This is a genomic window from Marinobacter sp., from assembly GCF_041984545.1.
Lineage (GTDB): Bacteria > Pseudomonadota > Gammaproteobacteria > Pseudomonadales > Oleiphilaceae > Marinobacter.
The window spans coordinates 55,675-171,017 of record NZ_JBHIXV010000001.1; the positions used below are offsets into that span (position 1 = coordinate 55,675).

At 60.1% G+C, this 115,343-nt stretch carries 100 protein-coding genes, 5 tRNA genes, 1 pseudogene and 1 riboswitch (2 of these 107 only partly in view); of the genes and pseudogenes, 41 read left to right on the forward strand and 65 right to left on the reverse strand.

The features are described from left to right. Window positions 1–294: the start of a J domain-containing protein gene (locus ACFC20_RS00295; protein ID WP_375191264.1), read on the reverse strand. It extends 303 nt beyond the left edge of the window; only the first 294 of its 597 coding nucleotides appear in the window; the start codon lies at window positions 292–294; its stop codon lies beyond the left edge, outside the window. A 206-nt stretch (window positions 295–500) separates the two neighbouring features. On the opposite strand from ACFC20_RS00295, the gene ACFC20_RS00300 reads away from it, so the two are divergent. From ACFC20_RS00300 to ACFC20_RS00310, 3 genes are read left to right on the forward strand one after another with little or no spacing between them, the layout of a single operon-like run. Next, a complete protein-coding gene (locus ACFC20_RS00300) occupies window positions 501–2,600 on the forward strand; it encodes a TonB-dependent receptor plug domain-containing protein (RefSeq protein WP_375191265.1) in 2,100 nt (699 codons plus the stop codon). A gap of 50 nt (window positions 2,601–2,650) precedes the next feature. Continuing rightward, window positions 2,651–3,616: an ABC transporter substrate-binding protein gene (locus ACFC20_RS00305; protein WP_375191266.1), complete on the forward strand. Its 966-nt coding sequence runs from the start codon at window positions 2,651–2,653 to the stop codon at window positions 3,614–3,616. Further along, window positions 3,609–5,552, forward strand: coding sequence for an ATP-binding protein (locus ACFC20_RS00310; RefSeq protein WP_375191267.1), 1,944 nt, complete (start codon window positions 3,609–3,611; stop codon window positions 5,550–5,552). The genes ACFC20_RS00305 and ACFC20_RS00310 overlap by 8 nt, the downstream gene beginning before the upstream one ends. A 42-nt stretch (window positions 5,553–5,594) precedes the next feature. Here the strand turns inward: ACFC20_RS00310 and gorA are convergent, their stop codons facing one another. From gorA to gspE, 11 genes are all read right to left on the reverse strand, one after another. Next, on the reverse strand, window positions 5,595–6,971 hold the full coding sequence (gorA, locus tag ACFC20_RS00315) for a glutathione-disulfide reductase (RefSeq protein ID WP_375191268.1): 1,377 nt from the start codon (window positions 6,969–6,971) through the stop codon (window positions 5,595–5,597). Window positions 6,972–6,985: 14 nt separating this feature from the next. Next, window positions 6,986–7,657, reverse strand: coding sequence for a GNAT family N-acetyltransferase (locus ACFC20_RS00320; protein WP_375191269.1), 672 nt, complete (start codon window positions 7,655–7,657; stop codon window positions 6,986–6,988). A 68-nt stretch (window positions 7,658–7,725) separates the two neighbouring features. Then, window positions 7,726–8,256 (reverse strand): type II secretion system protein GspM, encoded by a 531-nt coding sequence (gspM, locus tag ACFC20_RS00325; RefSeq protein ID WP_375191270.1) that lies wholly within the window; start codon window positions 8,254–8,256, stop codon window positions 7,726–7,728. A 4-nt stretch (window positions 8,257–8,260) separates the two neighbouring features. Then, window positions 8,261–9,565 (reverse strand): type II secretion system protein GspL, encoded by a 1,305-nt coding sequence (gspL, locus tag ACFC20_RS00330; protein ID WP_375191271.1) that lies wholly within the window; start codon window positions 9,563–9,565, stop codon window positions 8,261–8,263. Window positions 9,566–9,567: 2 nt separating this feature from the next. Continuing rightward, entirely contained in the window at window positions 9,568–10,560 is a 993-nt protein-coding gene (gene gspK, locus ACFC20_RS00335; RefSeq protein WP_375191272.1) for a type II secretion system minor pseudopilin GspK, read from the reverse strand. 3 nt (window positions 10,561–10,563) lie between these two features. Further along, complete coding sequence (gene gspJ, locus ACFC20_RS00340; protein ID WP_375191273.1) at window positions 10,564–11,340, reverse strand: type II secretion system minor pseudopilin GspJ; 777 nt, start codon at window positions 11,338–11,340, stop codon at window positions 10,564–10,566. Then, window positions 11,337–11,711, reverse strand: a complete 375-nt coding sequence (gene gspI, locus ACFC20_RS00345; RefSeq protein ID WP_375191274.1) for a type II secretion system minor pseudopilin GspI — start codon at window positions 11,709–11,711, stop codon at window positions 11,337–11,339. Before gspI ends, gspJ begins: the two co-directional genes overlap by 4 nt. Beyond that, window positions 11,708–12,238 carry a type II secretion system minor pseudopilin GspH gene (gene gspH / locus ACFC20_RS00350; RefSeq protein WP_375191275.1) on the reverse strand — a complete coding sequence of 177 codons (531 nt, stop codon included), beginning with the start codon at window positions 12,236–12,238 and terminating at the stop codon, window positions 11,708–11,710. The genes gspI and gspH overlap by 4 nt, the downstream gene beginning before the upstream one ends. Window positions 12,239–12,244: 6 nt before the next feature. Next, complete coding sequence (gspG, locus tag ACFC20_RS00355) at window positions 12,245–12,712, reverse strand: type II secretion system major pseudopilin GspG (protein ID WP_375191276.1); 468 nt, start codon at window positions 12,710–12,712, stop codon at window positions 12,245–12,247. A gap of 63 nt (window positions 12,713–12,775) precedes the next feature. Then, on the reverse strand, window positions 12,776–13,987 hold the full coding sequence (gspF, locus tag ACFC20_RS00360) for a type II secretion system inner membrane protein GspF (RefSeq protein WP_375191277.1): 1,212 nt from the start codon (window positions 13,985–13,987) through the stop codon (window positions 12,776–12,778). Window positions 13,988–13,990: 3 nt separating this feature from the next. Continuing rightward, window positions 13,991–15,499 carry a type II secretion system ATPase GspE gene (gene gspE / locus ACFC20_RS00365; protein WP_375191278.1) on the reverse strand — a complete coding sequence of 503 codons (1,509 nt, stop codon included), beginning with the start codon at window positions 15,497–15,499 and terminating at the stop codon, window positions 13,991–13,993. Window positions 15,500–15,665: 166 nt separating this feature from the next. On the opposite strand from gspE, the gene ACFC20_RS00370 reads away from it, so the two are divergent. From ACFC20_RS00370 to ACFC20_RS00390, 5 genes are all read left to right on the forward strand, one after another. After that, entirely contained in the window at window positions 15,666–16,316 is a 651-nt protein-coding gene (locus ACFC20_RS00370) for a type II secretion system protein N (protein WP_375191279.1), read from the forward strand. Between the two features lie 8 nt (window positions 16,317–16,324). Next, window positions 16,325–16,987, forward strand: a complete 663-nt coding sequence (locus tag ACFC20_RS00375) for a transglutaminase-like cysteine peptidase (RefSeq protein WP_375191280.1) — start codon at window positions 16,325–16,327, stop codon at window positions 16,985–16,987. Window positions 16,988–17,139: 152 nt separating this feature from the next. After that, on the forward strand, window positions 17,140–18,774 hold the full coding sequence (locus ACFC20_RS00380) for an FAD-binding oxidoreductase (protein ID WP_375191281.1): 1,635 nt from the start codon (window positions 17,140–17,142) through the stop codon (window positions 18,772–18,774). Continuing rightward, the gene (locus ACFC20_RS00385) at window positions 18,771–20,381 is read left to right on the forward strand and encodes an FAD-dependent oxidoreductase (protein ID WP_375191282.1); all 1,611 of its coding nucleotides are present in this window, start codon (window positions 18,771–18,773) and stop codon (window positions 20,379–20,381) included. The genes ACFC20_RS00380 and ACFC20_RS00385 overlap by 4 nt, the downstream gene beginning before the upstream one ends. Then, entirely contained in the window at window positions 20,371–21,930 is a 1,560-nt protein-coding gene (locus ACFC20_RS00390; protein WP_375191283.1) for an FGGY-family carbohydrate kinase, read from the forward strand. The genes ACFC20_RS00385 and ACFC20_RS00390 overlap by 11 nt, the downstream gene beginning before the upstream one ends. A 48-nt stretch (window positions 21,931–21,978) precedes the next feature. Here ACFC20_RS00390 and ACFC20_RS00395 read toward each other — a convergent pair whose 3' ends face one another. Then, on the reverse strand, window positions 21,979–23,196 hold the full coding sequence (locus tag ACFC20_RS00395; RefSeq protein WP_375191284.1) for a D-amino acid dehydrogenase: 1,218 nt from the start codon (window positions 23,194–23,196) through the stop codon (window positions 21,979–21,981). Window positions 23,197–23,365: 169 nt separating this feature from the next. Continuing rightward, window positions 23,366–23,484, reverse strand: a riboswitch (glycine riboswitch). A 104-nt stretch (window positions 23,485–23,588) separates the two neighbouring features. Here ACFC20_RS00395 and ACFC20_RS00400 point away from each other — a divergent pair. From ACFC20_RS00400 to ACFC20_RS00410, 3 genes are all read left to right on the forward strand, one after another. Further along, on the forward strand, window positions 23,589–25,070 hold the full coding sequence (locus ACFC20_RS00400) for a patatin-like phospholipase family protein (protein WP_375191285.1): 1,482 nt from the start codon (window positions 23,589–23,591) through the stop codon (window positions 25,068–25,070). 106 nt (window positions 25,071–25,176) lie between these two features. Further along, window positions 25,177–25,584 (forward strand): antitoxin Xre-like helix-turn-helix domain-containing protein, encoded by a 408-nt coding sequence (locus ACFC20_RS00405; protein ID WP_375191286.1) that lies wholly within the window; start codon window positions 25,177–25,179, stop codon window positions 25,582–25,584. Beyond that, a complete protein-coding gene (locus tag ACFC20_RS00410; RefSeq protein ID WP_375191287.1) occupies window positions 25,581–26,279 on the forward strand; it encodes an RES family NAD+ phosphorylase in 699 nt (232 codons plus the stop codon). Before ACFC20_RS00405 ends, ACFC20_RS00410 begins: the two co-directional genes overlap by 4 nt. A gap of 14 nt (window positions 26,280–26,293) precedes the next feature. On the opposite strand, the gene ACFC20_RS00415 is transcribed toward ACFC20_RS00410, so the two are convergent. The 6 genes and pseudogenes from ACFC20_RS00415 to ACFC20_RS00440 all read right to left on the reverse strand — a co-directional run bounded on the left by ACFC20_RS00415 (window position 26,294) and on the right by ACFC20_RS00440 (window position 37,166). Beyond that, window positions 26,294–30,142, reverse strand: a complete 3,849-nt coding sequence (locus tag ACFC20_RS00415) for a DUF3427 domain-containing protein (RefSeq protein ID WP_375191288.1) — start codon at window positions 30,140–30,142, stop codon at window positions 26,294–26,296. A 300-nt stretch (window positions 30,143–30,442) separates the two neighbouring features. Continuing rightward, a pseudogene (locus tag ACFC20_RS00420) lies at window positions 30,443–31,015 on the reverse strand (transposase); the annotation flags it as partial. Between the two features lie 216 nt (window positions 31,016–31,231). Continuing rightward, window positions 31,232–31,942 (reverse strand): hypothetical protein, encoded by a 711-nt coding sequence (locus ACFC20_RS00425; protein WP_375191289.1) that lies wholly within the window; start codon window positions 31,940–31,942, stop codon window positions 31,232–31,234. Then, complete coding sequence (locus tag ACFC20_RS00430) at window positions 31,939–32,499, reverse strand: hypothetical protein (protein ID WP_375191290.1); 561 nt, start codon at window positions 32,497–32,499, stop codon at window positions 31,939–31,941. Before ACFC20_RS00430 ends, ACFC20_RS00425 begins: the two co-directional genes overlap by 4 nt. 83 nt (window positions 32,500–32,582) lie before the next feature. Continuing rightward, complete coding sequence (gene fdhF, locus ACFC20_RS00435) at window positions 32,583–35,441, reverse strand: formate dehydrogenase subunit alpha (RefSeq protein WP_375191291.1); 2,859 nt, start codon at window positions 35,439–35,441, stop codon at window positions 32,583–32,585. A gap of 9 nt (window positions 35,442–35,450) precedes the next feature. Beyond that, on the reverse strand, window positions 35,451–37,166 hold the full coding sequence (locus tag ACFC20_RS00440; RefSeq protein WP_375191292.1) for an NADH-ubiquinone oxidoreductase-F iron-sulfur binding region domain-containing protein: 1,716 nt from the start codon (window positions 37,164–37,166) through the stop codon (window positions 35,451–35,453). A 162-nt stretch (window positions 37,167–37,328) separates the two neighbouring features. On the opposite strand from ACFC20_RS00440, the gene ACFC20_RS00445 reads away from it, so the two are divergent. Both ACFC20_RS00445 and ACFC20_RS00450 read left to right on the forward strand, forming a co-directional pair. Beyond that, on the forward strand, window positions 37,329–37,565 hold the full coding sequence (locus ACFC20_RS00445) for a type II toxin-antitoxin system Phd/YefM family antitoxin (protein ID WP_375191293.1): 237 nt from the start codon (window positions 37,329–37,331) through the stop codon (window positions 37,563–37,565). Then, window positions 37,565–37,990: a type II toxin-antitoxin system VapC family toxin gene (locus tag ACFC20_RS00450; RefSeq protein WP_375191294.1), complete on the forward strand. Its 426-nt coding sequence runs from the start codon at window positions 37,565–37,567 to the stop codon at window positions 37,988–37,990. Before ACFC20_RS00445 ends, ACFC20_RS00450 begins: the two co-directional genes overlap by 1 nt. Window positions 37,991–38,015: 25 nt before the next feature. Here ACFC20_RS00450 and ACFC20_RS00455 read toward each other — a convergent pair. Both ACFC20_RS00455 and ACFC20_RS00460 read right to left on the reverse strand, forming a co-directional pair. Beyond that, a tRNA-Cys gene (locus ACFC20_RS00455) sits at window positions 38,016–38,089 on the reverse strand. A gap of 60 nt (window positions 38,090–38,149) precedes the next feature. Then, window positions 38,150–38,225, reverse strand: a tRNA-Gly gene (locus ACFC20_RS00460). 167 nt (window positions 38,226–38,392) lie between these two features. On the opposite strand from ACFC20_RS00460, the gene ACFC20_RS00465 reads away from it, so the two are divergent. The 4 genes from ACFC20_RS00465 to ACFC20_RS00480 are packed head-to-tail and all read left to right on the forward strand — an operon-like array spanning window position 38,393 to window position 41,992. Next, the gene (locus tag ACFC20_RS00465; protein ID WP_375191295.1) at window positions 38,393–39,568 is read left to right on the forward strand and encodes an MlaE family ABC transporter permease; all 1,176 of its coding nucleotides are present in this window, start codon (window positions 38,393–38,395) and stop codon (window positions 39,566–39,568) included. Between the two features lie 23 nt (window positions 39,569–39,591). Continuing rightward, on the forward strand, window positions 39,592–40,413 hold the full coding sequence (locus ACFC20_RS00470) for an ABC transporter ATP-binding protein (protein WP_375191296.1): 822 nt from the start codon (window positions 39,592–39,594) through the stop codon (window positions 40,411–40,413). 2 nt (window positions 40,414–40,415) lie between these two features. Further along, the gene (locus ACFC20_RS00475) at window positions 40,416–41,354 is read left to right on the forward strand and encodes an MlaD family protein (protein ID WP_375191297.1); all 939 of its coding nucleotides are present in this window, start codon (window positions 40,416–40,418) and stop codon (window positions 41,352–41,354) included. Continuing rightward, window positions 41,351–41,992, forward strand: a complete 642-nt coding sequence (locus ACFC20_RS00480; protein WP_375191298.1) for an ABC-type transport auxiliary lipoprotein family protein — start codon at window positions 41,351–41,353, stop codon at window positions 41,990–41,992. The genes ACFC20_RS00475 and ACFC20_RS00480 overlap by 4 nt, the downstream gene beginning before the upstream one ends. Here ACFC20_RS00480 and pgsA read toward each other — a convergent pair. From pgsA to ACFC20_RS00505, 5 genes are all read right to left on the reverse strand, one after another. Then, window positions 41,937–42,503 carry a CDP-diacylglycerol--glycerol-3-phosphate 3-phosphatidyltransferase gene (gene pgsA, locus ACFC20_RS00485; protein ID WP_375191299.1) on the reverse strand — a complete coding sequence of 189 codons (567 nt, stop codon included), beginning with the start codon at window positions 42,501–42,503 and terminating at the stop codon, window positions 41,937–41,939. The genes ACFC20_RS00480 and pgsA overlap by 56 nt on opposite strands. Before the next feature lie 7 nt (window positions 42,504–42,510). Continuing rightward, window positions 42,511–44,373 (reverse strand): excinuclease ABC subunit UvrC, encoded by a 1,863-nt coding sequence (uvrC, locus tag ACFC20_RS00490; protein ID WP_375191300.1) that lies wholly within the window; start codon window positions 44,371–44,373, stop codon window positions 42,511–42,513. After that, entirely contained in the window at window positions 44,357–45,016 is a 660-nt protein-coding gene (uvrY, locus tag ACFC20_RS00495; RefSeq protein WP_375191301.1) for a UvrY/SirA/GacA family response regulator transcription factor, read from the reverse strand. Before uvrY ends, uvrC begins: the two co-directional genes overlap by 17 nt. A gap of 99 nt (window positions 45,017–45,115) precedes the next feature. Next, window positions 45,116–45,367, reverse strand: a complete 252-nt coding sequence (locus ACFC20_RS00500; protein ID WP_375191302.1) for a hypothetical protein — start codon at window positions 45,365–45,367, stop codon at window positions 45,116–45,118. A 62-nt stretch (window positions 45,368–45,429) separates the two neighbouring features. Next, on the reverse strand, window positions 45,430–47,049 hold the full coding sequence (locus tag ACFC20_RS00505; RefSeq protein ID WP_375191303.1) for a methyl-accepting chemotaxis protein: 1,620 nt from the start codon (window positions 47,047–47,049) through the stop codon (window positions 45,430–45,432). 148 nt (window positions 47,050–47,197) lie between these two features. Here ACFC20_RS00505 and ACFC20_RS00510 point away from each other — a divergent pair, with 148 nt between their 5' ends. Beyond that, window positions 47,198–47,902: an AzlC family ABC transporter permease gene (locus ACFC20_RS00510; RefSeq protein ID WP_375191304.1), complete on the forward strand. Its 705-nt coding sequence runs from the start codon at window positions 47,198–47,200 to the stop codon at window positions 47,900–47,902. After that, the gene (locus ACFC20_RS00515; protein WP_375191305.1) at window positions 47,895–48,224 is read left to right on the forward strand and encodes a branched-chain amino acid transporter permease; all 330 of its coding nucleotides are present in this window, start codon (window positions 47,895–47,897) and stop codon (window positions 48,222–48,224) included. Before ACFC20_RS00510 ends, ACFC20_RS00515 begins: the two co-directional genes overlap by 8 nt. Window position 48,225: 1 nt before the next feature. On the opposite strand, the gene ACFC20_RS00520 is transcribed toward ACFC20_RS00515, so the two are convergent. Next, entirely contained in the window at window positions 48,226–48,633 is a 408-nt protein-coding gene (locus ACFC20_RS00520) for a DUF1330 domain-containing protein (protein WP_375191306.1), read from the reverse strand. 160 nt (window positions 48,634–48,793) lie between these two features. Here ACFC20_RS00520 and ACFC20_RS00525 point away from each other — a divergent pair, with 160 nt between their 5' ends. The 3 genes from ACFC20_RS00525 to ACFC20_RS00535 all read left to right on the forward strand — a co-directional run bounded on the left by ACFC20_RS00525 (window position 48,794) and on the right by ACFC20_RS00535 (window position 52,692). Then, window positions 48,794–49,255: a (2Fe-2S)-binding protein gene (locus ACFC20_RS00525; protein WP_375191307.1), complete on the forward strand. Its 462-nt coding sequence runs from the start codon at window positions 48,794–48,796 to the stop codon at window positions 49,253–49,255. After that, on the forward strand, window positions 49,252–51,588 hold the full coding sequence (locus ACFC20_RS00530; RefSeq protein WP_375191308.1) for a molybdopterin cofactor-binding domain-containing protein: 2,337 nt from the start codon (window positions 49,252–49,254) through the stop codon (window positions 51,586–51,588). The genes ACFC20_RS00525 and ACFC20_RS00530 overlap by 4 nt, the downstream gene beginning before the upstream one ends. Window positions 51,589–51,744: 156 nt before the next feature. After that, window positions 51,745–52,692, forward strand: a complete 948-nt coding sequence (locus tag ACFC20_RS00535) for an AEC family transporter (RefSeq protein WP_375191309.1) — start codon at window positions 51,745–51,747, stop codon at window positions 52,690–52,692. Here the strand turns inward: ACFC20_RS00535 and ACFC20_RS00540 are convergent. Then, complete coding sequence (locus tag ACFC20_RS00540; protein ID WP_375191310.1) at window positions 52,689–53,459, reverse strand: fructosamine kinase family protein; 771 nt, start codon at window positions 53,457–53,459, stop codon at window positions 52,689–52,691. The two genes, ACFC20_RS00535 and ACFC20_RS00540, sit on opposite strands and share 4 nt — an antisense overlap. Before the next feature lie 127 nt (window positions 53,460–53,586). On the opposite strand from ACFC20_RS00540, the gene ACFC20_RS00545 reads away from it, so the two are divergent. Then, window positions 53,587–53,862, forward strand: coding sequence for an acylphosphatase (locus tag ACFC20_RS00545; protein WP_375191311.1), 276 nt, complete (start codon window positions 53,587–53,589; stop codon window positions 53,860–53,862). Here ACFC20_RS00545 and ACFC20_RS00550 read toward each other — a convergent pair. Further along, entirely contained in the window at window positions 53,859–54,452 is a 594-nt protein-coding gene (locus ACFC20_RS00550; protein ID WP_375191312.1) for a GNAT family N-acetyltransferase, read from the reverse strand. The genes ACFC20_RS00545 and ACFC20_RS00550 overlap by 4 nt on opposite strands. On the opposite strand from ACFC20_RS00550, the gene ACFC20_RS00555 reads away from it, so the two are divergent. Continuing rightward, on the forward strand, window positions 54,439–55,083 hold the full coding sequence (locus tag ACFC20_RS00555) for a DUF938 domain-containing protein (protein WP_375191313.1): 645 nt from the start codon (window positions 54,439–54,441) through the stop codon (window positions 55,081–55,083). The two genes, ACFC20_RS00550 and ACFC20_RS00555, sit on opposite strands and share 14 nt — an antisense overlap. 193 nt (window positions 55,084–55,276) lie before the next feature. Here ACFC20_RS00555 and ACFC20_RS00560 read toward each other — a convergent pair. Beyond that, window positions 55,277–55,367 (reverse strand) — tRNA-Ser (locus ACFC20_RS00560). A 178-nt stretch (window positions 55,368–55,545) separates the two neighbouring features. On the opposite strand from ACFC20_RS00560, the gene ACFC20_RS00565 reads away from it, so the two are divergent. Both ACFC20_RS00565 and ACFC20_RS00570 read left to right on the forward strand, forming a co-directional pair. Next, window positions 55,546–56,076 (forward strand): isochorismatase family protein, encoded by a 531-nt coding sequence (locus ACFC20_RS00565; protein WP_375191314.1) that lies wholly within the window; start codon window positions 55,546–55,548, stop codon window positions 56,074–56,076. An 80-nt stretch (window positions 56,077–56,156) separates the two neighbouring features. Further along, a complete protein-coding gene (locus tag ACFC20_RS00570) occupies window positions 56,157–56,819 on the forward strand; it encodes a cupin domain-containing protein (RefSeq protein WP_375191315.1) in 663 nt (220 codons plus the stop codon). A 79-nt stretch (window positions 56,820–56,898) separates the two neighbouring features. Here the strand turns inward: ACFC20_RS00570 and ACFC20_RS00575 are convergent, their stop codons facing one another. The 6 genes from ACFC20_RS00575 to ACFC20_RS00600 form a co-directional block, all read right to left on the reverse strand. Continuing rightward, entirely contained in the window at window positions 56,899–57,264 is a 366-nt protein-coding gene (locus ACFC20_RS00575; RefSeq protein ID WP_375191316.1) for a hypothetical protein, read from the reverse strand. Window positions 57,265–57,387: 123 nt separating this feature from the next. Next, window positions 57,388–58,290, reverse strand: coding sequence for a LysR family transcriptional regulator (locus tag ACFC20_RS00580; protein WP_375191317.1), 903 nt, complete (start codon window positions 58,288–58,290; stop codon window positions 57,388–57,390). Window positions 58,291–58,310: 20 nt separating this feature from the next. Then, a complete protein-coding gene (locus tag ACFC20_RS00585) occupies window positions 58,311–58,928 on the reverse strand; it encodes a flavin reductase family protein (RefSeq protein WP_375191318.1) in 618 nt (205 codons plus the stop codon). Between the two features lie 11 nt (window positions 58,929–58,939). Continuing rightward, window positions 58,940–60,127 (reverse strand): MFS transporter, encoded by a 1,188-nt coding sequence (locus ACFC20_RS00590; protein ID WP_375191319.1) that lies wholly within the window; start codon window positions 60,125–60,127, stop codon window positions 58,940–58,942. 3 nt (window positions 60,128–60,130) lie between these two features. Then, the gene (locus tag ACFC20_RS00595; protein WP_375191320.1) at window positions 60,131–60,958 is read right to left on the reverse strand and encodes a CheR family methyltransferase; all 828 of its coding nucleotides are present in this window, start codon (window positions 60,956–60,958) and stop codon (window positions 60,131–60,133) included. Window positions 60,959–60,994: 36 nt separating this feature from the next. After that, window positions 60,995–61,924 (reverse strand): chemotaxis protein CheV, encoded by a 930-nt coding sequence (locus tag ACFC20_RS00600; RefSeq protein WP_375191321.1) that lies wholly within the window; start codon window positions 61,922–61,924, stop codon window positions 60,995–60,997. A gap of 184 nt (window positions 61,925–62,108) precedes the next feature. Here ACFC20_RS00600 and flgA point away from each other — a divergent pair, with 184 nt between their 5' ends. From flgA to ACFC20_RS00615, 3 genes are all read left to right on the forward strand, one after another. Next, window positions 62,109–62,810: a flagellar basal body P-ring formation chaperone FlgA gene (gene flgA / locus ACFC20_RS00605; protein ID WP_375191322.1), complete on the forward strand. Its 702-nt coding sequence runs from the start codon at window positions 62,109–62,111 to the stop codon at window positions 62,808–62,810. Between the two features lie 155 nt (window positions 62,811–62,965). Beyond that, window positions 62,966–63,292, forward strand: coding sequence for a flagellar biosynthesis anti-sigma factor FlgM (flgM, locus tag ACFC20_RS00610; protein ID WP_375191323.1), 327 nt, complete (start codon window positions 62,966–62,968; stop codon window positions 63,290–63,292). Window positions 63,293–63,299: 7 nt separating this feature from the next. Beyond that, window positions 63,300–63,770: a flagella synthesis protein FlgN gene (locus ACFC20_RS00615; RefSeq protein ID WP_375191324.1), complete on the forward strand. Its 471-nt coding sequence runs from the start codon at window positions 63,300–63,302 to the stop codon at window positions 63,768–63,770. An 18-nt stretch (window positions 63,771–63,788) separates the two neighbouring features. On the opposite strand, the gene ACFC20_RS00620 is transcribed toward ACFC20_RS00615, so the two are convergent. Next, window positions 63,789–64,520, reverse strand: a complete 732-nt coding sequence (locus tag ACFC20_RS00620) for a pilus assembly protein PilB (RefSeq protein WP_375191325.1) — start codon at window positions 64,518–64,520, stop codon at window positions 63,789–63,791. A 210-nt stretch (window positions 64,521–64,730) separates the two neighbouring features. Between ACFC20_RS00620 and ACFC20_RS00625 the strand changes: the two genes are divergently transcribed. The 3 genes from ACFC20_RS00625 to ACFC20_RS00635 all read left to right on the forward strand — a co-directional run bounded on the left by ACFC20_RS00625 (window position 64,731) and on the right by ACFC20_RS00635 (window position 67,937). After that, window positions 64,731–65,342 (forward strand): peptidylprolyl isomerase, encoded by a 612-nt coding sequence (locus tag ACFC20_RS00625; protein ID WP_375191326.1) that lies wholly within the window; start codon window positions 64,731–64,733, stop codon window positions 65,340–65,342. A gap of 4 nt (window positions 65,343–65,346) precedes the next feature. Beyond that, a complete protein-coding gene (gene mnmC, locus ACFC20_RS00630; protein WP_375191327.1) occupies window positions 65,347–67,233 on the forward strand; it encodes a bifunctional tRNA (5-methylaminomethyl-2-thiouridine)(34)-methyltransferase MnmD/FAD-dependent 5-carboxymethylaminomethyl-2-thiouridine(34) oxidoreductase MnmC in 1,887 nt (628 codons plus the stop codon). Between the two features lie 71 nt (window positions 67,234–67,304). Continuing rightward, window positions 67,305–67,937 (forward strand): CBS domain-containing protein, encoded by a 633-nt coding sequence (locus ACFC20_RS00635; RefSeq protein ID WP_375191328.1) that lies wholly within the window; start codon window positions 67,305–67,307, stop codon window positions 67,935–67,937. Here ACFC20_RS00635 and ACFC20_RS00640 read toward each other — a convergent pair. The 5 genes from ACFC20_RS00640 to ACFC20_RS00660 all read right to left on the reverse strand — a co-directional run bounded on the left by ACFC20_RS00640 (window position 67,934) and on the right by ACFC20_RS00660 (window position 78,268). Continuing rightward, the gene (locus tag ACFC20_RS00640; protein ID WP_375191329.1) at window positions 67,934–70,675 is read right to left on the reverse strand and encodes a hypothetical protein; all 2,742 of its coding nucleotides are present in this window, start codon (window positions 70,673–70,675) and stop codon (window positions 67,934–67,936) included. The two genes, ACFC20_RS00635 and ACFC20_RS00640, sit on opposite strands and share 4 nt — an antisense overlap. Before the next feature lie 133 nt (window positions 70,676–70,808). Beyond that, entirely contained in the window at window positions 70,809–72,845 is a 2,037-nt protein-coding gene (gene ligA / locus ACFC20_RS00645) for an NAD-dependent DNA ligase LigA (RefSeq protein WP_375191330.1), read from the reverse strand. Window positions 72,846–72,931: 86 nt separating this feature from the next. After that, on the reverse strand, window positions 72,932–73,966 hold the full coding sequence (gene zipA, locus ACFC20_RS00650) for a cell division protein ZipA (RefSeq protein ID WP_375191331.1): 1,035 nt from the start codon (window positions 73,964–73,966) through the stop codon (window positions 72,932–72,934). Window positions 73,967–74,088: 122 nt separating this feature from the next. Beyond that, the gene (smc, locus tag ACFC20_RS00655; RefSeq protein ID WP_375191332.1) at window positions 74,089–77,583 is read right to left on the reverse strand and encodes a chromosome segregation protein SMC; all 3,495 of its coding nucleotides are present in this window, start codon (window positions 77,581–77,583) and stop codon (window positions 74,089–74,091) included. Window position 77,584: 1 nt separating this feature from the next. Further along, window positions 77,585–78,268: a GntR family transcriptional regulator gene (locus tag ACFC20_RS00660; RefSeq protein ID WP_375191333.1), complete on the reverse strand. Its 684-nt coding sequence runs from the start codon at window positions 78,266–78,268 to the stop codon at window positions 77,585–77,587. A gap of 286 nt (window positions 78,269–78,554) precedes the next feature. Here ACFC20_RS00660 and ACFC20_RS00665 point away from each other — a divergent pair, with 286 nt between their 5' ends. Continuing rightward, a complete protein-coding gene (locus tag ACFC20_RS00665; protein ID WP_375191334.1) occupies window positions 78,555–79,481 on the forward strand; it encodes a GGDEF domain-containing protein in 927 nt (308 codons plus the stop codon). A 3-nt stretch (window positions 79,482–79,484) separates the two neighbouring features. Here the strand turns inward: ACFC20_RS00665 and rluB are convergent, their stop codons facing one another. The 13 genes from rluB to sdhC all read right to left on the reverse strand — a co-directional run bounded on the left by rluB (window position 79,485) and on the right by sdhC (window position 94,600). Continuing rightward, window positions 79,485–80,462 (reverse strand): 23S rRNA pseudouridine(2605) synthase RluB, encoded by a 978-nt coding sequence (gene rluB, locus ACFC20_RS00670; RefSeq protein WP_375191335.1) that lies wholly within the window; start codon window positions 80,460–80,462, stop codon window positions 79,485–79,487. A gap of 38 nt (window positions 80,463–80,500) precedes the next feature. Beyond that, complete coding sequence (gene scpB, locus ACFC20_RS00675; protein ID WP_375191336.1) at window positions 80,501–81,157, reverse strand: SMC-Scp complex subunit ScpB; 657 nt, start codon at window positions 81,155–81,157, stop codon at window positions 80,501–80,503. 43 nt (window positions 81,158–81,200) lie between these two features. Continuing rightward, window positions 81,201–82,034: a segregation and condensation protein A gene (locus ACFC20_RS00680; protein WP_375191337.1), complete on the reverse strand. Its 834-nt coding sequence runs from the start codon at window positions 82,032–82,034 to the stop codon at window positions 81,201–81,203. Window positions 82,035–82,102: 68 nt separating this feature from the next. Continuing rightward, complete coding sequence (locus ACFC20_RS00685; protein ID WP_375191338.1) at window positions 82,103–83,317, reverse strand: tryptophan--tRNA ligase; 1,215 nt, start codon at window positions 83,315–83,317, stop codon at window positions 82,103–82,105. Between the two features lie 120 nt (window positions 83,318–83,437). After that, window positions 83,438–84,310 (reverse strand): succinate--CoA ligase subunit alpha, encoded by an 873-nt coding sequence (sucD, locus tag ACFC20_RS00690; protein WP_091984979.1) that lies wholly within the window; start codon window positions 84,308–84,310, stop codon window positions 83,438–83,440. Next, window positions 84,310–85,476 carry an ADP-forming succinate--CoA ligase subunit beta gene (gene sucC, locus ACFC20_RS00695; protein ID WP_091984976.1) on the reverse strand — a complete coding sequence of 389 codons (1,167 nt, stop codon included), beginning with the start codon at window positions 85,474–85,476 and terminating at the stop codon, window positions 84,310–84,312. The genes sucD and sucC overlap by 1 nt, the downstream gene beginning before the upstream one ends. Before the next feature lie 36 nt (window positions 85,477–85,512). Then, entirely contained in the window at window positions 85,513–86,955 is a 1,443-nt protein-coding gene (lpdA, locus tag ACFC20_RS00700) for a dihydrolipoyl dehydrogenase (RefSeq protein WP_091984974.1), read from the reverse strand. Window positions 86,956–86,990: 35 nt separating this feature from the next. Further along, window positions 86,991–88,220: a 2-oxoglutarate dehydrogenase complex dihydrolipoyllysine-residue succinyltransferase gene (gene odhB, locus ACFC20_RS00705; RefSeq protein WP_375191339.1), complete on the reverse strand. Its 1,230-nt coding sequence runs from the start codon at window positions 88,218–88,220 to the stop codon at window positions 86,991–86,993. 25 nt (window positions 88,221–88,245) lie between these two features. After that, window positions 88,246–91,080: a 2-oxoglutarate dehydrogenase E1 component gene (locus tag ACFC20_RS00710; protein WP_375191340.1), complete on the reverse strand. Its 2,835-nt coding sequence runs from the start codon at window positions 91,078–91,080 to the stop codon at window positions 88,246–88,248. Between the two features lie 312 nt (window positions 91,081–91,392). Beyond that, window positions 91,393–92,097, reverse strand: coding sequence for a succinate dehydrogenase iron-sulfur subunit (locus tag ACFC20_RS00715; RefSeq protein WP_091984965.1), 705 nt, complete (start codon window positions 92,095–92,097; stop codon window positions 91,393–91,395). Window positions 92,098–92,111: 14 nt separating this feature from the next. Further along, on the reverse strand, window positions 92,112–93,884 hold the full coding sequence (gene sdhA, locus ACFC20_RS00720; protein ID WP_375191341.1) for a succinate dehydrogenase flavoprotein subunit: 1,773 nt from the start codon (window positions 93,882–93,884) through the stop codon (window positions 92,112–92,114). A 3-nt stretch (window positions 93,885–93,887) separates the two neighbouring features. Next, window positions 93,888–94,232 (reverse strand): succinate dehydrogenase, hydrophobic membrane anchor protein, encoded by a 345-nt coding sequence (gene sdhD / locus ACFC20_RS00725; RefSeq protein WP_375191342.1) that lies wholly within the window; start codon window positions 94,230–94,232, stop codon window positions 93,888–93,890. Continuing rightward, window positions 94,226–94,600: a succinate dehydrogenase, cytochrome b556 subunit gene (sdhC, locus tag ACFC20_RS00730; RefSeq protein ID WP_375191343.1), complete on the reverse strand. Its 375-nt coding sequence runs from the start codon at window positions 94,598–94,600 to the stop codon at window positions 94,226–94,228. The genes sdhD and sdhC overlap by 7 nt, the downstream gene beginning before the upstream one ends. A 512-nt stretch (window positions 94,601–95,112) precedes the next feature. Between sdhC and gltA the strand changes: the two genes are divergently transcribed. Both gltA and ACFC20_RS00740 read left to right on the forward strand, forming a co-directional pair. After that, window positions 95,113–96,387, forward strand: coding sequence for a citrate synthase (gene gltA / locus ACFC20_RS00735; protein WP_375191344.1), 1,275 nt, complete (start codon window positions 95,113–95,115; stop codon window positions 96,385–96,387). 190 nt (window positions 96,388–96,577) lie between these two features. Further along, entirely contained in the window at window positions 96,578–97,453 is an 876-nt protein-coding gene (locus tag ACFC20_RS00740; RefSeq protein ID WP_375191345.1) for an NAD(P)-dependent oxidoreductase, read from the forward strand. A gap of 148 nt (window positions 97,454–97,601) precedes the next feature. Here ACFC20_RS00740 and topA read toward each other — a convergent pair whose 3' ends face one another. The 3 genes from topA to fadB all read right to left on the reverse strand — a co-directional run bounded on the left by topA (window position 97,602) and on the right by fadB (window position 103,855). Next, window positions 97,602–100,238, reverse strand: a complete 2,637-nt coding sequence (gene topA / locus ACFC20_RS00745; protein WP_375191346.1) for a type I DNA topoisomerase — start codon at window positions 100,236–100,238, stop codon at window positions 97,602–97,604. Between the two features lie 261 nt (window positions 100,239–100,499). Continuing rightward, complete coding sequence (gene fadA / locus ACFC20_RS00750) at window positions 100,500–101,675, reverse strand: acetyl-CoA C-acyltransferase FadA (protein WP_091984945.1); 1,176 nt, start codon at window positions 101,673–101,675, stop codon at window positions 100,500–100,502. A 32-nt stretch (window positions 101,676–101,707) separates the two neighbouring features. Continuing rightward, complete coding sequence (gene fadB, locus ACFC20_RS00755; protein ID WP_091984942.1) at window positions 101,708–103,855, reverse strand: fatty acid oxidation complex subunit alpha FadB; 2,148 nt, start codon at window positions 103,853–103,855, stop codon at window positions 101,708–101,710. A 428-nt stretch (window positions 103,856–104,283) separates the two neighbouring features. On the opposite strand from fadB, the gene ACFC20_RS00760 reads away from it, so the two are divergent. Continuing rightward, window positions 104,284–105,102 carry a hypothetical protein gene (locus tag ACFC20_RS00760; RefSeq protein WP_375191347.1) on the forward strand — a complete coding sequence of 273 codons (819 nt, stop codon included), beginning with the start codon at window positions 104,284–104,286 and terminating at the stop codon, window positions 105,100–105,102. A gap of 169 nt (window positions 105,103–105,271) precedes the next feature. Then, window positions 105,272–105,703, forward strand: coding sequence for a universal stress protein (locus ACFC20_RS00765; RefSeq protein ID WP_091984937.1), 432 nt, complete (start codon window positions 105,272–105,274; stop codon window positions 105,701–105,703). Window positions 105,704–105,771: 68 nt separating this feature from the next. Here the strand turns inward: ACFC20_RS00765 and ACFC20_RS00770 are convergent, their stop codons facing one another. The 6 genes from ACFC20_RS00770 to ACFC20_RS00795 all read right to left on the reverse strand — a co-directional run bounded on the left by ACFC20_RS00770 (window position 105,772) and on the right by ACFC20_RS00795 (window position 110,964). Continuing rightward, window positions 105,772–106,440, reverse strand: coding sequence for a hypothetical protein (locus ACFC20_RS00770; RefSeq protein ID WP_375191348.1), 669 nt, complete (start codon window positions 106,438–106,440; stop codon window positions 105,772–105,774). After that, window positions 106,437–108,389 (reverse strand): ATP-binding cassette domain-containing protein, encoded by a 1,953-nt coding sequence (locus tag ACFC20_RS00775; RefSeq protein ID WP_375191349.1) that lies wholly within the window; start codon window positions 108,387–108,389, stop codon window positions 106,437–106,439. The genes ACFC20_RS00770 and ACFC20_RS00775 overlap by 4 nt, the downstream gene beginning before the upstream one ends. Before the next feature lie 8 nt (window positions 108,390–108,397). Beyond that, window positions 108,398–109,192, reverse strand: a complete 795-nt coding sequence (locus ACFC20_RS00780) for an MOSC domain-containing protein (protein WP_375191350.1) — start codon at window positions 109,190–109,192, stop codon at window positions 108,398–108,400. 138 nt (window positions 109,193–109,330) lie between these two features. Next, window positions 109,331–109,406: transfer RNA gene (locus ACFC20_RS00785), tRNA-Gly, on the reverse strand. Between the two features lie 58 nt (window positions 109,407–109,464). Continuing rightward, window positions 109,465–110,181, reverse strand: a complete 717-nt coding sequence (locus ACFC20_RS00790) for a murein L,D-transpeptidase catalytic domain family protein (RefSeq protein ID WP_375191351.1) — start codon at window positions 110,179–110,181, stop codon at window positions 109,465–109,467. Between the two features lie 180 nt (window positions 110,182–110,361). Continuing rightward, window positions 110,362–110,964, reverse strand: a complete 603-nt coding sequence (locus ACFC20_RS00795; RefSeq protein ID WP_375191352.1) for a DUF924 family protein — start codon at window positions 110,962–110,964, stop codon at window positions 110,362–110,364. Window positions 110,965–111,073: 109 nt separating this feature from the next. Between ACFC20_RS00795 and ACFC20_RS00800 the strand changes: the two genes are divergently transcribed. The 3 genes from ACFC20_RS00800 to ACFC20_RS00810 all read left to right on the forward strand — a co-directional run bounded on the left by ACFC20_RS00800 (window position 111,074) and on the right by ACFC20_RS00810 (window position 112,590). Then, a complete protein-coding gene (locus tag ACFC20_RS00800; protein WP_375191353.1) occupies window positions 111,074–111,448 on the forward strand; it encodes a sirohydrochlorin chelatase in 375 nt (124 codons plus the stop codon). 52 nt (window positions 111,449–111,500) lie between these two features. Continuing rightward, window positions 111,501–112,418, forward strand: a complete 918-nt coding sequence (locus ACFC20_RS00805) for a TIGR01777 family oxidoreductase (RefSeq protein ID WP_375191354.1) — start codon at window positions 111,501–111,503, stop codon at window positions 112,416–112,418. Between the two features lie 96 nt (window positions 112,419–112,514). Continuing rightward, window positions 112,515–112,590, forward strand: a tRNA-Glu gene (locus tag ACFC20_RS00810). 41 nt (window positions 112,591–112,631) lie between these two features. Here ACFC20_RS00810 and ccoM read toward each other — a convergent pair. Further along, window positions 112,632–112,787, reverse strand: a complete 156-nt coding sequence (gene ccoM / locus ACFC20_RS00815) for a cytochrome c oxidase subunit CcoM (protein ID WP_375191355.1) — start codon at window positions 112,785–112,787, stop codon at window positions 112,632–112,634. 239 nt (window positions 112,788–113,026) lie between these two features. Here ccoM and ACFC20_RS00820 point away from each other — a divergent pair, with 239 nt between their 5' ends. Beyond that, window positions 113,027–115,343 carry the 5' portion of an EAL domain-containing protein gene (locus ACFC20_RS00820; RefSeq protein WP_375191356.1) on the forward strand. 95 nt of this gene lie beyond the right edge of the window, so only the first 2,317 of its 2,412 coding nucleotides appear in the window; the start codon lies at window positions 113,027–113,029; its stop codon lies off the right edge, out of view.

The window sequence follows — 115,343 nt, forward strand, 5'->3', positions numbered from 1 at the left end:
TGGCTCACAGAGAATCGCCTTCCAGATGCCGGCGTCCTTGCTGCGGGTAGCATCATTGAGTAGCGCTTTGATCTGGATGACAACCTCGCGAACCACCTGCCCCTCATTCGCATCCAACGGACGGCTCGAGGACTCTATAGAAGGCTCTGGCGCCTCTCCCACGGCTTCGCGATACGCCTGGTCCAGTCGCCGGGCCTCCTCGTCGGAGGCGAATTTGAGCTGCTGTTCGTACGCATCCTGGATTTTCCGGCGGTCGCCGGTAGGGTCAATTCCGAGGATTTCCCAACAATTCATACAACCTGAACTCCAAGCCTGACATTCATTACATTTTGGAGAGACAAAGTGCCTGTAGTCCCTTACGATAGTCCCGAAAAGACAAAACGCTCGAAAAGACAATCACCCGGCTTCGGGCCCCCAAACAACAGAACTCGGCAAAGTATAAAACGTCCACCATGCATCATTCTAAAAAAATATTGTCGGTGCTCGCCCACGGTTCGAACATGACCGTTTTCGGCGCCGCGCTCGCTCTCACCCTTTTTCCAATCGCTGGGCATGGACAGCCTGAGTCACCCGATCTGACCGCCGGTCTGCTGGCATTACACGGAGACCAGGCCGAAATTCCCGAAGTGCTGACCACAACGCGCCTGCGTCAGTCCAAGCTCCGGGTCCCGGGTACCACCACCATCATCACCGGGGACATGATCCGCGAACTCGGAATCCGGAACCTGCAGGAAGCGCTCCGGCTGGTGCCCGGCATGGTCGTGGGCCACTGGGGCAGCACCAACCCGGTGGCAACGTACCACGGCACCTCCCAATACGAACAGCGTCGGCTTCAGGTCCAGATCGACGGTCGCACCGCGTACCGGATCAGCCTTGCGGACGTAGACTGGCTGTCGATGCCGGTGGCCATCGAAAACATCGAGCGCATTGAGGTGAGCCGTGGCCCCAATTCCGCGGCCTACGGGATCAACGCCTTTCTCGGCAGCATCAACATCATCACCCGCTCACCCCAGGATACCGCCGGGGTCGAAGCATTTGCATCGGCTGGTTCACGGGGCTATCTGAGAACCTTTACCTCAGTTGGCGATGCAGACAGTGATAACAGCTGGCGACTGTCCTACGAGAAACGCAAATCCAATGGTTTTGACAATCAGATAGACGGCGGAGAAGAAATTCCGTTCCACGACGGCCACGATATCAATAACTTCAATTTCGACAGCGTGTTTCGGGTGGACCGCCAGCATTCCGTCGAGTTTCGCGCCGGCGTACTTGAAGGTGTGAACGAGGAAGATCTGGAAAAATCCGGCAAGCTCGGGGCGACCACGAACCCTGACATCCTGATGGACGACTACTACCTGCACGTCCGGTTCAATGGCGCAACCTCCGAACGCCACTTTTACCACATCCAGGCCAGCTACCAGAACCAGCGTCAGAGACAGCGCTGGTCGGTATCGGTTCCCGCAGCCGACATAAACGCGCTTCTGCCGCCGGAGTTTCCGCCCTTCCCTGAGAACCAGGGACCGTTTATCGCGGACCTGAATGAAGACATCGAAGAAACCCGTCAGGAAATCGAGATCCAGGACACCCTGATATTCAGCGACCAGCTGAAGCTGGTTTCCGGCCTGGGTTATCGAAAAGACACCTACGATTCCGAAACCTTCTTCAACGGTGAGGGCAACAATTACCAGTCCCGGATCTTCGCCAACACCGAGTATTCACCTTACCAGTGGCTTACATTTAACCTGGGCGGCAACTGGGAGCAGACCACGACCACCAACGAGGACTATTTCTCACCTCGGGCCGCCGCCAACTTCATCTTCAACAACAACCATGCCCTGCGTTTTGTATTCTCCCGGGCGGTAAGAACGCCCGACGCCTTCGAGCAGGAACCGGACTGGTCTTACCGCCCAAGCAACGTCCGCCCACCTTTCGAGGCCCTCGAAGGCCAGCGTATACTGGTGGAAGACCTGCTGGACCCGACCACTTCCACCTATGGCCAGGAGCTGGAGGAGGAGTGGATTACCTCGAGGGAGATCAGCTACTTCGGTCAGTTCCATCTCGATAGCGCGCTGCTGTCGGTGGAAGTGCGTTACTTCAATGATTATTTCCGTGACATGATCAGCGGCGTGATCAACGAAGAGGAATGGTACATCGCCAACAACGTGGCCCTGGATCAGGAAGGCGTGGAGCTGGAAACGTCCCTTGAATTCTCCGGTACGCGACTGAGGGCAACCTACGCCTATCTTGAGCAGGAAGGTCGCTACACCGGCGACCCCAACGCCTTGCCGGCCAATGACCAGCGGCGCGCCGTCGATCTTCTGGGCCGTCTGTCAGCCCGGGATTCCGGCAGTTTTGCCTGGATACAGGACCTGCCCGCAGGGTTTATGGGCTCAACCGCCCTTTACTGGACCAACGAAGTCCGCAATACCCGGTTCGAGCGCGCAGACTTCCGGCTGGCGCGCCGGGTGGACAGAAGCGACTATAGTTATGTCCTGGCCCTGGTTATGCAGCATTACCTCAATCACAAGCCATGGATCAGCCCAGATAACCGGATTGAGGATCAGAACCAGTTCTTTGTAGAGGCTGGTGTCCGTTTCTGAGTCTTACAGGGATAACGTGAACCCCGGACGGTATGGAACGTAGTAATAGCATGGAAATGCGACAACCTGATCAGCGCTGGCGACGTCTCCTTATGGTGGCCCGCCGCGCGTTGGTGGTTCCTTTGCTGGCGTTGCTGGCACCCATGGCTGCTGCTCAGGAACCGACCGCACAGACGGTCTATTTCGCAGGCTCGGGCAACGCCGCCCTTGACCAGCACCTCATCCAGTTGCTTGAACAGGAGCTTCCGGCTGACACCACACTTGAGAAAGTGTCGGACGACCAACTGCCGGCCATCACCTCACGCCCTATCGTTACGGTCGGGCCAGCTGCCTTCACTCGCGTGCGCCAGGCCAGTCGTTCGGCCCCCATATTGGCGACCCTGGTAGACAGGGAATTCATCACCTCCTTTGCCGAGCGGGCTCCCGGCCAGATCTCGGCGGTTTACTACGACGTTCCGCTGATTCGCCAGGCACTGACCGGCAAGGCCATCTTGCCACAGGCCACCAAGATTGCCCTGTTGGCCACGGCCGATTCCGTAGAACTCTATGAACCTCTGATCGATGAACTTCCGCGCTTCGGCCTGGAGGCCCGGGTATTTCTGGTGGAGCGTCCCGATCGCCTGATTCCCACCCTGGTAAGGGCACTGGGGTATGGTGACTTTCTCCTGGCAGCACCGGACAGCGCCATCTACAACCCTCGCACCATCAAATACATCCTGCTGACAGCCTACCGCCGCAATCAGATTGTCATCGGGCCGTCGCAAGCTTATGTCAAGGCCGGCGCGTTGGCCTCCAGTTATGCGCCCTTCCCGGAAATGGCTCGCCTGGCCGGCGATTACCTGGCCGAGTTCTTCGAGTCTGGCGCCTTTCCGGCGCCCACGTACCCGGAGCAATACCGGGTAGAGATCAACGAGCAGGTGGCCAGGTCCATGAACATTCCCTTGCCGGGCCGGGACGAAATTGCCGAGCGTGTAAACCGCCAGTTGGCGAACGACGGGGAGACGGCGAATGATTAAAACGTCTGCCCAGCAACGCCCACTTTCCCGCAAGCTTCTGTTGCTTGGTGCCCTGCCGGCGGTGGTTATGTTCATCGTGTTGATGGTGTTCTTCACCTCTGCCCGCCTGGCGGACGCCCGCAAGGACCTGGCCGACAGTGGCCAGCTCCTGGCTGACAGCCTGGCGCCGGCCCTGGAGTACGCGGTCGTGTCAGGCAACACCGAGGCCCTGGAACAGATCCTGTCCCAGTCGTTGCGACGCAGCAAGACAGACTGGATTCGTGTTACCGATGTCATGGGTGAGCAGATTGGATTTGTTGCCAATGGCCCGGTGAACCTGGAGGCCAAACACCAGGATTACTATGTGTACGAGTCCGAGATCCTGCAGCAGCCGCTGGAAATGAGCGCGGGCCGTACTGCGGAATGGTTCGAGCCGGATTATGGCTTTGGCGGCGGCTCATTGAGAGTCGGCACCGTGGAGGTGGGGGTTGACGTTGATGTGCTGACCAACCGGCGCCACGACATTCTCTGGACCTCCATTGCGGTGGGCGTCTCCCTGCTGATCTTCACCATACTGATCATCAACCATTACCTGGGAACGATCCTGGCACCCATCCGGGATCTCGCCGGCCGCATTGGCAAACTCACCGGCGGTGATTACCGGGAGCGTCCCCTCAACACCCACCAGACCTCCCGGGAAGTGGTCGAGATCGAGGAGCAGCTTAACCAGTTGGCCAGCCACCTGGTTGACCTGAAAACGGCCAGGGATCAGACCGTGGCAGCCTCTGAACATGCCCGGGAAAAAGCCGAGGCCGCCAACCAGGCGAAGTCCGAGTTCCTGGCCACCATGAGCCACGAATTGCGCACTCCGCTCAACGGTGTGCTCGGAATGGTCGACCTGATCCAGGAAGAGCCTCTCACCCATCGCCAGAGGGACTACCTGAATACCGCCAGGCAGTCCACGGAAGACCTGCTCACCGTGATTGGTGACATCCTGGACTACTCCCGGGTCGACAGCGGTACCCTGCAGCTGGAGAACCAGGAGTTTGACCTGAAACAGTTGATCTCCAACTGCACCGCCACGTTCCGCCACATGTCCGAACAGCAGGGCCTGGCACTCAATCTCACGTTTTATGGAGACTGGCCAGACAACCCGAGGGTTATCGGCGACCCGGCTCGCCTCAGGCAGGTGCTGGCCTGCCTGATCGACAATGCCATCAAGTTTACCGGGGATGGGTTCATCAACATCCAGGCAGGCTCCTTCCCCCTCGAAGAAAACTGCGTGATCCTCAACTGCACGGTGAGTGACTCCGGCTCAGGCATCCCCTCGGAGCGCCTGCCGGACATTTTCAACTCCTTCGAGCAACTGGATGGTGGCAACAGCCGGTTGTATGGCGGTACCGGCCTGGGCCTGTCGCTGGTGCAGCGCCTGGTGGAACTGATGGGCGGCCACATCCAGGTGGAGACGGATCTGGGCAAAGGTTCATCCTTCCGTTTTGAGCTGCCCTTCGAGCTTGCCAACCCGGGCGTCCGGACCGCTCCCGCTGCACCCGCCGCTCGGGAACCGGTAGACAAGGTCAGCCACGCTTTGGTGGTGGAAGACAACCCCGTCAATCAGCGGGTGGCAACGGCCATGCTCACGCGGCTTGGATTCCAGGCGGACTCCGCCAATAACGGTAAGGAAGCACTGGAGAAAGTGACCAGCAATCACGCCGGTTATGACATTATCCTGATGGACTGCCAGATGCCGGTGATGGACGGGTACGAAGCCACCCGTTACATCCGGGAGTGGGAGAAAAGCAACGGCCAGACAGGAACCCCGATCATCGCCCTGACCGCCGATGTCCTTCCAGGCACGGAGCGTACCTGCCTCGAGAGCGGCATGAACGACTACATCGCCAAACCGGTGCGTAAAGAGAATCTTCGGGAAACTCTGAGCCGCTGGATCAAGCTGTAGCAGGAGCCGGCGCCCAAACGCAGAGGCGCCGGAGCCCGGGACTTAGCTCGCTACCGGTTCCCGCATGGTCACGAACTCTTCGGCGGAGGTAGGATGAATGCCGAGGGTAGAGTCGAACTGGGCCTTGGTGGCGCCGGCCTTGATGGCCACGGCCAGCCCCTGGGTGATTTCTCCGGCATCCGGGCCCACCATGTGGGCGCCCAGCACGCGGTCTGTCTGGTCATCCACCACCAGCTTCATCAGGCACCGCTCATCCCGGCCACTCAGCGTGTGCTTCATGGGCCTGAATTCCGAACGGTAGATCCGGAGCCTGTGGCCCGCCTCACGCGCATCTTCCTCGGTGAGGCCAACGGTACCGATGTTGGGCTGACAGAACACGGCCGTGGGTATGGCCGAGTAGTCCATCTCGCCCTGGCCGTCACCAAACAGCCGGCGGGACAGCACCATGGCCTGGGCCAGTGCGACCGGGGTTAGTTGCGGCGTACCGATAACATCGCCCAGAGCGGTAATCGACGGCACGGCGGTCTGGAAGTGTTTATCCACCACCACATGCCCCGAGCCACTGAGCTGAACACCAAGATCGGTAAGCCCCAGGCCATCCACCAGCGCGCGGCGGCCGGTGGCCGCCATCACCAGCCCCGTTTCCAGGGTTTCACCGTTATTGAGATGTACCCGGTAATGGGCGTTTTCCGCTTCCACGGATTCAATGGTTACGCCGAATCTCAGGTTAACGCCCTTCTTGCTCATTTCCTGCTCGGTGAAGCGGCGGATATCGCCGTCAAAACCTCTGAGGAACAGATCGCCCCGATACAGAAGCGTGGTTTCAACACCCAGCCCGGCCAGGATGCCGGCAAACTCCACGGCGATATAACCGCCACCCCACACCACCGCGTGCTTGGGCAGTTGCGGCAGATAGAACATCTCGTTGGAGGTCAGGATGCATTCTTTCCCGGGCACATCCGGCACCACCGGCCAGCTGCCGGTCGCCACGGTGATGTGCCTCGCCCTGTAGGCGTGGTCACCGACCACCACGGTGTTGGCATCCCGCAGGGTTGCAGTACCCTGGATGATGGTCACGCCGGCATTCTCCAGAAGGCGGCCATAAATGCCATTGAGCCTTTCGATCTCGGCGTTCTTGTTGGCCACCAGCTTGGGCCAGTCAAAGCGGACATCGCCCAGCGGAACCTGCCAGCCATAGCCGGCGGCGTCTTCCAGGTCTTCATGCACGTGGGCGCCATAAACGAACAGCTTCTTGGGTACGCACCCGACATTGACACAGGTACCGCCGAGATACCGGGATTCCACCACGGCTACCCGTGCGCCACGCTGGGCAGACATGCGGGCAAGGCGAACCCCGCCGGAGCCGGCTCCAATGACAATCAGATCAAATTCCTGCTGGTCAGACACAGCAACTCCCATTACCGAATGAAACGTCAGTTCTGGCCGGGCGCGGCCGACTTGCTTTCCGGTTGAACTTCCCGGAACAGCACATGATCTTCAAAATCCCCGAGCTGGATCTTGCCCAGGCTTCGGAAGCCCTCGGATTCGTAAAACGGCAGATAACGGCTGTTGCCGGTATCCAGCACAAGACCACTGCCCCGGGGATTCTCAGAACAGAGGCGTTCCACGGTTTTCAGCAACAGCCGGCCATAGCCGCGATTCTGATACGCCGGATTCACCCCCATCAGGGGCAACTGGTGAGCCAGGGGTTGCGGCAACAGATCGCGAATCTTCTGGTGATAATCCAGGTAGCGGCGGGTGGCGGCAAACCCCGTGGTCAGCACCATCCGGATGCGCCAGCTAAACTGGTCAGCCAGGTTCATCCGCAGTTCCGGATCACCAATGAAGGCGACCGCAACCAGGGTGTCGTTCACCATCACTCCCACCGCGTCCTGCCGCAACTCGTAGTACAGGTCGATCAGTTCACGGATCGTAGCCCTGACCCGCTGCTCATAGCCCGGCCGGCGATGGTCAAACAGGTACTGGAACGTCGGTTCATTCCGGTAGGCATGATAGAGAATGGACCGGGCCTCGTTAGCCGCAGTTTCATCCAGACGAACAATGACAGGCTCGGGCTGATGCCTGTTGTCGCTACCGTTGGTCATGGCGTCCTACTCCTGTTGCAGTTCCGGAAACCGGCCCGGAGTTATTCTTGTTAAATCCGCGCGCTGGCTCAGATCGTCAGGGTTAAACGAACGGATACCCGCCCCGGTTCACTGGCCCGGTCCATGGCGGCCTGGTCTATAACCACGCCATGATCCGCGCTGAGCCTTTCCAGCCACGCGGCCACTTCGGCAAAAGGCGCGTTTTCGAGCCAGACCCGAATGGCGCCTTCGCCACTGGGCTCAAACCGTTGCAGGGAGAGCCCTGCTTCGCCCGCCGAGCGCGTGACCAGCGCCATCAGGGCCCGGCCATCCGCCGGCTTGTCTACGGCTGCCGCCTGCGTATCACTGCCTGCGCCACCCAGGCGCCGGATGGTCTGCTCGTTGGCCTGCATCCAGGCAAGCAGTTCTCCGGCGTTTTCCCGGGCGTTGGCCGACTGTTCCTGGAACTCGGCAGCCGGCTGCCATACGGCAAAGTAAAGAATGGCCAGCAATACTGCCACTGCTAGCGCCCCGAGCGCCTGCTGGTCGCGTCTCGGCAACTGGTCATACTGGGCAATCAGTTTGCCAACGGCGGGCTGATCCTTCAGTCGTGACAACATGGGCTCAACCTCCTGAAACCGTCAAACGGCCGCGGGCACCGCTGGCTTCGTTAACGACCGAACCAATCTGCGCTTCCAGCCCCTGACTCGCCAGGCCATTGCGCAGGGCACTCAGCCGATCATAGCTGTCGGCCCGAACATCAACAATCAACTCGCCCCGGGAGCGGCTGTAGTTGACCGAGTTGAAGTTCACCGACCGGGTACCGGGCAGTTGCGCGTATTGCTGGCCGGTGTATTTCATCAGAGTGATAAAGCCCATGTCCGGCCCGCTGCTGCCAGCCACCCGAAGCTGCCCCTCAATCACCCGCTGGACATTCCCGGCATGGGTGCGGCGGTCGTTCGGAAAGGCATCCCGGTAGATGGCCATGGCCTCTGATCGCAGCTGGTCCGCCTGGTTCTGGTAATAGAATCCCATGCCAACATTCAGAGCCACCTGAACCACAAACCACACCGCCGCAACGGCGATCAGGGGTTTCCAGGGGCGAAGCGGGCTGGCCCGGTCCGAGTCTGCGGCAAAGGCTCCCTGGCACAGATTGATCGGCTCGCACAGGTGGTGATGGTGGGCATGAGCCAGCAGCTCCAGCGGAATTAGCTCGAGGGTTTCCGTGCGGAGAGCCAGGCGACCTGAGGCACCCAGTTCGGAGATTGCCGACTGCTGAACCTCCAGCTCCTCCGCCGTGCCGTACAGGGTAACGGGAATCTCGGCCACCACCTCCTCGGCCGAGGGTGCCGCCAGCGTGTGGGCGAACATGCCGAGGTTGGCCGACTGCATGCTGAGCCACTCGCCCCGGTCGCTGACCATCATCGCAGATTCACCATCCAGGCAGATGGACCAGCCGCCCTCGGTTCTTGGCAGCAATGCCGCATCCGGGAAAATGGCGTCCAGGCGTACGTGGTCCCAGTCGCTGAACAGATGTACCCACTGTGCCATCTGCTCGCGATCAATTGCTGCCACCCGGTAACCGGCGTCCGTGTGTTTTCCCAGGGCCAGATGAACAGAATCGATGTCCTGGGCAATCTGCTCCTCAACCGCATAGGGCAAAGCCTGCCGGATAAACCGGCTCTGCCTGGCCGGAATGTCGGCCAGGCAGTAAAGAGCTTCCTCACCCGGAATCAGGCCAATCAGCAGGACATTGTCGAGGGCGTTCTGCGCCAGCGTCTGCTCGATTCGCTCGCGGCTGTCGCCGGTACCCCGGGCCTGGGAGTCACCACTGGCGTCGTGCAGCACCCAGTTGAACAGCTGGGAGTCCGGGTTCTGATCAACGTCCGCGAACGGTGGAATCGGGCGAACATAAAGGCGGTAAGACATGTTTATCCTTCTGAAACTGTATAGGGCTCTTTGGTGATCCTGTTCTTCTGCCCGGTGTCCCGATGCACTGTCCGCACCTCGCCTTCCGGAGTCCGGAATACGGTACTCACCAGATTCACAACGCGGTTATCGTAGGTAATCCGCGAGACAACTTCAAAAAACCGGGTCTGCAGCCCAAGGCCAACCGACTTCAGCCCGAGCCCGGCAAATTCGGGAAGCGCCAGAAAGTCCTGCAGGTTTTCAAACCGCTCTTCCTCACGCCTCTCAAGGATAGCCGCGGCCTGGGCATCCGTCAGCTCCTCGTGCAGGGACCGGATCACCATGGCGGTGGCGGTGTTCACGTTGACACCGGCGCCGCTCACCGGCAGGGCGGCCACATGGGGCTGCAACGCCTGATAGATCTCTTCAGTCATGCCCTCGATGAGCCGCAGCTCGGAAACACTGGTAAAGGGCTGGTTCGCCGCCCGGTAGCCCGGGTCCGCCAGCAGATACTGGCCATCTTCGGCGCCGTAGGCCGTCACCGTCTGGTCATCCGGGTCGATCCAGTCAATCAACGAGTCCACGGATACCGTCGTGATGCCCAGCGCCTCGAACAGCTGCACGAACCGCTGGCGCGCCACCGGATCCACCTGTCCGTTCGGCCCCACCAGATCGTTCAGGTTCAGGCGGCCACCCAGATCGTCAATCTGGACTTCCGCCACGCCATTGTCATCCAGCGGCAGAACCGCCGCGTTGGCTGCCCAGAATTCATCGAGGCTGTCCACCATGGCGTTGTTTTCCTTGTCTTCCTCGAAGTCGCGGGTCAGGATCTGCCGGGCAAAAGCTTCCGCCCCCAGGGCAATGCTCAGGCCTTGTTGCTGGGCCAGGTAATGGCCGGCCTTGTACACCCGCAGACTCTGCTGCTGGGTCATCCCCGAGGCCAGCATCACCACCAGGGCCATGGCCAGCAGCACCATGATCAGGGCCACGCCCCGTTGACGTCCGATACCCGCCATCGGTTACTGGCCTCCCTGCCCCGGAGTTTCGGTGGGCTCGCCGCCCTGCTCCCCGGTCTCCGTTTCTTCGGTCTCTTCCCCTTCGCTGGCGGCCTGGTTGGCCTGGTTAACAGCGCCCTGGGCCACGGTCGGATCAAAATCCGGCAATGCGAAGGTTCGAACCAGCGTGCCGAACCGCTCATGTTCCAGGGTGAGCTCAATGCCCAGGGGCAAAGGCGCGTCCGGACGGCTCCCGGGAGTCATGGACGCCATCACTTCATCGGTGGGCCACTGATCCTGCCAGTTGCGATCACTGTCCAGAAAACGGATATCGACTCGATTCACCGAGTCCAGAAGCAGCACGTCCCGGCCCTCAGGCTCCTGGGCCTGGTCGACCTGTGGCCAGTAATGGCGACGCAACTCGCTGCCCGTATACTCCCACCCCACCCGCTGCAGGCCGCTGCGACGAATGCCCAGAGGATTACGCCAGCCCTGGCGGGTGAGCAAAAGAACGTATTCTTCCTGGCGGCTTGAGAAGGCCGGTTGAAAGTCGCCGTAAAGGTCTCGAGCCGGACGATTCACCACCTGGATAATATCCCGCTCCAGCAACAGCATGGCCCTCTGAAGTCCTGAAAACTGCTCGGCCAGGGCGTCCACCCGGTCGCGGGAAGTAACCACGCCGGTAATCACCTGCCACACCCCAAGGCCAATCACTGCAGTGATGGTCACCGCAATCAACACTTCCAGAAGAGTAAAGCCCCGGGCGCTGCGAGGAACTGAGGCATTGATCTGGCGCATCATGGCACACCCACGAACGCCGAAAGCGTGTGCAGCGGCACCGGCTCCCGGGACTCTTCCCTGTACTTGGCAACGCTCACCTCAATCCTGCGCATCTTGGCATCGGCGGTGGCCAGTATCGCCGTGGTGACCTGCCAACGGTAGGGACCAAACTCCGTATCCCTGGAATTTTCCGAGATACCCGGCAGTGTTTCCTGCAGCCGCAACTCGTTAATCCGGTTATCGGCCAGCCACCCCGCCAGGGTTTTATCCCGCACCCGTTCGTAACTGGCAATGTACTGGCTGCCCACCTGGGCCGCTGCCGTAGCAATCAGGCCGAACACCAGCAGCGCCACCAGCACCTCGATCAGGGTGAACCCCGCTTGCCGATTCACGCGTCGCCCCCGTCGTCTCCGGGTTTGCGCCACTCCATGGGCGACACACCATCCGACGCCAGCACATGGGTGGTCTCTGCGCTCGAGCCCAGGGTGAACTCCAGTTCGAAAGGCGTGGTTTCGCCGCTGGAGAAAAACACAACGTCCGGGCGCAGCCGGTCTTCGGCCGAGGCCAGCCTGGGTGCGTCGTTTTCGATGAATTCAGTCACCGTCACCCAGTCTGGAAGCTCCCGGGCCCGGAACATGCGTTCGCCGGAGGCTTTCCAGTCGCCGGTCTGATCCTCGAACGCCACAAACTGATACTCGCCCTCTTCCAGCCTGAGCCCCAGCTCCTGGTTGTTCAGCACCGCCTGCTCGGAAGCGGTCTGCATCAGCAGGAACAGCTCGCGAACCTCATTTTCGAGTTCCCGCTGCTGGGAGCTTCCCGCCATGGTGAACACCGCCAGCGCCGCCAGCAGGCCGATAACCACCAGCACCACCAGGATTTCAATCAGGGTGAAGCCAGCGGCGCGGGATCGGGGCAGCACTCTCACCTAGCCCTTGGTGTTCCAGACGCTGATATCGGCGGCATCGCCCTCCCCGCCTTCCTGGCCATCAGAGCCGTAGGAGTACAGGTCATAGGGGCCCTCGGTGCCGGGGCTTACGTACTGGTATTCATTACCCCAGGGATCTTCAGGCACGCTCTTGAGGTAGCCGTCCGGATTCCAGTTTTTCGGCTCCGGGCTGCCACTGGGCCTGGATACCAGCGCCTCGAGGCCCTGCTGGGTAGAGGGGTAATGGCTGTTGTCCAGGCGATACAGATCAAGAGCGTTGGCAATGTTGCTCAGCTGGGTTTCCGCCACGGTTACCTTCGCCTGGTCGCTGCGGCCCATGATGTTCGGCGCCACGATCGCCACCAGCAGGCCCAGGATGACCATGACCACCATGATCTCGATGAGGGTGAAGCCGCCGCTGCGGCTGCCTGGTTTCGGGTTTTTCATCGTCATTGTTTCACTCGTCATTGGCATGGATTCCGTTCATTTTGAAGACCTCTGCTGAGCCACCTTCCACTGAGGCAGCAAGGATCAGCCCACGAGGTTACTCATATTCAGTATTGGCAGCATGATCGCCAGCACAATAATCAATACCACAACACCCATCACCAGCAGCATCATCGGCTCGAACAGGCCCACGATGGCTGCAATCTTGGACTGCAGGGTGTTTTCCTGCATCCGGGCGGTGCGCTCCAGCATGCTGTCCAGCTCGCCACTGGCCTCACCGCTGGCGATCATGTGCAGCATCATGGGCGGAAAATAGCCGGTCTGGTCCAGGGACCGGTGCAGCGATCCGCCCTCGCTCACCTTGCGCGCCGCATCCCGCAGTTCCTGCCGCAGATAGTCGTTGGACAGCACCTCGCCGGCAATCCGCATGGCCTCCACCAACGGCACGCCACTGGTGGTGAGGATACTCAGGGTACTGGCGTAGCGGGCTGTATTCACGCCCCTCACCATCCCGGAAAACAGGGGCAGGTGCAGTAACCGCTTGTGGAACCGCAACCGGAAGCCGGGTTTGGTCAGCAAATACCGGAACACCATCAGGCCCAGCACCAGCAGGATAAAGAGGTAGACACCGTAATCGGCCAGAAAATCCGAAACCGCCAGCATGGCAACGGTCAACGTCGGCAAATCCTGGCCCTGCTTGAGAAAAACTTCAATGATGTCCGGTACCACATAGGTCAGCAGGAACACCACGATGGCAATGGCCACCACGCTGAGAATAATGGGGTAAATGGCGGCCAACTGTATTTTCTGGCGGGCTTCCTGTCGGCTCTCGGTGTAATCCGCCAGCCGATTGAGAACCAGGTCCAGATGGCCGGCGTGCTCACCAGCGGCCACGGTAGAGCGGTACAGGCGCGGGAACGCCCGGGGAAATTCACCCAGGCTGTCGGCGAGGGTATAGCCTTCCATGACCTTGGCCCGAATGGCGATCAGCATGCTGCGTATGCGTGGACTGGTGGATTGCTGTGAGGCGGCGGAGAGCGCCTGCTCAATGGGAATGCCGGACTGGATCAGGGTGGCAAGCTGGCGGGTAACCAGGGCCAGGTCGGCGGCGTTGAGAGAGCCACGCCCACTCAGGGGGCTGCTACGACGCTGCTTTTCCGCGGCGGGCTCCACCGCCAGTGGGGTCAGGCCCCGTTCCCGTAACTGCTGGCGAACGGCGCGGGGAGCGTCCGCTTCCACCACCCCGTGTTTCTGCTTGCCCCGGGCATCCAGCGCCTTGTATTCGTATGCCGGCATGGTTTACTGGCCCCGATGCGTCACGCGGAGCACTTCCTCCACGGTGGTAACGCCGTCCAGTATCTTCTGCACGCCATCTGCGTGGATACTCGGCCCCCGGGTTCGGGCCACGTGCTCAAGATCCAGCTCGCCCGCCCGCTTGTGGATCAGTGAACTGATCTCCTCCGACACCTCAACCACCTCGTAGATACCGATACGTCCCCGGTAGCCCAGCTGATTGCAATGAGAACAGCCCTTGGCGCGGTAGATGGTGGGCGGGCTGGCAGGATCCAGCTGCAGGAACTCGCAGTGCTCCTCAGACGGCGTGTAGGGCTCGCGGCAGTCCTTGCACAGCACCCGAACCAGGCGCTGGGCCACAATGCCCACGAGGCTCGAGCTGATCAGGAACGGCTCAATGCCCATGTCCATCAACCGGGTTATGGCGCCGACGGCAGTATTGGTGTGCAGCGTGGAGAGCACGAGGTGGCCGGTCAGACTGGCCTGCACGGCGATTTCGGCGGTTTCCAGATCCCGGATCTCACCGATCATCACCACATCCGGGTCCTGACGGAGGATCGCCCGCAGACCCCGGGCGAAGGTCATGTCCACCTTGGTGTTGACCTGGGTCTGGCCAATGCCCGGCAGGTTGTATTCAATCGGATCTTCCACCGTGAGGATGTTCCGGCTGCGGTCATTGATCTCCTGCAGCGATGCGTACAGGGTGGTGGATTTACCGGAACCGGTGGGGCCCGTTACCAGCAGGATGCCGTAGGGTCGATGGATCAGCCGTCGCAGTACCTTCAGATCGGGCGCCGCCATACCCAGGGATTCCAGCCGAATGGCGCCAGCCTGTTTGTCGAGCAGACGCAGAACCACCCGCTCGCCGCTGGACGACGGCATGGTCGACACCCGGATATCCACTTCCCGGCCGGCCACCCGCAGCGCAATGCGGCCATCCTGGGGTACCCGCTTCTCGGCAATATCGAGCTTGGCCATAACCTTGATCCGGGACACCAGCAGCGGTGCCAGCGCCCGCTTGGGTTCAACCACCTCCCTGAGCACGCCATCCACCCGGAACCGCACCACCAGGCGCTTTTCGTAGGTTTCGATGTGCACGTCCGAGGCGCTGGTTTTCACAGCCTCGGTCAGGATCGCGTTGATCAGCCGGATAATCGGCGCATCGTCTTCCTGCTCCAGCAGATCCCCGGTTTCCGGAACCGAATCCGCCAGGGAGGCCAGATCCATGTCATCACCGATGCCCTCCACCATCTGCATGGCTTCGGCGGAATCGTTCTGGTAAGCGGAATTCAGGGCTTCATCGAAACGGTCCGGATCGATGGTGGCAAAGCGGGCACGGCCACCACTGATTCGATTGGCTTCCGCCAGCGCCGAATGGGACGCGCCCGGGCGCACCAGAATCACCGGATCGCCATCGTCTGAACGGGTCAGGATCACGCCGTTGCGCTTGGCAAAGGTAAATGGAAGACGGCCCAGAGGAGCATCCTGCGCCTGAAGTTCGGTGTCTGTGTTCAAGGTCGTCCTCGTGGGTGAAACCCTTTTCGATTCAATCAATTCAGGAAGGCTACCACAGGATATGGACCCGCTGAATAACTCTATACACTATACTGCCACTAAACGCCGGCAGTCTGATAACCTGTGGGCTTTTTCACGGCTCACCAACTTGCATTCAGGAAGATCAATGCTCCTAGACAATCAACGGCTTCCCCTGATTCTGGCATTGGTGGCGGGGGCCGCCATGGTGGCGCTGACCGGCTGGCAGGGCTACCAGTTCTGGCAAACGGTGAGCCAGCAGAGCCAGTTTGGCGCGGTGGAACCGCTGGTTGACGGTGCCTCTGGGATACAGGAACCGCCCAAGGTAGAACTCGCCACCCTTAGCCTCTTCGGTTCCGCCAGCAGCGGGGGCACGCCCCAGGAAATCGACACGGAAAACCTCCCGGAAACCAACCTGCGCCTGGCTTTGCGGGGCGTTCTGGCGGCCCAGGGCGACTTCCCGGGCAGCGCTCTCATCGAAGACGACAAGGGCAACACCGAGGCCTACCTGGTGGGCGACGAGCTGCCGGGCAACGCAACCCTGCGCTCCGTGCACCCCAATCGGGTCATCATTGCCCGCTCCGGCAAACTCGAGAACCTCTATTTCCCGGAAACCGAAGACCGCAGCGGCATGTCCTTTGCTGCCGAAGCGGATGAAGAGCCCGCCACTGCGGCCCAGCCGACAGAGGCCCAGAACACGGTCCGAAGCCCGGCCAACAGCGCCAGCGACGAGCAGCGCCGGGAGGAAATCCGCCGGCGCCTCGAACAGCTCCGGGAACGCCTCCGGACCAATAACTGAGGCCACCCATGGAGACGGCCGCCTGCCAGATCCGCCGCCGCTCCAGCCTCTTGCCTGCCCTTGTGCTTGCGGTTTCCGTTGTTGGCGCCTTCGAGCTCAGCTCACGCCTGATGGAGTACGTTCAGGAAGAATTCGGAACGGAAGCCCACCAGCGACTGCAGAACTGGCAGCGACTGCACGATCTGGCCGCCAACGCGCCCACCGACCGCCAGCTCCGGCTGGTGAACTCCTTCTTCAACCGGGTGAATTTTGTCAGCGATATCCGCCATTGGGGCGAGGAGGACTACTGGGCAACGCCGGTGGAACTGCTGACCACCAACGGCGGCGACTGCGAGGATTTTTCCATCGCCAAGTACCTGACCCTCAAATCCATGGGCGTGCCCGACGAAGAAATGCGCATCGTCTATGTCAAAGCCCTGGAGCTGAACCAGGCCCACATGGTTCTCGCGTGGTACCCCGAACCTGACGCCGACCCGCTGATCCTGGACAACTTGATAAACGACATAAAACCTGCCTCTCAACGCACTGATCTTGAACCTGTTTACAGTTTTAACGGCGAAGGCCTCTGGCTCAACAAATCCGGTGGCGATCGCACCCGTATCGGTGAGGCGGCCAAGCTGTCACGCTGGCAGGATCTGAACAGCCGACTGACGGAATCGCTCCGGCCCTGACGGAAATAGAAAGCGGAGATAGAAAAGCGACAATCCTCGCGTTTGTGGCAGCACTGTCGGTAAATGACATTGCCCCTGTCGTGAACCGACAACCGATTCATCACCGAACCGATTAGACTGCCGGGCATTGCTTTTCATTCAGGGAGATTCACATGCGACGCTGGAACGGCTGGGGCGATGACAGCTTTAATCTGGAGATGCCCGACCAGGGCATGGAATTTTTGGCAGACCGGGTGGGTGCCGGCCACCCACTGCAAGACGCCACGCTGGAAAACGTCTGCGCCCGGGTACCGGCAAGCCGCCTGACGGTTCCGGCGGAACTCGCTTCCCTCATCGACACCACCGCCGAAATCCGGGTACGCCATGCCCGGGGCCAGAGCCTGGCCGACTGGCTGGCCATGCGCAGCGGCGACTTCGGCGTGTTTCCCGATGGCGTTGCGCAGCCTCAAAGCAGCGACGACGTGCAGAGCCTGCTGACCTGGGCGGCCGCCGAGAAGATCCACGTGATCCCCTATGGTGGCGGCACCAGCGTGGCCGGGCACATCAACCCGGAGGACCGGGGCCGCCCCATACTCACCATCGCCCTCGGCCGGATGAACCGGCTGCTGGACCTGGATACAGAGAGCCAGATCGCCACCTTCGGCGCCGGCACTCCGGGCCCGCTGGTGGAATCCCAGTTGCGGGCCCACGGCTTCACCCTCGGGCACTTTCCGCAATCCTTTGAGCTCTCCACCGTGGGCGGCTGGGTAGCCTCACGCTCCAGCGGCCAGCAGTCACTGCGTTACGGCCGAATCGAGCAGCTGTTCGCAGGCGGGCGCATCGAAACACTCCAGGGCACCCTGGAGATCCCGACGTTCCCGGCCTCCAGCGCGGGGCCCGATGTACGGGAGATGATCCTGGGATCGGAAGGCCGGATCGGCGTGATCACGGAAGTGAAAGTGCGGGTAACCCCGCTGCCGGAGAAGGAGCGCTTCCACGTGGTGTTTTTCCCGGACTGGGACAGCGCCCGCACCGCCAGCCGGCTGCTGGTACAAAACCGCATTCCGCTCTCGATGCTGCGCCTGAGCAACGCCGTGGAAACCGAAACCCAGCTGGCCCTCGCCGGCCACCCTACCCTGATCGGCCTGCTGGAGCGGTTTCTTTCGGCCCGCGGTGCCAGCGAGGGGAAATGCATGATGACCTTTGGTGTAACCGGCAGTTCGCGCCAGTGTCGCCATGCCCTGCAGGAGGCCCGTGCCCTGTGCAAGGCGCACAACGGCGTGTACACAGGCACCCGCCTGGGCGACAAATGGGCCGCCAAACGCTTTACCATGCCGTACCTGCGCGAAGCCCTGTGGCAAATGGGCTACGCCGTGGATACCCTCGAAACCGCCACCGACTGGGACAACGTGGACAACCTGCTGGGCCGCATTGAAGCCAACCTTCGCGACGGCCTCGCCGAGCGGCAGGAGCGCACCCACGTGTTCACTCACCTGTCCCATTTCTACAGCCAGGGCTGCAGTATCTACACCACCTACGTGTTCCGGGTAGCGGACAGTTACGAGGAAACCCTGGACCGCTGGCGCACTCTGAAAGAAAGCACCTCCCGGGTGATTGCCCACAATGGCGGCACCATCAGTCACCAGCACGGCGTTGGCAAGGACCATGCCCCCTACCTGCCGGTGGAAAAAGGCGAGCTGGGCATGCTGGCCATTCGTTCCCTGTGCAACGCGTTTGACCCGGGCGCGCTGTTGAACCCTGGTACCCTCTTCGACACAGAAACCGACACCCGGGAGCCGACAAAGTGACCGGCAGCAGTACACGCGACGCGACCCTGGCCTCAATCAGGGACAACAAGCAAAGCTTCGACCTGGTGGTGATCGGCGGCGGCATTACCGGCGCCGGCGTGGCCCGGGAAGCGGCGGGCAGCGGCCTTCGTACCCTGTTGGTGGAACAGAAGGATTTCTCCTGGGGCACCTCCAGCCGCTCCTCCAAGATGGTCCATGGTGGCCTGCGCTACCTGGGCAGCGGACACCTTGGACTGACACGGGACGCGGTGCGCGAGCGGGAACGCCTGATGGCGGAAGCGCCCGGGCTGATCGAACCACTGCGTTTCATCATGCCCCACTTCCAGGGCCAGTTCCCCGGGCCGCGACTGTTCCAGGTGCTGCTCCGGGTGTACGACGCCATTGCCCGCAATCAAAGCCGGCACTTACTCAAACCCGCCGAAACCCTGTTCTGGGTGCCAGGCCTCACCGATCATCAGCTGGCCGGCGCCAGTGGGTTTACCGATGCCGTGACCGACGATTCGCGGCTGGTGCTGCGCCTGATTGCCGAAGCCCGACGGGACGGCGCCCTGTGCCTGAATTACACCCGCGCTTTGTCCATCACACGGGATCAGGGCCAGGTAACCGGGGTAAGCCTGCTCCCGGCGGGAACCGATGGCCCCATCCAGGTTTCCGCGCCCCTGGTGATCAACGCCACCGGCGCGTGGGCCGACCAGCTCCAGTCCAAGGACCCGGCGGACAAAGCCATGACCATCCGCCCCTTGCGCGGCAGCCACCTGGTGCTGCCCTGGCGGTGCCTGCCGGTGTCCTGCTCGGTGTCGCTGTTCCACCCCCGTGACAACCGACCGGTGTTCGCCTTCCCCTGGCAGGGCACCACGGTGCTGGGCACAACCGATCTGGACCACGAAGGCGACCTGAACCAGGAGGCGGTCATTTCAAAGACAGAAGTGGATTACCTGCTGGAAATCGCGGGACGTCTGTTCCCCGGCAGCTCCGTGAAAGAGACGGATATCCTGTCGACCTGGGCCGGCGTTCGGCCGGTGGTCACCGACGGTACCGGCAAGGACCCCTCGAAGGAAAATCGGGAACACGCGATTAAAAGCGACCGGGGCCTGGTGAGCATCGCCGGCGGCAAACTTACCACCTTCCGCGTAATCGCCCGGGAGGCCCTGAAACTGGGCCTTGATAACGATACCGGGGACCGCATACGCCCCGACGCCGAACCGGTGTTCCCTGCGCCGCCGGCCCTGGCGCGCCCGGAAGCGCTCGGCCACCAGACCTGGCAACGACTCCGTGGCTTTTATGGAGAAGACCTCGCCTCCTTGCTCGAAGCCGGCCAGCTTACGCCAGTCACCCCGAGCGGGCCCAGCGATCTGCTCTGGGCGGAACTCTGCTGGGCCTGCCAGGCCGAGGACATACAGCACCTGGACGACCTGATGCTCCGCCGCAGCCGCCTGGGTCTCATCCTGGCCGACGGTGGCAAAGCTCTCCTGCCGGCCATCCGACAACACTGCCAGCCCCTGATGGGCTGGACCGACGAAACCTGGCAAGAGGAAGAAGCCCGGTACCTGGCCATCTACCGCAGCGCCTACTCCCTGCCCGGCCGGGAGGCACCCCATGGCGACTGAACCGCTGATCCTCGCCATCGACAACGGCACCCAGAGCGTGCGCGCCCTGCTCTTCGACCGCCAGGGCAACCTCGTGGGCAAGGGCAAGCAGGACATCGAGCCCTATTTTTCCCGGCAGCCCGGCTGGGCGGAGCAGCATCCCGACTATTTCTGGGAGCAGCTCGGGCAGGCCTGCCATCTACTCTGGGATTCCACGGACGCCCGCCCCGAGCAGGTCGCCGGTGTTACCGTGACCACCCAGCGCGGTACCGTGATCAACCTGGAAGAAAACGGCCAGCCCCTGCGCCCGGCAATCATCTGGCTGGACCAGCGCCACGCCCGGGTGGATGGCCCGGTGAAAGGCCCCTGGGGCTGGCTGTTCAAGCTGGCAAGGCTGGAAGACACCATTCACCGCTTCCGTGAGAACACCCAGGCCAACTGGATCGCCCAGAACGAGCCGGACATCTGGGCCCGGACCCGGCACTTCCTGCTGCTCTCCGGCTACCTCAACTACCGGCTGACCGGCGAGTTCCGGGATTCCACTGGCAGCCAGGTGGGTTACATCCCCTTCGATTACAAGAAACACCGCTGGGCCGGGCGCAGGGACTTCAAATGGCTGACCATGCCCGTGAAGCGGGACATGCTGCCGGAGCTGGTGCCACCCGGGGGCACATTGGGGCACCTGACACCGGAGGCGGCCGGGCATCTGGGCCTACCGTCGGGCGTGCCGGTGATCGCCGCCGCTTCCGACAAGGCCTGCGAGATCCTCGGTTCCGGTGGTCTGTCGCCGGAAATCGGCTGTATGAGCTACGGAACGACGGCCACGATCAACACCACCAGCGCGCGCTACGTGGAGCCCATCCGGCTGATGCCGCCCTACCCGTCGGCCGTGCCCGGCCGCTACGCCACCGAAGTCATGATCTACCGGGGCTTCTGGATGGTGAGCTGGTTCAAGCGCGAATTCGGGCTGCGGGAACAGAAAATTGCAGAAGAACGGGGCATCGAGCCAGAGGCGCTGTTCGATGAACTGGTGCGGGCGGTGCCGCCGGGCTCCATGGGCCTGATGCTGCAACCCTACTGGTCACCGGGCGTACGCCAGCCGGGGCCGGAGGCGAAAGGCTCGATCATTGGCTTTGGCGACGTGCACACCCGCTCGCACATCTACCGGGCAATTCTGGAGGGGCTGGCCTACGCCCTGCGCGAGGGCAAGGAAAGAATCGAGAAGCGCAGCGGCGTGAAGATCAGCAAACTGCGGGTGGCCGGCGGCGGTTCCCAGAGCGATGCCGCCATGCAGCTGACGGCCGATGTTTTCGGGCTACCGGCCGAGCGCCCTCACACCTACGAGACTTCCGGCCTGGGCGCGGCCATCGACGCGGCTGTGGGCCTGGGCCTGCATCCGGATTTCGACACGGCAGTGGCCGCCATGACCCGCGTCGGCGACGTGTTCGAGCCAAACCGGGAGACCAGCGCGCTCTATCAGCGGCTCTATTCCGAGGTGTACCTGAAGATGTACCCGCAGCTGCAGCCGCTGTACCAGACCATTAGGGAGATCACCGGGTATCCGCGCTGAGGCGCAGATACCCGGCAGAACTTCGAGGAGAGAACAACCCTGGGCAGGTCAGTCCTTGCCAACCACCGTCTCGGCCAGCATCTGGGCCGTGATGGCAGAGAGCGTCCAGCCCAGGTGACCATGACCGGTGTTGTAGAACACCGTCGGCAGCTTGCCGCGCCCTACCCGGGGCATCATGTTGGGCAGCATCGGGCGCAGGCCGGCCCAGGGCACCACGCGACGGGTACACACGCCCGGGAAGCACTGCTCCACCCAGCGGATCAGCGGCTGGATGCGATCGTCCCGGATATCCCGGTTGTAGCCGCTGAACTCGGCGGTACCGGCCACCCGGAAACGGCCATCGCCCAGGCGACTGGTCACGATCTTGGTGGCGTCGTCCAGCAGGCTCACAGTCGGCGCCGCCTTCTGGGAGGCCTCGTCGTCCAGCTGCACGGTGATGGAATAGCCCTTCACCGGATAAATGTTCACCCGGTCACCCAGCTTGCTGGCCAGGGAACGGCTGCCAACGCCGGCACAGATCACCACGCCATCAAAGGTATCGCGGGTCTGCTCCGTGCCGTCGTGGGAGGTCACCCAGGCGTTGCGGGCATCGGCGCTCAGCTCGGTCACGGTGTGGCCGTAGCAGGCTTTCACGCCCAGGCGCACGATGGCATCGGCCAGGCCGTTGGTGAACTTGTGGATGTCGCCGGTGGCATCACTCTCGGTATAGAAACCACCGTAGTAGGTGCCGACAAGCGTGGGCTCGATGGACTTCATTTCCTCGGGCGTAACGGGGCGACGCTCAAGGCCGCCGGCCGCCAGTAGCTTGGACACATGCGAGGCATGGTCAAAACCGGCCTTGTCCCGGTAGATGTGCAGAATGCCCTGCTTCTTCAGATCAAAATCAATGCCTTCCTCTTCCGCCCAGGCAAACAGGTGGTCGCGGGCCGCAATGGCCAGGCGGGCGGTTTCGGTGGTGTTCTTCTCGTACTGGGGAATGGCAGCGATGAACTCGGCGAACCAGCTCAGCTTGTGCCAGGAAGGCTTGGGGTTCACCAGCAGCGGCGCATCGCGGCGGGACATCCACTTGATGCCCTTCATCACCGTTTGCCAGTTGTTCCACACCTCGGCGTTGGAGGCCGACAGCTGGCCGCCGTTGGCGAAGGAGGTTTCCATGGCCGCGTAGCGGTGTTTTTCATAGACGGTCACATCCAGGCCACGCTTGGCCAGGGTGTACGCCGTGGTAATACCGGTAATGCCACCGCCAATAACAGCGATTCGCTTCATAACAGACTCCGTGGGGCGCCAAGGGTTTCCTCACTGCCCTCATGGCAGCAAGCACCCCTTCCGTCACGGGACCTGAGAGATTCACGGCGGGCTCAATTCGTTGAGCAACAGCCGCTTGCTCCTTCGGTGTGCCGACGGACGCAGACTGTCGGCAGCTCTTCGGAAAGTAGTCATGTCAGCGGTCCTTTTGCCTGAGAGTTTCCGGGGCAGTTGCTCCTTCGGCGCCGGTGCCGTCGCTCATGGCTGTAAACCCATGAACAGTGGACCGATCTCTCCCGCAGACATGTGTGATCTGCACAAAATGCAATCAACAGGCGCAAATTTAGCAAATAACAGCCATTCATGAAACTGTCTCAATGCAAAGCCCGGCGTGGATCGGCTATGGTGAGACTATGAATCAAACCACGGAACTTACCTCAAAACACAACGCCCGCACCCGCAAGCAACTCCAGAAAGAGCTGGAGCAGGCCCAGGACTACGAGCAGTGGCTGGCCGCGGCCACCGCCCTGGACGATCTTGACGGCAAGCTGGCCTGGCGCGAGCAGGAAGAGACCGGCATGTTGCATGAAAGCCTGATGCGCCAGCACATGGCCACCATGCAGCAATGCCGGGCAAACACCGACACCCGACGGCTGATCCGGGTATTACAGGAAAGCCTTTACCGGCACCTTGGCGAGCTTTCCAACCCGGAGCTCTACAGCGTGGCCCGCAGCGGCACCAACCGCCTGGTGCAGGAATTCCTCAGCGAGGTGGAAACCTCCATGGAGTTCATTTGCAGCCACCCCATTCCGGAGGTGAGCACCGCCCGGAAGCTCGAGATGTTCCGCGACGCCGAACGGGTTTACGGCCGCCCGGCCCTGATGCTGAGTGGCGGCGCGGCTTTCGGCATCTACCACCTTGGCGTTGCCCGGGCACTCTGGCGCCAGAACCTGCTGCCGGATGTAATCGCCGGGTCCAGCATGGGCGCCGTGGTTGCGGCCGCCATCTGCACCCGGAACAACCCCGAAGTCACCGAGTTCTTCGAGCACCCAGAGCGCATCCACCTGCAGGCATTCCGCTGGCTGGGCGTGCGGGACGGCCTGCGCGAAGGCCATGCCATGGACCCGCGCCAGCTGCAGGAACACCTGCTCGCCAACCTGGGCAGCGTCAGCTTCAAGGAAGCTCACGACCACAGCGGCCGCACCCTGAATATCTCGGTCTCGCCGACCCGCACCCAGCAGAAGCCGAGACTGCTCAACTGGCTCTCCTCACCGGAGGTACTGGTGGATTCCGCGGTGATGGCTTCCTGCGCGGTGCCGGGCATTTTCCCGCCGGTAACCCTTCAGGCCCGGGATGCCAGCGGTGGCCCCAACAGCAGCGTGCCTTACATGCCCACCGAACGGTGGATTGACGGCAGCGTGCACGGCGACCTGCCGCTGATGCGCATGGCCCGCCTGCACAACGTCAACAAAACCATCGTAAGCCAGGCCAACCCCCACGTGGTGCCCTTCATCACCCACCACGATGAAAGCGGGCTCAAAGCCTGGGCCAAACAGGCCGCCGTTTCCCTGGCCCACGGCCAGCTGGCCACGGCCCTGAAACTCACCCGCCAGAGCCCGACACCCGGGCTCATCCGCCCGCTGATCGAACAGGCCCACGCCATGGCCAGCCAGCAGTACCTGGGCGACATCAACATCCACTTCCCGCTACGGCCTTCGCTTTACCGCAAAGTGCTGGCCAACCCGAGCGCCGAGGACCTGGACATGTTCATCCAGCTCGGCGAACAGGCCACCTGGCCAAGACTGGCGATGATCAAGGACCAGACCCGCATCAGCCGGGCATTTGATCGATGCATTCGCGGCCTGGAACAGGTGTTGGAGAAAGAATCCGCCTGACCCGACGCCACGACCGCGCTGCCCGGCCGTCAACCGAATCCTGATGTGCATATTTATACACAAACTCCTATAATGGCCATATCTACACATATCGGGAGGCCAAATCATGGCAGAGCCACTGAGAAAACTGCCTGAAACCGTCGACAACGACGCCCTGCGCGGCCACGTTGCGCTGAAAGGTTTTTTCAACATCTGCCGGGAATGGGGATGCACCCAGGAAGAGATGATGCAGTTGCTGGGCGGCATCTCCCGGAGCACGCTTTCCAAGTACCAGAAGCTGCCTTACGTGCGGCTTTCCCGGGACACCCTGGAGCGCATCAGCTACATCCTCGGTATCTACAAGTCCCTGCGAGTGATGTACCCTACCGCCGAGCGCGCCAACCGCCGGATCCGGCTGGCCACCACCGAGGTGCCTTTCTCCGGCGCCTCCGCCATGGAATTCATGACCCGCGGCTCCATGAAGCACCTGATGCTGGCCCGGCGCTATTTCGATGCCAAGCGGGGCTGGGCGTGAGACCCACCCCGCCGCTGGTGCTGCCCGAGTGGAAAGCCCACCGCATCATCCCCAGCCACTACCCGCCCATCGACCTGTTCGAGCGCATCTACGACACCGCCGAAGAACTGGACATCGCCTTTGAAATCGAGGCCATGACCAACGACCGCCTGCTCGACCAGGCCGGCAACCTACAACTCGTGCCCACCGAAGACCGCCTCATCGGCCCCGGCGCCAGCCCGGTGATGGCCGCCTTCACCCACCTGGGCTTTGGCAGCCGCTTCACCAACGGCGATTTTGGCGTGTACTACGCCGCCGATTCACTGGAAACCGCCATCGCAGAAACCGTGTACCACAAAGAACTGGAAATGGCCGCCGCCAACGAAGAATCCATCGAACTCACCATGCGCTGCTACGTGGGCGACATCGCCAGACCCATGCACGACATCCGCGCCAGCAACTTCGCCGACCTGCACGATCCAGACGACTACGCTGCCAGCCAGGCCTTCGGCGCCAAATACCGCGCCAAAGGATCGGACGGCCTGCTCTACCACTCGGTACGCAGACCTGGCCACGAATGCATTGCCGCGTTTAGGCCGGTGGCCTTACATGCGCCGGTTCAGGGTGAGCATTTGAGGTATTTCTGGGATGGGCAGAAGCGCAGGATTACGCATTGGGCGCGGATTTCGGATGCGCATGAGGTTGGGTCTGGTTGAGGCGTGAGTCACCCTCAACCCGTCGCATCAAGTCGGAAAATCACACTCATTGGACCGCTTCCCTCATGGCTCTGATATTCGACAGGCCCAAAATAAGTGAAAGGCGCAGCTTTTCCATTACGCAGCTTATTTTCCCGGACAAATAAGTGTACCGAGAGTCCAAGCTTCTTGTGTTCAATAAGCTCCCGACCGCGCTTGCTTTGAGGCGTAGTTGAGTTCTGACTCTGCCAATGGAAGGTGTTTTCATCTATCCAATGGTCAACATAACGGTGTTCGGCGCCTTTGCCCTGCTTGTTCAGTGTCACCAGCAGAACATGGGCGTTGGCCTCTTTCAGAAACACGTGACCACTTTGCCAATTACCCGGATTAAACGTTGTGCCGAATAGAGACGGAATCTCCTCTCTCAGAATTTCCTGGCCGACAGCCATTTCCAACGGATCAATGATTTCGCAAAAGCGGGCGAACGTTCGAAACTGTTCGATCAGTTCGGGAGTGACAACAATATCTTTGTAGTCTGGATTAGCCGCTTCCAGCCGATACTCGCCGACAGGTGATTTGCGAACCGTCCGGAGGAGGTATTGTGTGTCGCCTGAATCATCCATCCGTTCTATTGCCAGGGTTTTTCCAGTGATAGAGCCTGCCTGGTTGGGATTAATCTGCTCAAGCAAAAGATAATCACCGTCGTGGATCGGCTGCTTTCCCCCATTCATGGAGTTGCCCGAAGCTCTGGCAATGAAATGGCGATTTGGTTCTATCCGCCCATGCGCTAACCCAATGGACCTGTACTCCGGTTCTTCCGCGTTGCTGGTTCTGAAATGGCCACACGCAATTTTCAGTGATGGAAAATAGGGCAACTCTATTCCGGAGGGCGTAATCGGAACGACGTTTTCAGAGTGCGACTGATCTTGTTTTTGGGACTGGCGAGCCTCGTAGGACGCCAATCGATAGTCAATCAGTTCCTGGACCATCTCTTCGAACGTAGGGGTTTGATTGCCCTCAAGATTAATGACGGGCTTGAAGCGATCATTGTCAATCTCAAAAACAGCGGGAGATTTATTGGTCCAATGATCGACAGGGTTCTTTTTCCAATACTGCTGCCATTGCGGCGAAGACCCCTCAACGTTTTTCACTGAATCAGCTATTTCTTGAAAGAGCCTGGGGCGGCGTTTCAGCGTCTCCCAGGATACCTGGGCCAGTGTCGAAAGCTCTGGGGGAGTACGCCAGCCGCCCAGCTGTTGGAACGCCTCGAGCAGAATCATCTTGAAGGATTTGCTCATGCCCGTCGTTTCGACTTCCAGTAAAAGGGCCTCGTAACTGGAGAGAAGCTCCGCCTCAATTTCAGTGAGGTCGTCCATGTCCCGAACCAACCCAAACCAGCTTCCGTGCAGCTTTCGGGTCTTAGTGATACTGGCACCGAAATGGTAGTACTCAGTCAGCGTCGGGCGGCGACCTAATGTGTCTTTCAATGCCTGGTAGTCCTTCTCAGTGCCTTGATCATCAAGACCTTTGAGAAAATCGATCACCTTCAGGTCGTAATTGATGAAACAACCGTCGGGCAGGTCCAACTGCTGCTTTTCCGCTTTCCTGGCAAACTCTGCCAGTTGCCGGTGGTTCATCGCCTGACCGATTAGCGCCTGGGGCTTATGCAGGAAACTTCGGTGATTGCCCACAAAATCAAGAATCACGAGCTTGTCTTTACCGGTCGACACGCTTTGCCGTAGTCCACGGCCAATTTGCTGAAGAAACAAAATTTTGGACTCTGTGGGACGCAGCAGTAGAACGGTATCGATGGCGGGCAGATCGACACCCTCATTAAAAAGGTCGACTGAGAAAATGACATCAAGCTGCCCGCTTTCCAGCTTCTCCAACGCCTCACCACGGGACATCTCAGATTCGCCATGCACGGCTGCCGCACTTATTCCGCTCTTCGTGAACTGGCTGGCCATAAAATCCGCATGTGTTCGTGAAACGCAGAAGGCCAGGGTCCGGCTTTGCTTTTCTTTACTCCATACCTTTAGGACATGCTTGGCACGCCCATAGGTCGCCAGCTTGTTGGCCAGCAGATTGGGGTCGAACTTTCCGTTACGCCATGGGATTTCAGTGTAATCGACGGTTTCGTCGTAGATACCAAAGTAATGGAATGGCACCAGGAACTGGCCCTTTACGCCCTCAAACAACGGGTACTCGAAAACCAGGTTGTCGTCACACAGTGACAGGATGTCCGAACGATCCGTCCGGTCTGGGGTTGCCGTTAATCCAAGCAGGAACTGTGGTGCAAAGTAACTCAGAAGGCGATGATAGATAGGCGCTGCTGCATGGTGGAATTCATCGACCACGATATAGTCAAAATGCCTTGGGTCAAATCGGTCCAGATGGGTTTCTTTGCCAAGCGTTTGCACCGAAGCACACAGGATATCGACCGTTCGATCCCGCTGCTTGCCCATGTAGAACCCAACGCGGCTATTCGGCTTGATTCGCAGGTACGTCTCGGCCGCCTGGTAAAGAATCTCCTCGCGATGGGCGACAAAAAGGATCCTCCTTGCACCCATCTGAACGGCGTCAAAGGCTGATAACCAGGTTTTTCCAAGGCCCGTCGCTAACACGACCAAGCCCCGTCGGTAACCCTCTACGCGAGTCAGATCCAGTGCTTCCAATGCTTCTTGTTGCACTTGATTTGGCGTTGGAGTTTCCAGCTTCTCGTCACTGCCGGGTTCCAAAGACTGTACGGGTGGCTTTCTCCGTTTTTCGTACTCGTCGATCCAATTGTCGGTGAGCGGCACCACATTCGGATGTTGAAAAAGTTCATCGAACCTACTGGCCGCCTCGAGGTACCCGGAATCCGGAGGGAAATCCACCTGGTAATTCCATTCCAACCCATCCTGAAGCGCCTGTCGGCTGATATTACTGGACCCGATAAATGCCCGACCCCACATCTGGTGATTCTCGACATGGCCAGCGAAAAGGTAGGCTTTTAGATGGAAGCTGTTCCCCCGACTTTCATAAACACGTACCTGAGCTCCGTGGTCGTTCAGCAGGACAAGCTTTCGCAGAGCCTCGGAATCAGTAATGTCCAGGTAATCGCTTGTGAGAATGCGAATACGGGCGGGATCAGGCTCTCTCTGCAGCGCACTCACCAAATCCGGGAACAAGAGATTCAAGCCCGTTGTTTTCACGAACGCTACGGCCATATCTATTTGGTCAGCGGCTTTAATGGCCTGACACAATTTCGGCAAGAAATGATGGTCCTTACCGCCCGTCGTTAACTTAGCTGGTGGAGCCGGTGCCTTACTTAGAAGAATATTCAACCACTGCTCGTCTCTGTCGGGCCGCTGGTCATTGGTACGCCACATCCTCCAGGATTCGAGTCCTGACAGATCAGAAATCCACTGCTCGGCAATCGTTTCATCGGCATCCGTAAAATGACGACCATCGTGTTTGCGTTCTCCGCTCCCAATTTTAAAGCTCATGTAAAAAACGCCATCGGGTCTTAGCGCATTCCATAGTCTGCCAATCGCCTCAGATACCTCATCAAAGGGCAGATGCAGGAGACTTGCGCAGGCCCATATGCCGTCGTATGTGGCGGATTCTTGGACATCCGAGAAAAACCGGTGATGAACCGATAAACCGGTCTTCTGCCGGGCAAGTGCGGCGATGGCGTCTGAGCCATCAAAGGCAGAAACACGGTAACCATTCCGTTTGAAGAACAGCGCATCCCGACCGGAGCCGCAACCGGCATCCAGAATATGCCCACCTTCGGGAAGAAGGGGCAGGAACTCCCGATAGAGTTCCTCCATGCTGACCTGAAACGTTGACTCCACAAACGCATCGGCATTGCTGTCGTAATAGGCCAGCGTATCCTTCATTAAATCGTTCCCTTGCGACCAATTAGCCTGAATTCTTTTTTCACCAGGCTACCAGGAGCACAAGAAGCCGCCAACAGACTTTTGGGAGCACACTCCCACTAGGAGTCTGCGCGGCAGAAGTGTTTTGAGCAAGCGCCTCTGTCGACGGTCGTGCCACCTTATAATTCGGGACCGCGAACGTATCCGCAAAATCCAACCGGATAACGTTCTGGCTTTATGATCTGGCAACCAGGACGGCTATGAACGAGTTCGCGACCGTATACCGATAGGCGAATACGCCCAGTAGCCCCTTCAAATTACCTACGTCAGCCTCATTAGCGAGCTCATCCGTCGGAGGTTGAGTGACAAGCAGACCAGATCCCACTCACCCTGCACAGCGTAGAGTCCCCGCAGACTGAACTGGCGGAAGCCCAGAACCTGTTTGATCCAGCCATTGACCGCCTCAACCAGGTGCTTACGCCGGGCGTAAACCGACCGACCTGTCGCGGTGGCCAGTTTCCCGGCCATCCGGGCCGTCGCGGGGTAACGGTTGGCATCGATCTCGGTGATCTTTTTGCCTTCCCGACGCAGCGAGACATAGTCGTCGATGCCCCGGGCCTCCAGGGCCTGAAGATCCTCTTCCTTACGATAACCGGCATCGGCCAGGCACTGGTGAGGATCGCCACCCAGGGTGTCTTTGCCCTCGTCCAACAAGGGCAAAAGGCAGCCGTTGTCACTGGGATTGTTGCCTTGGCGGTTGGCCACAATCAGTTGGAATTCACCGTCCACGGCCAGTTGGCCGTTGTAGCATTGCTGGAAGCCATCCGCCGTTTTCATGATCCGGCTCTGGGGATCGGTAAAGTTACTCTGATCCTTGTCCTGCGGCATCCCGTAAGGGAGAAGCAATTCCTGGTCGGGCGAATACGGGCGGAAGGTGGTTCCCATCTGACTTCCTGTTGCTGAAGAATGTTAATCTATTGTGCCAGAAAGTGGCTTCTGCCGCGCAGACTCCTAGAGGTCGTTCTGGAAGAGATGGTTTGCTTCGGACGCTAAACGGAGCTCAACCTGAACGCCGCATACTTGAAGTTCGAAGAACACTATCGCTTCCCATCAACGCCCAAACTGGGTCAGAGTTTCAATCCGTTCAAACAAAATTTGCTCTCGCTCTGCATTTCCACCCGCCTGGCTGTTAACGGCGTACTCAAAGTTGGGGTCTTGCAACAATTGGCTGAATTCTTCTGCCAGATAGGCTCGTAATTCTTCGGGCGCAACCCTGACCTCATTGATCAATGAATCACGGCCATCAATCAACGTGAGCAAGTCTTCGATGTCGTGGCTGGAGAGCGTATCGCCTTTACCTCGGCCCTTGTAGGCCTCCAGCTTCGTCGCAAGAAAATACGGCGGGTTTACCAATCTGATGGAAAGATCATCAGACAATTTGTAAGGCATGGCAGTCTTCAACGCATCGCCATACCAGCGGTTGCTGAACCCGAGGACCTGCGGATCGTCCGGCATAAAATCCACTCGTAAATCGCCCAGCTTCATAGCACATACGGGGGCGCTTTCCTCCGGGTCTGGAGGCATGTCTTTAAAGCCTTTTGCTCTCAATGCCTGTTGCAACGCATAAAATCCCGGATAGCCCATTACATGGACGATCAGATCCACATCCTCGGTGTGACGAACTTGCTCAAGTACGAACTCATCGGTTAATAGAAAACTGGTGGTGCAACCACCTACAAAGGCCACCTGCTCTCGCAGGTCGGGACCAAGCGCCTCAGCAACTTTGCTTACCATCCACTTTTGTAACGCCGGTATACTCATTCACTCACTTCCATGTGTTTTTTCAACAGGTCTTTTGCCAGATTTGCCTCACGCGCGCTGCCTATGCGTATTGCGTCTACGAGGGCTAGCAAGGCGTAAAGCTCCGGGTCGCGCTGAACCGCATGACCCACGGTTTTAAATAGAGGGACAACCTCCAAGCCTTTGTTTTTTCCTCGCGCATCTGGCCAAACTGGAAAAAGTTCGCCTGCGCTGAACAGGCGATTTTCCAGCACCGGCGCAGCGAATGCGGTGCTTATACCCCGCACCAACTGGCCTGGCTTGGCAGGGAATACATATTTGGCACCGTAAACTATGAATTCAAACAGGCTCTTTGTATTGACACGCGGGACACCGGAACTACGATCCTTTTTAGCCAGCCCAACCTCAAAACAGCGGCGCAGCGAGTTGCTGACCTGGGATTTACCGATGCCGGTTTCCAGCTCGAGATTGCGCACTGTGTAGGCTGATGTGTCACCACCAGCTCCGGTCGCTTCTTGCTGCCGCAGCGACACCAGCTTGAGCAACAGGCCGAGATCTTGACTTTTGATTCCATCCATAGGCTGGATGTCCCTAGTTTTTGGACACGGGACAAGCGTTGCTTAGATCTTCATTAATTGCAAGCTCTCACCAACACATTCTTTTACGCCGAGCTCAGTCTACACGCCGCATACTTAAACTCCGGAATCTTCCCAAACGGATCCAGCGCCGGATTGGTCAGCACATTGGCCGCGGCCTCAACGAACGCAAACGGCACAAACACCATCCCCTCCGGCATAGTCTGATCTGCCCTCGCTATGAGCGTGATGTGCCCCCGACGTGTTTCGATCCGGATGTCCTCTCCTGAAGCAACACCCAGGCGCTCCAGTTCAGACGGCGCTAAGTAGGCCGCAGCTTCAGGTTCGCGCTCGTCGAGCACCCGGCTTCGGCGGGTCATGGAGCCAGTATGCCAGTGTTCCAACAGGCGGCCAGTGGTGAGTACCGTGGGATAGGCCTGGTCCACCGGCTCGTCTGGTGGCAGGGGGCTGGCTGGTGAGAAGTGGGCTCGGCCGCCGGCTCTTGGGAAGGCATCGGCGAAGACCACGTCGTGCCCTGGCGCGTCGTCGGCGGAACAGGGATAGGTGACCGAGCCTTCGCGCTCCAGGCGGGCCCAGGTGATGTGATTCAGGGAGTGCATGCCCTGCTTCATTTCCGCGAAAACCTGCTCTGGGCTTGTGTAATTCCATTCCAGGCCGAAGCGCCGGGCGATTTCCTGGATAATCCACCAGTCCGGCTTTGCCTCGCACGGGGGCGCCAGGGCGGCGCGGCCCATCTGCACCTGGCGGTTGGTGTTGGTCACGGTGCCGGCTTTCTCAGCCCAGGCCGCGGCCGGCAGGATCACGTCGGCAAACTGGGCGGTTTCGGTCACGAAGAGGTCCTGCACCACCAGGAGTTCCAGGGCCGCGAGCGCTGCCCGGGCGTGGGTGAGGTCCGGGTCGGACATGGCGGGGTTTTCGCCGAGGATGTACATGCCTTTGATGGTGCCGGCGCGGATGGCGTCCATGATTTCCACCACGGTCAGCCCTGGTTCCGGGTCGAGTTCGGTGTTCCAGAGTTCTTCGAAGGCGGCCCGCAGCTGGCGATCGCCAACGGGCTGGTAGTCCGGCAGCACCATGGGGATCAGGCCGGCATCGGAGGCGCCCTGTACGTTGTTCTGGCCACGCAGGGGATGCAGGCCGGTACCGGGCCGGCCGGTGTGGCCGCAGGCCAGGGCCAGGGAGATCAGGCAGCGGGCGTTGTCGGTGCCGTGCACGTGCTGGGAGATACCCATGCCCCAGAAGATCATGGCGCGGTCTGCCTGAGCATAGGCGCGGGCCACTTCGCGGATGGTGTCTGGCGCCACGCCGCAGACGGGGCTCATCACTTCCGGGGTCATGCCCTCCACGCTGGCTTTGAGCTTCTCGAAGCCCTCGGTGTGGGCGTCGATGTAGGCCTGGTTGTAGAGGCCTTCGCGGATGATCACGTTCAGCATGGCGTTGAAGAGCGCCACGTCGCCGCCGGGCGAGAAGCGAACGCTGCGCCAGGCGTAGGCGTCCAATGATTGGCCCCGGGGGTCGATGATAATCAGCTTGGTGCCGTTCCTCGCCGCCTGCTTGAAGTAGGTGGCGGCCACCGGGTGGTTTACCGCCGGGTTACAGCCGGTAAGGATAACCACATCCGCCTGCAGCGCCTGCATGAAGGAGGCGGTCACGGCGCCCGAGCCCAGGCACTCCATCAGGGCGGCCACGGAACTGGCGTGGCACAGCCGGGTGCAGTGGTCCACGTGGTTGGAACCAAAGCCCGTGCGAACCAGCTTCTGGAACAGCCAGGCTTCCTCGTTGGAGCATTTGGCGCTACCGAAGCCGGCGAGCGCGCTTGGGCCGTGTTGGTCTTTGAGCTGGGTCAGGCCGTTGGCAGCCAGCTCCAGGGCCTCTTCCCAGCTGGCTTCCCGGAAATGGGTGAGCGGGTTGGCGGGGTCGAAGGCCGGGTCCAGGGCCTTGGGCACGCCCTCCCGCCGGATCAGGGGCAGTGTCAGCCGCGCCGGGTGCGACGGATAATCGAAGCCGAAGCGGCCTTTCACGCAGAGCCGGCCCTGGTTGGAGGGTCCATCGCGGCCTTCCACGAAGAGAATGCGGCTGTTTTGGGCACCCCCTTTGCCAGACTCGTCTTTCACGTGGTATGTGAGTTGGCAGCCGACGCCACAATACGGGCATACGGAATCCACGGTGCGGTCCGCCACGGCGGAATCGCCCCGGCCCTGTTGGTCGATCAGGGTGGCCGGCATCAGCGCTCCGGTCGGGCAGGCCTGAACGCACTCGCCGCAGGCCACGCAGGTGCTCTCGCCCATGGGGTCATCGAAGTCAAACACCACTTTCGCCGCGGCTCCCCGGTGGGCCAGGCCGATTACGTCGTTACCCTGCACTTCCCGGCAGGCACGCTCGCACAGCCCGCAGGTGATGCAGGCATCCAGATTGACGTTCATGGCCGAATGGGTGGCGTCCTGGCCATGTGCGTGGGGCAGCGAGTCGGGGCGCGGCTGCACGTGATGAACCGTGGGCTCGATGCGTTGGGAACTAGGGGGAATGCGGTTACGAACCTCGGCGGCATCGATGGCAAGCTGATCGGCCGTGTCCCACAGGTGGCTTGAACGGTCCGGGCTGTCTTCCCGGGCCGGCTGGTCCGCCAGCAGCAGTTCCAGCACCCCCTTGCGGGCGGCCTGAACCCGGTCGGACGCGGCGCTTCGCACCACCATTCCCGGCGTCGCCTCGCGAATGCAGCTGGCCGCCAGCACTCGCTCGCCCTCCACTTCCACCATGCAGGCGCGGCAGTTGCCATCGGCGCGGTAGCCGGGCGCATCCTTGAAACACAGGTGCGGGATGGTCTCGCCGGCCCGTTTGGCCACCTGCCAGAGAGTTTCGCCCGGGAAGGCGCGAACCTCGGCGCCGTCGAGGGTCAGGGTGAAGCCGTTGTCCTTGTTACTCATGCCGCCTCCCTACCCTTTGGCGATCAGGTTGTGCCCGGCCAGCTCGCCGCGGAAATCCCGCAGCAGGCTGAGTACGGGGTTCGGCGCAGCTTGGCCGAGGCCGCAGATGGAGGCATCGGACATCACACCGGCCAGTTGTCGAAGCGTTGCCTCATCCCAGGCGTCCCGCTCCAACAAGGTGAGCATCTTCTCGGTGCCCACGCGGCAGGGGGTGCACTGGCCGCAGGATTCATCGGCAAAGAACGCCAGAAGATTGGACGCGGCAGCTGCCAGGTTGTCCTGGTCAGAGAGCACGATGATGGCGGCAGAGCCGATAAAACAACCGTGTTCCTGAAGCGTGTCGAAATCCAGCGGAATATCCGCCTTGCTGGCCGGCAGTATGCCGCCCGAAGCGCCCCCGGGCAGATACGCCAGCAGCCGGTGCCCCTGGGCCATGCCGCCACAGTATTCCTCGACCAGCTCGTTGAGGGTAATGCCCGCCGGCGCCACATGGACGCCGGGTTTGGTCACCCGCCCGGATACCGAGAAGCTCCGCAGGCCCTTCCTACCATGGCGGCCCTGGCGGGCGAACCAGTCGGCGCCCTGGGCATGGATGCGCGGAATCCAGTACACCGTCTCCACGTTGTTTACCAGCGTGGGTCGGTCGAACAAACCTTTTTGCGCCACGAACGGCGGCCGATGCCTGGGTTTGCCGGGTTTGCCCTCAAGGGATTCGATGAGGGCGGACTCTTCGCCGCAGATGTAGGCACCGGCGCCCCGGCGAAGAATCACGAACCCGGGTTCCACCAGGCCGGCGGCTTCCAGTTCGCCGATGGCCTCTCTCAATACAGCCATCAGGCCGGGGTACTCATCGCGCAGGTAGATGTAGAGTGCGTCGGCTTCCACCGCCCAGGCGCTGACCAGGGCGCCTTCCAGAAAACCGTGAGGCTCGCGTTCAAGGTAGTAGCGGTCTTTGAAGGTGCCCGGCTCGCCTTCATCGGCGTTGATCACCGCATACCGGGGCCCGGGCTCTGCCCGAACCGCCTGCCATTTGCGGAAGGTGGGGAAGCCGGCGCCGCCAAGCCCGCGCAGGCCGGATTTTTCGAGCTCTTCGAGAAGCTGCTCAACGCTCACCCGCCCTTCCCGGCAATCAGTCAACAGCTGGTAGCCACCGCTGTACTGGTAATCGGCCAGGCGTTGCCATTGGATGGGCGCCGGCTGGGTGCGTCCCTGGTCGATGGCTTCCGCTACGTTGTCCGGGGTGGCATTGCTCACGTGGTGATGCCCCACCGCCGCCACAGGCGCTGCGTCGCAGAGACCCATGCAGGGGGCTCTCAGCACCCTCACCCGGACAGGATTGGCGCCCTGGCTGAGCGCCTGGTGCAAAGCCTCGGCACCCGCCAACTGGCACGATAAGGAATCGCACACTCGCACCGTAATTTCCTGCGGCGGCGTTTGTTCGTCGTGAACCACGTCGAAGTGCGCGTAGAAGGTGGCGGTTTCGTAGACGGCGGCCATGGGCAGATTCATGTAGGCCGTCAGGGCCCGAAGGTGGGCCATGGAAAGGTGGCCGAGGGCATCCTGCAGCTGGTGCAGGTGCTCAATCAGAAGATCGCGACGGCGCAGGCTTGGGTTTAGGCGTTCGTCGCCGATTAGGTCCCTCAGTTCCGTCAGGATTGCCGGCTGAAGTTGCCGGCCTCGTGGTGATCCTCGCCGGTGTTTGACCATCTTCTCATTTGTTCTCATGTCGTTGACCTGGCAACGAGGGTCCGCAAACAGGCCTGCTCGCTGTGTTGTTTTACAGCCATTGAAGCACAGCAGAAAGGGGCACCGCCAGACGATGCTCGCCATTGGAACGGGGAGAAATTGAGAGTACACTAATTGTGTACATATGCCAGGATGGAAATCATGCAAACAATCAATGTTCGGGAAACCCGGGAAAAGCTCTCGAATCTTCTGGACGCTGTGGCCGCGGGAGAAGAGATTGTGATTCTGCGCCATGGAAAACCTGCCGCACGTCTGACCGCGGCCCTGCCGGATAAGATCCAGTTCCCAAACCGTTCGGAACTCAGGGCATCTCTGCCACCCGTGCGGGAGAGCTCTGCACATGCGGTGCGGGAACTCAGAGATGAAGAGCGCTATTGATGTTGTATTTTGATACCAGCGCCGTTCTTCCCTACTACAGACAAGAGCACGCCAGCGATCGTGTTCAGGCTTTGCTTGATTCGCAAACACAGCCGGTTCTTATCAGTCATCTTACGGAGGTTGAGGTAGCAAGCGCGCTGGCCCGATGGGTCCGGATGGGAGAGCTCAGTGAACCCCAGGCGAACCGGATCGAAAGTGCGTTCCATGATGATGTCAGCCATGGCCGCTTCAGCCTGTGCCCCATTGAAACGGCGCACTACAGTCGGGCCAGCCACTGGATTGGGACGAGGAAGACAAGCTTGAGGACGTTGGATGCTCTCCACTTGGCATGTGCAGAACATCATCAGGCTCAACTCATCAGTGAGGACGAAGCGTTGGTGAACGCGGCGCTTTTCTTTGGTATAGACGCGCATCGCCTGACATAGGGAGCGAGAATCAGGGCTGGAAAATTGGAGGCGCGGGTCGGAATCGAACCGGCGTACACGGAGTTGCAGTCCGCTGCATAACCACTCTGCCACCGCGCCGGGAAAGATCGAAGGAATCGGATCTTTGTGCTCTCAGGTGGGCATTGAGAGACTTGAAATTGGAGCGGGAAACGAGATTCGAACTCGCGACCCCAACCTTGGCAAGGTTGTGCTCTACCAACTGAGCTATTCCCGCTCTGCTGTTGCCGGGGCATTGCCTCGTCAACGGCTGCGTATTCTACGGATTACCGTTCGGGCGTCAACCGTTTTTTATCAAGTTTTTGTTTTACCGGACTTTGTGGCCAGAAACTGGCCATGGCGGCTCGCAGTCTCTAAGCTGTTCAATGCCGAGCAAATTTACTCATGGAACGACAGCACGTGCCCAGCGCCTCCCCATCCGAGCAGTCTCGAACCAGTGCCTCATCACCCGGCTCCCTCTCTCTGGATGCAGGCTGCCTGACCGTTACCGGAGACTGGTTGCTGAGCCATTACCGTGCCCTTTCCCGGCAGGCGGCGAGCCTGGCTTCCGTAGACCTGAAGAATGCCCGCATTGATCTGTCCGGGCTTCGCCGAATCGACACCGCCGGGGCGGCGCAACTGGCCAATGTGATCGGCACGGACCGGCTGCTGGCCGAAATATCCGGCAATCACACGCTTCCGAACGAGAAGTCCGCCCTTATCCAGGCCGTGTGCGAGGCGCTGAAAGACCAGCCCGAAGCCCGGCCAGCCAAGCCGTCACTGGTGATGAGCGTGGTGGTGGGAACCGGCCAGAAGGTGGAAAGCATTGCCCAGCTGATCTGGACTCTCACCGGGTTTATCGGGCAGACCCTCGCCACCCTGGGCTGGACCCTCGTTCGCCCTGCGCGGTGGCGCATGACGCCGTTCGTGGCATCGGTTCACGACACCGGCCTGAACGCGCTGCCCATTGTGGCGCTGCTGACCTTCCTGGTGGGTGCGGTGGTGGCCTTTCTTGGTGCAACCGTGCTGGAGGATTTTGGGGCCACCATTTACACGGTGAACCTGGTGGCGTTCTCGTTCCTGCGGGAGTTTGGCGTATTGCTGGCCGCCATACTGCTGGCAGGCCGAACCGCCAGTTCCTTCACGGCCCATATCGGCGCCATGAAGGTAAACGAGGAGCTGGACGCCATTCGCACCCTCGGGCTCAATCCCATCGAACTGCTGGTGCTGCCACGGGTACTGGCCATGGTGGTCAGCCTGCCCATTCTCACCTTCGTGGGCATGATTGCCGGTATGGTGGGTGGTGCCATGGTGTGTGCCCTGGTGCTGGATATTGCACCCACCCAGTTCATGGCGATTGTGGAGCGGGACATTGCCCTGCGTCATTTCCTGGTGGGGCTGGTGAAAGCCCCCATCTTCGCCTTTCTGATTGCGGTGATTGGCTGCCTGGAGGGTTTCAAGGTGGCGGGCAGCGCGCAGTCGGTGGGTGAGCACACCACGTCAAGCGTGGTGCAGTCGATCTTTATGGTGATCCTGCTGGACTCCATTGCTGCGCTATTCTTTATGGAAATGGGCTGGTAACCATGGCAGGCGACGGATCGGCAATGAATGGCCATAAAACCGCAGAACCCGTGATTGAGGTGCGCCAACTCAGCAACCGCTTTGACAGCCATGTGGTGCATGAGGATCTCGATCTGGATCTGCTCCGTGGTGAAATCCTCGGCGTTGTGGGTGGCTCCGGTACCGGTAAGACGGTGCTGCTCAGGAGCATTGTTGGTCTGCATACGCCCTCCGCCGGGCACATTCGGGTGTTCGGGGAAGATCTCACCGAGTTGCCATCTACCCAGCGTTCGGACATTGAGCAACGATTCGGCGTGCTGTTTCAGGGCGGCGCCCTATTCACCTCTCTCAACCTGCAGGAAAACATCGCTGTTCCCCTGATTGAACACGCAGGCCTGAAGCGGCCCGAAGCGGAACAGCTGGCCCGGATGAAGCTGGGGCTGACGGGCCTGCCGCCAGAGGCCGCGACCAAATACCCCTCGGAGCTTTCCGGCGGCATGGTCAAACGGGCGAGCCTGGCCCGGGCCCTGGCCCTGGACCCGGAGATCCTGTTCCTGGATGAGCCCACCGCCGGCCTCGACCCCATCGGCGCGGCCGCCTTCGACCGGTTGATTGTCACGCTCCGGGACGCCCTGGGACTGACCGTGTTCCTGGTCACCCACGATCTGGATACCCTGTACGCGGCCTGCGACCGGGTTGCGGTTCTGTCACAGCGCCGGGTGCTGGTGGCTGATAGACTGGAGGTGGTTGCCGCCACGGATGACGACTGGGTTCAGGATTACTTCAACGGCCCCAGGGGGCGGGCGGCCAGCCAAGCGTTCAACACTCACAACACGCACCCCACTCACCGGAACCGGGAGCAGTAACCGTGGAACCGAGGGCTCACCATTTTATCATCGGGCTGTTTACGCTCGTTGCCTTCGCAGCGGCGCTTGGTTTTTCTCTGTGGCTGGCGAAATCCTCCGCTGACCGGGAGTGGGCCTACTACGAGATTGTCTTCAACCAGCCGGTGAGCGGGCTTTCCGGGGGCAACCCGGTGCTCTACAGCGGCGTGCAGATTGGCGATGTTGTGGAGATGCGCCTGGATCCGGACAACCCGAGCCATGTGCGGGTACTGGTGCGCGTGGACGAATCGGTGCCCATCCGCAAGAACACCCGGGCTGGCCTGGTGCTGGCCAACATCACCGGCAGTATGAACGTGCAGTTCAGCGGCGGCAGCCCCGACCAGCCGGCGCTGCACGGCACCCGCGAAAATCCGCCGACCATCGTGGCGGAGCCCTCTGCCTTCCATAACCTCCTGGCCAACGGCGAGCAGCTGGTGGTGAAGGCCGATGAGCTGTTGAGCAGGGCCACGGAGCTGCTTTCCGAAGACAACATTCGGAACACCGCGGCCATTCTGGAGAATACCCGGGTGGCCACCGACGCGCTGATCGCCCGCCGGGACCAGTTATCAGCACTGCTCGAGCAGTTCGATGCCGCTGCGGTTCGGGCCGAGGAAGCGGCCATCAAGGTGTCCCGCGTTTCTGACAACGCCTATGAGCTGCTGACCACCGACGGCAAACAGGTTCTGCAATCCATGGATCGAACCCTGGTGGTCCTGCACAGCACGCTGGCACGGGTGGACGCATTAACTCGAGACAACGCAGGGGCCATGGCGTCCGGGCTGCAGGGCATGGGCGAACTGGCACCGGCCCTGAGAGAATTGCGGGCCACCTTGCGCACATTGAACCAGTTTACCCGCAAACTTGAGCAGGATCCGACAGGCACCCTGCTCGGCAACGACACCATCAAGGAGCTGCCCCAGTGAGCAAAGGTTTTTTCGGTGTCATCGCGATTACATTGGGGATTTCGGCAGCCGCCGGCTGCACCGTGTTCCCCAACCCGGAGCCGCCCCGGGTGATGGCTCTGGTGTGGCCCGGCACGGAACGCGCACCGACCGAACGCATCCCCTACGTACTGAGGGTGGATACGCCCTACGCCTCGGCGCCCTTCAACAGCACCCGGATACTGGCCAAACCCACCGACTGGGAATTCCAGTCCTACCCGGACGTGCGCTGGCGGGATACTGTCCCGATGATGCTGCGGGATGCAATGATCGTATCACTGCGCCATAGCGCCGGTTTTGCGGATGTGATTGCGGAAACCAGCCCGGCGGAAGCGAACCTGACACTGGTGAGCGAGCTGTCGGCGTTCCACACCGAGGAACCCGCAGGTTACCCGACGATCAAGGTGGAGCTGCACGCCCAGGTGATCGATGCGCGCACGCGAGGCACTGTCTGTCGTCAGACATTTGAGATTGAAAAAACGGCCGGAGGGCCGACCGTGGAACAGGTGGTTCAGGCCTTCGGTGATGCCGGGCAGTCACTGACCGCCCGGATGATCGACTGGCTCAGCGGTTGCGACTATCCGCCTGCGCCGGAAACAGCTCGGGCCAGGCAGCCCTGATGTACAACCCCATGGACCAGAGGGTGAGAATCGCGGCGATGTAGAGGAGCACCAGCGCCACATCCGCCCAGACGTTACCGGGCGGAAACGCGAGCAGGCCCACAATGGCCGCCATCTGGGCGGTGGTCTTGATCTTGCCGATGTAAGACACGGCCACGCTGGCCCGACTGCCGATTTCCGCCATCCACTCACGCAACGCCGAGATGACAATTTCACGCCCGATAATCACGGTGGCGGGAATGGTCAGCAAAATGGCCGCGTGTTCCTCGATCAGAACCGCCAGGGCCACCGCCACCATGAGCTTGTCGGCCACCGGGTCCAGGAAGGCGCCGAACGGAGTGCTCTGGTCCAGTTTGCGGGCCAGGTACCCGTCGAGCCAGTCCGTGGCCGCCGCCAGCGCAAAGATGGCCGCGCTCACGAGGTAACTCCACCCCACCGGAAGGTAAAAGATCACCACGAACACCGGGATCATGATGATGCGGGAAAGGGTGAGGATGTTTGGTAGATTCATGCTGTCCTTACTCGTCGTGCAACGCGGCGTAGATGCTCTCCGCCAGTGATTTGCTGATGCCCGGCACCTTGGCCATCTCATCCACACCGGCCTTGCGGATTTCCTGGATGCCCCCGAAATAGCGGATCAGGTCGCGGCGCTTCTTGGGCCCCACACCTTCGATGCCTTCCAGTGTAGACTGCCGGCGCTTTTTGTCGCGCCGGGCCCGGTGCCCGGTGATCGCAAACCGGTGGGATTCGTCCCGGATGTGCTGGATCAGATGCAGCGCCGGCGAGTCAGCCGGCACCCGGAACACGTCGCCGGTCATGGCATCGATAAGCTGCTCCATGCCCGCCCGGCGGGTAACGCCCTTGGCCACACCGATCAGCGGAATATCGGAAATCTCAAGCTCATCAAACACTTCCCGGGCAATATTCAACTGCCCCTTACCGCCATCGATAAACACCAGGTCCGGGCGCTTGCCCTCGCCCGCCACCATGCGCTTGTAGCGGCGGGTCAGCACCTGGCGCATGGCGCCGTAATCGTCCCCGGCAGTCACGCCTTCGATATTGTACAGGCGGTAGTCGCTTTTCAGGGGGCCATTCTCGTCGAAAACCACGCAGGATGCGACCGTATTCTCGCCGTGGCTGTGGCTGATGTCGAAGCACTCCATGCGTGAGGGCGTTTCCGCCAGCTCCAGCAGATCTCTCAGGGCCAGCAGGCGGCGATACACGGTTTCCTTGCTGGCCAGGTGCGTGAGCAGGGTCTGGCGGGCATTGGTCATGGCCAGCTCCAGCCAGCGGCGACGCTCGCCCCGCACGTTGCCGCGTATGCGGGTTTCCCGGTTGGCGGACTCGCTAAGCGCCTGGGCCAGCAGCTCCTGGCCCTCAACCGCCACCGGTACCAAGATATCCCGGGGAATCTCCCGGCGGGTGTTGCCACCGAAATAATACTGGCCCAGAAAGGCGCTCAGCAGCTCGCCCTCGGTCTGTTCGATGGAGTAGCGCGGGAAATAGTCCTTGGTGCCCAGCACGCGACCACCGCGCACGATGATCACCACGATGCACACCACGCCCGCGTCCTGGGCAATGGCAATGACATCCGCATCGCCGCCCTCGCCTTCGATGGATTGCTGTTCCTGCACGTGCCGCAGGTGGTTGATCTGGTCCCGGTAGGCGGCGGCCTTCTCGAACTCGAGGTTTTTCGAGGCCGTTTCCATGGCGTTCATCAGGTCGTGGAGGATGGCCGGATTCTTGCCCTCAAGGAACATGGTGGCGTGGCGGATGTCCTCCAGGTATTCCTCGGGCGTCACATAGCCCACGCAAGGCGCCGTGCACCGGTTTATCTGGTACTGCAGACAGGGCCTGGTCCGGTTTCTGAAAAAGCTTTCAGTACAGTTTCTTATGCGGAATATCTTCTGCAGAACATTAAGACTTTCCTTGACCGCACCGGAGCTGGGAAATGGCCCGAACCAGGTACCTCCACCCTTCTTGGTGCGCCCCCTGCGGAACGTCAGCGACGGATAATCGCTGTGGGAGGAGAGGTAGATGTAGGGATAGGATTTATCGTCCCGCAGCAGGATGTTGTAGGGCGGGCGCAGGGATTTGATCAGGTTCTGTTCAAGCAGCAGCGCCTCGGTTTCGCTGCCGGTGATGGTAACCTCGATGGAGGCAATCTTGCCCACCAGGGCTTCGGTCTTTGGCGCCAGGCCGCTCTTGCGAAAGTAGCTGCCCACCCGCTTTTTCAGGTTGCGGGCCTTACCCACGTAGAGTACCGAGCCGCCCTCGTCGTACATTCGGTACACACCGGGCCGCTCGGTCAACTGCTTCAGGAAGCTCTGGCTGTCAAACTCCCCGCTGGTCTTCTGCTCAGGGTCAGACCTTGTCGGCATCAAGCAACCCGAGCCGTACTGCCATCAGGGCGAGTTCCACGTCGCTGGAGATCTCCAGCTTCTCGAAAATGCGGTAGCGGTAGCTGTTCACCGTCTTGGGGCTGAGGCACAGCTTGTCGGAGATGTCCTGCACCTTCTGGCAGTCCACCACCATCATGGCAATCTGCATTTCCCGCTCGGACAACCGCTCGAACAGCGACAGCTCGCCGTCATCGTCGCGGTCGCCGCCCAGTTGCTTCAGGGCCATCTTCTGGGCAATTTCCGGGCTGATGTAGCGCTGGCCGGAGTGAGCCATACGGATTGCCCGCACCATTTCCTTGATGTCGGCGCCCTTGGTGATGTACGCCGAGGCGCCGCTCTGCATAACACGGGTTGGGTAGGGGTCGTCGGCACAGGCAGTTACAACGATCACTCGGATGGAATCGTCGATGCGCAGGATGCGGCGGGTGGCCTCCAGACCGCCGATACCCGGCATCCGGATGTCCATAAGCACGATGTCCGGACGCTGCTGACGCACAAAATCGATGGCATCCTCACCGGATGACGCCTGCCCGATTACGTCAATGTCGGGGTTGTCAGCCAGCATCCGGGTAATACCGGAGCGCACCAGCTCATGGTCATCTACAACCAGTACCCTGATCAAAATTCACCTCGTGCACGGCTTTCGGGGAAACAGCGAGATTGTAACGTGTCGTTCAGGCTGCGGGTAGGTGCCAGATCAAATACTGCGGCGATATGCCGCCTAAGCCGGCACACCCAGGCCCGCGGTGTTCTCCACCGGATCGAACCATACCACCAGTTCACCACGGCGGACCGCCGCCATTACCCGGTCTACCTCGGCCATGGGGCTCTCAGTATCGTTCAGGCCGTGGTAACGAGTGCAGTACTCCTCCACCAGTCCCTGGAGCTGGTCTTCGGTCAGCAATTGGGTATCGACAACGAATTTTTCCTGGCGGGGATCCTGCTCGGGCTGGTGCTCGGTACTGCTGGTCATGGGGCCTCCTCGTGTATCCACCCATGGTAAGGGCTTTGCCGGCGAGGTAGAAGCCCCGGGGCTCAGCCCGGCTCGGAGGCGGTCCGAAAGCGGGCGATCAGTTGGCGCATGGACACCGATTCCTGGCGCAACGCCTCGCTGATACTGCGGGTTTGTTCAACGCTCTGGATCAGGAAGTCAGAGCTTTCTTCGAGTACATCCGAACGACGCCCTACCCGCCCGATTTCCTCCCGCTGGAGGACAACGGCTGAGCTGATCTCGGTGCTCAGGTGTTCCAGATTCACAAACTGGCCCCTGAGGCTTTCCAGATGGGCCTTGAGCGCGGCCAGATGCTCCTGGTTACTGTTCCCGGCGGCACGTACGTCCTCAAGGAGCGAATCAACCGTAGCAACCCCGGTTACCAGCCCCTGCACCCATTGCCCGATGTCGCGGGTGGATTCCGAGGTACGCCGGGAGAGCGTCCGTACTTCGTCTGCCACCACGGCGAATCCCCGGCCGTGTTCACCGGCCCTGGCCGCCTCAATGGCGGCATTCAGCGCAAGCAAATTGGTTTGCTCGGCAATGTCGGCAATCACACCAATAACCTGTTCGATCTTGCCGGTGGATTCGTTGAGCGCCTGAATCGAGTCAGAAACCCTGCCAATAACGTCCACCGTATGTTCCGCAGCAGCTTCGCTGGTACCGAGGCGGTGCTGGACTTCCTCGTTGGCGGCCACCGCACCGCTTACGGTGTCGGCCGAGGCCCGCGTTGCACGTTCGATGGCCGAGGCCTGCTCGGCTATGGCTGACATGGACTGACTCACATCGGAAACCTGCCTACGGGTCTGTTCGGAGGCCTCCAGAAGGCGTTCCGCCCCGCCGTCCAAGGAGCCGGAGCGCTGGTCCAGCGCGCCGGCTGCTGCCCGAATATCGCCGATGAAATGTTCAAACCTCTGCACCAGCCCGCCCAGGGCGCGGGCCACCCCGGCAACTTCATCCCGCCCCTTGAGCACGGGTACACGGGTGAGGTCAGCGTTGCTTTCCATGGCCACCAGATCGAGCTCCATGCTCTTCAACCGCTGTATTACCGAGCGGCGCAGCCAGAGTGTCATTGCTATCACCAGCAATGAAAAAACCAGCGAGCCGGCGATCAGGAACACCTGCTGCTCCGAAAGGAACGCCAGCAAATCATCGGCGCCAGCAGAAACCGATTGCCGGCTCTGCCGTTGGCGCTCGGCAATAGCTCCCAGCATCGGCTCCATGGCGGGGAAGAGATCGAAATCGACAACCTGGCCAACACGGTAGTAACTCTTTTCGGCAATACCGGCCTGCATGCGCTCCATCAGCGCCAGCACCCGATCAAAGTCAGCCTGGTGTTCGACGGCCCAGCCGGCAAGGCCGCTATCCCCTTCCACGCGACGCCAATGTTCCGGCAGCGAGGATTCCAGTTCCCCGAACGCTGTCTCTATCTCGTCCCAGAGCAACAGCTGGGCCTTGATCTTGTAGGCCAGATCCTGGAGCTGCCGGTGATCCTGCTCCAGGTCTGCCAGCAGCCAGGATTCATTCAGGCTGGACTGAATCAGGGTTTTCGATGCCTCTTCGGCTTTCAGAATGATGCTCCAGGAAAGCGTCGCCAGCCCGGCAACCGCGAAAAGAGAGAGGAAGGCAAATACCAGGATCCGGGTTCTGACGGTACCAAACATGACAACTCCAACGACGGTTGATGCCGCGGATGGTAGGCCCCTTATGTGACACTCTTGTGTCAGTGCCGCCGAGGATGCCAGGCGGCCCTTGCTTCAAAAACCTGCGCCAATTCACTATGATCCCCGCTTTCAGACCGTTTGGATGCTAATGAACCAGTCCGTTTTTCGGCTCACACTGCCTATTCTGTTTGGCTACCTGCCCCTGGGAATGGCGTTCGGCGTGCTGTTTACCACTCAGCTCGATTACGCCTGGTGGGCAGCGCCGCTGATGGGGCTGGTGATCTACGCCGGTGCCGGCCAGATTCTGGCGGTGAGCCTGCTGTCGGTTAACGCCGGGCTGCTGGAAGTGTTCGTGGCCATGTTCGTGCTCAATGCCCGCCATCTCTTTTACGGGCTGTCGCTGCTTGGCCAGTTTCGTGGCGCCGGTTGGCGCAAGCTGTATCTCATTTTTGGGCTTACCGATGAGACCTATTCGCTTCTTACCAGCCGCCCGAGAGGCACGGACCGCCCCCATGAACAGGAGGTGGATTTCCGGATTACGGCCTTCAATCAGGGCTACTGGGTTGTCGGGTGTGCCCTGGGAGCCCTGCTGGGAGACAACGTGGCGTTCGACAGCACAGGCATTGAGTTCGCGCTGGTGGCGCTGTTCATTGTGTTGACTCTGGAACAGTACAAAGCCCTGGGGGATGGCTTTCCGGTTTGGCTGGGAGCGGCGGCAGCTGGATTGGCCATGCTGTTACTGGCGCCAACACATCAGTTGATTGGCGCCATTACCCTGGTAACGGGAGCTCTGCTAATGGAATATCGGCGAACCCGAGGACAGGCAGCCCATGAGGAGTCCCACCATGGATGATTCCCTTAACCTCGGCCTGTTTATCGCGGTGGCGGCAGTGGCGACGTTCGCCACACGGGTGATTCCCTTCCTGTTTTTCGAACGGCACACCGACCATCCACTGGTACGCCACCTGGGGCGCTATCTGCCGGCGGCCGTCATGGCGCTGTTGGCGACCGTATTCCTGCAGCGGTCCGCCAGCTGGTCCGGCCCCTGGTTTGGCTTCGATGCCCTGATCCCGGGTGCTTTGGTTGTAGCAGTGCACCTCTGGCGCCGCAATGCCCTGCTCTCCATTGCCGCGGGCACGGCCAGCTATATGCTCATCAAACAGGCGGGCTTCTGACTCAGCCGGCGTTGCCCTCGATGTTAGCAACCAGCCTGGAATCCCGGAGCGCCGCCGTACGGTGTTTCACAACACCTTTGTACTCGGGGCTCTCGATCATCGCCATGAAGGCATCGATGGAGGGATATCGCACCAGCAGAACCTGATCCCAGGACTCGTCCGGCGGCGCGATCAGCGAGCCGACACTCCTGCCAGACCAGATCACTTCGGCCCCCACCGCTTTCACGCAGGCAGCCGCCTCGGCCATGTAAAGTGAATAGGCTTCGCGCCCGGTCCGCTCCGGGGCCTCTTCCTGATAATTGGCACGGTCGCGGAATCGCAGCAGGTTGAGCATAACCACAGGTTGATCCTTCGGCGTCTCTGCCAGCACCTTCCGGAGTTGCTCCTGGGTGGGATTAACGGCTTCCATCCTGTCCTCGTCGTCAAGTGGCTACGGGGCCTACTATAGCCTACGGCTGAGGCCGGAGGACACGGGTTTTCATTACCTTTACTTCAGAGAGCACTTTTTGCGTTCTTTGACCGTACAGCTACAGTGAAAGGTTCTAAATGCGCTAACAGAAGGGAACAACATGGCTACCCTCACCATCAACGGCGAGCAGTATGAGCTCGATGTGCCAGACAACATGCCATTGCTCTGGGTGATCCGCGATGTCGTGGGCCTCAAGGGCACCAAGTTTGGCTGCGGTATCGCTCAGTGCGGTGCCTGCACTGTGCACATGAACGGTACCGCCATCCGCTCCTGCGTCACCCCGGTTTCGACCGTCAGCGGCGAAATCACCACCATCGAGGCCATGGCCGAGGACGCGGTGGGCAGCAAGGTTCAGCAGGCCTGGCTGGACGTCGGGGTTGCCCAGTGCGGCTATTGCCAGGGCGGCCAGATCATGAATGCCACGGCGCTGCTCAAGCGCACCCCCAAGCCGGAAACCCAGGAGATCATTGATGCAATGGCCGGCAACCTTTGCCGGTGTGGCACCTACAACCGCATTCTTGCGGCCATTGAGCGGGCATCGGATGCGGAGGTGAAGTCATGAGCGAATCCAACAGCACTCTCATGCTCGCCAACGTCAGTCGGCGCGGGCTCCTCAAGGGCCTTGCAGCTGCCTCCGCGCTGGTTGTGGCCGCGCGCTGGGATCTTGCCGGCGCCAGCGAGAAGGCGCAGTTCGGGGCCGGCGCCATGCCCGGCGGCTGGGTGGATAACCCCAATGTGTTCATCCACATCGCGCCCGACGGCATCGTCACGATTGTTAATAACCGCTCTGAAATGGGCCAGGGTATTCGCACCAGCCTGATCATGGTTGGCGCCGATGAGCTGGGCGCCGACTGGGAGCAAGTGCGGGTTCAACAGGCGGACGCCAACCAGGAGAAGTACGGCAACCAGAACACCGACGGCTCCCGCAGCATACGCCACTGGTACGATCCCATGCGCCGTGCCGGCGCTGCCGCCCGACAGATGCTGGAACAGGCGGCTGCCAACGAATGGGGGGTGCCGGTTCATGAGGTGAAAACCGCCGTGCACAAGGTGGTGCACACGCCCTCCGGCCGGGAACTCGGCTTCGGCGAACTCGCCAAGGCCGCGAGGGAACTCGAGGTGCCTGGCCGCAATGCCCTGGTGCTCAAGGCAGACAGCGAACTGCGTTATATCGGCAAAGAAGCCGGGCTGATCAATGGCGACCTCAAGTCTGCCTATCCCAAGGCCATCGACGGTGAGGATATTGTCACCGGTAAGGCCATCTATGGCGCGGATGTGGCCCTTGAGAACACGCTCTGTGCGGTGATTGCCCGGCCTCCCGTTTACGGCGCCAAAATAAAGAGCCTGGACGACAGCGCTGCCCTCAAGGTTGCTGGCGTGAAGAAAGTCCTGCGCATTGATGGCGCTAGCCAGCCGGCGGCGTTCAGCCCCCTCGGCGGTGTTGCCGTGGTGGCCACCAATACCTGGGCCGCCATGGAAGGACGCAAGGCGCTCAAGATCGAGTGGGACAATGGGCCCGCCGGTGACAATGCCAGCTACACCTCGGAGGCCTATCTGAAGTCCCTGGAGAAAGCGGCCCAGTCACCGGGCAAAGTGGTCCGCCAGAACGGCGGAGATGTGGATGCGGCCCTGAAAGCGGCGGACAAGACAGTCTCTGCCACCTATTACATGCCCCACATGGCACAGGCGCCCATGGAGCCGCCCGTGGCCACGGTTCGCGTGGCTGATGGCAAGGCAGAGGTCTGGGCCCCGGTACAGAACCCCCGTGCAACGCGGGAGGGCGTCGCCGGCAGGCTGGGTCTGGACAAGGAACAGGTAACGGTGCACGTCACCCTGCTCGGCGGCGGTTTTGGCCGCAAATCAAAGCCGGATTTCGTGACCGAGGCAGCCATCATTGCCAACGCCTTCAAAGGCCAGCCAGTGCGGCTGCAGTGGTCCCGGGAGGATGACATCCATCACGCCTACTTCCACGCCGTATCGGTTGATCATCTGGATGCCGGTCTCGATGCCGATGGCAAGGCCACCAGCTGGCGGCACCGGACACTGTCACCCAGTATCGCATCGCTATTTGCGCCAGACCCGAAGCACATTCAGGAGTTCGAGCAAGGCATGGGCTTCAATACCATGCCGTTCGATGTACCGGCGATACGCCTGGAGAACCCGCCAGCACCCGCCCACGTTCGGATTGGCTGGTTCCGCTCGGTGTACAACCTGCCCCATGCCTGGGCCATTCAGAGTTTCGCCCACGAAATGGCCGTTGCGGCGGGTCGTGACCACCGGGACTACGTGCTCGAATTGCTGGGCCCGGATCGCGAGATCCAGAACCTGTCCGTCGGAGACGGATGGAACTACGGCGAGAACCCGGACCTCTACCCGATCGATATTGGCCGTATGCGCCGCGTGATCGAACGGGCCACCAGCGAGGCGGGCTGGGGCAAGCAAACCGCGAAAGGCCGTGGGCTGGGCCTCGCGTTCCACCACAGCTTTGTGTCCTACACCGCAATCGTCTTTGACGTGGAAGTGGACGACAAGGGCAACCTGACCATTCACCGGGCGGACATCGCCTTTGACTGCGGCCCCCAGGCCAATCCGGAGCGGATTCGTTCCCAGCTCGAAGGTGCCTGCGTGATGGGCATTGGCATCGCGCTACAATCCGAGGTCACGTTCAAAGACGGCATCGCACAGCAGGACAACTTCAACAACTACCTGATACCGCGTATGCCGGATGCGCCGAAGACCGTTCGGGTGCACCTGATCGATAACCCGGGCGATGCCATGGGCGGCGTTGGTGAACCAGGCCTGCCTCCGGTTGCGCCAGCCCTGTGCAACGCGATCTACGCGGCCACGGGCAAACGCATCCGCCGGCTGCCCGTCGGTGACCAGTTGAAAGCCTGAAGACCTCTTGAGGTCAGGGCCCCGCCAGGGGTCCTGACCTGCTTTTACCGCGCACCTACCCCGACCTTGGTGGTATTCCCATAGCAGGCTAGCTATTTCACCGCTTATAATGGCAATCTGAATTCGACCTTCCCCACCCGTTGGCGACCCTATTCGATGACTCTGACCGAGATATTCCTGCAAACGCTGGAGACGACACTGCCGGTATTTGCCATGGTATTTATTGGCCTGGGTTTACGTCGCGTCGGCTGGATAGACGGCGCCTTCATCAACACCGCTTCAGCACTGGTTTTCCGGGCAACACTGCCAACACTGGTTTTTCTGAGCATCATACGCGCCGATCTGGATACGGCGTTCAATCCGGGGCTGCTGGTGTTTTATCTATTGGCCACGCTGGGCAGCTTCGCCCTTGTGTGGCTCTGGGCGCACTGGCGGGTGGCGCGGGAAGACCGGGGCGTTTACGTGCAAGGGGCCTTCCGGGGCAATTGCGGAATTGTGGGGCTGGCCCTTGCGGCGAATCTTTACGGGGATTTTGGTCTGTCCGCCGGCGGCATTCTCCTTGGCCTGGTCATCATTTCCTACAACATGCTCTCGGTAGTTGTTCTGGTCGCTTACCAGCCCGGGCAGCGCATGGACTGGCGCCGGATTTTCCACGACATTCTCCGCAATCCGCTGATTATCGCGGTGCTGGCCGCCATTCCCGTTGCGGCCCTGAACATCACCCTGCCCGGTTGGGTGATGACCAGCGGCGATTATTTCGCCTCTCTCACTCTGCCCCTGGCACTGCTGTGCATTGGTGCCACGGTGTCTCTTGGCGCCATCCGCAGCGACAGCACCACCGCCCTGGGCTCCAGCCTGTTCAAGATGGTTATCCTGCCCTTGCTATGCACCGCTTCGGCCTGGCTCGCCGGCTTTCAGGGCCCGGAGCTTGGCCTGATGTTCCTGTTCTTCGCCAGCCCGACAGCGGCCGCCAGTTTTGTGATGGTGAAAGCCCTGGGCGGCAACGACCGGCTGGCCGCCAACATCATTGCCCTGACCACCCTGCTTGCAAGCCTGACCGTTACATTCGGTGTGTTTATTCTGCGCAGCGCCGGCCTGGCCTAGCGTCCCTGACCAATTGCCTCAATAGTGGCGAAGCCTTCCTGGCAACCCGCCAGGTAGCCGCCGCCGAACAGGTTGTAGTGGTTCAGATAGTGGTACAGGTTATAAACCTGCCGCTTTACCGAATACTCCGGCGTGCGCGGGTACGCCCGGTCGTAGGCTCGATAAAAGGCCGCACCAAAGCCGCCGAACATCTCGGTCATGGCGAGATCGGCCTCCCGATCCCCACAGTAAACCGCAGGGTCGATCAACCAGGGCCCGCTCGCATCAAACATCACATTGCCGTTCCAGAGGTCGCCGTGTAACTGGCTGGGGTGATCACACACACGGTTTAGCCAATGAATCAGCGTGTCGCCCTGGCGGGCCAGCACCTGCTCGAAGCGTTCGCGCTGGCCGGCATCCGTTATCCGTGACACCTGATACCCCAGGCGGTCCTTCACGAAGAACTCCCCCCAGTTGTCGCACCAGCGATTAGGCTGTGGCGCCAGGCCAATGTAATTATCACGGCCCCAGCCGTAGGCCGCCCCAACCTGCCGGTGGAGTCTGGCCAGCCCTTCGCCCAGTTCTTCCAGGGCCTGATCAGAGGCGCGGCCCGCGCGTATCGCCGTGATTTCCAGGGCGGTCTCATCCACGCGAAACACTCGGGGAACCCGCACCGCCGAGACCCCTGCCGCCTTCAGACCGTCGGCGAGCGCCGCCAGGCCCTCTGCCTCACAAATCAATGCATCCGGGTAACCAGTGGTATTCCGTTTGGTAAAGGTTTCTTGCATCGGTCTCTGTGCTCCGTTGCGGAGTTGGTGAGGGATAACTCGGGCTTCCCGCGGAATTGTTGAAGAACGGCCGCCGGAACCGGTAGATTGAAAGAAGCCTGACACGACCGAACCAACGGAGGCAACTATGGACACCAAGCGCTGGCAGCTTCTGATTTCCGGCAGGGTGCAGGGCGTCTATTATCGGGCATCGACAGAACAGAAGGCGTCGGATCTGGGCCTGACGGGCTCTGCCCGAAACCTGGCCGATGGCCGGGTGGAAGTGGTGGCGGAAGGTCCTGAGGACCGGCTGCAGGACCTCAAATCCTGGTGCAGCGACGGCCCGCCCGAGGCCCGCGTGGATGATATCGACGTAACCACCCATCCCGCCACCGGCGAGTTCTCCGGGTTCAGCGTGCGTTAGTCGATACGCTTCAGCCAGAAGGTCATGGGCTTGTCTGTTTCACCGGGCTGGTCAATGTCTTTCCAGCGATAGGTTGTGGCAAGCTCAGGCACCTTTCGATAGCCGCGGTTGTGCCAGAACGCGTCCAGGGGCTGATAGCCGGCAGGCCGCAGCGGATGATCCGCTGGTCGCTCCACCGCGCAGAAGCAGCAATGGCTGAAACGCCCCTGCTCCCGGGCATGCCCTTCCCGGTGATCGAAGAACGCCACACCAATGCCCCGGCCCCGGTACTCCGGCAGCAGCACGGACTCCCCGAAATAAAAAATCTTCCCCGGCTCATAACCCTGTTCGATGAACGGCCGCTTGAAGTCGTCGGTCTCGTGATCCATCGGTATGCCGGTAGCAGCGCCGACCACTGTTTCACCGTCCAGCGCCAGCACAAACAGGCTGTCCGGTGAGCGGGCGTAGGTGTCCAGGTACTTCCGCTCGTAGGCCATGTCGCCGTCGTAAAGGTAGGGAAAACTTCGGAACACCTCGATTCTCAGCCGTGCCAGGTCTTCCAGGTATGGGTTAATCTGGTCACCGGCGAGCCGGATCATGGATATCGCCATTCATTACCCCCTGTTCAAAGGTTGGAACATGCACAAGGACAAACCGTTTTCCCAAGCCTGCGAAAACAATAAAGCGCCGATTCTGGAAAAACTCGCCGGGGTTTTCAATCAACCCGGCACTGTCCTGGAAATCGGCACGGGCACCGGCCAGCATGCGGTGCACTTTGCCCGGCATTTGCCGCACCTGGTCTGGCAACCCAGCGATCACCCACGGAATGCTCAGCTGTGCCTGCCCTGGCTTTCAGAGGCGGCCCTGGCCAACATCAACCCGCCCCTCGCCCTGGACGTCATGGCGGACGACTGGCACCGCCTGCCGGCCATTCAAGGTGCATTCTCGGCCAATACTGCCCACATCATGGCCTGGGAGGAAGTGGAGGCCATGTTCCGCGGCGTTGCGCGGATTCTGCCGACCGGCGGACGCTTCTGCCTGTACGGGCCGTTTCACTATAGCGGGCAGCACACCAGCGAGAGTAATGAGAGGTTTGATCGCTCGCTCCGGATGCAGGCGGAGCATATGGGGATTCGGGATATGCAGGACCTGGAGCGGTTGGGACGGTCTGCGGGGTTGGTGCTGGACGAGGATTTTGGGATGCCGGCGAATAATCGACTGCTTGTTTGGCGAAAGGCCTGAGATTAGGTCTGGCCTGCGAGGTCAGAGGGAGGGATTATTCGGGCCTTTGGCCCTCAACCCTTCGGGGCCGTCGTCGCTTTGCTCCGACGTTCCTCAGCCTGCGTTGCAGGCTTCGGTCGAACCCGCGAGGGTTCTTTCTACCCTCCCGTTCAGCCAATAAAAAAACCCCAGCATTTCTGCTAGGGTTTTGTATTGGCGGAGAGGGAGGGATTCGAACCCTCGATACGCTATTAACGTATACACACTTTCCAGGCGTGCGCCTTCAGCCACTCGGCCACCTCTCCAATAGACCAGCCAGAGCCAGTCCAATAAACTGTTCCAAATCAGCGATGTCGTCGCTCATTTGAGGGCGCAAACTTTAATGGTTTTGGGGGCGGTTGGCAACTCCCCCGGGTAAAATCATCAAAAAAAGTCTGCGCCTATCGTAAACAGAGGCCAATCAGGAAAACGGAGACACCCACAATGCTGATGAAAGCCGAGCAATCGACGCTGCTGCTGATCGATGTTCAGGAAAAACTCATGCCCGCCATTGCCCATGGTGAGGAAGTGATCGACCGGTGCATCACCCTGGCCACCATCGCCGGGTTGATGGAGGTGCCGATACTGGCCACGGAACAGATTCCGGACAAGCTCGGCCCCAACGTGGAGGGCGTACGCGAGCTGTCTGATCAGGTGCTTGCCAAGCATCACTTTGATGCCTGCCCAGACGGGCTCGTGGATTTGCTCCCCGAGGGCCGACAGCAGATTGTGGTGGGCGGCTGCGAAACCCACGTGTGCATGCTGCAAACAGCCCTGAGCCTGCTCGACGCCGGCTATAAGGTATGGGTGGTGGCCGATGCCACGGGCTCCCGGAATGAGTTTGATCGGGATGTCGCGCTGGACCGGCTGAGCGAAAGCGGAGCGCGAATTGTTACTGTGGAGATGGTGGCCTTCGAGTGGATGCGGCATTGCCGGCATCCGCAGTTCCGGAATATTCAGGCACTGATCAAGTAGAGACACAAGCAGAGACATCTGCGGCCGGGTGTCGAACGTAGATTTGTGCCCGGTCAGTTAACCGATCTCCGAGGTTCTTCATGCTCAATATGGATTTTTCCCGCCGGGTGGTGGTTCGCAGCCAGGAACAGGACTGGGTTCCCAGCCCCGCCGGAGGCGTACTGAGAAAGCCTCTCGCCCGAGAAGAGGCAGAGCGCGGTCATGCCACCAGCGTGGTGCGCTACGAGCCGGGCGCCACCTTCAAGCGTCATGAGCATCCGCTGGGTGAAGAAATACTGGTTCTGGAGGGGGTGTTTTCCGACGAGACCGGCGACTACTCGGCCGGCACCTATCTGCGCAACCCTCCCGGCAGCGGCCACGCGCCATTCAGCAAGGAAGGCTGCACCCTGCTCGTAAAACTCCACCAGTTCGATGAGCGGGATTCTGCCACCGTACGCATCGACACCAACAGCCAGCCCTGGCTGCCGGGTATCGGAGGCCTTCAGGTGATGCCTCTGCACGAGTTCGAACATGAGCACGTTGCCCTGGTGAAGTGGCCCGCCCGAGAGGTGTTCCAGCCCCACCGGCACTTTGGCGGCGAGGAAATCTTCGTGCTTTCCGGCGAGTTCTGTGATGAGCATGGCCGCTATCCGGCCGGCACCTGGATTCGCAGCCCGCACATGAGCCAGCACCACCCGTTTGTCGATTCGGAAACGGTGATCTGGGTGAAGACCGGCCATCTGCCCCTTACCCAACCGCAGTAGCGCTCACGCTCTCCCCCGCGCCTGCCATGCGTCCATAAAAAAGGGCCCCGCAGGGCCCAAGTATCGTCAGGAAACTGGTTTATGAAATCGCTGTGTGCTGCCAGTTGTGGCGGCTGAAGGTGTCGTTACTGGCGCCCTCTCCCGCCGGATTGAACAGCGATTCCTCTCCAACCGGCACAGCAAACACGTGGTAGGCTTCCGGATCGAACGGATCCAGCGCCGTGTCCAGGTACTCATAACTGTCGGGCACCGGCTCACCGGAATACGCGACTCGGAACTGCCGTTCCAATGTCGGCGTGGTCACATTCAGCGGCTGCTCCACCCAGAGGTATACGGCCTTGTGCGGCACGATGTATTCGCTACGCACCACCCGATAGCCCTCCTTGAGCGTGAGCGTTGTCGGCTCTTTGCCCGGTTCCAGGCGGAATTTATGGATGGTCTTCATGGCTCCTGCTCCTCTTCGGATTGCTGCCTCTCACGACTCCATCATGAACAGGTGCAGGGATCGATAAAATAAGCTTTTCTGATCTTATTGGTTCGTTTTTTTCGAGGCTTTCAATTTTTGACGTTAATGTGCCTCCTGGGCAACGCCATGGGCCTCACAAATGGCCCGCACACCCTCGTGGGCAATGTTCCGGCCCCGGGTGATCGCGAACAGCTCGTCCACCACCTCGTTTACCGACGCAATCTGCTCAACCTCATACTGCCGGCACACCTCGTCGCGAATGGCCGTCGGCGCGGCAAATACACCGTACCCCTGGCTGCCGAATACCTTGATCAGCGCACTGTCGTCCACACGGGCCACCAGTCGCATGCGAACGCCTTTCAGCGAGAACCAGTTCATCAGTCGCTCGAAATACGGGGCATCGGTGGCATTGGCCAGCAAGGGCTGGCCATTGAGAGACGATGGAAAGCCCTTGCGCAGGCCCCGGGCCAGTTCCGGCGCGGCAAAGAGGCTCATGGTTGAGCCCGCCAGCGGATGAACGGTCAGATTGCCTTCTTCCTGGAGGCGGGGCATGCGGTCGGTCAGGACCACATCGAGCTCTTTGCGCTTCAGGCTCAGGATCATGTCTTCGGTCCGACCGGTCTGGCATTCCAGCTGTATCTGGCGGTCGCCGGCCATGGCGGGCTGCAGCAGGTAATAGGCAATGAGTTTATGAATGGAGGCGGACACGCCGGCCCGTAGTGTCAGGGGGCGCTCGGAAGGATCGAGACGGAGGGTTTCGGCAAGCTCGCCGGTCAACTCGAAAATCTCGTCCGCATAACTGAGTATCATGCGGCCCAGGTCGGTCAGAATCAGCTTGCGACGCTCCCGTATGAACAGTCGCCCACCCACCGATGCCTCGAACGTGGCCAGCTGACCGCTGAGAGTCTGGGGCGCCAGTTCAAGGACCTCGCTGGCGCGGGCAATCGAGCCCTCACGGCTGATCACCCAGAAGTAATAGAGATGACGGAGGTTCAGCTGTTCCATAGCGGTTTCCTTTGTCCGGCTCAGGTGGGACGCGGAATCTTGAATACCTCACCAAAGGTGACGTATTCGCTGCCGCCAAGGCGACCAATGGGGTCTATGGCCGCACCATCAAAACTCAGACGACTTTTTTCGTCGTATCGGGCAACACTGTCCGCCACCCAGGCCGCCGTTACCCTGCCGAAAATGAGGGACTGCGGCGCAGCGCCGATTTCCTTGATGTCGTAGAGCTCGCACGCCAGTGCCACGTGGCAATCCTTCACGCGGGGCAGAGGCGAGCCCTCGAAGGGTGCCAGTTCCAGGCCCAGATGATCCAGTTCGGATTCTCCATGGGGCAAGGGGCGGGAGGATTCTGTGACGGCCGGCGCCAGGTCCCGGTGGGCGATGTGGACCACGAAATGCTTTCTGGCCTCGATATTGACGCGAGTATCTTTCGCAACGCCCTCGGCAGGCTTTCTGCCCACCGATATCATCAGAAGGGGCGGGTTACTGGTGATGGGCGTGAAAAAGGAAAACGGCGCGAGGTTGAAATCGCCGTCGGGATTCTCGCTCAGGACCCAGGCGACCGGTCTCGGAATAACCGTCTGGGTGAGAATATGATAAGCCTCTGTCGGATCCAGTCCGTCAAAATCGATCAGCATCTGTCATACCTTCAGTCTGTTGCGGCCGCTGTGGAACGCTCCCGAAAAAGCCAGAGAGCCATAAGCAGCCCGTGAAGAACAAGGAACGGAACGGCAACCATCACCAGACCACCCCAGCCCAGCCAACTCAGGATGGCCCCGGCAGAGAGTGCGGCCGTGGCCTGGGAGCCGAACACCATGATGTCGTTCAGGCCCTGCACCCGGAAGCGCTCTGCGTCCTGGTATCCGCGCGGCAGCAAGGTGGTGCCACCAACAAAGAGGAAATTCCAGCCAATGCCCAGTAACAGCAACGCCGACAGGTAATGGTGGAAGCTGATACCGCTGGCCGCCAGACCAACACAACCGAGATAGGCCAGCAGGCCCAGGGCCATCATCAGAGGAATGCCCAGCACCCGTGTGAGCCAGCCACTGATCAGTGACGGCAGGTACATGGCCATGATGTGGAGCTGGATAACCCGCTTGGCGTCGTCGAGATCATGCCCGGCAATCTCGGTCATGCTCAGTGGCGTGGCGGTCATCACAAAGCTCATCACCGCATAACCAATAGCCGCGGAGCTGATGGCGGCCAACACCAGCGGGTTGGCAACAATCTGCCGCAACGGTCGGCCGCCGCCAGGCAACGACTCGCGAACCAGTTCCCCTTTTGCCCGGTAACCGGCGGCAAGCGCCACCAGGGCGACGGCCTGAACGACCGCCAGCGCCGCCCAACTTGAAAGGAAAGGATGAGCCTCGCCCGCCCCACTGCCGATGCTCGCAACCTCGGGCCCGAGCCAGGCCGCCACCAGCCCGCCCAGGAGCACCCGGGCAGCTGCCGAGCCTGCCAGCTCCGTCGGAACGGACTCCATGGCGGCAAACCGGTACTGGTGAACCACGGCCAGGCCGGTACCGCCAATCACCGACGCCAGGCACAGCAACAGGAAAGAGCCCGTCCAGGACGCCGTGGCGCCAACGAGGCCAGCCACGATGCCCATGGTAGCGCCGAGCAGCATGACTCGCTTGCGCCCTGCTCGCTCCATCAGCCAGGTAGCGGGCTTGATGGCCAGCACGGTGCCTACCACCACCAGACCCACCGGAAGCGTGGCCCACTCGGGCGCCGGAGCGAGCAGGCGCCCCTGGATACTGCCGATAAACACAATGAAGGGCGCCGTGCACATGGCCAGTGCCTGCGCGGCAACCAGAACCCAGACATTCAGGGGCATGGGTTACTTTTTCCTGTAGATGATGCCCGGGTGACACTGCACCATTTCGTAGAGATGCGGCAGCCCGTTCAGTGACTCGGATGCCCCCAGCACCAGATACCCCCCGGGGTTCAGGGTGGCGTGAATCCGGGTAAGGATGTCTTTTTTGAGGTCCGCCGAAAAGTAGATCAGCACGTTACGACACATTACGATGTCGAACTTGCCCAGCATGTAGCGTTCCAGCAGATTCAACTCCTTGAACTCCACCATCGTCTTGATCTGGGGCTTGATCTGCCAGCCGCCATTGAGAGAGGGCGTGAAGAACTGCTTCTGGCGATCTGGAGAGAGGCCGCGACCGATGGCGATCATCTCGTATTCGCCCTTGCGGGCAACCTCGAGGACGCTCTTGGAAATATCCGTCGCGGTGATTTTCACGTCCCGCAGCTTTCCTGGCCGTAGGCGGCGGAATTCTTCCACGATCATCGCGATGGAATAAGGCTCCTGCCCCGTGGAACAGGCGGCCGACCAGATCCGGAGGGGCTGGCTGCCCTTGCTTTCCGCAAACTCGGGGAGCAGTTTCTCCTGCAGAATACGGAATGGATGACTGTCCCGGAACCAGAGGGTTTCATTGGTGGTCATGGCGTCGATAACCACCTCGCGCAGACTGCCCCTGCCGGGACGACGCAGCCGCTCGAGCAGTTCACCCAGAGAATTGAGACTGTTTTCCTCCAGGATCCGGCGCAGCCGGCTTTTCACCAGATACTGTTTATTGTCGCCCAGCAAAATGCCACAGGCATCCTGCAGGAACGACTTGAAGGCTTCATATTCCTGTGGGGTTATATCCGCTTTCATTGGGTCTCTGTTCTGAGTGAATCGATCGGCGGCCCATCAACCCTGGTCGATGATTTCCATCACCCGCTCTGCGAGTTCATCCGGACTGAACTTCGCCATGAAGTCATCTGCCCCGACTTTCTTGACCATGGCCTGATTGAACACGCCGCTGAGCGAAGTGTGGAGCATCACGAATATGTCCCCCATCGCAGGATCACTTTTTACCTTGGTGACCAGCGTGTAACCGTCCATCTCCGGCATTTCAACGTCAGAGATGATCAACGAGAAGTGATCTCGTGCCCGTGAGCCGTCGGCCGTGATCTCCTTGAGATACTCATAGGCCTGCTTGCCGTCGTTCCTGGTGACCACTTCCATTCCGATGGCCGTCAGGCAGCGCTCGATCTGCCGACGGGCCACGGAGGAATCGTCAACCACAAGCACGGGCAGATGCCCGGGCACCCGATCGGCACTCTTGCTCAGGACCGCTTCCGTAACGTCCTCACCGAGCGGAGAAACTTCTGCAAGAATCTTCTCTACATCTATGATTTCGACCAGCTTATCATCAATACGGGTGACAGCGGTAAGGTAAACATCCTTACCGGCTCCCTTCGGAGGCGGAAGAATCTCTTCCCAGTTCATGTTCATGATCCGATCAACACCGGTCACCAGGAAGCCCTGGGTCTTGCGGTTGTATTCGGTAATGATCACGAAGCTACTGGCAAGCTCTTCCTGCGGAATGCCCGGCAGCCGGATGGCCATGCTCAGATCGATGATCGGGATGGTCTCGCCGCGGATGTGCGCGACTCCCCGAACCACCTGACGGCTGTTGGGAATGGAGGACAGCCGGGGGCATTGAAGCACTTCCTTCACCTTGAAGACATTGATGCCGTAAATCTGGCGCCCCCGAAGCCGGAAAAGAAGCAGCTCAAGACGGTTCTGCCCTACCAGTTGCGTACGCTGGTTAACACTGTCCAATACCCCTGCCATTTGCTTTCTCCTGGCTTGCCGATTGCCGACGGCATATATCTTGCTGGTTACTCGTGTAAGCGTGGAAAGACGGGAATTTGTCGCGCCACTGCCGATCAGCCCGGTTAACGGCTGACCGTTCCGAATCATTAATGCATTCGGCAGATCCACACTGATACCAACAGCATAGGACAAACTGATACGTATGCGCATCACCAATTTGGCCCTGATCCTGGTAATGTCCATCGCGAGTGGACCACTGCTGGCCGAAACCACGGCCGAGCAGATCCGGAAGGCGGCGGTGGCATTCCTCCAGGACTTTGCGACGGAACAGGCCAGCCAGGGTTATGAAGTGACCTTTGAGCCCGGCGCCATTGACAGCCGGCTGGCGCTGGCCGAATGCGTCGCGCCTCTGGAGGTGCAGTTCAGTGGTGATCCCTGGAAAACAACCAGCCCCTCGCTGCTGGTTGCCTGTGAAGGCGAACGTCCCTGGCGGATGTTCGTTACTGCATCACTCTCCATCAAGGGGCCCGCTCTGGTGGCAGCCCGCCCACTGACTCGTGGCGAGCGCATCACCGAGGCGCTTCTGGTGAGCCATTCCGTGGAGGTAAATGCCTCCCGGCGCGGTGTCATTACCGACCCTGGCCAGGCGGTCGGCATGGAGGTCCGGCGCTCGGTCAATGCCGGCTCGCTGATTACTCCGGACATTCTCTCTGCTCCGGATGCCGTTGCCCGGGGTGACCATGTTATTATCACCGCCCGAAGCGGCAACTTCTCCGTGCGCTCCCGAGGCAAGGCGCTGGCCAGTGCCAGCATCGGTGAGCAGGTCCTGGTTGAAAACCTGAGGTCTTCCCGCACCATCAAAGCCAATGTGGTGGGCCCGGGCCAGGTCGAGATTCCCATGTAATCCGGCACCGGCAAGCGATTGCCGAGGCGGCAAGGCTCTGCCCCGTAAAATCTGTCAAAAAAAGGTTAAAGAATTCGGCACCGCAGCCGATATGCAAATACAAACTCGAGTTAATGCCCTGTAAACAAGGGCTCATCAGGCAAGCAGGTACGAATATGTCAGTTGACTTTAATGGAATTGGCCCCGGCCAGGTCAACACCCAGAGAACCACGGCCGACAAGAGCGCGGGCAACCAGAACACCCAGCCCGCAGCGCCGGAACAGGCGAAATCCCAGGCGCAGGGCGCCCGGGGCGACAGCGTTAGCCTGAGCAACCAGGCCAAGAACCTGAAACAGCTGGAACAGAAGCTGGGCGATTACCCGGAAATGGACGACGATCGCATCGAACAGATCCGCACCGCCCTGGAAAACGGCACCTACAAGGTCGATGCGGAGAAGCTGGCCCAGAAAATGCTTGAGATGGATGAAAGCATTTTCGGATGAGTAAATCATGGCCGCAATTGATGACCTGAAAACCCTCCTCGCCCAGGATATCAGCCAGCTCGACGAACTGGCCGATCTCCTGGGTAAGGAAAAGACCCTCCTTGGTAATTCCGATCTCCGCCAACTGGAAGCCCTGACGCAGGAAAAGAACCGCCTGCTGGGCGCCATCCGCGAACGGGCGAAACAGAAAATCCGCACTCTGGTCCAGATGGGCTATCGGCCTGAAAACGGTGAGCCTTCCCGGTTCATTCGCAGTGCAGGGCTGATTGACGTGACGGAGCTCTGGCAACAGGCCGACAGCAAGCTGAAAACTTGCCAGACGCTGAACCAGACCAACGGTCGGGTTATCAGCCACCTGCAGAAGCGGCTCTCACGCCTGACGGACATTTTCCGGGGCGCCACGGGCCAGCAGAAACTCTACGGTGCCAGGGGCGAGCAGACTTCGGTTTCAAGCTCCACCGTGCTCGCCAGCGCCTGACCCCTGCGCTGGCTGGGGCTACCGCGTATAGAGGGTCATCCTCGAATCCGGGTGAAAACGGATGTCGTGAATGCTCACGTTCCCCATGGACGCGCCGCGGCCACCGGCAACCCGGATGTTGTCCATGCGTATCTGCTCGATTCGTTCCGGCAGCGCAAGGACAACGGCACCATCGTCCCGGACCCGAAAGCGTGGTTCTCCCTCCCGATAATGCACACCAGACACCGTCAGATCCGATTCCAGAAAGTTCAGAACCGGCACAAACACATTGGCGGCGAGCTTCAGCCCCTCAATTGCGTCCGGTCTGCTCTCCGGGTCCTCCGGCTGTGCGGCCATGGCTGACACCGTCGCGATACGCTCAAACAGTGCCGAATCGCCCTGACCGGCAACAGACGCCAGCTCTGCCTCGGAAAGCGGTGAAAGGCCACCCTTTTCATAGAGCTGACCTGCTTCGGCAGTTGCCTGGGACGACGCGGTGTTGGTGGCGGCAAAACTGACCAGAGGCTGAAATGGCAGGGCCACCATGGTCACCAGCGCCGCGGCGTTTCGGTATCTGGACTGATGCTTGAGAACCCGATGCAGCTCCTTCTCGCTGATCCAGCCGGCCTGAATCAGCACCTCGCCCAGGCGCTGCCCGGTTTCCCGCTGGAGAATCAGGCCCCGTTCGAGCTGGCTCTCTGACAGATAGCCGCGGTTGACGAGCAACCGCCCAAGACGCGACTTTTCCTCAAATCCCTGTCGGATATTCACCCACCTTCTCCTTATGTCGAAAGCCGTACCGCCCGGCTCGGCAAACAGTATCCTGAGACCTGAAGAAGGTTAGTCGATTGTCCGGCAATCTGCGTTGATCCAGTCGCCGTTTTTCCACCGGCTTCTGATAAACTCTGGCGCCAGAGAGCACGCTTTGCGGCCCGACTGCGGGCCAAAACCATTTGCCACCTGACGAGAGAACCGCTGACAATGAGAAATCCGGTCAAACTCCTGCAATGCATGATTTCACTGTTCGTGCTGTTAACCGCATTTGCGGCCTCGCCGACCCTGGCGCAGCAGAGCTCAACCAGCAACGAATCACTGCCGAAGGTCCGGATGGTCACCAGTGAAGGCGCCATCGAGCTTCAACTGCGGCCCGATGTTGCACCCGAGACCGTTGCCAACTTCCTGCAGTACGTACGTGACGGCTTCTACGACGGCACGGTATTTCACCGCGTGATTCCCGGCTTCATGATCCAGGGCGGCGGCTTTACCGAGACCCTGTCCAGAAAATCAACCCGCGACCCCGTTCGTAACGAAGCCAGCCCGACGCTACCCAACCTCCGCGGAACCATTGCCATGGCCCGCACCAACGCCCCGGATTCCGCCACCTCGCAATTCTTCATCAACGTGGCGGACAACGGCTTTCTGAATGCCGGCGTGCGTGGTGCCGGCTACGCTGTCTTTGGCAAGGTAACCGAGGGTATGGGCGTTGTCGACGCCATTGCCCGCAAGCAGACAACCCGTAAACAGGGCATGGCCGACGTACCGGTTGAGCCGGTGCGGATTGAAAACGCCACGGTGATCGAAGCCGCCGAGTAACACTGTGGAATCATCGCTCAAAACGCCGGCCATTGAACCGGCCGATCTGATCTGGCGCGACGGTGTGCCGGAGTCTGTGCGCTTCGGCGATGTCTATTTCAGCCGTGACAACGGCCTGGAAGAGACCCGCCACGTGTTTATTGGCCACAACGATCTGCCCGAGCGCTTCGCCGCGGTGCCTGCCGGCGGCAGCTTTGTGATTGCCGAAAGCGGCTTCGGCACCGGTCTCAACTTCCTGGCCGCGTGGCAGGCCTGGCAAAGGTATCGGCCTGCTCACGAGGCAACGCTGCATTTTGTCTCGGTAGAACGATTCCCACTGACCCGAACCGACCTCGCGAAGGCTTTGGCGCTCTGGCCGGAACTGGCGAGCCTGGCTGACGCATTATTGGCCGACTACCCGCCCCTGGTTCGTGGTACCCACCGGCTGGTCCTGGACGGTGGCCAGGTGCGGCTGACGCTGTTTTTCGGCGATATCAGAGACGCCTGGCAGGCACTGGAATTCAAGGCCGACGCCTGGTTCCTCGACGGCTTTGCACCGGCCCGAAATCCCGATATGTGGCTCGAGACCACCGCTGCCGACATCCGCGCACACAGCAAGCCCGGCACCACCCTGGCCACCTTTACGTCCGTAGGACGGGTTCGACGCGCGCTGTCAGAGGCCGGGTTTGAAATGCAGAAAGTTCCCGGCTTTGGCCGCAAGCGAGAGATGCTCAGAGGCGTTCTGCCGCCCGTAGACCCGTTGCAAGCTCCCGACCTGAGACCCGTCGCCATCATCGGCGCAGGCATTGCCGGTAGCACACTGGCTGCGAACCTGGCGGCGAGAGGAATACCTGTGACTCTCATTGATGAGGAGGGCCCCGGCGCCGGCGCCTCCGGCAATGCCCAGGGAGCGCTCTATGTGAAACTGGGCGTGGATTACAATGATCAGACCGAGGTGGCGCTGACCGCCCTCACCTTTTCCCAACGCTTTTATCGCCCGTTCAGTAACGAGGGCTGGTACCCAACCGGTCTCCTCCAACTGGCCCACAACAACCGGGAGGCGGATCGTCAGCACCGCTTTCTGGAGCGCAACGGCTATCCCGGCGACGTGCTCAGCGGGGTAAACCGGGAACAGGCCTCGGAGCTGACGGGGATTCCCGTGGATACTGGTGGCTTATGGTTCCCGGGCAGTGGCTGGTTGGAGCCGGCGAGGTTGTGTCGTGCACTGGTCGAACGGAGGGGCGTGACCGGCGTTTGGCACTCGCCAGTGGAAAAACTGGTCCCTGAGGCAAAGGGCTGGCGTATCGAAATCAAAGGCGCCAGTCCCGTTTACGCCCAACGCGTGGTGGTTTGCGGGGGGGCGGCCAGTGGGGGCCTGTTACCTCTGGCGGGCACCGTTCGACTCAAATCCATCCGTGGTCAGGTCACCGGCCTGCCAGCCACCTGGCTGACTCCCCCCCGGGCAGTCATATGCGGCAGTCGCTATCTGAATCCGGCATTGGCCAACAGAGTACTGACCGGGGCGACGTTTGACCTCCACGACGACAACCCGACTCCCACCCTCGAAAGCCGCGCCGAGAATATCCAGGAGCTGAAAGCCATGCTCCCCGGCGCTTTTCCGGATGGAAGTTCCGGGCAGGCAAAGCACGCCGGACAGAGCCAGAGCGACAACCTTGCGGACGACCGGGTGGCCTTCCGATGCACGACCCATGATTACCAGCCGGTTGCCGGTCACCTGCGGGATGGGATGTACCTGTTTACCGGCCTTGGCAGCAAAGGTCTCACCTACGCCCCACTCCTTGCCGAATATCTGGCGGACCAGTTGACCGGACAACCTGTCTGTTTGCCCGCCAATCTGGTGCGGCGGCTGGAAACCGGACGCCTTTACCAGTCTGATATGGCAAACTCGTAATAAACTTCCACTGAAGAATGTGCTGCGATGGCCGATAACCGGCTATAGAAACCTGTTCACGGAGACAGTCCATGTCCATATTCGTCAGCGAACCGGGCCGACCGGTCGGAACCCGCCTCCCGGAAGCCTTTCGGGCCAGGCGCGTCGATGACGTGACCGAGCTGACGGAAACCCACTCCATTAACCCTGGCCGAAGTGAAGCCACCGACGCCGAGTTCCAGGCGGCAGCCAATGCGGGACGCTACCGGGCCCTTCAGGAGTACGGCGCCGCAGCTGCCGGAGAGCGCCGGGAACAGCGCCCGTATCTGCCCGTTTCCGAGATTGCTTCACCCGCTCTGTACCGCCTGCCAGCAACGGCAACCATTGCCGAGGCCCTGTCGGTCATGGATGAACATCAGGTGCACCATCTGGTCATCACCGCTGACGACAATGTGGCGGGCCTGATCGACCTGCGCTGGCTTCTGGCCTGGCTGCACGAAAACCACGCCGATGCCATGAGCCAGACCTTTGTTCATATCGAGCTGCCGGCTTTTCTCACCGCTTCCCCGGAGACCGACGCCCATCAACTGGCCAGGCTGATGCTGGCCCACCAGTTGAACGCCGCGCTGGTGGTCGATGAGCGGGGTGCCGCCTCGGGCATCGTGACCAGCACAGACTACCTGCGCCTGTACGCCAACGCCGGCCGCCACGAAGGCACCGTTTAGGGCAAGGGCGTCAGCAACTGCCCCTCCGGGCTGAACACCAGTAATCGCCAATCACTGCCCAGCCGGGCCAGCGTTACGATTTCATCATCCCGATAGGTTTGCACGGCCAGGAAACCGGAATTATCCGCCGCCAGTTGATAACGCCAGTTGCGGAAAGCAGCGCTGCTGGCGTTGGTATCCGTGGCCACCGGCAAGCGGGCGATGATGGCCTGGCTCTGGCCAGAGGTGGCTGCCTGGCTGGCAAAATCGCCGTCCGAGTTCCCCGCAACAACGACATCACCATCGAATCCGGCCAGTGCCAGCAGTTCTTCCTTTGCGGTGTCATTGTCATCGTTCAGCGAGAACGCCTGTCGCACCTGGCCAATGGTGGAGTACCCCAGCAGGAACCCGGCATCGCTGTTGATCTGTTCACGGGTCAGTTCCGGGTCGCCCTCGTCAGGATTCGAGACCCCGTAGAGGCCGGTACTGCTGCCGGCCAGCCACAGCAGATTGCCAAACAGCAGGCCATCAGAGACCGGTTCATCGGCATCTGAACCCACCTGGTAAACGTTCAGAGTGCCGCTGCCGCTCTGGGTGTTGTAGAAAAACGCATCAATACCACCAATTACCGAAGCGCCACCGACGGAGCCGGACGCGGAGCCGAACAACAAGGGGGTCACCGTTTCAGTACTTCCACCCGCTACCTGGTCGTTGTTACCTGAGCCGGCCTGGCGGGTCCAGGCCACCACCGGCACCTGGGAATTGCCATCCAGTTGTGTATCGATCCGCTGGAGGAAACTGTCCACACCGCCAGCTGCGGTCTGGCCTTCAAAGGTGCCATCGGTTTCGCCCGCCAGCACCACATAACCGCCTTCCTCATCAATGCCCGCCCATCTCACATAGTCATTTCCCGATGTGCCGGTCCGTGTTGTCCAGGTCTCGACGTATTCGCCACCGTTACTGGCGCTGTCGTACCAGTAGAGCGAAGTTACCGCATCCACGGCTCCCTGCTGGCTGGTGCCTGCAACCGGCTGGTTGGTGCTATAGGACACAACGAATTCGAAGCGGTCGACTTTGGTATCGCCCTCCGAGACCTTGCGCCGTACCGTACTGATCACCGCAGCCGGCTCTACCAGGCTGTCGCCGGCGGACGATACTACAACCTGCTGAAGCTCGTTGCCGCGCTGATCGTAGATCCGTACCTGCACCCGGTCATTGTCCTGGCTATCGTACCCCGCTACGAAACTTCGACCGTTATGCCCCATGGCAAAATCGGTGGCCACAAAGCCGTCGCCATTGTTCAGTACCAGGGGCGACGTCAGCTGATTCAGGCTGATGCGAATCAGGTTCTCGGACTGGGCCCGGGCGTAGTCCTCCCGTCCGGCCTGGTAATCGTTGTTGATACCCAGCAGGATGAACCGGTCCACAAAGTCGGGGTTCGAGTAACTGCCCTCCGGCACGCGAATCCGGAACGGCACCTCGTCGGTCCCCTCCGGAAACACCAGTTCATCGCTTTCTACCCAGTTGCTACCTTCCCGCCGCTCAATAACGAATTCCGAGTTCAGGCGCGCGGAGGAGTCTTCCGTGTCGGTCAGCTTGGCGTAAATGATCCGGTCCCGTTCACCACTCAGTCTGGCCACGTATTCACGAACACCGCCCACGTTCAGGGCATCCCGCACCCCACCGTTGACGGTTTCCAGGGCCAGCGCCGGCTCGTTGTCCTCAATCGAGAGGTTGATATCGATGCCCTCGTTGGAGCTGCCCAGTCCGGCCAGCCCGGAGCGGACCTCAGTCAGGGCCAGTTCGAGGGACTCTGCCTGTTCCGGAAAACTGTCATCAATCACCTCAAGCGGGATGTAGCATTCAGTAATACCCGGCTCGAGCGTGATCACTCCGCGGGTGTAAAAACCGTTCTCGTCCTGTTCATAGGCAACATAATCCACTTCCCGCTGCTCGGACTCCACCCGGGGCGGCAGGCTGCCGCTGCCCAACCCGACAATATCCTTACCCGGAATGGCATCACCCAGGTTGGCCGCGCTGTGGTCACAGTTCTGGTGCGGCGGGTTGAAGCCCTGTTCGCAGTTGGTGGCGTCGTACTCCGAGCGAAGCTCAAATGCGATGGCCACCCGGGTAACCGAAGGCTTTTCCAGAAGCACCTTGGCATACACTCGCCGTGTGGTGGCGGTAACATCTTCAGTGCCCGATACCGAGCCGTCATCGTTGTAGAGATTGATGGTAAAGGTGTGTTCGCCTTTGTTTGACAGGTCCGGGAGCGCGCAGTGGTTTCGGCTGCTGGCGCTGGCAGATCCGCTCTCGCCTTCCTCGAACGCCTCAACCTCAAGCGACACCAGGTTCTGTTTAACATCAATGTCGAACGGCTGGGTGCCGAAGCTGGCGCCATCGGTGGTCACCAGGTTGATCCCGGTGGTCTTGCCGAGATCTGCCTCTCCCCGGCTGCCCCCGGTGAGCCCGGGAACCCCCCGCATGATAATGCCCTGGCGGGCCTTGTTACTGGTGTCTTCCAGGGCCAGCCAGGACGGGGCGTTGGTGAGCGAATAATCGAGAATCCCTTCGCCCCCGTAGGCGCCGAAGTTGTAGTAATACTCAACGCCAAGGTAGGCAGACGTGGGCGGCACGCCGAGGATGGTAGGCTGGTCGGGATCTTTCTCGGTTTTACATCCGGCCAGCCCCACCACGATGAGGAAAGCAACGGCGATACGGTGAACAGGAGACATGCGAGGGGAAAGATCGGCGCCCATGAAGAAATCCGTTTACGTTGTTGTTATGGCGGCGACCGCCCCACGGAAACCGGGCGGTTTACACACCGTTACAGAACAACGCCATGGTAGCCAATTTGCTCCGCAGTGGATCTGCGCGAGTTCTCAGATTCGGTCAGCTTGCCCCGGAACCGTGTTTCTCCAGCAGGTCCAGCAGCCCAGCCTCATCCAGGACCGGAACTTCCAGCTGTTCCGCCTTGGTGAGCTTGGATCCGGCCGCCTCACCGGCCACCACGCAGGCGGTTTTCCTGGAGACACTGCCCGACACTTTCGCGCCCAGGGCCTCGAGCTTTTCCCTGGCCTGGTCCCGGGTCATCGCCGAGAGCGTACCGGTCAGCACCCAGGTTTGACCGGTCAGGGGACGTTCGCCCTGTCGGATCTCCTCTTCCTGCCACTCCACCCCCGCATCACGCAGGGCATCCAGGGTTTCACGGTTGTGGGGCTGCTCGAAGAAACTGTGGATGTGCCCTGCGACAATGGGGCCGACATCCGGCACCGTCTGCAGGGTCTCTTCGTCGGCTTCGGCGATGGCTTCCAGGGTGCCGAAATGGGCCGCCAGTCCTTTTGCGGTTGCCTCGCCGACCTCACGTATGCCGAGGGCGTACAGAAAACGCCAGAGCACGGGCCGCCGGGACTGATCGATGGCATTGACCAGATTAGCGGCGGACTTCTCCCCCATACGGTCCAGCTTTACCAGGTCATCGATGGTCAGGTGGTACAGGTCGGCCACCGTCTTGACCATGCCCTGATCCACCATGATGTCGATCCATTTGTCCCCGAGGCCCTCGATATCGAGGGCTTTGCGGGAGGCGTAATGGCGAATGGCTTCCTTGCGCTGGGCCGGACAGAACAGTCCGCCGGAACAGCGGGCTACAGCTTCCCCTTCAATCTGCACCACATCGGACTCACACACCGGGCAGTGAGCCGGCAGCTCAACCGTGCGGGCATTGGCAGGACGTTTTTCCGGCACCACCTTGACCACCTGGGGGATAACATCGCCGGCACGCCGGATGAACACGGTATCGCCGATGTGCACATCGAGCCTTCGGATTTCGTCCATGTTGTGCAGGGTGGCGTTGCTCACGGTGACCCCGCCCACAAATACCGGCTTGAGCCGTGCCACCGGCGTTACCGCTCCGGTACGGCCAACCTGGAACTCGACATCCTCGATAACGGTCAGCTCTTCCTGGGCCGGAAATTTCTGGGCAATGGCCCAGCGCGGCGCCCGGGACACAAAGCCGAGGGCCTGTTGCTGATCGAGCCGGTTAACTTTGAAAACAATGCCGTCGATCTCGTAGGGCAGTTCATCTCGCTTGGCCATCAGCTCGTTATAGGCCTCCAGGCACGCCTCAACGCCCCGGGCCCGCCGCATTTCCGGATTGATCCGGAAGCCCCAGTCCTTCACCCTTTGCAGACCCTCCCACTGGGTATCCGGCAGCAGGCTTTCATCCATGACTGCCATACTGTAGGCGCACATTTCCAGCGGCCGCCTGGCGGTAACCGTGGATTTTTTCTGGCGCAAACTGCCCGCGGCGGCATTACGCGGATTCACAAAGGTTTTCTCGCCCCGCTCCGCAAGCGTTCGATTGAGCTTTTCAAAACCGCTGCGGGGCATATAGACCTCGCCCCGGACTTCCACAAGGTCTGGCACCTTGTCGCCGCGAAGCGTCAGGGGCACTGAGGGAATGGTGCGGATGTTGGCGGTAATGTCCTCACCGCTGTAACCGTCGCCGCGGGTGGCGGCCCGGGTGAGCTGGCCTTTCTCGTAATGCAGGCTTACCGCCAGCCCGTCGAGCTTGGGCTCGCAGACGTATTCAATGTCTTCCGTTACACCAAGCCGCTCCCGGACCCGTCGATCAAAGTCTCTCAGCTCTTCCTCACTGAAGGCATTGTCGAGGGACAGCATGGGCAGGCGATGCACCACTTCCTCGAAGCTGGTCTCGGCGGAACTGCCGACACGACGGGTAGGCGAATTGTCCGAGGCCAGCTCAGGGTAGTCCCGCTCGAGGTTCTGCAGTTCGCGAAACAGGCGGTCGTACTCGGCGTCCGGTATGCGCGGATCATCCAGCACGTAGTAACGGTAGTTGTGGTCGTCGATGGCGGACCGGAGTTCCTCAACACGCTGGATAACGTCTGGCGTGGCTTTGCTCATTGGCTGGCGTTCTCGCTTCTCAGAAAAATGCCCGGTGCGGGCCGGGCATTCATACGTTTCTGGTGTTCATCAGGGTTTGCCCGGGCTCAAGCCTTCTTGGAACGCTGCTTGCGCTCGAATTCCCGGATCCTCTGGCGACAGTGCTCGATAGTCTGGGGCGTCATCACACTGCGGCGTTCATCCTTGAGCTCGCCACCGAGGTTGCGAACCACGCACTGCGCTGTTTCCAGCATGAAATCAAACGCCTGCATCGCGTTCGACGGCCCTGGCAGGCTCATGAAGAAACTGATGCCCGGGGTTGCCATGGCAGGCATGTCCTCGGGCTTGAAGGTGCCCGGTTCCACCGCGTTGGCAACGCTGAACTGCACCGGGCTGGTGGTATCCGCCTGTTCGTGCCGATGGTAGATGTCCATGTCCCCGTGCTCCAGGCCACAAGCCTCGAACAGTTTCTTCAGGGCCAGTCCCTTGAACTCCTCACCCTTGCGTGCGAGAACGTTGATCACGACCACTTCCCTGGCCTCGGGACGATTGGCGCCCGCCAGCGGCTGCCCGCTTTCACGGCGTGAGGGCGCCCGCCGTGCGGTATCTTCTTCTACTTCCGTGGTTACCGTGGGTGGTACCGCTTCCGTTTCAGGTTCAGGATCAGGATCAGGTGTCTGTGCGCGGGAGTCGGGCTCGGCCTCAGCAGCACGTTCAACGGCTCCCCAACCGGATTCTGGTTCGGTGTCGTCTGGCTCCAGGCTCGTCAGGGGATAGTCCGGAACGTCATCGCTGTGCTCGCCGGATGATTCTGCCGAATCCTCGTTCTTTTCGGGCTTGCCAGCCGGCGCAGTGACAGGACGCGTGGGTTTGGGCTTGGGAGCGGCAAAGCGGCTGGATTTTTCCCGTTTCACATAACCCCGCTCCTCAAGCGTGTCCCGGGAAATGGTGCGGGCACCCCCGTTCGGAAGTTCGGGGTTGTATTCATCATCCAGTGGCGAATCTTCCAGGTCGTCGGCGCCCATGCCTGATGAAATCGCCATGGATTCCTTGCGGGCACGGCGCATGCGGCGCAGTCCGTCCAAAACAATGCCGATGATAAGCAGGGTACCGATGGCAATTAACCATTCCCTAAGTGACATAGTGCTGCTGTCCTGTTTGCAGATCCCGTAACGTTGCTACTCTAAGAAAAGCCCGTAATGAATACAACGCACACCGGGCCCAGATGGCGTTATTGTCATGGTTGGCGCGCCGATAACCAGCCCTATGCCTCCGCCAGCGCTGCCGCCTCGTCCACATCCACCGACACCAGCCTGGAGCATCCGGGCTCGTGCATGGTAACGCCCATCAACTGGTCGGCCATCTCCATGGCTATCTTGTTGTGGGTAATGTAGATGAACTGCACCTGTTTGGACATCTCCTTGACCATATTGGCGTAGCGGCCAACGTTGGCATCGTCCAGCGGCGCGTCCACCTCGTCCAGCATACAGAAGGGTGCGGGGTTCAGCTGGAAGATCGAGAACACCAGGGCGATGGCGGTCAGGGCTTTCTCGCCGCCTGACAGCAGGTGGATGGTGCTGTTCTTCTTGCCAGGGGGCCGCGCCATGATCGCCACACCGGTTTCCAGAAGGTCCTCGCCGGTCAACTCAAGATAGGCATTGCCACCACCAAAGACCTTCGGGAACAGCGCCTGAAGGCCGCCATTGACTTGGTCAAAGGTCTCCTTGAAGCGTTGCCGGGTTTCACGATCGATCTTGCGAATGGCGTTATCGAGGGTCTCCAGTGCTTCCATCAGATCTTCGTGCTGCTCATCGAGGTAGGTCTTGCGCTCGCTCTGAACCTGGTATTCCTCGATGGCGGCCAGGTTGATGGCACCAAGACGCTGGATCCGGTTACCGATGCGCTCCAGTTCCTCGGCCCACTCCTTCTCGTTGGCGCCCTCGGGCAACTGCTGCAGCACATCCTGCAGTTTGACATCCAGTTCCTTGAGCTGATCGATGTGGTTGCCCGAGCGGATTTCCAGTGCCTGGGATTCCATCTTCAGTTTTTCCAGCCGAGAACGCACGTCCTGAATCTGGTGATCGGTGCGGCTTCGACCCTGCTCCTTCTCCCGGACTTCGCGGTCAATGTCCTCCAGGGCGTCACGGGCGGCTGAAAGCTTTTCTTCTTCGGCAAGACGACGGTCCAGCAACCCTTCCAGCTGCATCTGCAGGTCTTCGATAGGCTCCTCGGCGCTCTCGCGGGATTCTCGCAATATCTCCAGACGCTCGTCGATCCGTTCTTTCTGGAGCTGCATGCGGTCGATAGTCTGCCTCAGGCCATCACGCTGGCTGTTCAGGGATTGCAGTTGAAGCTGCAGCTGATGGGCATGGTCTCGATCGTGGCGGGCCTCCTGGCGCAAGCGGTCCAGATTTTCCCGCAGGCCATCCCGCTGTTCCAGCAAGCGCTCCTTCTCTTCATCGCTGTCCTCGCTGGCCGCCAGCGCTTGCTGCCATTCCTCGCGGGCGTCCTGCAGGCTCTCCTTCTGGCCGGAAACGCTGTCGTCGACATCCGACAGATCCTCCCGGATACGCTGCAGGCGGGCATCTATCTGTTCCGCCCTCGCCTTCAGGCCACTGACCCGGGATGTCAGGGCACTCAGCTCCCGGTCACACTCTCCCAGGCGGGCCTGGGCGTCGTCACGGGCGGCTTCGGAGCGTTCAGCCCGCTCCTCCAGGTCTTCCAGGCGCCCGGTGGCCGCTTCCAGGGCCGCTTCCGCCTGACTCAGCTGTTCTGCCAGCCCGGAGACCTTCTTCTGCCGTTCAATCACGCCCACCTGGCCGGCATCGGAATCCGGCATCAGCACCCAGTCGGCAGACATCCAGACGCCGTCAGGCGTGATGACACTTTCGCCGGGCTGGAGCTTCGATCGAATACCTAGCGCCTCGGACAGGGTGTCCACGGCACGAATACCGGAGAGCAGACCAGCCAACGCCGGCACACCAGCCACTTTCTCCGCCAGTCCGCCACTGCCATGTGCCGCCGCCGACCCGCCGCCAACCAGCGCCAGGCCACGGGGCGCTTCATCGAGCGACGAAGAGAGCGCATCCAGATCCGGCAGGCAAAGTCCCTGGGTAAAACGCCCGATAACCTGCTCAACGGCAAATTCCCAGCCGTCTTCAATGATGAGCTCACTGGCCACCCGGGGGCTGTCGCTCAGCGCGTGTCGGGACAGCCAGCCCTGCAACACATCATCACCGGCACCCATCTGCTCATCCAGCAATGCCTGCTGGGACTCAAGGGAGGCCCGCAGGCTCTGTACCCGCTGGCGTTCCCCGGCCGCTTCCTGCTCGGCTTCTTTGTGGTTCTGCCGGGCATCGTACAGTTCGTCCTGGATGGCGGCGATGCGCTCGGCCGCTTCCTCCCGCTGCAGCTCCAGGGTTTCCTGCTGCTCCAGCAGGCCCTCCAGTTCGGCACGATCCATCTGGCCTTCCAGCAGCTCCTGCTCATCCCGCAGCTTCCGCTGGCGAGCGAGCAGCTGTTCTATGGCGTCCTCAAGTGAGCGGATGCGGGACTGGGCCAGTTCCGCCTGGCGCCTTGCATCCGAGGATCGGGCGCTGAACTCCTCCCATCGGTGCTGCCAGTCACTCATGGCATCTTCGGCATGCTGGAGCTTTTCTCCGGATTCCTCGGAGCGGATGGCAAGCGCCTCCTGTTCCGGCTCCATCATGTCCAGTTCTTCCTGGATACCGGCCAGCTTTTCTTCGTCCTGTTCCAGCTCCCGCGACAGCTCCCGCTGGTTGGCCAACGCCTGGTCCAGCTCGGCCGCCATCTGGCGACTGCGCTCACGCTGGTGTTCCAGGCTCTGTTCGATACGGGCGATGTCGGCGCCGGCCTCGTAGTAACGGGCCTGGGCGCGATTGAAATGCTCGGTTCGGTCCTGATGACTTTCCCTGAGGGACTCCAGCGAGGTTTCCAGGCTCACCCGCTCGGTGAGCAACTTTTCCAGTTCCAGCTCGGTGTCGCGGATCTTGCCCCGCCAGGCCTGGAGGTCGTTGTCCAGGGATTGCCACCGCAGAACGGTCAATTCGGCTTTTTTCTGGCGTTCGTCCTGCTTGTAGGCCTTGTACTTTTCCGCTGCCGCAGCCTGGCGCTCCAGGTGCTGAAGCTGCCGGTGCAATTCTTCTCGCAGGTCGGTCAGTCGCTCCAGGTTTTCCTGGGTCCGACGGATGCGGTTCTCGGTTTCCCGGCGCCGTTCCTTGTACTTGGAAATGCCCGCCGCTTCCTCGATGTAGATCCGCAGTTCCTCCGGCTTGGCTTCAATCAACCGGGAAATCATGCCCTGCTCAATAATGGCATAGCTGCGCGGCCCCAGACCGGTACCGAGGAACAGATCGGTAATGTCCCTGCGACGGCACTTGGAACCGTTCAGGAAATACTCGGACTGCCCCTCCCGGGAAACCCGCCGACGCACGGAGATTTCGTTGAACCGGACAAACTCACCCGGGGCCGAGCCGTCGCTGTTGTCGAACACCAGTTCAATCGACGCCTGCCCTACCGGCTTGCGGGCACTGGAGCCGTTGAAGATAACGTCGGTCATGGACTCGCCCCGCAGGTACTTGGCAGAGCTCTCGCCCATGACCCAGCGTACGGCATCGATGATATTCGACTTGCCACAGCCGTTGGGGCCGACAACGGCTGTCATGTTGGAGGGAAAAGGCACCGTGGTGGGATCAACGAAGGACTTGAAACCCGACAGTTTGATGGATTTGAGCCGCATCTCAGGCGCCCTCTTCCTGATGGAGAATGGTCAGAACCTGCTGGCGCTGGTGCTCGCCAAAGGCCCGGATCACGGCCTCGAGCTGCTGAATATCGTCACTGACCGCCGCCTCGGCAAGCTGCCGGAAGAAGGTTGCGGTGTCAGCGATCTCCTCGCGGAAGTTCTCCAGGGCCACAAAGTAGGTTCGGCTGATGGCGGGACGAAAGTTCTCCAGGGTCTCCTCAAGGAACGGATTTTCCACCAGGCCGTAAGCGTATCGCATGACCCCGAAACCGGCATCGATCACCTGCTCGGCGGCATCAGCGCCCGGGGCATTGAGGGCGTCAATCACGGCCTGTACTTCGCGGACCTGCCCCATGACGCCGCCAAGTTCGCGGCCCGAGCGGGATTCCAGGACCTTTCTGCCCAGCATGCAAAGCAATTCTATGTAGATGTCGTAGAGACTGTTGACGCTGTCCACCGTCAGACTGGAAACCACCGCGCCGCGCCGGGGGAAAATCTCGATCAGATGCCGGCGCTCCAGGATCAGCAGGGCTTCCCGCACGGAACCGCGGCTAACGTTCAGCTCGCCGGCCACCTTCAGTTCCTGGATACGCTCGCCGGGTTTGAGATCCCGCGTAATAATTCGCTGCCCAAGATGCTGGGCAATCTGTTCGGACAGACTTTCCGGGGCCTGGAACCTCATAGAATGGATCGCTCGCTTCTGCAGACGGCACAATTGCAAACGCAGGAGTTTACCACAGGGTTCTGGCAGCCCCATCCCCTTGCGGGACATTTTGCCAGCGGTTTATCAAACCGCGGCAATCCAATGCCGTGTTTTTGACGCCTCGCGCCCCTGCCCGCGACGAAAACCAGAACCAACTTTAGATTGAATCCCTAACCAACTGGTTTTACTGCTCTTTAAATTATAGGCACAGTTTCTGCTTTCTGTGAGTTCAAAGCCTTGTTACAGCCTCGACAGAGGGACCACTTTGAAACACATTCCATCAATCCAAGAGCGCACTTCCCAGCCCCAGAAACTGGCCGCCCTGCGGCAGGCACACCAGGACTGGAACACCACGTCGGATGTGCTCACCCGGCTCACCCGCAGGTTGGCGACCACCCTGTCCCTGGAGCAACAATTGGCCATGCTCGCCGAGGAACTCAACGAGATCGTGCCCTTTGGCACAATGAATTACCGGCACCGCATCGGTAACCAGGACTTTGTCTACGCAACGGGTATGGGCGGGCCCCATCGTTGCGAGTATCGCCTGACGCTGGAGGGCGTGTGCTACGGAACTCTGGTTCTGCAAAGGCGCCAGCGCTTCACCGAGCAGGAACTCGAGGGCATCGAGATACTCCTGGGCGCCGCCATTTGCCCGATTCGGAATGCCTGCAAGTATGCCGCAATCGAACAGGCGTCGCTGACCGACTCCCTGACAGGTGTTCCCAACAAGCGGGCACTGGATGACGCGCTCAGACAGGCCGGGCAACTTTCAGAGCGCCACGGCCAGCCCTATTCATTGATTCTTTGCGATCTGGATCACTTCAAGTCGGTCAACGACACCCACGGCCACGTGGTGGGCGACCATCTGCTGCAGGTAACCGCCATAGAACTCGAGCGCTCGGTACGAACCTCTGACAGCGTTTACCGTTTTGGCGGTGAGGAGTTTGCCATCCTGCTGCCACACACCGATGACCTGGCGGCACGGGAAGTGGCGGAGAGAATACGGGAAGCCATTGCGACCATTCGGGTAGATACCGGCGAGAAAGAACTCCAGGTCACCACCAGTTGTGGCGTGGCAACCTGCCTGCCCAGGGAGTCTACCCAGGCCTGGCTGGCGCGGGCAGATGCCGCCCTGTACCAGGCCAAAAGCCACGGCCGGAACTGCACCCGGCTGTTTGCCAGTATTTCCTGACCCTCAGCCCTTCGGAGACGGGCGCCGGGGCCGGGTGGATGCCCGCCCCGACCGCTTCGCCGAGGGTGCATCACTGACCGCCCATTTGTTACCCGGAGTCTTCTTGCCGGCCCGCCCGGGACTCTTGCGGCGCTGCCGGTCAAGGGCGGCCTGCTCATTCGGCGTCTTCTGGGGAATCTCCACCGGGGCCAGGCCCACGGTCCGGCTGAGGGTATCAACCGCCTTCTGATCCAGCTCTTCCCACTTGCCCAGGCTCAACCGGCTGGGCAGGAAAATGGGCCCATAACGAACGCGCTTGAGGCGACTGACACGAACGCCCTGGGACTCCCAGAGACGCCGCACTTCCCGGTTCCGCCCTTCCAGAAGGGTGACATGGAACCATCGATTCATGCCGCTTCCGCCTGCCGGCGTAATGTCTGAGAATTTCGCCATGCCGTCCTCGAGCAGCACGCCTTGGAGGAGCCGTTCAATCATCGCGTCGTCCACCTCGCCGAAAACCCGCACGGCGTATTCCCGGTCGATCTGGCTGGATGGATGCATCAGCCGGTTGGCCAGCTCGCCATCGGTGGTGAACAGCACTAGCCCGGTGGTATTGATATCAAGGCGGCCAATGGAGATCCAGCGATGCTCCCGGAGCCTCGGCAGGCGATCGAAAACCGTCGGCCGCCCCTCGGGATCCTTGCGGGTGGTCACCTCGCCCTCGGGCTTGTTGTAGATGAGTACCCGACGCACTACATCGGCAGCGCCACCAACATCGAGGCGCTTGCCATCAAGCTCGAAACGGTCAGCCACCGTTGCTTTCTGGCCCGGGCTTACGGGCTGGCCATTTACCGTGAGGCGACCCGCCTCCATCCAGCCCTCAACCTCGCGGCGGGAGCCAACGCCGGCGCGTGCCAGCAGTTTCTGAACGCGCTCGGGGCCGGTGTGGCTGAGTGTGTCCTGACCGGCTCGGGCCGGTTTTTCGGGGCGATCTGCCGCCATGAATCAATCCTTAGTCTCTGACCAATACCCGTCTGGTATCAGTGAAGTGTCTCGCCGGGGGATTCGTCGTCGCCGTCGTCCCGGGCATCGTGCTTCGCCCCGGGCGACTCAAATTCAATCTCGGCCTGCATGTTCTTTTCAATTTCCCGGCCGATTTCTTCCAGATCCCGGATTTCCGACAGGGGTGGCAATTCATCCAGCCCCGTCAGGTTGAAATAATCCAGGAACTGCTTGGTGGTCGCGTACATGGCAGGCCGACCAGGCACGTCCCGGTGTCCGACCACGCGCACCCACTCTCGCTCAAGCAGGGTTCGAATGATATTGCTGCTTACCGTAACGCCCCGGATGTCCTCGATCTCACCCCGTGTGATGGGCTGGCGATAGGCAATCAGGGCGAGAGTTTCGAGCAGGGCCCGGGAATACCGTTGGGGCTTGTCCTCGAAGAGACGGCCCACCCAGGGCGCGAACTCTTCGCGGACCTGCAGGCGATAGCCACTGGCGACCTTACGGAGCTCGAAGCCCCGTCCCTCGCAGGCAGCCTCAAGCAGAACCATGACGTGCTCCATCACCTGCCGGGCCGGCCGCTCATCCTCGCTGAACAGGTCCCGTAGCTGGTCCAGCGAGAGCGGCTTGCCTGCCGCCAGCAAGGCGGCCTCGGTAATGGCCTGGATTCTGAGGAGATGTTCTTCGTTCATGGTCGTCAATCCGTGGTTTGCGGCTTACAACGAGTGGCGTGTCTCAACTGGCGGCCCGGGCCCGCACGTGAATCGGCCCGAGAACTTCGGCCTGCACCACCTCTATCAGCTGCTCTTTCACCAGTTCCAGGGTGGCCAGAAAAGTCACCACAACCCCCAGGCGCCCTTCTTCAGGCGTGAACAGGCTTTCAAAGCTCACAAACCGGTCGTCCTGCAGCACCGAGAGAATCGCGGACATGCGTTCCCGGGTCGACAGCTTTTCCCGTTCTACATGGTGGCTGGTAAACAGGTCGGCACGCTTCAGAACACCCTGCAATGCCAGCAGCAGCTCCCGCAAATCCACATCCGGGTGTGGCTGGCTGGAGGGCATTTTCGGAAGGGCCGCGGAACCGGCAAAGGTGTCCCGCTCCATGCGCGGCAGCTCGTCAATGTCCTCGGCCGCCTGCTTGAACCGCTCGTATTGCTGCAGTCTCCGGATCAGCTCCGCCCGGGGATCGATCTCTTCCTCGTCGTCGCTTTCCTGGCGTGGCAGCAGCATCCGGGACTTTATTTCCGCCAGGGTGGCGGCCATCACCAGGTACTCCGCCGCCAGTTCGAAGCGCATGGCCTCGACGGCGCCGATGTAATCCATGTACTGCCGCGTGATCTCGCTGACGTCGATGTCCAGGATGTTCATGTTCTGGCGACGAATCAGATACAGCAGCAGGTCCAGGGGACCTTCGAAGGCCTCCAGAAACACCGCCAGCGCATCCGGGGGTATGTAGAGATCCTTGGGCAGATCGACCACCGGCTTGCCGGAGACCAGGGCCAGCGGCGCCTGATCCGACGGCGGCTCGCCGGCTTCCGGGCGGACCTGCTCTGTGGATTCGTCGGTCATCTCTTCTCCCTGCCAGACGGCGTCATGCCAGAGCGGCTCGTGCCCCGATTGCTGCGTTGATCAGGCCTTCAGCGGTAGTGCAGCCCCATGGCCGCACGTACTTCTTCGAGCGTATCACGGGCCGCGTCACGAGCGTGCTCCCGGCCTTCCTGAAGAATCGAATGGACCAGATCCGGATTGCCCTCATACTCCATCGCCCGCTCATGCAGTGGGCGCTGCTCCTCGATAATCGCGTCGATCAGGGGCTTTTTGCAGTCGAGGCAACCAATGCCGGCGCTGCGGCAGCCAGTTTGCACCCACTCCTGAGTGTCTGCATCGGAATAGATCTTGTGCATTCCCCAGACCGGGCACTTCTCGGGCTCGCCCGGATCGGTGCGGCGCACCCGCTGGGGGTCGGTCTGCATGGTCCGGATTTTCTGGGCCACGCTGTCCGGCTCTTCCCGCAGGCCAATGTAATTGTTGTAGGACTTGGACATTTTCTGGCCGTCCAGTCCCGGCAACTTGGACTCCGGGGTCAGCAGCGGCTGGGGTTCCGGCAGGATCACCTTGCCGCCGCCCTCGATGTAGCCGTACAGCCGCTCGCGATCGCCCAGGGAGATATTCTGCTGTTCTTTCAGAAGCGCGCGGGCCGTCTCCAGGGCTTCCATATCACCCTCTTCCTGATACCGCTTCTTGAGGTTGCGATACAGCTTGGCGTTCTTCTTGCCCATCTTAACGATGGCGCCCTCAGCCTGCTCTTCAAAGCCCGGTTCCCTGCCGTAGATGTGGTTAAAACGGCGGGCAATCTCCCGGGTAATCTCCACGTGGGACACCTGATCGGCACCCACCGGCACCTTGCCGGCCCGGTAGATCAGGATGTCTGCGCTCTGCAGCAGCGGATAACCCAGGAAGCCGTAGGTGGCCAGATCTTTTTCCCGCAGCTTTTCCTGCTGGTCCTTGAATGTAGGCACCCGCTCCAGCCAGCCCAGAGGGGTGATCATGGACAACAGCAGGTGCAGCTCCGCGTGCTCCGGTACCTGCGACTGGATGAACATGGTGGAGGAGCCGGGATTGACACCGGCGGCCAGCCAGTCGATGACCATGTCCCAGACACTCTGTTCAATACCGGAGGGATCGTCGTAATTGGTGGTCAACGCGTGCCAGTCGGCCACAAAGAAAAAGCATTCGAATTCATGCTGGAGTTTCACCCAGTTTTTCAGGACACCGTGGTAGTGACCTAGGTGAAGCTTGCCGGTCGGACGCATGCCGGACAAAACCCGTTGCTGGGAATCTACAGAACTCAAAGCACGAACTCCTTATTTGGTATCGGAACCGCCATCATAGTCCAGGCGACCCGGCATTATAAATAAAAAACCCCCGCTCTGCAGGGCAGAAACGGGGGTTTTTCCTGAAAGAAAGGCCGCTTACCAGCCGGTGACTTCCTTCAGTGCCTTGCCGATCTCGGCCAGGCTGCGCACGGTTTTAACACCGGCGTCGTTGAGGGCAGCAAACTTCTCGTCTGCGGTGCCCTTACCGCCGGAGATAATCGCACCGGCGTGGCCCATACGCTTGCCAGGAGGCGCCGTTACGCCAGCAATGTAGGAAACCACCGGCTTGGTGACGTTTTCCTTGATGAAGGCAGCGGCCTCTTCTTCAGCGGTACCACCAATCTCACCAATCATCACGATTGCTTCGGTTTCAGGGTCTTCCTGCAGCAGCTTCAGGATATCGATGAAGTTGGAGCCCGGAATCGGGTCGCCACCGATGCCCACGCAGGTAGACTGGCCGTAGCCGAAGTCTGTGGTCTGCTTGACCGCTTCGTAGGTCAGGGTGCCGGAGCGGGAGACGATGCCCACCTTGCCCTTCTTGTGGATATGGCCAGGCATGATGCCGATCTTGCACTCGTCCGGAGTGATCACACCCGGGCAGTTCGGACCGATCATCCGTACGCCCTTGCGATCCACGTATTCCTTGGCGTAGAGCATATCGATGGTCGGGATGCCTTCGGTGATGCAGACGATGAGCTGAATGCCTGCATCGGCCGCCTCGATGATGGCGTCTTTACAGAACGGCGCCGGTACGTAGATCACGGTGGCTTCCGCGCCGGTTGCCTCAACGGCGTCACGCACGGTGTTGAACACCGGCAGACCCAGATGCTCGGTACCGCCCTTGCCCGGGCTTACGCCGCCGACCATCTTGGTGCCGTAGGCAATGGCCTGCTCGGAGTGGAAGGTGCCCTGCGCGCCGGTAAAGCCCTGACAGATAACCTTGGTGTCTTTGTTAATCAGGATGCTCATTATTTACCCCCTGCGGCTTTAACGACTTGCTCTGCCGCATTCGACAGACTGGTGGCGGCAATGATGTTCAGACCGCTGTCGGCGAGTACCTGGGTACCCTTCTCAGCGTTGTTGCCTTCAAGACGAACCACAACAGGTACTTTCACACCCACTTCCTTCACGGCACCGATGATGCCCTCTGCGATCATGTCGCAACGAACGATACCACCGAAGATGTTGACCAGAACCGCCTTGACGTTGGAGTCAGACAGGATGATCTTGAACGCTTCGGATACACGCTCTTTGGTGGCACCGCCGCCAACGTCCAGGAAGTTGGCCGGCTGGCCGCCGGAAAGTTTGATGATGTCCATGGTACCCATGGCCAGGCCGGCACCATTGACCATACAGCCGATGTTGCCTTCCAGCGCCACGTAGTTGAGTTCCCACTTGGCCGCTTCCGCTTCCCGGGAGTCTTCCTGGGAGGGATCGTGCATCTCGTGGATCTTCTTCTGGCGGTACAGCGCGTTGCCGTCAACACCTACCTTGGCGTCCAGGCAATGCAGGTCGCCGGCCGGGGTAATGACCAGCGGGTTGATCTCTACCAGAGCCAGGTCGCACTCTTCGAACAGCTTGGCCAGGCCCAGGAAAATCTTGGTGAACTGACCGATCTGCTTGCCTTCCAGGCCCAGCTTGAATGCCAGCTCGCGACCCTGGTACGGCTGTGCGCCAACCAGCGGATCGATCTCGGCCTTCAGGATCTTTTCCGGAGTCTCTTCGGCAACCTTCTCGATCTCCACGCCGCCTTCGGTAGACGCCATGAACACGATGCGGCGGGTACCGCGGTCAACAACCGCGCCCAGGTACAGCTCTTCCTGGATGTCGGTGAGGGATTCAACCAGAATCTTGCTGACCGGCTGGCCTTTCTCGTCGGTCTGGTAGGTAACGAGGTTCTTGCCCAGCCACTTCTCGGCAAACTCACGGATCTCGTCTTTGCTCTTGACCAGTTTTACACCGCCAGCCTTGCCACGGCCACCTGCGTGAACCTGGGCCTTGACCACCCAGCCGTCACCGCCGATTTCGTCGGCGGCCGCAACCGCTTCCTTCGGCGTGTCACAGGCAACGCCCTTGGATACCGGCAGGCCATATTCAGCAAAAAGCTGTTTGCCCTGATATTCGTGCAAATTCATAGTTAATGTCCCGAATTAAAGAATTCCTGGTTTGCGTTACTTCTTCTTGCGGCGGTTGGCGATGTGAATCGCGCCACCACCGACGGCCAGTGCTGCTTCGTGCACGGACTCTGACAGAGTCGGATGTGCAAAGCAGGTCAGGGCCAGATCTTCGGCGCTGGAACCGAATTCCATGGCGATCACGCCCTGGGCAACGATTTCAGAGGCCTGGGGACCAACTACATGAAAACCGACGATGCGGTCAGTCTTCGCGTCCGCGATGATCTTGACCAGGCCAGCCGCCGAGTTTGCAGCCATGGCACGACCATTGGCGGCAAACGGGAACGTACCCACATTGTATTCCTCACCCTCGGCCTTGAGCTGTTCCTCGGTCTTGCCGACCCAGGCCACTTCCGGAGAGGTGTAGATAACGTTCGGGATGCAGTCGTAATTGACCTGAGGCTTGTGCCCGGCAATACGCTCGGCAACCATGATGCCTTCTTCAGACGCCTTGTGGGCCAGCATCGGGCCACGCACCACGTCACCGATGGCCCAGACACCCGGGGCCTCGGTCTTGCAGTTATCATCCACGAAGATGAAACCGCGCTCGTCCATCTGAACACCGGAATCCTCGGACAGCAGGTTGTCGGTGTACGGACGACGGCCAACGGCAACAATCAGCTTGTCAAACTTGGCTTCTTGCTTGCCCTTGGAATCTTCATAGGTCACGTTGACCAGCTTGCGCTTGACTTCAGCGCCGGTCATACGGGCACCCATGACAATGTTCAGGCCCTGCTTCTGGAACTGCTTCAGGGCATCCTTGGCAACCTGCTGATCAACCGCCGGCAGGAAGGTATCCACGGCTTCCAGAACCGTTACCTCGGAACCCAGGCGCGCCCACACGCTGCCCAGCTCAAGGCCGATAACGCCGGCACCAATCACACCGAGGCGCTTGGGCACTTCGGTGAACTCCAGGGCGCCCTCGGAATCGACGATGTATTCGCCGTCAAACGGCGCGGGCGGAATCTGGATCGGCTTGGAGCCCGTCGCCAGAATCACGTTCTCGGCCTCGTAGGTCTTGGTTTTGCCATCCTTGTCGGTCACTTCCACCTTGCGACCGGCGAGCAGCTTGCCATGGCCGTGGATGGAGGTTACGCCGTTGGACTTGAACAGACCGGCAATACCGCCGGTCAGCTGCTTAACGATGCCGCCCTTGCGCTCCATCATCTTGCCGATGTCCATCTTGACATCCTTGGCGATGATGCCCTGCATCTCGTAGTCGTGGGTGGTTTCCTCAAACTTGTGGGAAATCTCCAGCAGCGCCTTGGAGGGAATACAGCCCACGTTCAGGCAGGTTCCGCCGAGAACCTGGGACTTGCCGTCTTTGGAAGTCCAGGATTCAACACACGCGGTCTTGAGACCAAGCTGGGCCGCCTTGATGGCCGCAACATAGCCCCCCGGGCCCGCACCAATGACAATGACGTCGTACTTATCAGACATAATTAATCCCGTTTTCCGATTCGTTAAAGGTCGGCTCAGACGTCCAGCAGAATACGTGCCGGGTCCTCAAGCATTTCCTTGATGGCAACGAGGAACTGCACCGCTTCCTTGCCATCGATCATCCGGTGGTCGTAAGACAGCGCCAGGTACATCATCGGCAGGATTTCCACCTTGCCGTTGACGGCCATCGGACGCTCCTGGATCTTGTGCATGCCCAGGATGGCTGTCTGCGGCGGGTTCAGGATCGGCGTGGAGATCAGCGACCCGAAAATGCCACCGTTGGTAATGGTAAAGGTACCGCCGGTCATGTCTTCGATAGCCAGCTTGCCCTCTTTCGCCTTGGTGCCGTACTCGACGATCTTCTTCTCGATGTCGGCCAGGCCCATGGCGTCGGAATCACGCAGAACCGGAACCACCAGGCCGCGATCTGTGGATACCGCCACGCCGATGTCCTGGTAGCCGTGGTACACCATGTCGTTGCCATCAATGGAGGCATTCACCGCCGGGAAGCGCTTCAGCGCCTCGGTAGCTGCCTTGGTGAAGAAGGACATGAAGCCCAGCTTGATGCCGTGACGCTTCACGAAGCTGTCCTGGTACTGCTTGCGCAGTTCCATGATCGGCGCCATGTTCACTTCGTTGAAGGTGGTCAGCATGGCCGCGGTCTGCTGGGCGTCCACCAGGCGCTTGGCGATGCTGGCGCGCAGACGGGTCATGGGCACCCGCTTCTCGGGGCGCTCACCCTGGGCAACGTTCACTTCCGGCATGCCGGCAGTCGACTTGGGCGCAGAGGCACCGCCGGAGGACTTGGCGCTGTCCACGTGGTTCTGCACGTCTTCCTTGGTCACACGGCCGTCTTTGCCGGTGCCCTTGATGGCGTTGGGATCGACGTTATTCTCCTCGGCCAGCTTGCGGGCGGCCGGGCTCAGGATCGCCTCACCGGAGGAAGACTCGCTCTTGGCCTCTTCCTTGGGCGCTTCGGCCTTGCTTTCTTCCTTCTTGCCTTCGGCAGGCTTGGACTCACCCGCAGCGCCTTCCTTGAACTTGCCGACTACCTCACCGCTTTCAACGGTATCGCCTTCGTTCTTGATGATTTCCTCAATCACGCCGTCCGCCGGCGCAACCACCTCAAGAACCACCTTGTCGGTTTCGATATCGACAATCAGTTCATCGCGTGAACAGGCTTCACCGGGCTGCTTGTGCCAGGTCGCAACAGTACCCTCTGCGACCGACTCCGGGAAAACGGGGGCTTTAATCTCAGTTGACATTACAGATCCTTAGTTCGGTAGCTCGTCAAATTTCAAACGCGTCGTTAACCAGTTTCTTCTGCTCTTCAATGTGGACCGACATATGGCCACAGGCGGGAGCAGCAGAAGCGTCACGACCGGCGTACTGAAGGTACAGCTTCGGGTTCAGGCGATGCAGTGCGTTGCGCATATGATGCTGACTGCAGTACCAGGCACCCTGGTTCATCGGCTCTTCCTGGCACCAGACCACGTGCTTGAGCTTGGAGTAATGGCTCAGAAGCTCATCCAGATCGTCGGCCGGGAACGGGTACAGCTGCTCGATCCGGACAATCGCAACGTCGTCGCGTTCATCGGACTTTTTCTTTTCCAGGAGATCAAAGTACACCTTGCCAGAGCACAGGATCAGGCGGGTGACCTTCTTGGGATCCGACGGCTCTTTCTCTGGCAGAACGGTCTTGAAGGTGCCGGTGGTCAGATCGTCCAGATCCGACGTGGCTTCCTTGTGCCGCAGGAGGCTCTTGGGGGTAATGGCCACCAGCGGCTTGCGCAGCGGACGCTTGACCTGACGACGGAGCATGTGGAACACCTGGGACGGCGTGGTAGGCACGCAGACCTGGATGTTGTGTTCGGCACACAGTTGCAGGAACCGCTCGAGACGCGCGGAACTGTGCTCCGGCCCCTGCCCTTCGTAGCCGTGCGGCAGCAGCAGGGTCAGCCCGCACAGGCGGCCCCACTTGTGTTCGCCACTGGTCAGGAACTGGTCGATGACCACCTGGGCGCCATTGGCAAAGTCACCAAACTGGGCTTCCCAGACCACCAGACCGCTCGGAGAGGTCGTTGCGTAGCCATACTCAAAGGCCATGACCGCCTCTTCCGAGAGCAGCGAGTCGTAGATCTCGAACTTCGGCTGGTCGTCGGCAATCTGCTCGAGGGCGATGTGGGTGGAACCGTCCTTCTGGTTGTGCAGTACCGCGTGGCGATGCGAGAAGGTGCCACGGCCCACGTCCTGGCCGGTAATCCGGATCGGGTGGCCCTCGTTGAGCAGTGTGGCGTAGGCCATCACTTCACCGTAGCCCCAGTTAATGGGCAGGGCGCCGGCGGTCATCTTCTCGCGGTCAGAGACAATCTTCGCAACCTGGCGCTGGATACTGAACCCTTCTGGAACCGAGGTCAGCTTTTTACCGAGCTTCTGGATAGTCTTCAGTGCCACGCTGGACTTGCACTTAGCCGTCCATTCGTGACCCAGGTAGGGAGTCCAGTCAACGTAGAGTTCCTTGTTGGGCTCCTTGACCAGGGACTTGACCACATGATCGCCGTTGTCGAGCGCGTCACGGTAGTCGTTCTCCATCTGCTTGGCTTCTTCCTCGGTGATCACACCGGCTTCAACCAACTGATCCACGTACAGGTTGCGGGTGGTCTTGAGCTTGCGAATCTTGTCGTACATGACCGGCTGGGTTGCCGCCGGCTCGTCCGCCTCGTTGTGACCACGACGACGGTAGCAGACCAGATCGATCACCACGTCGTTCTTGAACTCGTTGCGGTAATCCATGGCCATCTGGGTCACGAACATCACCGCTTCCGGATCGTCGGCGTTCACGTGCAGGATCGGCGCCTGAACCATCTTTGCCACATCGGTGCAGTACTCGGTAGACCGGGCATCTTCCTGCTTGCTGGTGGTAAAGCCGACCTGGTTGTTGATCACGATATGGATGGTACCGCCCACACCGAAGCCCCTGGTCTGGGACATCTGGAAGGTTTCCATCACCACGCCCTGACCGGCAAAGGCCGCGTCACCGTGCATGATGATCGGCACCACCTTGCTGCCGTCCTCGTCGTTACGGCGGGTCTGACGGGCGCGAACCGAGCCCTCGACCACCGGCGATACGATCTCCAGGTGCGACGGGTTGAACGCCATGGCCAGATGCACTTCTCCGCCCGGGGTCATTACGTTGGACGAGAAGCCCTGGTGGTATTTCACGTCACCGGAGCCGGAATCCGCCAGCTTCTTGCCTTCAAACTCGTCGAAGAGCTCCCGGGGATTTTTGCCAAGGGTGTTGACCAGCACGTTCAGTCGGCCACGGTGCGCCATGCCCAGAACGATTTCTTTCGCGCCATAGGAACCCGCCCGCTGGATCAGCTCGTCCAGACACGGGATCAGGCTCTCGCCCCCTTCCAGGCCAAACCGCTTGACACCCGGGTAACGGGAGCCGAGGTATTTCTCGAGACCTTCAGCGGCAGTCAGACGCTCAAGGATGTGCTTGCGGGTGGCAGGCTCGTACTCGGGGCGCGAACGCACGGGCTCCATGCGCTGCTGGAACCAGCGCTTGATGCGGGTATCCACCACGTGCATGTATTCAGCGCCGATGCTCTCGCAATAGGTCTGACGCAGGCCCGAAACGATGTCCCCGAGCTTCATGGTCTCGGAACCGAAATTCAGTGACCCGGTCTGGAATTCGAGGTCGTAATCGGAGGACGAAAGCTCGTGGAACGACGGATCCAGATCTTCAACCTGTGGACGCTGCCAGACACCCAGCGGATCCAGCTTCGCTTCCTGATGCCCGCGGAAACGGTACGCGTTGATCAGCTGGAGAACGCGAATCTGCTTTTTATCCGCGTCGGAGGTGACGCTGGCAGGGACGCCGCTGGCGAGGAAACGTTGGTTGCGGGAAATGTGTTCGAATTGTTCGCGGATGGAAGAGTGGACAATATCGCGGCCGTGGTAGCCATCGACACTGGGGAGTTTGTCGAAATAGCTGCGCCACTCTTCAGGTACGGCGTTCGGGTCGGTCAGGTAGGTTTCGAAAAGCTGTTCAACATAGGCCAGATTTCCACCCTGCAGGTGGGAAGTCTGCCATAACTGCTCCATTATGCTTTCGTGCATCTTGAATAGCTCACCTTGGGCTGGTGCGGGGAGCCAGATATGGTCGGCCAGGGGTATATCTCAGTCAATACGGGTTTTTACGGGATCGACTTTGGCCACCACACCCGACATTGGATGTTTTCCTTTCCCCGGTGGTTTTTTGTGCTCAGCAAACTGGGTGAAAACTTTATAAGTTCCCGCCACGGCTTGCGTAGTGTGCACCCGGGTAAGACTTTTGACTATAAGCCTTTCGTTGAAGACCCCGCAATTTGCGGGGCCTTCCGGGTACAACTCTGGTCAGAACAGTATAGCGTCTGTCGTCAATCCTGCTGCTCAAGTAGCCCGTTGCAGCAGAAGATTCCGGATGTGGCCGATAGCCCTTGTGGGGTTCAGGCCTTTCGGGCAGACACTGACACAGTTCATGATGCCCCGGCAGCGGAACACGCTGAACGGGTCGTCCAGGTTGGCCAGACGCTCTTCCTGGGCGGTATCGCGGCTGTCCGCGAGGAACCGGTAAGCCTGCAGCAGGCCGGCAGGCCCCACAAACTTGTCCGGATTCCACCAGAACGACGGGCAGGAGGTAGAGCAACAGGCGCACAGGATGCACTCGTACAGGCCGTCAAGCTTTTCCCGGTCCTCGGGCGACTGCAGCCGCTCGATGGCCGGTGCCGGCTTGTCGTTGACGAGGTACGGCATGACCTTCTCGTACTGCTTGTAGAAGAGGCTCATGTCGACCACCAGGTCACGGATGACCGGCAGGCCCGGCAGAGGACGCAGAACCAGCTTGTTGTTCTTCACAACCTGCGACACCGGCGTGATGCACGCCAGGCCGTTCTTGCCGTTCATGTTCATGCCGTCGGACCCACACACGCCTTCACGACAGGAACGGCGGTAGGCCATGGAAGGATCGCGCTCCTTGATCAGGTTCAGGACATCCAGAACCATCAGATCCTTGCCTTCCGGAAGCTCCAGGTCCACGTCCTGCATATAGGGCGCGTTGTCGGTTTCCGGGTTGTAACGATAAAGGCTTACTAACATTTTCGGCGTCCCCCTTAGTAAGTCCGAATCTTCGGCTCAAACTTGTCCACGGTCTTCGGCGCGAAGTTTACATCACGCTTGCCAACACGCTTGTCGAGCGGGAAGTACATGGAGTGCTTCAGCCAGTTTTCATCGTCACGCTCGGTAAAGTCGTTACGGGCGTGAGCACCGCGACTTTCCTTGCGCTCGAAGGCGGACACAGCAGTGGCCAGGGCCACTTCGTACAGGTTATCAAGCTCCAGCGCTTCAATCCGTGCCGTGTTGAAGGCGCTGCTGGTGTCGGCCAGTTTGGTCTTGCGAACGCGCTCACCAATGGCTTCCAGCTTCTTGAGGCCCTCTTCCATGCTCTTGCCGTCACGGAAAACGCCGAAGTACAGCTGCATGCAGTTCTGGAGATCCTTGCGGACCTCGGCAACGCTTTCACCTTCAGAGGCACTGTTGAGACGGTCAAGACGCGCCATGGCACGCTTGATGTCGTCTTCGCTGGCGCCGTCTACCTCGAAGCCACCACGCAGCTGCTCCTCGATGTGCAGACCAGCCGCGCGGCCGAAGACCACCAGGTCAAGCAGCGAGTTGCCGCCCAGACGGTTGGCGCCGTGTACCGATACGCAGGCGGCTTCGCCACAGGCGAACAGGCCGGGGATCGGCTTGTCGTTACCGTTTTCATCCTGGGTCAGGGCCTGGCCACCCACGTTGGTGGGAATACCGCCCATCATGTAATGGCAGGTCGGCACAACCGGGATCGGCTCTTTTACCGGATCCACGTGCGCAAAGGTGCGCGACAGCTCACAGATACCGGGCAGACGCAGATTCAGGGTTTCCTCGCCAAGGTGATCCAGCTTCAGCAGCACGTGATCCTTGTCCGGACCACAACCACGACCCTCCAGGATCTCGATCACCATGGAACGTGCAACCACGTCGCGCCCAGCGAGGTCCTTGGCGTTCGGCGCGTAGCGCTCCATGAAACGCTCACCCTCGGAGTTGATCAGGTAACCGCCCTCACCCCGACAGCCTTCGGTCACCAGGGTGCCCGCACCGTGAATACCGGTCGGGTGGAACTGCCACATTTCCATGTCCTGTACCGGGAAGCCGGCACGCAGGGCCATGCCGATGCCGTCGCCGGTGTTGATCAGGGCGTTGGTGGTGGAGGCGTAGATCCGGCCAGCACCACCGGTGGCCAGGACGGTCGCCTTTGACTTGATGTAGGCGACTTCGCCGGTTTCGATCTCGATGGCAACAACACCGACCACTTCGTCTTTGTTGTTCTTCACCAGATCCACCGCGTACCACTCGTTCAGGAAAGTGGTGCCACCCTTGAGGTTGGCCTGGTACAGGGTGTGCAGCAGAGCGTGACCGGTACGGTCGGCAGCGGCACAGGTACGGGCAGCCTGACCACCCTTACCGTAATCCTTGGACTGGCCACCAAACGGACGCTGGTAGATGCGGCCCTGCTCGGTACGGGAGAACGGCAGACCCATGTGCTCCAGCTCGAACACGGCTTGCGGACCAACGGAACACATGTACTCGATGGCGTCCTGGTCACCAATGTAATCTGACCCCTTGACGGTGTCATACATGTGCCAGCGCCAGTCATCGTTCGGGTCGGCACTGGCAATCGCGCAGGTGATACCGCCTTGGGCGGAAACGGTGTGAGAGCGCGTCGGGAAAACCTTGGTGATACACGCAGTATCAACGCCGGACTCGGTCAACTGGAGGGCAGCACGCATACCGGCACCGCCGCCGCCGATCACGATCGCGTCAAAGGACATGGTCTTGATATTTGCCATCGATTAAAGCCCCCAAAGAATCTGAATGCCCCAGACCACATAGACGAACATGGTCAGCCCACACGCCGCCTGAACGACGAACCTCGGACCCATGACCTTGATGTAGTCAGTGGTTACCGTCCAGAGCCCCACCCAGGCGTGAGCGCCAATGGAAAGCAGTGCCATGAGGGTGAAGATGCGGAACCAGGTCTGGTTGAACAAAGCATTCCAGGTGTCGTAGTTGACGTCCGAGGTCAACAGGAAACCAAGAAGAAAAATTGTATACAAAGCAAGTACGTAGGCCGTTACCCGCTGGATCAGCCAGTCGTAGACACCGCTGCGACCCAGGTTCGTGACGCTGTTTACCATACCCAGACTCCTGCCAGAACGATGAGAATGACGGAAACCACAATCGTGATCTTGGAGGCGAGGCGGCCGCTCTCGAGCTCTTCACCGATGCCCATATCCATTAACAGGTGCTTGATACCGGCCACCAGGTGGTAAAGCAGAGCAGACAAGATGCCCCAGATAATCAGCTTGGCAAGGAAGCTGTCCAGCAGTTCACTCACACGGCTGAAGCCCTCTTCCCCGGAAAGGGAAAGCTGAAGCCCGTAAAGCAGGAACGCAACACCAACAAAAATGATGATGCCGCTGATACGGTGCAATATGGACGTAATGGCTGGCAGCGGAAAATGAAACTTGCCGAGATCGAGATTTACTGGTCGTTTGCTATTCACAGCGCTCTCACACTCTCTCTTGGTTCCGCGGGACCGGAAAACCGGGTGCGGATGGTTGGTATGTAAGGATCAGTACGACGACACAGGACCGACGCATGATTGGCTCGGAAGGGTGCAAGGCTTACCGGAAACCCGCTATAGACAGGTTGAGACCGGACGTTCCCCCCATTTCCGGGCTACGGATTATAAGGAGTAGGCTAAGCAATTACAAACCTGCAAGGCCGCACGGGCCGGGTATTTCAGAGGGTTAAGCCAGCTATAAGGATGATTGACAAACCCTTTTGATACCCGCAGGGTGCGTTATTGGTGATATCCCTCATTTACAGCCAATGTCAAATTCTGACTTTTCCCGCCCCTTCCATTGACAAAAAAAGCCAACGCCCTATATTTTGCCGCCAGTTTTGCGATAATACGCGCCTTCCATAAGTCTGCGCAGCGGGAACGGCCCAGACTTTATGCGCATCTATAACCATGTAGATAAAGCTGTCAAAGCTGATAAATAGGAGAGCACCATGACCGACAGGAAAGCCACGCTCTCGGTGGGGGAAAAGTCCATTGAGCTACCGATCTATTCCGGCACCGTCGGCCCTGACGTTATTGACGTACGAGGCCTGGTCCAGGAAGGCGTATTCACCTACGATCCGGGATTCGTTTCCACGGCCGCCTGCGAATCAGCCATCACCTACATCGACGGCGCAAACGGCGTTCTCCTTCACCGCGGCTACCCTATTGACCAGCTGGCCGACCACTCCGACTACCTCGAAGTCTGTTATCTGCTGCTGAACGGCGAGCTGCCTAGCGCCGAGGAAAACCGCAAGTTCCACGAAACCATTAAAAACCACACCATGCTGCATGACCAGATGCGCAATTTCTTCAACGGCTTCCGCCGTGATGCGCACCCGATGGCCATCATGTGCGGCGTGGTGGGTGCCCTGTCTGCGTTCTACCACGACCAGATGGACGTAACCGACGAAACCCAGCGCCAGATCACGGCGCATCGCCTGATCGCCAAGATGCCGACCATTGCGGCCTGGTGTTACAAGTACAGCCTGGGTCAGCCGTTCATGTATCCTCGCAATGACCTGTCCTACTCAGAGAACTTCCTGCAGATGATGTTTGGCGTGCCCTGCGAGGAGTACAAGCCGAACCCGATCCTGGCCAAGGCCATGGACAAGATCTTCATTCTGCACGCGGATCACGAGCAGAATGCGTCTACCTCCACCGTACGCCTGGCTGGCTCCACCGGCGCCAACCCGTACGCGTGTATCGCCTCTGGCATTGCCGCCCTCTGGGGCCCGGCACACGGCGGCGCCAACGAAGCCGTTCTGGACATGCTCGCGGAAATCGGCGACGAAGCCAATATCGAGAAGTTCATCGCCAAGGCCAAGGACAAGGACGACCCGTTCCGTCTGATGGGCTTTGGTCACCGCGTTTACAAGAACTTCGATCCGCGTGCCAAGGTGATGCGCGAGACTGCCCACGAAGTGCTGCAGGAACTGGGCCTGGAAAACGATCCGCTGCTCAAGATCGCCCAGCGCCTGGAGAAGATCGCCCTGGAAGACGAATATTTCGTGGAGCGCAAGCTGTACCCGAACGTCGACTTCTACTCAGGCATCATCCTCAAGGCGATCGGCATCCCGACCTCCATGTTCACAGTCATCTTCGCGATGGCCCGCACCATTGGCTGGTTCTCCCACTGGAACGAAATGGTCAGCGGCAACTACCGCATCGGGCGTCCGCGCCAGCTGTACACCGGTTCAGACAAGCGGGACTACCCGAAGAGCTGATTGCCTTAACGGCACACCCGGTTGAACAGAAAAGGCCGCTGAGACCAGCGGCCTTTTCTTTTTTCGGCGCCTGATCATCAATCGAAAAAGCACGAGCGCCGGATCTGCGGTATGCTCTTGCCTGTTTCCTGTTATACGATCCTGTTCACAACCAATCATAATCAGCAACTTACAGCAGGCGGAGATCACTATGACAACGACAGTATCCTTCATTGGCCTGGGCGTTATGGGCTACCCGATGGCAGGCCACCTGGCGAAGGCGGGCTACCAGGTGCGCGTATGGAACCGCACCGCCTCAAAGGCCGAGCAATGGGCCAGCGAATACCAGGGTACGGCCTGCAAAACTATCGCCGAGGCCGTTCAGGGTGCGGAATTTGTCATGACCTGCGTGGGCGCAGACAAGGATCTGGTCGAAGTCTTCCAGGGCGACGACGGCATTATTGCCAAGGCCCCTGAGGGCGCCATTCTCGTTGACCACACCACAGCCTCCGCTGGTATCGCCGAGTGCCTCTCTGCGGCGGCCGCGGAACGAAACCAGGCCTTCATCGATGCTCCGGTGTCGGGTGGCCAGCAAGGCGCCGAGAACGGCAAGCTCACCGTCATGTGCGGCGGACCCGAGTCGGCTTTTGCCAAGGCCTGCCCGGTGATGGACAACTATGGCCGGGCCGTCACCCTGATGGGCCCCGTGGGTAGCGGACAGAAAACCAAGATGGTGAACCAGATTGCCATTGCCGGCCTGGTTCAGGGGCTGTCAGAGGCCCTGCACTTCGCCGAACAGGCAGGTATGGACGTTGAGAAAGTGGTGGAAGTGATTTCCAAGGGCGCTGCCCAGTCCTGGCAGATGGAAAACCGTTCGGGAACCATGATTGCCGGCGAGTTCAATCACGGCTTTGCGGTGGACTGGATGCGCAAGGATCTCGGTTTTTGCCTCGACGAGGCCCGGAAGATCAATGCCTCGCTGCCGGTGACGGCCCTCGTGGACCAGTTTTACGCGGACGTGCAGTCCATGGGTGGGAATCGATGGGATACGTCGTCGCTGATACAGCGGCTGCGGAAGTTTCGCTAGGAGAGAATGGTGGTAACGCCCCCCTCTCCCCAACCCCTCTCCCGCCAGGGGAGAGGGGCTACTGCGGAACTTGAAACCTGAACCTTAGAGCACCCCTCTCCCCTCCGCGGGAGAGGGGCCGGGGGAGAGGGGGAATTAAGGAGTCGCGCTACTTCTCTTTCGGCTGCCATTTCCCGTTCACATACCACGCCGACCAGCCTGTCGCTTTGCCGTCCTTCTCCGACATCACGTACTGTTCCTTGGTCTTGCGGCTGTAACGGATCACCGTGGGATTGCCTTCCGGATCCCGCTCCGGGGCATCCATCAGGTAATCGTATTTCGGGTCGATTTCCTTGCGATGGGGTTTGATCTCCAGCACCAGGGGCGGACGGGTCTCACGGTTCTTGGGAAACTTGCTGGCCGCCAGGAACAGCCCTGAGGCGCCATCCCGGAGCACGTAGGTGTCGTCCACCTTCTGGCACTGCAGCTCCGGCATGGGCACCGGATCCATCTTGGGCGGCGCAGGTTCACCGTTTTTCAGCAGCTTACGGGTGTTCTTGCACTCGGCGTTGGTACAGCCGAAGTACTTGCCGAAACGGCCGGTTTTCAACTGCATCTCGGAACCGCATTTGTCGCATTCCAGTGTGGGGCCGTCGTAGCCCTTGATCCGGAAGGTGCCCTTCTCCACTTCATAACCGGAACAGTCCGGGTTGTTACCACAGACATGAAGCTTGCGGGTCTCGTCCACCAGGTAGCTGTCCATGGCCGTACCGCACTTGGGGCAGCGACGTTTCTTCCGCAATAGCCGGGTCTCGCCCTCGCCTTCCACGTCGTCGTCGGCACTGACCACCTCGTCACCGGACACCAGGTTGATGGTGGTCTTGCAGCGTTCTTTCGGCGGCAGCGAATAGCCGGAACAGCCCAGGAACACGCCTGTGCTGGCCACCCGAATCTGCATGTTTCGGCTACAGGTAGGACACGGAATATCGGTTTCCGTGGGGGTATTGGCGCGCATCCCCCCTTCTTCCGGACTCTCCGCCTTCTCCAGCTGCTGTCGGAAACGGCCGTAAAAGTCGTTCAGCACCTTTTTCCAGTCAACGTCGCCCTCGGCGATCTCATCGAGCTCGTCTTCCATCCTCGCCGTGAAATCGAAATCCATCAGGTTCGGGAAAGACTCCGACAGACGCTCGGTAACTATCTCGCCCATCTTCTCGGCGTAGAACCGGCGATTCTGCAAACGAACGTAGCCACGGTCCTGAATGGTGGAAATGATCGAGGCGTAGGTGGAGGGCCGACCAATACCCTGCTTCTCGAGCTCCTTGACCAGGCTGGCCTCGGTATAACGGGGCGCCGGTTTGGTGAAGTGCTGACTTGGGTCCAGCTTCTTCAGGTCGAGAACCTCGCCCACCTGGATATCAGGCAGCGCGACATCCTCGTCTTTCTTGGCGGCCTGGGGAGCGGCCTTCAGGAAGCCTTCGAACTTGATGATCCGACCCCGGGTACGCAGCTCGTAGTCGCCATTGGCCACCACAATGGAGGTGCTCAGAAATTCCGCATCGGACATCTGGCAGGCAATGAACTGGCGCCAGATCAGGTCGTAGAGCTTCTCTGCATCCTTTTCCAGCCCGGTAATATCGGAGGGCCGACGACTCACCTCCGTGGGCCGGATGGCCTCGTGGGCCTCCTGGGCGCCTTCCTTGCTGCCGTAGACACGGGGCTTCTCGGGCAGGTAACGATCGCCAAACTGTTTCTGGATAAAGCTCCGACAACTGGCCACCGCGTCCTGACTCAGGTTGGTGGAGTCGGTACGCATGTAGGTTATAAAACCCGCCTCATAGAGCCGCTGTGCCAGCATCATGGTCTTCTTCACACTGAAGCCCATGCGGTTGCTGGCCGCCTGCTGCAGGGTTGAAGTAATGAAGGGCGCTGACGGGCGCGAGCGGGTGGGCTTGTCCTCACGCTTGGCCACCTTGAAAGCGCCGGCCTTGAGGCGATTAACGTGTTCGGTGCTTTGCTGTTCGTTGACCGGGCGGTAGGCTTTGTCGCCGTGGCGGGTTACCTCGAAGCGAACCGGCTGGTCGGCTTTGCCGGACAGCAAATCAGCGTGCAACTGCCAGAACTCTTCCGGTACAAACTTGCGGATTTCCCGCTCACGCTCGACGATCAGACGCACGGCCACGGACTGTACCCGGCCAGCAGAGAGCCCGCGAGCAATCTTGGCCCACAGCAGCGGCGATACCATATAGCCAACAACCCGGTCCAGGAATCGGCGGGCCTGCTGGGCGTTCACCCGGTTGTTGTCGAGATTGCCGGGGTCCTTGAAGGCTTCCTGAATGGCACGCTTGGTGATCTCGTTGAACACCACACGTCGGTATTTGTCTGGCTCGCCACCAATGGTTTGCTGAAGGTGCCAGGCAATGGCCTCCCCTTCCCGGTCCAAATCCGTTGCCAGATAGATGTGATCTGCCGACTTGGCCAGACGCTTGAGTTCGCTGACCACCTTTTCCTTGCCGGGCAGAATTTCGTAACGGGCGCTCCAGTCCCGGTCGGGATCTACCCCCATACGGGCAACCAGCTGCTCCCGCGCCTTACGCTTCTTGTGCGCGGCCTTCTCTTCGGGACTCATCTTACGGGTGGCGGCTGCCTGCTTTGCCCGCTCCTTGGGGTCAGACTGGCTGCCGCTCCCGCTCACCGGCAGGTCACGGATGTGGCCAACACTGGACTTAACTATGTAATCGGAGCCCAGGTATTTGTTGATGGTCTTCGCTTTCGCTGGCGACTCGACAATAACGAGACTTTTACCCATATCGGAGATCTGTATCCTTGGCGATCATTCGGTTGTTTTCTGACCAGAACCGTAAACTCGCATAAAAATCAGGCAACTGGAAACCACAGAGGCTGCCATTCTGTATAGGCTCACTGTTTTACAGGGTCAAGATAGGCAAGACAACCCATTCTTTGTTAATGGCCCGCCTTTTTCTGCGGCCGGTCGCATTTTCCAGAGCCATAAACAACAAGGCCCGGCATACGCCGGGCCTTGCATTCGCTTGCAGATCAGCAGGGCCGATCAGAGGCGTTCCCACACGGTGGCAATGCCCTGGCCAAGGCCGATACACATGGTGGAGACACCAAGCTTACCGCCTTTGGCCTGCATCACGTTCAGCAGGGTTGTGGAAATCCGGGCGCCGGAACAGCCCAGCGGATGGCCCAGGGCAATCGCACCGCCGTTCAGGTTTACCTTCTCTTCCATAACGCCCAGCAGCTTCAGGTCCTTCAGAACCGGCAGCGACTGGCCTGCGAAGGCTTCGTTCAGTTCCCAAAAGTCGATGTCTTCGACTTTCAGGCCTGCACGCTTGAGCGCCTTCTTGGTGGCCGGCACCGGACCGTAGCCCATGATCGCGGGATCACAGCCGGCAACCGCCATGCTGCGGATCTTTGCAATCGGCTTCAGGCCCAAGGCTTCGGCACGCTCGGCGGACATCAGCACCATGGCTGCAGCGCCGTCGGTCAGCTGCGAGGAGGTACCCGCGGTAACCGTGCCGTTTTTCGGATCAAACGCCGGACGCAGCTGGGACAGCGACTCAGCGGTGGTTTCCGGGCGAATGGTCTCGTCCTCTTCGATCAGCTTCACAAAGCCGTTCTCGTCGTGACCTTCGATCGGCACGATTTCGTTCTTGAAGCGACCTTCAACGGTCGCTTCATGTGCCAGGCGGTGGGACCGGGCACCGAACTCGTCCTGCTGCTCACGGGTAATACCGTGCATCTTGGCCAGCATTTCCGCGGTCAGGCCCATCATGTTGGAAGCCTTGGCGGAGTACTTGGACGCAGCCGGGTTGTGGTCGAAGCCTTCGGTCATGGGCACATGACCCATGTGCTCGACACCACCCACGAAGAATACGTCGCCGTTGCCGGTCATGATGGCCTGGGCAGCGGTATGGATCGCGCTCATGGCGGAACCGCACAGACGGTTGACGGTCTGGGCTGCAGACTCGTGAGGGATACGGGTCAGCAGGGAAATCTGCCGGGCCACGTTAAAGCCCTGCTCCTTGGTCTGGTTCACACAGCCCCAGATCACATCTTCCACTTCTTTCGGGTCGAGCTTCGGGTTGCGCTCAAACAGTGCTTCAATCAGCGCGGCCGACAGGGTCTCGGCGCGTACGTTGCGGAAACAGCCGTTTTTGGCACGACCCATCGGAGTCCGCACGCAATCGACGACGACAACGTCTCTCGGATTAAGGCTCATAGATCTTTCTCCGTTCGGAAATCTCGTAAGGGTTAGCCAAAGAACTTCTTGCCAGTCTTGGCCATTTCACGCAGCTTCTCGGTCGGTGCGTACAGAGGACCAAGATCTGCATACTTGTCTGCCAGTTCGACGAACTTGTCGACGCCCATGTCATCGATGTAGCGCAGAGCACCACCACGGAACGGAGGGAAACCGATACCGTAGATCAGGCCCATGTCTGCATCGGCCGGATCTTCAACAATGTTGTCTTCCAGGCAGCGAACGGTTTCCAGGCACAGCGGGATCATCATACGGGCGATAATCTCGTCTTCTTCGAAGTCCTTCTTGCCGTTCACCACAGGCTCGATGAGCTTGTAGGTTTCTTCGTCGACAACCTTCTTGGGCTTGCCCTTCTTGTCTTCTTCGTACTTGTAGAAGCCTTTGTCGTTCTTCTGACCGTAGCGCTTGTTCTCGAACATCACGTCAATGGCAGACTTGAAGTCGGCCTTCATGCGCTCGGGGAAGCCGTCGGCCATCACCTCATTGGCGTGCTTGGCGGTGTCCATGCCAACCACGTCCAGCAGGTAGGCAGGACCCATGGGCCAGCCGAACTTTTCCATGACCTTGTCGATCTTCTGGAAATCGGCACCATCGCGTACCAGTGCTGCAAAACCGCCGAAGTACGGGAACAGAACACGGTTAACCAGGAAGCCCGGGCAGTCGTTGACCACGATCGGGGTCTTGCCCATGGCCTTGGCGTAGGCAACGGTAGTAGCAATGGCGCGATCGCTGGTCTTCTCGCCACGGATAACCTCAACCAGGGGCATCATGTGCACCGGGTTAAAGAAGTGCATGCCGCAGAAGTTCTCCGGACGCTTCAGGTTCTTGGCCAGAAGGTTGATGGAGATGGTGGAGGTGTTGGAGGTCAGGATGGTGTCCTCACGAACCGCATCTTCGGTTTCGCGCAGTACCGCGTCCTTCACCTTCGGGTTTTCAACAACAGCTTCAACCACCAGATCGACGTTCTTGAAGTCGCCGTAGTTCAGGGTCGGCGTGATGTTGTTGAGCACGTCACCCATTTGGCCAGCGTCCATCTTGCCCTTGGCAACACGCTTGGACAGCAGCTTCTTGGCCTCATTCAGGCCCAGCTTGATGCCGTCCTGATTGATGTCCTTCATGATGATCGGGGTGCCTTTCAGTGCAGACTGGAAGGCCACACCACCGCCCATGATGCCGGCGCCGAGAACAGCCGCCAGGTTCACGTCAGAGGCTTCCTTACCCCAGGCACTGGCTTTCTTCTTGAGGGCCTGGTCGTTCAGGAACAGACCAACCAGACAGGCAGCCACGTTGGTCTTGGCCATCTTGGCGAAGCCCTTGGCCTCTACTTCCAGGGCCTTGTCGCGGGTCATGCCAGCATGCTTCTGCATGGTCTTGATGGCTTCCACCGGCGCCGGGTAGTTCTTGCCAGCCTTGCCGGCCACGAACGCCTTGGAAATCTCGAACGCCATCATGCTTTCCATGGCGTTGAGCTTGATCTTGCCTTTCTTCTCTTCGCGACGCGCCTGGTAGTCCAGCTTGCCGTCGTTGCACTGATTGATGATGGCAACAGCAGACTCAACCAGTTTGGCGTTCTCAACCACTGCATCCACGGCGCCGGTCTTGAGGGCCGCGTCGGCACGGTTTTCAGCACCGCCGGAGATCCACTCAACCGCGTTGTCCACACCCACCAGGCGCGACAGACGCACGGTACCGCCGAAGCCCGGGAAGATACCCAGCTTCACTTCCGGCAGACCAACCTTGGCCTTGGGCGCCATAACACGGTAGTCCGTGGCCAGGCACATCTCGAAACCGCCGCCCAGGGCAATGCCGTTGATTGCGGTTACGGTCGGGAACGGCAGATCTTCAATGGCATTGAAGACTTCGTTGGCGCGCAGGTTGTTGGCAACGAGGTCTTCCTCGGAACCGGCAAACAGCTCGGTGAACTCGGTGATATCGGCACCGACAATGAAGCTGTCCTTGGAGCTGGTGACGACCAGACCCTTCAGATTCTTCTGGGCTTTGAGCGCTTCAGCCGCTGCGCCCAGCTCTTCGATGGTGAGACGGTTGAACTTGTTGACTGACTCGCCCTGCAAGTCGAAGTTCAACTGTGCGATCCCGCCTTCGATCTCTTTAACCGTGATGGCTTTACCTTCGTAAATCATCAACTGATCTCCAGTCTGTGTTTGGAACTGCTGACAACCGGCGCCAATACCTTTGAGCCGGCTGCTTGTGCAGCGAGATTTCGGTCACTGCCCGATCATTCGATCCAAAATTCATACAGTCGTTTGAATCGTGAGGGCACACGATGAAAAAAAACAGCGCGTTTGTCAATTTGTTTCTTTCGGAAGGGCTGCAAAAGTCCCCGAAAAACCAGGGGCAGCCGAAGAATCTGATGCGGATTTGTTATATTTCAGGGCACTGCGGGCCAGTGCTGAGAGAAAACCGGAACTTCATCACGCAAATTTAATAGTTCTTTACATTTGCCTGATCCGGCGGCGCCAAAACTGCTTGATTGGCTGTCGGAGTTACTTTACCTTCGACCTACGACTTTGGTCCACAATAATAAAACCGTATTACGGAGCCCCATCCGATGAAAGACGCTTACCTGCGGGTCCGATCGCTGATCACCGCACTCGTTTTGCTGGTAGTGACATCCATGAGCGCCCAGGCCCAGGAAGGTGCCGACGGATTCCTCTCCAACCTGCACAGTTTCCGCGTCAGCAATTACATGGCGCTGGACGCCTACTATCGATTCAGCGGCACCGGTGACACCGACACCCTCAACGAAATCGTCCAGGGCATAAACGCGGCCAACGACGCCATGAACTATCTCACGGGCAGCGACTCCACCGCGCTGTCTGACGAGGAACTGAGTTCCCTGAACCAGGAATTCGACAAGTTCAAGAATCTCATGCGCGACAACATCAACGATGTCCGCAATCGGGGCTACCCGGATCTCCGCCTGGTATCCGACATGGCCAACCAGGCCCTTACCATGAACGAAAAGGCCACCGAGCTTTACCGCATTGCCCAGGAAAGCTCCCAGACCGAGACCAGCCCGCGGGTTGAGGCAGCGCGCTCCGCCGCGGTCAAAATGGCCCAGATGATGGCAAAGTACTCGGTGCGTACGAACTCTTCTGTGGCGCAGACGTTCCAGGGCTCTGATCTCGAGGTGCCGCTGGATGAACAGGCCCGAGAGCTCGACAAACTCCTGGCGTCCGTTGCCCAGGGCGAGAGCTCACCGGAGCTCAAGGCCACCCTCGACGACATCACCTCCAAGTGGCAGTTCATCCGGGGTTCATATATCAACTACAACGAAAACAACGTTGGCTTCGTGATCGACAGGTACTCGAAAGGCATCCTCGAGGGACTGGCCACCACAATCCAGCTGCTGAAGGGCAACGCCTGACCCTTTCTGATCCATCCTATGGCCCGCCTCTGCAGCGGCGGGCCAACCCCCTCATCGCAACTGCCTTTTCACCGGATTATTGATGCCTGTCAGGTCGGTGCCCGGCTTTTCTGATTAGAGTTAAGGTACTATCCTCAAGACAAAAGCCCGTGTACGAAGGAGCGATACGATGTCTGCCTACAAGAAAATGCTTGTTGCCATTGATCTTACAGAAGAAGCCCCACAGGTTCTCGACAAGGCCAAGGCCGTCTGCGAGGCCCATGGTGCTGACCTGATGCTGGTACACGTGGTTGAACCTGTTGGCTACGCCTACGGCGGCGATATCCCGATGGACCTGACCGAACTGCAGGACCAGCTTGACAAGGCCGCGCGGGAGCAACTGAGCGCCTATGGCGACCAGTACGGCGTTGCGAAGGAAAATCAGGTGGTGACTGTGGGGCGCCCCGAATCGGAAATCCATCGGTTGGCCAAAGAGCAGGAGGTTGATCTGGTGATTGTCGGCAGCCATGGGAGAAAAGGCTTCCAGTTGCTGCTGGGATCGACCGCAAATGGAGTGTTGCACGGCACCGAATGCGATGTGCTTGCGGTGCGCATTCACTGATAGCCTGGCCAGTCTGTAGCATCAGCCCGGGAGTCCCTCACCCCGGGCTGCCACCTCGCTGAGCTGGCTCAGCTACCCTCTCCCTTCATTTTGGCTTCCAGCTTTCGCAGCTGGCTCTCCAGGGAAAAACTGACGCTCGAGGCCATGGAGAAGAAATTCAGCAATGCCTTGAGGTTGCTGTCCCCCTTGCAGACCGAATGAATTCGCTGCCAGAGCGCCTGGTTTACCAGCTGTAGCCTCTGATTACGCTCCACAAGCCCCTTCAGTTCCCAGTCGGGCGTCTGGTGGTTGCGCTTGGCAAAATACTGCTGGAGCAGATAATGGGACACACTGCGCATGATGAACTCATCGCTGCTGGCAAACGGCAGGTGGTGGACGGCCATGGGCTTGAGCTCCGACAGCACAGGGCATCCGCTGGTGGCCATCTTGAGACCGAGCAGCGAGCGGAGCGCCTCCTCGAGGGACGTTTCCTTGGCATAGCTGCGCCGGTCATCGGTGACTTTCACGGCCACCTTCTGATAGGCGTCCTCGGCCTGGAATGCTTCCACCACCGGAAGAATTTCAGTGGCCGCGGGACAATGCGGTGATTCCGATGCCTTGAGCGGACAATTGCTGCACTGACAGTGCTCCAGCCGGGTCCACGCCGGCAGGCTGCCGGTCCGGGTGGAAGGCTGATCGGTGACCTTGAATTCGACGGCGCGGCCGTCGTTAAAACTGAAACTGTAATTCACGTTCATTGGTTTGCCTGTTCTTCCAGCTCCATCCACCGCTCGATGACCTTCTCCAGACGGCTCTCCGTTTCCGTCAACTGCTCCAGAGTGGCCGAGACTTCATTCGGCGGGCCTGAATAAAAATCTGGTGATGATATTGTCTGCTGCAGGCTGGCGACTTCCTGCTCAAGGGCCTCAATCTGGCCCGGCAGCTGCTCCAGTTCCAGCTTCAGTTTATAACTGAGTTTGGCTGGCCGGGCCTTGCTTTCCTTAACGGAACCACCGGCGGCCTTATCGGATGCTCCACCCTGTTGATTGGCATGGACTTTCTCCGCCCTGGGCGCCTTGTCCTGCTTGTCAGGTCGGTTGCCACCCGCTTCCGAGGGAAACCTGCCGCCCTGTCGACGCCAGTCAGTATAGCCACCAACAAACTCCCGGACCCGACCGGAGCCGTCCAGGAAGATGGTTTCGGTGACTACATTATCAAGAAATTCCCGGTCGTGGCTGATCACGATCACGGTTCCGGATAATTCCGCGAGCTGCTCTTCAAGCAACTCAAGAGTTTCTACGTCGAGATCGTTGGTCGGCTCATCAAGCACCAGAATATTGGCAGGTTTACTGAACAGCTTGGCAAGCAGGAGCCTTGCCCGTTCCCCGCCCGAGAACACCCGAACCGGCGAACGTGCCCGCTCAGGCGTGAACAGGAATTCCTGGAGATAGCCCAGCACGTGTTTGCTCTGGCCATTGATATCGATGTATTCCCGCCCTTCCGAGAGGTTATCAAGGGCGTTCCGGTCAAGATCCAACTCACCCCGGAGCTGGTCGAAATAGGCTACCTGCAGATTGGTACCCAGGCGCACCGAGCCCTCAGTGGGTTTCAGCCCTCCCAGCAGGAGCCGAACCAGGGTGGTTTTGCCAGTGCCGTTCTCTCCGACCAGGCCAATCTTGTCGCCACGCAGAATGGTGAGATTCATGTCGCGGATCACCGGAGTTCCATCCGGATAATGGAAGCCGGCGTCCCGGGTCTCCACCACCAGCTTTCCGGAGCGGGCTGCCTCTTCTACTGCGAAACTGGCGGTACCGCCCCGGTTGCGGCGCTGCCGATGTTCCTCGCGCATGGCCTTGAGTGCTCGCACGCGCCCCATGTTGCGAGTCCGCCGGGCCTTGATACCCTGTCGAATCCAGGCCTCTTCCTGCTTCAGACGCTTGTCGAACAGCGCATTTTGACGCTCCTCTTCCTCCAGGGCCTTCTCCTTGAGATCAAGGTAGCGATCGTAAGTGGCAGCGAAGCTCACCAGTTTACCCCGGTCCAGCTCTACAATGCGTGTGGCCATACTGCGGATAAAGGCCCGGTCGTGGCTGACAAACAACATGGCACCCCGAAACTGCCCGAGAGCCTCCTCAAGCCACGCGATGGCAGGCACATCCAGATGGTTCGTGGGCTCATCCAGCAACAGGATATCGGGATCGGCAACCAGCGCCCGGGCCAGCAGGACCCGTCGCTGCCAGCCGCCGGACAGAGTGTTCAGCCTTCGGTCAGCGTCTACACCGTACTGGCCCAGGATGGTGGTCACCTTCTGATCCAGGCGCCAGCCATCCAGGGCTTCCAGACGCTCCTGCACTTTCATCAGTCGATCGAGTCCGGCTTCGTCTGCCTGCTGTGACAGCTGATGGAACTCGGCTAGCAGCTCGCCGGTCTCCGGAAACGCCCCTGCGACAACTTCATAGGCAGTTCTGGAATCATTGGTCGGCAGATTCTGAGGCAACACCGCCAGAACGGCACCGTCCTCCAGCCGCACGACTCCGCCATCGGGCACCACGTCGCCGCTGACAATCTTAAGCAGGGTGGATTTACCCTCACCGTTACGCCCGAGCAGACAGACCCGCTCGCCTGCCTCAATGACCAGCGAGGCGTCGTCCAGCAGTGGATGCATTCCATAGGCCAGCGACACAGCATCCAGAGTTAAGAGTGGCACGTTTGTTTCTACTCCGATCGTTTGACAGTGACGGGATCGCCCACGCGAATCCTGCCCGTCGATTCGTGAATGGCATTCTGCCCGAAGATGACTCCATCGGCGGTTCGGCGATAGCGAGAGAGTGTTCGAAGAGGCTGAACCGCAGGGTCTCTGATCCCTGACTCCGGGTCCACCGTGGTAACCACGCAACGGGAACAGGGCTTAACAATACTGAAAACCTGCTCAGCAATGATCAACGCCTGCCAGCCGTCCTCGTCCCACGGCTGCGTCCCTTCGATCACAATGTTAGGACGGAACCGGCGCATTTCCACCGGAGTATCCAGCCGGCCATTCAGCTCATCCAGGGACGATGTACTGGTTATCAGAAACGGAAAACCATCGGCAAAACCGACGCGGCGATACGCCTCAACACGACCCGCGTCCACGCGTCGGAAACTGCTGTCCGGCATGAACACAAAGCGCACCGGTTTGCCGCAGAACCGGCTCAGGGCTTCATTGGCCTGCGGTTCGCCAATCACTGCTTTGACCCAGTCCCGCCAGACCAGAACGCGCAATTCTTCCGCTGTTTGCACCAGGGGATGTGCGCCCTCTCCGGGAATCTCCACCCTTACCTGCCCGTTCTCCAGCGACGTTGTGATCCGGGCCAGCTCCGGGTGCTCACGCTGGGTGACAAACCGCCGATCCTCATCGACGATCATCCAGCGCCTGTCGTGCTCGGGGCCGAAATCGTCCATTGCAAACGCAGGGACTTCGACGCCCGAGAGGGCTTTGACCGGGTAAACGAAGAGCGAGTGAACCTTCATGGCAGGCGGACCTCCACCGGGCGAATGAAACGGGATACTCCGGACGGAGAGTATACCCGACCGACGCTTCGGTAACCGAGTTCGAGGGGTCCAGAAACGAAAAAACCCGGGCCTTTTCAGGACCGGGTTCTGGAATTCTGGAGCGGGAAACGAGATTCGAACTCGCGACCCCAACCTTGGCAAGGTTGTGCTCTACCAACTGAGCTATTCCCGCAATGCTGATCGGCTGTTACCGACAACGGAGGCGTATTCTACGGATCCAGTCGAAGCCGTCAACCACTTTTTTTCAGGTTTTTTCCTGCCAGTGTCCGGTTGTCACACTTGAGGAAACCGGAACTGTGGAGCCACTGCTGGTCGGGGAAGTATTTGAACACCAACTGCCCTCCTTTCAGGTTGTCGACAACCTTGCGGATAACCTGATTGTCCACAGCGGGGCATCCATGGCTGCGACCAATGCGGCCGTACTTGTTGATCCAGTCTTCATTCACGTAGTCGGCACCGTGAATAACAATGGCACGCTGCCGGGCAAGATCGTTGATACCGGGCTCGAGGCCATCCAGACGCAGCGAGTAACCGTGCTTCCCGTAGTAGCTCTCGCTGGCACGGAACAACCCGATGCTCGATTGATGACTGCCTTCCACGTTGGAAAACTCGGTTGACTCCAGGTTGCCAGAATTCTTGCCATGGGCCACGAGGTCCCGGAGCAGTAGTTTTCCGGTTTTCAGGTCAAAAATCCAAAGTCGCTCCTCCGTTGAGGGCAGCGAGAAGTCAATCACCGCCAGCCGGTCTGGCATGTCCACACCATTGGAAACCGCGCAGCGGGAGGCACTGAAGGCTGTTTTCAGAACCTGTTTATCGATCTTTGGTGCGGATTGCCCCATCCGGGCCAGTAACTGTTCGTCGAGAGAAGCCGAAAATGCCGACGCTGACCAGATGAGCCCCAGGTACAGAGCCACCGTTGCCGGCACGAAACGCCGAATGTTTTTCATCAACTGTCCTCGATAAGATGCGCACGGGGACGGTAGCGAAGCCTACCGCCTTTCCGAAATTCAGTGTCGCGCATTTTATCAGGCAAAATTGCCAACGCCTTCCGAATGTACGATTTTTATACAAAAATTTAACGGAAACGCCGTACTCGGGCGCACCCGGCCCAGGGCATCCGGATGCCTTTACTGCCCAAAGCTCCGACCACCGTCGAGATAGTCCAGTTCATCCGGTGTCGAGGTCCGGGATAGGGCACGGTTCCTGTGGGGAAAGCGTCCATATCGCGCGATGATGTCCCGGTGATCCCGGGCGGACTGCAAAAAACTGCCCATGAAGTCAGCAACCAGGCCCTGTGTGGATCGGGCGAGTTGCTCGTAACATTCCACCGAGTCATCCTGATCTTCCAGGCGTTCGGAATGCTGCAAGGGCATGTACAGGAAGGCTCTCTGGACCGGAGGCAGCATCATGTCCTGCCCCTTCTGCATGGCCTGGCGGCAGAGTTTGCGTGCCTGGCGATCCTGATCGAACGCCATGGCAGCACCCCGGAAAATATTGCGTGAGAACTGATCAAGCAGAATGATTTCCGCCAGCACGCCGCCGGCCTCCTTGCGCCAATGATCAAGACCCTGCTCCGATGCGAACAGCACCATGGACAGGAAGCGGCGCCGGATTTCCTGATCAAACCGGCGATCCGAGCGAAACCACCGGTTGCGGTGTTCCGCATCCGGCAAGCCGTTCTCATCCAGTTCACCGAACCAGAAATCCAGAATCTCTTTCCAATCGAACATTCTGCGTCACCCTGTTAATTTAGGAACATCACTCCGTGACTCGGCCGGGGGCGAAATGTACGACCGCTCCCGCCAAACTGACTACCACACGTGAACCCCGGGAGAGGTAATGAACAGCCCCTGCATCATTCTGTTGGCCCATGGAAGCAGTGACAAGCGTTGGTGTGAGACCTTCGAGAAACTCGCGGAACCGACACTGAACTCAATCGACAATGCCCACATCGCCTATATGGAACTTGCCGAGCCTTCCATGGATACCGTTATTGGAGAGGCCGTTGGCCGGGGCAACAAAGACGTGGTCATCGTACCACTGTTCCTGGCGGCCGGCCGCCACCTGCGCAAAGACGTTCCGGCCATGATCGCCGAGCTGGAGAAAACCCACGGAGCCCGGATACGACTGGCACCGCCGATCGGGGAAAACCCGCTCCTGGGCGAAGCCATCCGGGACGTTGTTATGCTTCAATTAGAGCAGGCGCCCGCCTGAGAGGCGGTGTCGCTGAGCGTCGGTCGTTGAACAGGCAGAGGGAGGACCCACCATGGCAAAACGGATACTTGTCACAGGCGGCACTGGCTTCATAGGCCAGGCCCTGTGCCGGCAGCTACACGAACGGAAATACGAACTGACGATCTTCAGCCGACAGCCTCCGGAGTCGGTCAAGGCCTGTTGCGGGCGAGTCGAGGCGGTGGGCAACCTGGAGCAACTCCGGGGCCACTCCGGATTCGATGCCGTCATTAACCTTGCCGGAGAGGGCATTGCCGACAAGCGATGGTCCAGCTCGCGCAAACAGGCCCTTAGGGACAGCCGCATAGGCGTCACCGAGACCCTCGTTGAGGTGATACGAAGCTGGGAAAAGCAGCCGGATGTGCTGGTGTCCGGTTCCGCCGTTGGCTTCTACGGTGATCAGGGCGCTGAAACGGTTACCGAGGACACACCGCCCCACGATGAGTTTACCCACCGACTGTGCCGGGATTGGGAGGCAGCGGCCGGGCCACTGGAGCAGGATGGCGTACGGGTATGTTTTTCACGGACCGGTGTGGTCGCCGGCCCGGGCGGCGGATTCCTCGAGCGGATGCTACCGCCGTTTCGGCTGGGCCTGGGCGGACGTCTTGGCAACGGCCAACAGTATATGCCCTGGGTTCATCGGGAAGACGTGGTGGGGGCTCTGGTATGGATGCTCGAAAACCCGGAGGCCGCAGGCGCCTATAACGTGGTCAGCCCCAACCCGGTGACGAATGCGGAATTCACGCGAACACTCGGAAAGGTGCTCGGTCGCCCAACCATCTTTCCGATGCCTGCGCCCGTGCTCAAGCTCGCCCTTGGCGAAATGGCAACGCTGCTGCTGACCGGTCAGAAAGCCCTGCCGGCGCGACTGACGGATGGCGGTTATCCATTCAGATATCCGGACCTCTCGCAGGCGCTGGAGAATGCCACCGCCCCTGGCAAGGGTCGATAACAGGGCGCAGCTTTTTTCACAAAAATCGTTGACACCGTCGGGGGGCTTTCTTAATATACGCGCCACCTCGACGAGGCAAGGTGTTGAAAACGTTGCGTCCCCTTCGTCTAGTGGCCTAGGACTCCGCCCTTTCACGGCGGCAACAGGGGTTCGAACCCCCTAGGGGACGCCAATTTTTCCCACCCATCCTTCCTGAAACGAAATTCCCGAATACTAAGCTGGCTTTTTGCCCTGCCCGTCTTTCCTGGGTGATCTCTGAGGCCCATGCTCCTTCTGATCCTTCATCACGAAGATGCCGACCCCTACGAAAAATCCGACGATCAGAAGCACTGTCACAATACCTGAAATAACCACAGCATCCATATACATGGCGCGTCTCCTTTCCTGAGTGAACTTGACTAAACTCAGGTTACGCCGGGCCCCTCCCCGGGGTATTGATCCAGGTCAAACAGGGGCCCCCGCTCCCGATACGCACAAATACTGAACAGCACCACATTTCTCTCGATTTTTCCTGCATTTGCAAGGCATTTGAAAGAAACTGCTGCTATAGTCGGGAAAACGGAATCCGTCCGATCCCCGAACCCGTCCAGGTGGCTGAATTTAACGACATGCAAAAACTGTCGACGCGTCTGCAACGTTTTCGCACAGGGTCTCCCCTGTCCTTCCGGCTCCTGGCCTGGATTCTCCTGTTCAGCTCGGCGTTCACCCTTATTGCCTCCGCACTCCAGATTTATTCCGATTACCGTAAAGACCTCTCCCAGATCAACAACCGCATGGAAGTGGTAGAAGCCGGCTATTCATCCAGCCTGGCCCGAAGCCTCTGGGCTCTCGACCAGAAACTGCTTCAAACGCAGATGGAAGGCATTCTGAGCCTTCCGGACGTGGTACACCTGCGGCTGCGTATCGAGCCGGATTCCGAGCTTGTGATGGGTGATATCCCGAGAGATGCGGCGACCACGTCCCACAGTTTCAGCCTGGTGCACCAGGGCGATGAAATGTTCAAACTGGGAGAGCTCACGGTAACCGCCGATCTCGAGCGGGTATACGACGACCTCAAACGCAAGGTTGGCGTGATTTTGCTCACGCAATTCCTCAAAACGTTCTTTGTCTCCATCCTGATCATCTGGATTTTTCAGCATTTTGTTGCCCGACATCTCACCACCATGGCCAATTACGCCCGGGATTTCTCGCTCGAGTCCGGTTCCCGGCCGCTGGTGCTGGATCGGCCAAACACCCCCGGTAACCGCAATGACGAGCTTGGGCGGGTGACGGAGGCCATCAACCAGATGCGGGAACGCCTCAATGCGGACATGGAGCGCCAACAGAAAGACGCCGCAGAAATCCGGAAATTCTCCAAGGCCATTGAGCAAAGCCCCTCGTCGGTACTCATCTGCGATCGGCAGTGGCGGGTCGAGTTTGCCAACCAGAAATTCACCCAGCTGACCGGATACGAGGCCAGCTCCATCATTGGCAAACACCCGGGTGCGCTAGGCGACAACGACATCGAAAATCGCGAGAACCGCCACCTCTGGCAGTCCATCCGGTTGCAGGTCCAGCGAGTGGGCGTCTGGCAGGGGGAAGTGAACAGCGTACGACGCAACGGAGAGCGTTTCTGGGAGCAGCTCATCGTCACCCCCATCAAGGATGAGAGCGGCTCCACCACCGGCTATCTCATCCTTGGTGAGGACATCAGCATCCGCAAGCGCTACGAACAGCAGCTGCTACGCCAGGCCAACTATGACATCCTGACGGGCCTGCCCAACCGGATGCTGGCACTGGACCGGCTGAAGCTCGCTCTGGCCCAGGCACGGCGTGAAAACTCGCTGGTGGGCGTGATGTTCCTGGACCTGGACAACTTCAAGCACATCAACGACACACTGGGACACGATGCCGGTGACAACCTGCTGATCGAAGCGGCAAGGCGTATTTCAAGCTGCCTGCGGGGCACCAGCACAGTTGCACGACTGGGTGGCGATGAATTTCTCGTGATTCTACCGGGACTGACCGGCCCGGATGCCTCTTCCCAGGTGGCGGAGCGTATCCTGAAAACCTTCACACCGCCCTACATCCTGAACGGCCAGGAAGTTTTCGTCACGACCAGCATCGGTATTGCCATCTTCCCGACGGATTCCGACAACAGCGGCACCCTGCTCCAGCATGCCGATGCCGCCATGTACCAGGCCAAGCACATGGGCAAGAGCTCCTTCGCTCATTTCGCTCCGGAAATGACCGAGGTATCCCACGAGCGTCTGAAGATGGAATCGAGCATGCGCCGGGCCCTGGAGCTCAAGGAGTTCGAGCTCTACTTCCAGCCCATCGTTGACACGGATTCCGGTACCCTGGTCTCAGCCGAAGCTCTGCTGCGCTGGAACAATCCCTCCATGGGCATGGTCATGCCTGATCGCTTCATTCCTCTTGCCGAGGAAACCGGGTTGATCACGCCCATCGGGGAATGGGTGCTGGAGGAATCCTGTCGGGCCGCGGTTGCCTGGAAGCACGCAACGGGCCGGGACATCGGTATCTCGGTGAACGTGTCTCCCCGCCAGTTTCGGGACCCGGGATTCACCGATGCCGTGATGCGGGCACTGTCTGCCAGCGGTCTTGCCCCGGACCAGCTCGAACTGGAAATCACCGAGCGTCTGATTCTGGACAATTCCATTGAAACCGCCGAGATTCTTCGCCAGCTCGACAAGGCCGGGATTCGGCTATCGGTGGACGATTTCGGCACGGGCTACTCGGCACTCAGCTATCTCAAGAGCTATCCCTTTGATACGTTGAAAATCGACAAATCCTTTGTTCAGGATGTGATGAAGGAGCCAGAAGATGCCTCGCTGGTACGCGCCATCATTAACATGGCCCACAGCCTGGGTTTACGGGTGATCGCCGAAGGCGTGGAAGAGGAGTCGCAAACCCATTTCCTCAAGA

Bases quoted from the DNA above. Each gene is read 5' to 3' on its own strand.
- ACFC20_RS00615 (WP_375191324.1), top strand. From the start codon at position 63,300: ATGGCCGCAATTGATGACCTGAAAACCCTCCTCGCCCAGGATATCAGC.
- ligA (WP_375191330.1), bottom strand. From the start codon at position 72,845: ATGAGCAAAGCCACGCCAGACGTTATCCAGCGTGTTGAGGAACTCCGG.
- ACFC20_RS00640 (WP_375191329.1), bottom strand. From the start codon at position 70,675: ATGGGCGCCGATCTTTCCCCTCGCATGTCTCCTGTTCACCGTATCGCC.
- flgM (WP_375191323.1), top strand. From the start codon at position 62,966: ATGTCAGTTGACTTTAATGGAATTGGCCCCGGCCAGGTCAACACCCAG.
- ccoM (WP_375191355.1), bottom strand. From the start codon at position 112,787: ATGTATATGGATGCTGTGGTTATTTCAGGTATTGTGACAGTGCTTCTG.
- ACFC20_RS00380 (WP_375191281.1), top strand. From the start codon at position 17,140: ATGCGACGCTGGAACGGCTGGGGCGATGACAGCTTTAATCTGGAGATG.
- ACFC20_RS00440 (WP_375191292.1), bottom strand. From the start codon at position 37,166: ATGAGAACAAATGAGAAGATGGTCAAACACCGGCGAGGATCACCACGA.
- topA (WP_375191346.1), bottom strand. From the start codon at position 100,238: ATGGGTAAAAGTCTCGTTATTGTCGAGTCGCCAGCGAAAGCGAAGACC.
- sdhA (WP_375191341.1), bottom strand. From the start codon at position 93,884: ATGGCAAATATCAAGACCATGTCCTTTGACGCGATCGTGATCGGCGGC.
- ACFC20_RS00300 (WP_375191265.1), top strand. From the start codon at position 501: ATGACCGTTTTCGGCGCCGCGCTCGCTCTCACCCTTTTTCCAATCGCT.
- ACFC20_RS00595 (WP_375191320.1), bottom strand. From the start codon at position 60,958: ATGAAAGCGGATATAACCCCACAGGAATATGAAGCCTTCAAGTCGTTC.
- ACFC20_RS00660 (WP_375191333.1), bottom strand. From the start codon at position 78,268: ATGAGGTTCCAGGCCCCGGAAAGTCTGTCCGAACAGATTGCCCAGCAT.
- gspK (WP_375191272.1), bottom strand. From the start codon at position 10,560: ATGGCGGGTATCGGACGTCAACGGGGCGTGGCCCTGATCATGGTGCTG.
- ACFC20_RS00415 (WP_375191288.1), bottom strand. From the start codon at position 30,142: ATGAAGGATACGCTGGCCTATTACGACAGCAATGCCGATGCGTTTGTG.
- ACFC20_RS00625 (WP_375191326.1), top strand. From the start codon at position 64,731: ATGAGAAATCCGGTCAAACTCCTGCAATGCATGATTTCACTGTTCGTG.
- ACFC20_RS00600 (WP_375191321.1), bottom strand. From the start codon at position 61,924: ATGGCAGGGGTATTGGACAGTGTTAACCAGCGTACGCAACTGGTAGGG.
- ACFC20_RS00305 (WP_375191266.1), top strand. From the start codon at position 2,651: ATGGAAATGCGACAACCTGATCAGCGCTGGCGACGTCTCCTTATGGTG.
- uvrC (WP_375191300.1), bottom strand. From the start codon at position 44,373: ATGCCGACAAGGTCTGACCCTGAGCAGAAGACCAGCGGGGAGTTTGAC.
- ACFC20_RS00425 (WP_375191289.1), bottom strand. From the start codon at position 31,942: ATGAGTATACCGGCGTTACAAAAGTGGATGGTAAGCAAAGTTGCTGAG.
- ACFC20_RS00550 (WP_375191312.1), bottom strand. From the start codon at position 54,452: ATGGCGATATCCATGATCCGGCTCGCCGGTGACCAGATTAACCCATAC.
- ACFC20_RS00570 (WP_375191315.1), top strand. From the start codon at position 56,157: ATGCTCAATATGGATTTTTCCCGCCGGGTGGTGGTTCGCAGCCAGGAA.
- ACFC20_RS00430 (WP_375191290.1), bottom strand. From the start codon at position 32,499: ATGGATGGAATCAAAAGTCAAGATCTCGGCCTGTTGCTCAAGCTGGTG.
- ACFC20_RS00580 (WP_375191317.1), bottom strand. From the start codon at position 58,290: ATGGAACAGCTGAACCTCCGTCATCTCTATTACTTCTGGGTGATCAGC.
- ACFC20_RS00770 (WP_375191348.1), bottom strand. From the start codon at position 106,440: ATGAACGTGAATTACAGTTTCAGTTTTAACGACGGCCGCGCCGTCGAA.
- sucD (WP_091984979.1), bottom strand. From the start codon at position 84,310: ATGAGCATCCTGATTAACAAAGACACCAAGGTTATCTGTCAGGGCTTT.
- zipA (WP_375191331.1), bottom strand. From the start codon at position 73,966: ATGTCACTTAGGGAATGGTTAATTGCCATCGGTACCCTGCTTATCATC.
- ACFC20_RS00540 (WP_375191310.1), bottom strand. From the start codon at position 53,459: ATGCAAGAAACCTTTACCAAACGGAATACCACTGGTTACCCGGATGCA.
- gltA (WP_375191344.1), top strand. From the start codon at position 95,113: ATGACCGACAGGAAAGCCACGCTCTCGGTGGGGGAAAAGTCCATTGAG.
- ACFC20_RS00635 (WP_375191328.1), top strand. From the start codon at position 67,305: ATGTCCATATTCGTCAGCGAACCGGGCCGACCGGTCGGAACCCGCCTC.
- ACFC20_RS00390 (WP_375191283.1), top strand. From the start codon at position 20,371: ATGGCGACTGAACCGCTGATCCTCGCCATCGACAACGGCACCCAGAGC.
- ACFC20_RS00555 (WP_375191313.1), top strand. From the start codon at position 54,439: ATGGATATCGCCATTCATTACCCCCTGTTCAAAGGTTGGAACATGCAC.
- flgA (WP_375191322.1), top strand. From the start codon at position 62,109: ATGCGCATCACCAATTTGGCCCTGATCCTGGTAATGTCCATCGCGAGT.
- scpB (WP_375191336.1), bottom strand. From the start codon at position 81,157: ATGAACGAAGAACATCTCCTCAGAATCCAGGCCATTACCGAGGCCGCC.
- pgsA (WP_375191299.1), bottom strand. From the start codon at position 42,503: ATGAATCTACCAAACATCCTCACCCTTTCCCGCATCATCATGATCCCG.
- ACFC20_RS00465 (WP_375191295.1), top strand. From the start codon at position 38,393: ATGGAACGACAGCACGTGCCCAGCGCCTCCCCATCCGAGCAGTCTCGA.
- ACFC20_RS00715 (WP_091984965.1), bottom strand. From the start codon at position 92,097: ATGTTAGTAAGCCTTTATCGTTACAACCCGGAAACCGACAACGCGCCC.
- ACFC20_RS00680 (WP_375191337.1), bottom strand. From the start codon at position 82,034: ATGACCGACGAATCCACAGAGCAGGTCCGCCCGGAAGCCGGCGAGCCG.
- ACFC20_RS00565 (WP_375191314.1), top strand. From the start codon at position 55,546: ATGCTGATGAAAGCCGAGCAATCGACGCTGCTGCTGATCGATGTTCAG.
- fadB (WP_091984942.1), bottom strand. From the start codon at position 103,855: ATGATTTACGAAGGTAAAGCCATCACGGTTAAAGAGATCGAAGGCGGG.
- ACFC20_RS00575 (WP_375191316.1), bottom strand. From the start codon at position 57,264: ATGAAGACCATCCATAAATTCCGCCTGGAACCGGGCAAAGAGCCGACA.
- gspM (WP_375191270.1), bottom strand. From the start codon at position 8,256: ATGTTGTCACGACTGAAGGATCAGCCCGCCGTTGGCAAACTGATTGCC.
- ACFC20_RS00510 (WP_375191304.1), top strand. From the start codon at position 47,198: ATGAACCAGTCCGTTTTTCGGCTCACACTGCCTATTCTGTTTGGCTAC.
- fdhF (WP_375191291.1), bottom strand. From the start codon at position 35,441: ATGAGTAACAAGGACAACGGCTTCACCCTGACCCTCGACGGCGCCGAG.
- gspF (WP_375191277.1), bottom strand. From the start codon at position 13,987: ATGCCGGCATACGAATACAAGGCGCTGGATGCCCGGGGCAAGCAGAAA.
- smc (WP_375191332.1), bottom strand. From the start codon at position 77,583: ATGCGGCTCAAATCCATCAAACTGTCGGGTTTCAAGTCCTTCGTTGAT.
- ACFC20_RS00395 (WP_375191284.1), bottom strand. From the start codon at position 23,196: ATGAAGCGAATCGCTGTTATTGGCGGTGGCATTACCGGTATTACCACG.
- ACFC20_RS00740 (WP_375191345.1), top strand. From the start codon at position 96,578: ATGACAACGACAGTATCCTTCATTGGCCTGGGCGTTATGGGCTACCCG.
- odhB (WP_375191339.1), bottom strand. From the start codon at position 88,220: ATGTCAACTGAGATTAAAGCCCCCGTTTTCCCGGAGTCGGTCGCAGAG.
- gorA (WP_375191268.1), bottom strand. From the start codon at position 6,971: ATGGGAGTTGCTGTGTCTGACCAGCAGGAATTTGATCTGATTGTCATT.
- fadA (WP_091984945.1), bottom strand. From the start codon at position 101,675: ATGAGCCTTAATCCGAGAGACGTTGTCGTCGTCGATTGCGTGCGGACT.
- ACFC20_RS00450 (WP_375191294.1), top strand. From the start codon at position 37,565: ATGTTGTATTTTGATACCAGCGCCGTTCTTCCCTACTACAGACAAGAG.
- ACFC20_RS00520 (WP_375191306.1), bottom strand. From the start codon at position 48,633: ATGGAAGCCGTTAATCCCACCCAGGAGCAACTCCGGAAGGTGCTGGCA.
- ACFC20_RS00795 (WP_375191352.1), bottom strand. From the start codon at position 110,964: ATGTTCGATTGGAAAGAGATTCTGGATTTCTGGTTCGGTGAACTGGAT.
- ACFC20_RS00805 (WP_375191354.1), top strand. From the start codon at position 111,501: ATGGCAAAACGGATACTTGTCACAGGCGGCACTGGCTTCATAGGCCAG.
- ACFC20_RS00470 (WP_375191296.1), top strand. From the start codon at position 39,592: ATGAATGGCCATAAAACCGCAGAACCCGTGATTGAGGTGCGCCAACTC.
- gspJ (WP_375191273.1), bottom strand. From the start codon at position 11,340: ATGATGCGCCAGATCAATGCCTCAGTTCCTCGCAGCGCCCGGGGCTTT.
- ACFC20_RS00585 (WP_375191318.1), bottom strand. From the start codon at position 58,928: ATGCTGATCGATTTTGACGGACTGGATCCGACAGAGGCTTATCATATT.
- rluB (WP_375191335.1), bottom strand. From the start codon at position 80,462: ATGGCGGCAGATCGCCCCGAAAAACCGGCCCGAGCCGGTCAGGACACA.
- gspG (WP_375191276.1), bottom strand. From the start codon at position 12,712: ATGACGAGTGAAACAATGACGATGAAAAACCCGAAACCAGGCAGCCGC.
- ACFC20_RS00400 (WP_375191285.1), top strand. From the start codon at position 23,589: ATGAATCAAACCACGGAACTTACCTCAAAACACAACGCCCGCACCCGC.
- ACFC20_RS00320 (WP_375191269.1), bottom strand. From the start codon at position 7,657: ATGACCAACGGTAGCGACAACAGGCATCAGCCCGAGCCTGTCATTGTT.
- ACFC20_RS00445 (WP_375191293.1), top strand. From the start codon at position 37,329: ATGCAAACAATCAATGTTCGGGAAACCCGGGAAAAGCTCTCGAATCTT.
- ACFC20_RS00370 (WP_375191279.1), top strand. From the start codon at position 15,666: ATGCTCCTAGACAATCAACGGCTTCCCCTGATTCTGGCATTGGTGGCG.
- ACFC20_RS00405 (WP_375191286.1), top strand. From the start codon at position 25,177: ATGGCAGAGCCACTGAGAAAACTGCCTGAAACCGTCGACAACGACGCC.
- ACFC20_RS00515 (WP_375191305.1), top strand. From the start codon at position 47,895: ATGGATGATTCCCTTAACCTCGGCCTGTTTATCGCGGTGGCGGCAGTG.
- ACFC20_RS00590 (WP_375191319.1), bottom strand. From the start codon at position 60,127: ATGCCCCTGAATGTCTGGGTTCTGGTTGCCGCGCAGGCACTGGCCATG.
- ACFC20_RS00780 (WP_375191350.1), bottom strand. From the start codon at position 109,192: ATGAAGGTTCACTCGCTCTTCGTTTACCCGGTCAAAGCCCTCTCGGGC.
- ACFC20_RS00375 (WP_375191280.1), top strand. From the start codon at position 16,325: ATGGAGACGGCCGCCTGCCAGATCCGCCGCCGCTCCAGCCTCTTGCCT.
- ACFC20_RS00545 (WP_375191311.1), top strand. From the start codon at position 53,587: ATGGACACCAAGCGCTGGCAGCTTCTGATTTCCGGCAGGGTGCAGGGC.
- sdhD (WP_375191342.1), bottom strand. From the start codon at position 94,232: ATGGTAAACAGCGTCACGAACCTGGGTCGCAGCGGTGTCTACGACTGG.
- ACFC20_RS00760 (WP_375191347.1), top strand. From the start codon at position 104,284: ATGAAAGACGCTTACCTGCGGGTCCGATCGCTGATCACCGCACTCGTT.
- gspL (WP_375191271.1), bottom strand. From the start codon at position 9,565: ATGTCTTACCGCCTTTATGTTCGCCCGATTCCACCGTTCGCGGACGTT.
- ACFC20_RS00530 (WP_375191308.1), top strand. From the start codon at position 49,252: ATGAGCGAATCCAACAGCACTCTCATGCTCGCCAACGTCAGTCGGCGC.
- ACFC20_RS00710 (WP_375191340.1), bottom strand. From the start codon at position 91,080: ATGCACGAAAGCATAATGGAGCAGTTATGGCAGACTTCCCACCTGCAG.
- ACFC20_RS00505 (WP_375191303.1), bottom strand. From the start codon at position 47,049: ATGTTTGGTACCGTCAGAACCCGGATCCTGGTATTTGCCTTCCTCTCT.
- ACFC20_RS00525 (WP_375191307.1), top strand. From the start codon at position 48,794: ATGGCTACCCTCACCATCAACGGCGAGCAGTATGAGCTCGATGTGCCA.
- ACFC20_RS00535 (WP_375191309.1), top strand. From the start codon at position 51,745: ATGACTCTGACCGAGATATTCCTGCAAACGCTGGAGACGACACTGCCG.
- ACFC20_RS00800 (WP_375191353.1), top strand. From the start codon at position 111,074: ATGAACAGCCCCTGCATCATTCTGTTGGCCCATGGAAGCAGTGACAAG.
- ACFC20_RS00500 (WP_375191302.1), bottom strand. From the start codon at position 45,367: ATGACCAGCAGTACCGAGCACCAGCCCGAGCAGGATCCCCGCCAGGAA.
- lpdA (WP_091984974.1), bottom strand. From the start codon at position 86,955: ATGTCTGATAAGTACGACGTCATTGTCATTGGTGCGGGCCCGGGGGGC.
- ACFC20_RS00790 (WP_375191351.1), bottom strand. From the start codon at position 110,181: ATGAAAAACATTCGGCGTTTCGTGCCGGCAACGGTGGCTCTGTACCTG.
- sucC (WP_091984976.1), bottom strand. From the start codon at position 85,476: ATGAATTTGCACGAATATCAGGGCAAACAGCTTTTTGCTGAATATGGC.
- ACFC20_RS00765 (WP_091984937.1), top strand. From the start codon at position 105,272: ATGTCTGCCTACAAGAAAATGCTTGTTGCCATTGATCTTACAGAAGAA.
- ACFC20_RS00310 (WP_375191267.1), top strand. From the start codon at position 3,609: ATGATTAAAACGTCTGCCCAGCAACGCCCACTTTCCCGCAAGCTTCTG.